The sequence below is a fragment of the Alphaproteobacteria bacterium genome, from assembly GCA_015062495.1.
In the GTDB taxonomy this organism is placed as follows: Bacteria; Pseudomonadota; Alphaproteobacteria; order Rs-D84; family Rs-D84; genus Enterousia.
Genome location: SUUN01000002.1, coordinates 57,672 through 173,014, shown reverse-complemented (window position 1 = coordinate 173,014; position 115,343 = coordinate 57,672). Strand labels below are relative to the sequence as shown.

The following is a 115,343-nucleotide window of genomic DNA, read 5'->3' as shown; positions in this document are numbered from 1 at the left end:
GGTTTGGGGTTGAAATCCTGGCGACAATTCACTTTGGTGCGGGCGTGTTGTTACAGCCAACCGTTAATCCAAAGGAAATTATGGCGGACTTTAAAAAATTCCGTCCCCAGGTTATTCCGGCGGTGCCACGTCTGTGGGAAGTGTTCCGTAACAAAATTATCGACAATGTCAAGGCCCAGAAAAAATGGTGGCTGGTATCATTTGTTTTGAAGTATGGCAAGGTGTTACAGAAAATTGGCCTGGGCGCATTGGTGCGCAAGGTGCAAAAACCAATCTTGGATGTGTTTGGGGGACGCGCGCGTCTGTTAATCGCAGGTGGTGCGGCGACCAAGCCAGAGGTTGAAACATTCTATGAACGTTTGGGATTGACCTTTATCCAGGGGTATGGATTGACAGAAACAGTTGGACCAATCTGTATTTCAAAACCAACCAAGAAACGTTTCCCGTTTGCGTTCGGTGGACCAACACTGAATAATGAATGCGAAATTCGTGATAAAAACGAAGACGGTGTTGGTGTTCTGTGGTTGCGCGGTCACCAGGTGTTTGGTGGTTATCTGAATAACGAAGAAGCGAACAAAGAGATATTCGATGAACGCGGATTCTTTAATACAGGTGATATGGTGACGATGGATAAAAACGGTGAATTGCACTTTGCGGGCCGCAAAAAGCAGGTTATCGTTTTGGACAGTGGTAAAAACGTTTATCCAGACGAACTGGAAGGGATGTATATCACAATTCCAGGCGTCAAGAACGTTGCCGTATTTGAACACAAGGTCAAAGATAAAACTGTTACATATGCGGTGTTCAGTGTCGAAGATGGTGTAACAATTGACCAAATTGGCGCAGCGGTTGCAGCGGAAAATAAAAAGGTTGCCAGTTACAAGTGGGTGACACATTTCGCCATCACAACCGAAGATTTACCATTGACCAGCACGCAAAAGGTTAAACACCATGTCGTGCGTCAGAATCTGATTGAGGGTAAATACCCAGACCGCCATGAATAAAAATCCCGCCATTTGGCGGGATTTTTATTCATTGTGTTTGTGTGTAAGGGTGGGGCTATTTCCCCAGGCACAGTTGGCCAAATGTTTTATCCAGAACTTCGGTCGCGGTGATTGTGCCCAATATTTTGCCAATCGCGTCTGCGGCGCGGCGCGTATGTTCGGCAAATATGTCATAGTTGTCGGTTGCCGATAGTGCCATGCCCAATTCATCGCGGGCGGATTCCAGTAATGATTTTGTGCGCGCGTTTATTGTCAGGCTGTTTTCTGCGCCATCCATTATTTCGTGAATTTTTGCGCGCAGTTCGTTCATAAATTTATCCATCCCATCGCCGGTTTTGGCAGATATACACAAACAGTTTGCAGAGTTCAGAGTGCAGAGTTCAGATTTTGATAATAAATCTGATTTGTTGATTATAATGATTTCATTATCACTACCCCGTCGCATTTGCGACACATCTGCGCTAGACGAAGGGGAATAAATACGTAGAATTATATCCGCATTTTCGATTTCAGATTTTGTGCGTTCGATGCCGATTGATTCAATTTCGTCATCTGTTTCGCGCAGGCCCGCCGTATCAGACAGGTTGATTAAATATCCGTCTATGTCCAGGTTAATTGATACGACATCACGTGTGGTGCCGGCAATATCGGACACAATTGCACGGTTAGACCCCGCCAGGTAATTAAATATTGATGATTTCCCGACATTTGTTTCGCCGACCAATGCGACATTAATACCACCACGAATTGCGCGCGATGTGTGATAATTATTCAGGGCTGTGTCGATTTCATTGTATAATTTTTCTGTGCGTGTGTGAATTGTTTCGCCAATGTTCGCGGGCAGGTCGTCGGAACTGTAATCCAGGATTGCCGCCGCATACGCAGAAATTTCAACCATCTGATCGCGCCAGGTGCTGTAAATTTCGCTGTCGCGGCCCAGCATGGATTTTAATGCGTGTTTGCGCTGGACATCCGTTTGTGCATCCAGTAATGCCGCCAGGCCATCAACATCTGCCAAGTCCATTTTATTGTTATAAAATGCGCGACGTGAAAATTCACCCGGGGTCGCCATGCGCATGCCCAATGTTTTCAGGTATTCAAATGTCGCGTTAATTGTGGCCGGTGCGCCGTGCGTGTGTAATTCGATAATATCCGTGCCGGTAAAACTGTTCGGGGCGGGAAAATATATCGCCAGGCATTGGTCAATTAAATCACCCGCGGTGTCCGTCAGATTACAAAAGTATGCGTGGCGGGGGACAAATTCCGATTTGTTTATGAATTTGGAAAAAATATTGCGTAAATTGTCGCCCGATATGCGAATTACCGCAACGCCGGATTTCCCATGCCCAGATGATAGTGCGAAAATTGTGTCGTTATTATTCATGTTATTTGTTTCCGCTGATTTCTTTTAATGCCATGGGGACCAGTTTGGATACGTCCGCCGTTGGGTTTTGGTTTACCAGTTTTTGCGCCATTTCAATTATGTCCAGACGGCGATAGCCCAATGATTCCAATGCCATCAGCAAATCAGGCAGGGCAGATGATGCAGATGTGGTTGTGCCCGCGTCTGGGGCAAACAGTGTTGCCGATACGCCACCGATTTTATTCTTTAATTCAACAATGATTTTTTCCGCCATCTTTTTACCAACGCCCGGGGCCGTCGCAATTGTTTTTGCGTCACCAGTCGCAATCGCAGACATTAATGTGTCGGAATTTATTGTGCCAAGTATGGCCAGGGCAACCTTAGGCCCGACGCCTGACACCGCCGTTAACATGTTAAACAGGTTTTGACCGTTTAGGGTCGTAAAACCAAACAGGCGGATGGAATCTTCGCGGACAACCGTTTCAATCCACAGTTCAACCGTGCTTTTGTGTGTCAGGTATTCGGCGGTGAATACTTTGTACCCAACACCGTTCACCAATAAAATTACAAATCCGTCGCCGATATAGTCAACTATGCCTTGCAATTTGCCAATCATTTGTTATCCTTTTGGGGTAATTTTAATCTAAATAAATAAAAAGGTCAAATATGAGTGGACACAGTAAATGGCACAATATTCAGCATAAAAAGGGCGCAGCCGACGCAGCACGCAGTGGGCTGTTTACAAAACTGGCGCGTGAAATTACCATGGCGGCAAAGTTGGGTGATAAAAATCCAGATAACAATCCACGCCTGCGTTTGGCGATTTTAACCGCGCGCAAGAATTCTATGCCGAACGACAATATCAAACGCGCAATTGACAAGGCATCGGGTTCAAATACAGAAAATTACGAATCTGTGCGTTATGAAGGTTATGGACCGGGTGCAGTGCCGGTGATTGTAGAGGCATTGACCGATAATCCACGTCGTACTGTGCCGGAAATTCGCAATATCTTTGGCAAAAATGGCGGAAATATGGGCGAAGAAGGTTCTGTTGTGTTCATGTTCACACGCGCAGGCCAGATTATGTACCCCGCATCAATCGGCAAAACCGAAGACGAAATGATGGAAATTATTATGGAGGCCAATGCCGATAATCTGGAAACATCCGAAGAAGGATTTATCATCACAACCAAACCAGAAGACTTTGTCAATGCACAGAAATATCTGGCCGATGTGTTGGGTGAACCAGAACAGGCAGAATTGACATGGTTGCCAAATATGCCAATGGATTTGGACGACGAAGCGTATGCGAAACTGGAAAAGTTGGTGGATGCGCTGGATGCCAATGATGATGTTCAGAAGGTGTTCACCGCCGCAGAATAAACAAAAATAATTCATCTAAAAACAAAACCGACAACTTATGTAGCTTCTGTACACTGCGTTGTCGGTTTTGTTTTTATCTAAAACATTTTTGTTTATTCTGTCTCAAGCGCAAGGGGATATTACCGATTGACTTTTTGCGGTGATGGTAATAATATTGGTGTTATGAAAATGTTTGGTTTATTCTTTACAACAACTACTACAACCCCGTTGGGGGTATAAATTCTATTGCGGTGCGTGGCACAAATTCTTATAATCAAACAGTTAATCAAATTAAAAAAATATAAAATATAAAAAGGCTTTTATTATGGCATATGATATCGAGTTAATGCGTCATTCGTTGGCACACGTGATGGCGGCGGCGGTTAAAAAATTACACCCAGATGTTAAATTCGCGGGCGGTCCGGCGATTGAAAATGGATTCTATTATGACTTTGATACGGAATATCGGTTTTCCGAAGATGATTTTGAAAAAATCGAACGGGAAATGCGTGATTTAATTAAGTCTAATGGCCGTTTTGAACAGAGAAATGTTTCGTTGGCCGAGGCCAAAGAAATCTTTGCAGACCAACCATATAAAATGGAATGGTTGAACGAATATGATGCGGCGGGCGAAGCATTGTCAATCTATACTTTCCGTGATTTTGTTGACCTGTGTCGTGGACCACACGTGGAAAGTTCCAAGGATTTACCACGCGACAGTTTCAAAATCCGCAGTGTTGCCGGTGCATACTGGAAGGGGGATTCAAAAAACAAAATGTTACAGCGTATCTATGTTGATGCGTTCGCAACACGCGAAGAATTGGATAATTTCCTGAAAATGCAGGAAGAGGCCGCCGCGCGCGATAACCGTAAATTGGGCAAGGATATGGATTTGTTCCACTTTGAGCCAGAATATGCGCCGGGGGCGGTTTTCTGGCACGACAAGGGGTACAAGATGTATCGCCGTCTGATTGAATATGTACGTGCGCGCCAAGAACGGGCAGGCTATCAGGAAATTTCAACGCCGGCCGTTATGGACAGATGTTTGTGGGAACGCAGTGGTCACTGGGCAAAGTATGGTGAACATAACTATTCAGGTAAAACCCAGGATGGCAAAGTGTTCTGTATCAAACCAATGTCATGCCCGGGTGGTATGTTGGTGTTTGGGCATGGATTGCGTTCGTACAAAGATTTACCATTGTATATGGCCGAATTTGGCAAGGTTCATCGTTATGAGGCGGCGGGCGGTTTGTCGGGTCTGATGCGTGTGCGTGAATTTACCCAGGACGATGCGCATATTTTCTGTACCGAAGAACAGTTAGAAGAAGAAGTGGTTAAAATCCTGCGCTTTATCAAAGATATTTATGGCAAGTTTGGATTTGATAAAATTACCATGAAACTGGCAACGCGCAAAGAATCAGAATTCCGTATCGGGTCGGATGAAATCTGGGACAAGGCCGAAGGCGCATTAAAGCATGCCCTGGATGCGAACGGGATTGAATATGAAATCGCCGAAGGAGATGCGGCGTTCTATGGTCCAAAGATTGATAACTATCTGCGCGATTCTATGGGGCGCGTATGGCAGTGCGGTACGGTGCAATTGGATATGAATTTGCCGGAAAGATTTGACCTGTCCTATGTCGGCGAAGATGGTGAAAAACATCGTCCGATTATGTTGCATCGTGCGATGTTGGGTTCTATTGAACGCTTTATGGGCGTATTGCTGGAATCAACGGGTGGTAATTTGCCATTATGGTTGTCGCCAGAACCGGTTGTTGTTACACCAATTTCGCAAAAACATGCCGATTACGCAAATGAAGTTGTTGAAATGTTGCGTAATGCCGGTGTGAATGCGCGCGCAGATTTGAGGGACGAAAAGGTCAACTATAAAATCCGCGAACTGTCGTTGGCCAAGACGCCAATCATTGCCGTTGTTGGTGAAAAAGAAATGGCAGACAGAAATGTCACACTGCGCAAGTTGGGGGTTGAAAAACAGGAATCAATGTCACTGGACGCATTCGTTGAAATGATGCAAGATAGTGTTAAGATGCCGTTGTAATATAATTCTGGGTGCGGATGACGCACCCAGATGCTTATAAAGAAAAGGGGGAATATATGAAAAAAATAACTTTGCTGTTTGCGCTTTGTTCTTTGACCTTTGTTTTGGCGGGATGCGCAAAACAGTGCGCGGTAGAGCCGATTGTAGAACAAAATCAGAAGTTAATTGTGCCACCAAATTTTGGAAATATGCCGAAATAGTGAGATGTGTGACAGGAGACATGAGATATGATTTTTGTGTCTTCTGTTTTTTTTTATGTTCTATTTGTTTGGTTATTGTTTTTTTTTATGATATAATATCTGTAATGAATAAGAGGGGGATTTTATCATGAATGATGATAATAGCTTGGATTTGTTAGATCTGGACGATAATGGTGCAATGGATACATTGCCAGATGCAACGCCATTTGCGGTGCCACGTCCAAAAAAACCATGGTTGCTGTTAAGTGTTGGCTTGGTTGTTATCGTGCTGGCAACTTATGTTATCATTCGTGCGATTGGTGATGAATCTTCGTCTTCGATAGAAGTGGATTTGGACGCGCCGGTTGTTGTAGATGCGGGACAGGGCGCAGATATGAATGTTATGCCACCAGTACAGCCTGTTCAGGCGCAACCACAGCCGGTTCAGGTTCAACCACAACCGGTTGCACAACCACAGCCAAAACCACAGCCGGTTGTACAGCCACAACCAGTGGCAGCAACGGCGGGCGTGCCGGTTCGCGTCGTAGAAGAACGCAAAGAAGTTAAGTTTAATCCGACTGCAGAATCAAAGCCTGTGGCACAACCAAAACCTGCGGCAAAGCCAGCAGCAAAGCCGGTTGCCAAGGCGGCAGCAAAACCTGCGGCAAAGCCTGTGGCAAAGACAGTTGCCAAACCTGTGGCGGGGGCGTGGTATGTTCAATTTGGCTCGTACAGCACGCGTGCATTGGCGGAAAGCGCCCAGCGTCAGATTCAGAACGCACACAAAAGTTTGTTTGATGGGCAGCAGTTTGTAATCTTGGCGGCACAGTTAAAAGATGGTAAAACAACATATCGTTTGCGTGTTGCGTTCAAGACGGCGGCGGATGCAAATGGGTTCTGTCGTAATGCCAAGTCTGATGGACTGGATTGCTATGTTGCGAAATAAATAGGAGTTTGAAATGTTTGGACGTTTTGGATGGGCTGAGATTCTGGTTATTGTTGTTTTGGTGGTTATTTTGTTCGGGTCGAATAAAATTCCAGGCATGATGAAAAATTTGGCGGATGGTTTGAATATTTTTAAAAAGGAAATAAAAAAGACTGCGCCAAAGCAAGAAGCGAAGCCACAGAAAAAATCTGTTGCAAAAAAAGCGCCTGTGAAAAAACACAGAAAAAGAAATAAATAAAAATCCCGCAATTGCGGGATTTTTATTTGTGTTAGTGTTTGCCACCGATTTTTGTGCGACCGCCCATTAATGGTTGCAGTTTTTTTGGGATGTTCACTGAACCGTCTGGGTTTTGGTGGTTTTCAATTACTGGTACAATTGCGCGTGGCAGGGCGATACCTGTGTTATTTAATGTTGCGCAGAATTGCAGTGTGCCGTCCGATGCGCGGTAACGTGTGTTGGTGCGGCGCGCCTGGAATGTGCCAATCGAAGAACATGAACCCAGTTCACGGTATGTGTTTTCACTGGGGAACCAGGCTTCGACGTCGTGCATTTTAACCTTGTTAAATCCCATGTCGCCGGTACATGCCGCAATTACGCGGTATGGTAATTCCAAATCATCCATTACTTCGCACAGGTTGTTTAACAAATGTTCGTGCATTTCGTCCGATTGTTCGGGGGTGCAGTAAATATACTGTTCAACCTTGTTAAACTGGTGTATGCGCACGATTCCGCGGGTGTCACGACCGGCGGCGCCGGCTTCTTTGCGGAAACAGGGGGAATAGCCCGCGTATTTAATTGGCAAATCTTTTTCGTTTAAAACTTCGTCACTGTGCAGCGAATTTAAGATGATTTCAGCCGTTCCCGCCAGGCAACGATCGGTGTCGGTTAACATAAATACATCGTTATTCATGACGGACAGGTCCGAACCCATAAAGTGGCCGGCGTTAAATATGGTCTGGGGTTTTGTAATTGATGGACAGTTTACGAATGTGAATCCGCGTGCCATCAGTTTTTGTAGAACATATGTTTGAATTGCCAGTTCCAGTTCCGCTGCTTCGCCAAACAGGGCATAGGTGCGGGTGCCACAGATTGATGCGATTTTTTCAGGTTTCCACCAACCGTTCATTTCCAACAGTTCCCATTGTGGACGTGGGGTAAAGTCAAATTCGCGTGGTGTGCCAACGCGTCTGATTTCCACGTTTTCTGTGTCGTCGCGACCAATTGGTGCGTCGTTTGAAGGGATTTGTGGAACGCGGTGTAATAAATCGTTTAACTGGGATTCTTTGTCCGCAAGTTCCGCCATATCAGCCGCGATTTCGTTCGCGATTTCGCGCGAACGCGCGATTAACGGTGCGCGGTCGGTTGCGGTTGGAATTTCGCGTGTGATTTTATTTTTTTCGGCGGTTTTTGCCTGGGTGACTGTTTTCAGTTCACGAACGCGTGCGTCCAACGCCAGGATTTCGTCTGTGTAATCTGTCATACCTTTGACCCGGCAGGCGTTTTTAACGGTTTCTGGGTTTTCACGAATAAATTTTATATCCAACATTTTCTTGTTCCTTCGATTTATCTTTGGGATATATGTTATTATGGTGCGAACAGTTTCGCAATTACAAAATCAAAAAAGTGTATGCTAAATTATTCCCCCAACGGGGATGACGAGAAAGACGAGAAAAATACAAAACTGAATTTCATATCACTTTAATTATAAATCTTTTTTTGGGGTTGCGCAATAAATTCGTTTGCGTTGGGGGCGTTTGTTTTGTAATCTGTTTCGCGAAGGATATAGAAGGAAGGCTTTTATCATGTATGATGTTATTATTTTAGGTTCAGGGCCGGCGGGTTTGACGGCGGCGTTGTATACCGCACGTGCAAATAAAAAGACCATTGTTTTGGGTGGCGACAGACTGGGCGGCCAGATGGCGGGTATTGCAACATTGGAAAATTATCCAGGTTGGGCCGGTTCTGGGTTTGAATTGGCGGAATTTATGAAAAAACAGTGCGAAACATTTGGGGCGGTGGTTGAATTTGTTTCGGCCAAGAATATCACAGGCGATGCGGAATCAGGATACAAAGTTATATGTGATAATGGCGCGGAATATGTTGGTAAAACCATTATTATTGCCACAGGGGCAAGCCCGCGTAAGTTGGAAATCGAAGGCGCGCGTGAATTTATGGGGCGCGGTGTGTCATATTGCGCGACGTGTGATGGTTTCTTTTACAGTGGTAAAACCGTTGTTGTTATGGGGGGCGGTAATAGTGCGCTGAACGATGCGCTGTATTTGGCAGATTTGGCCAAGACGGTTAAGATTGTGTATCGTAAATCTGCGTTCACCCGGGCCGAGGCAGTTCTGCGCGAACGGGTTGAGGCACGCGATAACATAGAATGCCTGTTTAATACAGATTTGGCAAAAATTGCGGCAAAGCCAGATTCGGCCGATGGTGAATTAATTATCACGACAACCGACGGTGCGGAAATTGTTGCCGATGGTTTGTTTGTCGCCATTGGACACGAAGCGAACACAGACTATCTGACCGAAGAGGTCAAGCGCGATGCGTTGGGACGCCTGGCCCCGGATGCGTTGCCGGTGGGTATGTATGTCGCAGGGGATGTTCACAGCAATTTGAAAATGCAGATTGCGACGGCTGTGGGGACGGGGTGTAGTGCGGGGATGGACGCCATATTGTACCTGAACAAAAATTAAATCTAATGGCATATCTAAATCGGGTTGGCAATGGCTCATGTAACTTCTGTACACTACGCCATTTCCAACCCGTTTATCTATACCATTATCTTTAATTTTTTCCCCGATGCTAGGGGCTTTGTTTTGAAAGTTCTTTAATTTATTTAATTTATGCGATATTGCTTTTATAAGTTTTCCCCGATGGTCGGGGAATTTGTTTTTTATTTAGTGCGTTTGCGCTTGGTGTTTTTTTGAACTTTGGTGCGCGTTTGTTTTTTCGGCATTTCATCGTCGGTGGACATTAAATCAATGTCAATTTCACCATTCGCCAGCCCCATAATATTGTTCACATTTTTGCGCAGGTTAGGGTGACGGTCTGCGTACTGTTTTATTCCAATCAAGACCGCTGCGGTGATTATTTTTTCCAGGTCTGCGGAACTGATGTTTTCAGATACATGGCCGCGGATGCTGGATATGATGCCAGATGCGGCATTTTTCGCACGGCGGATAAAACGGTGACGGCGACGAACACGGATTATTTCGCGTATCCACATCCATATTAATAGGGCAATTAATGGAACAACAATGCAGAACAGAAAATAGCGATACCAACCGGCACAAAAACTGGATGAAAATATGGAATCGCAAAGACGTTGAAAATGCAGAAACGATACTGCGATAATTTCGTATATTGCAATTGATGTAAAACAAATTTTTGATTTTAGTAACATGATGTGGACTCTCCTCTGGTTATTTATATGGTATATAAATCGCAGGGAATAGTCACCAGGTATGAATTCCGTAAAAAATCCCGCGGAATGTGCGGGATTATTTTTTTCCGAAATGTTTTTTTAATATTTCATATGCGGTGGAAATGCGCGCAAATTCATTTGCGGCGTTTTGCTTGTCCGTGGCGGTGTCTGGGTGGTATTTTTTTGCCAGGGCGCGGTATTTTGTGCCAACTTCGCGCCAGGTGGCCGATATCCCCAGGTCGAATACACGAAGGGCCGATACAACATTTGTTGGTAATTTACTGCGTGCGGGCATTTTGTCGAATTTGCTGCGCCCGGTTATAAAATCGTTGATGAATTTGGCATAGTCGGATGCGTCGGCGCGTGCGGTTTCTTTGTCGCGCAGGGCGGCGCCAAAAGTTTGTCGTTCCCAGTCCGCTTCGATTTCATCAGGGGTCATGTCTGCGTAATAATTCCAGTTTTTATTATATTCTGCCGCGTGTTCTTGGCAGAAAAACCAATAGTCACGTAAATCACGTGATTTTGGGGCGCGGCATGTGCCGGCCTTGGTGCAACCTGGTTTATCGCATTTTTTTATCATTATTTATACCTTTATTTTTTTGCCAGGGGGTGGTGCGCCACAATTGTTTCGCATAATTTTTCCGGCATGATGTGTGTGTAAATCTGGGTGGTGGAAATATCTTCGTGGCCCAGCATTGTTTGTATCGCGCGCAGGTTTGCGCCACCCGCCAACAGGTGCGATGCAAATGAATGACGCAGGACGTGTGGACTGACCCGGGATGGGTCGATGCCAGCCAGAACAGCGCACTTTTTTAGAATCTTGAAAAATCCATCGCGGGTAATGTGGCCGAATTTACCGTTGGACGGAAATACATATTTAGAATCGTTTTCGCCACGTGCGTCCAGCCATTTGTTTAGTGCATGAATCGCCGCGTCGTGCATAGGGACCAAGCGTTCTTTGGCACCTTTGCCATGAATTAACAGTTTGTCGCCCAAAACACCCGTCATTGGTAATTCGCACAATTCGGATACGCGCAGGCCTGATGCATACAATAATTCAATCATTGCGCGCAGGCGTATGGATGTCTTGATATCGCCGGCACTGGAAATAAGCAATTCAATTTCATCAATTGATAAAAACTTGGGCAGGGTACGATTGCGTTTGGGCAATTCAAGATTTGCGGTTGGGTTGTGGGAAATAATTTTTTCCATCATTAAAAATTTATAAAATCCACGCAGGGCTGATGCCTTGCGCGCGATGGATGATGGTTTGTCAGGTAATGACGACAGGTATTTTTGTACCGCGTCTGCGTCCGCCGACATTAAACCACCCACAATAGCGTCATTTGCCAGACGCAGGTCAGATTCGTATCCCGCCAGGGTTTTTGTGCTGCGACCGCGTTCGGCCGACAGTGCTTCTAAGAATATATCAATATAGTTCATTTAGGGATATACCACGATTTCAGTCATATGCTGGGTTGGGGCAAATGATATAATCATCAGCACAATCAATATGGCGATAAGTATCCACATTAAAATGCGTGGAATTTTGGAATTCTTGTTCTTTTTTAATGGCATGTGTGTTCCCCGTCTGTTTATATTGTGTCAAAACTGTTGATGAATATGCCAGCACCTGCGATGATAATCAGTGGTGGGGCAATGATGGATAATATGGGGGGCAATGCGCCCGTTGCACCCAAAGCATTAAACATGTTCGTCAGAAAATAAACACCAAAGCATGTGATAATCCCCAGACTGAATTTAATGCCAAAACTGTAATTGCGACGTTGCTTGGTCTGGGAAAAGGCGACGCCCAGTGTTGCCATGGCAATCATTGTTAATGGTAAAAATAACAATGTCCACAATTGTACACGGTGGCCACGTACCGGGACACCAATTGATTCCATGCGTTTGATAAAGTCAGGCAGTTGCCAAAATGAAATCTGATCTGGTTGCAGATATCGATCTAAAACTGTTTGGGGGGTCAGCAGTGTTTGTGTTGCCCAATCGCCGCGTTCGGTTGTGCCGTCTGTGTTCCAAATGATTGCGTTGTGGGCGGACAGTCCCGTATCAGACAGGGTAATGGTGTTTGCCTGAATCCGATTAATCAGTTTGAATTGGGGTGTTTGGGTATAGACAGTTGCGTTTTCAAAAATAAGGACGCCGCCCGCCTTGTGCATGTCGCGGGCGTTCATTGTGATGAAACCTTTGTCAGATTCTTCGCGCAGCCATATGGTATTGTCAATTAACTGTAATTGGTCATGGGTGATGTTGTTTGTACTGATATTAACAGAATATGGATTAACAACAGTTGTTGCAAATACGCCAATCAAAAAAGCCCCAACCAGAAATGGTTTTGTCGACTGATATGGGGACAGGCCCGCACTGGATATAATAATATTTTCAGTCGATTTTGTCAGGTTGTATGATGTTAGCAATGTGCCCATAAATACCGCCAATGGTAAAAACATGGGTACATATTCTAATAAACGAATCCAGGATTCATATAGTGCATCAAACGCCGTTGGATTCGACGGCAGGCGTTCAACAAATGTTACCGCAAATATAATGCCGCATACGACCAGCATAACAAGACCAACGCCGGAAAAAAATCGGCGTAATAAAAAGCGGGTTAAGATATTTGTCCTGAACATATTATGTATAGTATACATGTTAATTTCATAATTGCAAAATTAAAATCATCGCGTATAATTTGCCAAGTAATTTAAAACAGGAAAGATGATATGGAAAAAAAGCCTATTTCGCGCGCGGGATTTGATGCGCTGATTAAAGAATTAAAAGATTTACAGGAAAACCAAAGACCCGAGATTTTAAAAACTGTACAGTGGGCACGTTCGCTGGGGGATTTGTCTGAAAACGCTGATTACAGTGCAGCCAAAGAGAAGCAACGTCAAATTGATGCGCGTATTCGCTTTATTGAAAATGTTATTGAAAATGCTGCGGTGATTGATGTTGATTCTTTGACTGGAAATCGTGTTGTGTTTGGTGCGCGTGTTATTGCCGAAGACGAAGATGGTAATAAAATGCAATGCCGGATATTGTCGGATATTGAATCAGATGGACGTACGGTGATTTCATGTACGTCGCCGGTTGGACGTGCAATGATTGGGCGGTGTGTTGGGGATACATGTATCGTCAAGTTGCCGGGTGGTGAAAAAGAATACGAAATTTTATCCGTTACATTCAAGGAATAGGGCACAGGAATGGCTGTACGCGTATTGCCGGATTTTCTGATTAATCAAATTGCCGCAGGTGAAGTGGTCGAACGCCCCGCCAGTGTGGTGAAAGAACTGGTGGAAAATGCACTGGATGCGGGGGCAGACCAGATTATGATTGACGTCACTGACGGTGGACGGACATTAATCAGTATTGTCGATAATGGCTCGGGGATGAGTCGCGATGATTTGTCCCGTGCGATTACGCGCCATGCAACATCAAAATTGCCAACGGATGATTTGCTGAATATAAACTATATGGGTTTCCGTGGTGAAGCGTTGCCGTCAATTGCGTCTGTGTCGGATATGGTGATTGATACGTGTAATGACGCAGATTCAAATGGTTGGCAGATTGATGCAAATACGGGCGTGGTTAAGCCGTCTGACTGGGAAAGTGGAACGCGTATTCGGGTTCAGAATTTGTTTGCAAAAACGCCTGCGCGATTAAAGTTTTTACGTGGCGACCGTGCCGAAATGATGTCTGTGCTGGATGTGGTTAAACGTTTGGCGATGTCGCGGGCGGACGTTGGGTTTGTGTTGAATAACAGATGGCGTTTTCAAAAAGATGAAGATTTGTTAAGTCGCGTTGCGTCGGTCATGGGTGATGATGTTCGGGGGCGGATGCTGGATATTGATGCGGTATCAGGCAGTAATGCAGAAATGAAATTAACTGGTTTTATATCCGAGCCAACATTGCGACGCGCATCAAGTGTAGACCAGTATTTATTTGTTAATGGGCGGCCAGTCAAAGACAAGGTGTTGGTTGGTGCGTTGCGGGCGGCGTATATGGATGTTATGCATGCGCGGGAATTTCCGCTGTGTGCGCTGTATTTAACTGTGCCGACAAATGCGGTGGATGTGAACGTGTCACCGGCCAAGACCGAAGTTCACTTTTTAGAACCAAATCATGTTCGGGCATTTATTATCAAGACTTTGCGTGACAGATTGGCGCAAACAATGGTGCAGGCAAAGCCAATGCAGAGTTCAGAGTTCAGAGCGCAGAGTGCAGATAAAGTTGTTGAGCCAGTAAGATTTGACTTTGGAATTCGGCGGGAAGTTTTCCAGGTAAGGGATAATGTTGTATTGCCGGTGGCAACACAACAGAGTTCAGAGTGCAGAGTTCAGAGTGCAGATAATGTGCCATATATAGACAATACTGTTATAAATGATTTGCCGTTGGGGCGTGTTGTTGGCCAGGTCGGCAATAAATATATTATTGCCCAGAAAGATGATAATATGGTTATAGTGGACCAGCATGCCGCCCATGAACGCATTACTTATGAAAAATTGCGTGGGCATAAAATTAAGACCCAGCCGTTGTTAACGCCAATTGTTGTTAATCTGCGTGACGTGGATGTTATGGCGATTATGTCAATTGCAGATGAATTAAAGGCGTCTGGGTTGCATGTTGGTGAATTTGGGGCGGATGCAATCGCAATATTTGAAAAGCCAGCGGATTGGGATTTAAACTGGGGTGATGTGTTGCATAATATCGCAGACGAGGTGCGCACAAATGGACATTCGTCACAATTAAATGAAAAATTGCATTTAAAGTTGGCAAATTATGCGTGCCATCATTCTGTGCGGGCAGGACAGAAACTGGACATGATTCAAATGGATGCTTTGTTGCGTGATATTGAACGAACAGAACGGGCGGGGCAATGCAATCATGGGCGACCGGTGTACAAGTTTATTCCGATGACGGAAATTGATACCTGGTTCGAACGGTTATAAAATCTTTATTTTTCCTTTACTTTTGTGGTCTGATTTACTATTGTCTGGGTATTAAAGACAAGGAGAAATTATATGGAACAGACAATCGATGTTGTTGATAGTGCTGTGCAGACAGTGCCGGCCACCCCACAAAATGGTTTCTGGGGAATGGTGTTGTATTGCGTTGTGGTGTTTGGAATTATATATCTGTTTATGGTGCGTCCGAATAAAAAACGTATGGCTGAATACCAGAAAATGCTGGATTCGTTACAGGTTGGTAATCGTGTAATGGCCGCTGGTATCTATGGTGTAATCAAAAAAATTAATGAAAAAACAATAGAAGTAGAAGTTGCCAAGGGCGTTGTTATCGAAGTGAATAAAAACGCCGTTGCGTCCGTTGAACAATAAAGGGTTGGGTTATGTTTAAAAAGTTGGCGATTGTTTTTATTGCAGTCTTTTGTGTGTTGTTGGCTGTGCCAACAATGGCGCCGAATTTAGCGCCTTATTTTCCAAAGTGGATTGAGCCTGTGCCGTTGGGACTGGACCTGAAGGGTGGGGCGCAATTGTTGTTAGAGGTGGACACAAACACCATGTTCCAGGAAAAAGCGCAACAATTGTATGATGAAACGCGTTCGGCCCTGATTGACAGAAACAAGGGGGTTATTCGTTTTTCTAATTTGCGCAATCATGACAATGTTGTGTCGTTTGTTGTTCGTAACGCGGACGAGGTTGGCGACGCCAAGGGACGCTTGAAAAGCGCATTTGGTAATACGGTTGATATAGAATCAGATGGGAAGACGGTAACGTTATCTTATTCAGAAAAGCAGCGCGCGGAAATGCAACAGGATGCGTTGGCACGCAGTATTGAAATCGTGCGCCGTCGTATTGATGCGCTGGGGACAAAAGAGCCATCAATCCAAAGCCAGGGGGGAAAGTATATCTTGGTTCAGTTGCCGGGTGTTGATAATCCAGAACGTATAAAAGAATTAATTGGTCAGACCGCAAAGATGTCGTTCCATTTGGTGAACGAGTCTGTGTCAATGGAACAGATTCAATCAGGTCGTGCGCCAGCCGGGACAGAATTTTTGCCGTATATAGATTCACCGGAATCTGTTGTGCCGGTATATTCGCGTGTCGAAGTGTCAGGTGAATCATTGAAAGATTCCCAGGCGGATTTTGATCAAAATAATATGCCGGTTGTATCAACTGTGTTTGATGCGTCGGGGGCGCGCAGATTTGCAAAACTAACAACGGAACATGTCAATGAACGATTTGCAATTGTTTTAGACGGCAAGGTTTTGTCTGCGCCGGTTATTCGTGAACCAATCCCGGGTGGTCGCGGTCAGATTTCGGGTGGGTTCTCGTTACAGGGGGCCAAGGATTTGGCGGTTCTGTTGCGTTCGGGGGCTTTGCCGGCGCCGTTGCAGGTCATCGAAGAACGCACAGTTGGTGCCGGGTTGGGCGCAGATACAATTGCAGGTGGTAAAATTGGTGCGATTGCAGGTGTAATTTTCATCTTTATATTCTTGCTGATGGTGTATCGCGGTTTTGGTGTTATTGCGATGATTTCACTGATGGTAAATTTAGGGATGATTGTTGGGTTGACTGCGTTGTTTGGGGCAACACTGACATTGCCGGGTATCGCAGGTATCGTGTTGACGTTGGGTATGGCGGTTGACGCAAATGTGTTGCCGTTTGAACGTATTCGCGATGAAGTTCGTGCGGGAACACCGACGTTGCGGGCAGCAAACCTGGGGTTTGACAAGGCGATGAAGGCGGTGTTGGATGGAAATCTGACTACGCTGATTTGTGGGTTGGTATTGTTCCAGTTTGGGGCAGGGCCAATTCGTGGGTTTGCGGTGACACTGTCGATTGGTATTTTGACAACCTTGTTCACTTGTGTGTGGTTGACCAAAGTATTAGTAGATTGGTATATGAACGGCAAAAATAAAAAAATTGGTTTTGTCGGTGGTAAAAAATAATAAGTGCAAGGGGGTAGTGTTATGAAACTGCATATTATGAAATATCGCAAGGTGTCGTATTTCGTTTCGGCGGCCTTGATTTTGTTGGCACTGTTGTCGTTGTTGGTGCGTGGGTTGAACTATGGTATTGACTTTTCAGGCGGTATCGCGATGGAGGTTAAACCAGTTGTCCAGGACTATGGTATCGAACAAATGCGTGATGCGTTGGCGGAATTTAAACCAGAATTACAGACCGTTGATGGTAATGCGATTTTGATTCGACTGGGGCTGCCCAAAGGGGCGACTGATGCCGTACAAAATGAACGTGTGGCCCAAATAAAAAATATACTGGGTGATAATGTTGAATATACCCAGGTGCAAGTCGTTGGACCAAAAATTGGTGGCGAATTGGTGCGTGGTGGAATTTTGGCAATTCTGTTCGCGTTTGTCATGATGGCAATTTATGTTTGGATTCGATACAAGGGCGGATATGCCGTTGGGGCATTCTGTTCGTTGTTCTTGGACTTTGTGTTGATGTTCGGATTCTTTTCAATCACAGGACTGGAATTTAATCAGACGGCGATTGCGGTTATTCTGACGGGGATTGGGTATTCAATTAATGACAAGATTGTAAACTATGACCGAATTGATGAAAATGTTAAAAAGTATCACAAGATGCCAATGGGTGAACTAATCGATTTGTCGGTTAATGAAATGTTGCGTCGTACTATGTTGACCAGTGTTTCAACACTGTTGGCGATGATTGGTCTGTCAATATTTGGTGGCCAGGTCTTGCGCGAATTTGCATATGCGATGGGATTCAGTGTAATTATGGGTACATTTACCAGTATGTATGTTTCTAATATTATGCTGTATCACTTTAACCTGCGCGATAGTGATAAATAATTTTGTGTGCATGCGCCACGGGGGGACGGAATATGGGAATAAAAAAGTTTTTTGTTTTTATGACAGTTGTTCTGGGGGGATTGAATGGCGCATGCGCGGATAGTTTATTCTTTGATGATGAACCGGTCCAAGATGGTTTGCCGGTGTTTGACGTGTCAAAAACATTTGCCGAAATTTACCAGAAATTAGATGATGTGAATTGGGCGGGAAAAAACCTGAATGTGGCAATTGAAAGTATTGAAAATTTAAATAAAAATGCGCATGTTGCAGCGACTGATGAACGTGTAGTTTTGGTGTGGGGGGATGATATTGTTGCAAATTTCCCGCGGCCCGATGCAAATGATTGGAATGGGTTTGGTGAAATTACAACGGCACTGATATTAAAGATGCGTGCGTATGATCCGAATTTGCGCGGATTGTCGGAAAGCGAAATGTACCAGGCGGTGGTGGACAGTCTGATACGTGGGGTTGATGAAAATGGCCGATATGTTTTTTCCAAGGCCGCAGAAATTGCCGAAGATGGTCGATTGTTGACCAGTGTTGGAATCGAAGGCGCACGTGATTCGCGCGGTAATTTTCGTGTGAATGGTATCTATAAGGGCGCGCCCGCAGATATGGCGGGTATTCGCGCAGGTGATTTAATTGAACAGATTAATGGGCGATACGTGGCGGATATGTCGGATGCTGAATTGAATGCGGTTATGACTGGATTTAATTCAGGGACGTCCAAGATTCGTTTGTTGACGCCGGCGGGGAATAAAGATGTGGTGTTGCGGCGCGCTACAATCGTTTTGGCGGATGCGGATGTGGTTCGTCGATCTGATCCAGACACAGGCGGATTGTTGGAAATTATTGTGCATAATGTATCAGATGGCGCGGTAAGTATAATTAACGAGGCGTTGGCGCGATATCCGGATGTGTCGGGGATTGTACTGGATTTACGTGTGGCGGGCGGTGATGATGAAAGGGCCGCAGCAAAACTAGGTGGATTGTTTATTGGTAAAAATCCGATTATGCGAATCGTTGAAACCGCATCGGACGAAGTAGAAGTTGTTCCCGGTGGTGATGCGGTGACAGATGCGCCGGTTGTTGTGCTGATGTCTGACCAGACGCGTGGCACGGCCGAAGCATTGGTTGCGGCATTTTATGAAAATGCGCGTGGTGTGTTGGTGGGGACGCCAACAGCCGGTTCGGCGCGAATCGCATCGCGAATTGATTTGGACAATGGTGGGGCACTGGAATTATTGAACAAATCGATAAAAACGGGGCAGGGGCGCAAGATTGATGGTCGTGGAATTTTCCCGATTGTATGTCTGTCTAATATCAGAACCAATCAACAGCAAAATGCTTTTTTCTTGAACGTTATAAATAATGACTTTAATGCGCAAGATTTCAATAAAGATGCAACAGTTGATGCAGATACGATTCGTCGTGGGTGCCCGGTTATAACAAATGGTGCGGATGAAGACGCGGTTGCAGCGGCGGTATCGGCCAAGATTCTGACGGATAAAAAGGTTTATAATAGGTTAATTGCGGAATAGTTTTATTTACAGGGGTGTGGATATGTTTTTAACGGCAAATAATGAAATCAAATGGCGAAAAATGGGTGTTGGCGCACTGGTGACAGGGGCGTTGGTTATGTGTGGAATAATGTGGTTTGATAAACCGTTATATTTATTCCTGCGTCAGTTGGATTGTCGGCTGTGGAAATGGTTTGATGTGTTGTTTGATGCCAAGGTCTGGATTTTTGGTGCACTGATTGCGGTTATGGTTTTTTGTGTAAAAAAGTGCGTTAATACGGATTGCAGTTTCTTGAAATGTGCGCCACGGTTGCATGTGGGCGCGTTTATTCATAATTTCGTATTGAATATCAAAACGAATAATGCGTTTTTAATATTGTGCAGCGTTTTAGGCGCAGGGATTATTGCCAAGGTGATGAAAATATTTATAGGTCGTGCGCGCCCTATATTCTTTGAGGCGTTGGATATGACCGGATTTTTTCCGCCGTCCATTGAATGGGCATTTAATTCTATGCCGTCGGGTCATACAACGGTTAGTTTTGCAGGATTAGTTATGATTGGTATGCTAGCACCACGGTACAAGGTGTTAACGTGGACATTGGCAATTGTGATTGGTGTGTCGCGTGTTGCGGTTGGTGCGCACTGGCCGTCGGATGTTTTGTTGGGTGCGTTCATTGGTATGGCGTTTGCCGACATTGCAAAGTGGTATTTGTTAAAGAAATAAAAAATCCCCCGGTTGGGGGATTTTTAGTGGTTAGTGTTGGAATAAATAACACTTGTATGTTTAAGCAAAGCGGGTTAGTTGGTGTAATAACAATTTATGCCTTCGTTATTTGTTTTGTTGATGAAATAGTATTCATAATTGCCGCTGGTGTCAGAACCATACATCGTGGTGTCGGCTGGGATATAACATTCGGTTATGCTGGTCGCACCGCTGGAAAATATCGGACTGGCGGTTGTGCCATAAACGCCACCAGATGATGGACATCGGTTGCATGTGTTGCCATTGCGATAATACCCCTTGGCGCAGACAAGGGTAGTGCCTGCACACGTATATACGCCGTTTGTCGGGCACGGGATGCAACTATCGTCTGTTTTTAGATAGTTCAGATTACATGTGAATGTTGTGTTGCTGCCATATGTGCAGGTGGCGTTGTCTGGGCAGGGGGTGCAACCGGTCAGGTTGTTTGTTGGACTGCCATAATATCCATCGGCGCATGCATAGGTTGTTGTTTGACCCGTGCAAGAGCATGTGTGTGGACTGACCGAGCAATTAGTATAGTATGTCCCTGCGCTTTTTATTGTTATAATTCCAACGGTATTTGCAGTGGATGTTGAACCGCTTTTACATGTGTTGCATGCGGTGGTGTTGCAACTGGTTGCGTATGTGCCAGATGTGCAAGTTTGATATGTTGCTGTTGTGCAACTGCTTGGGGTAAGGCTGCCACCAGGGTTTATTACTTCAAGTGCGTGTGCACTATTGCATACCAGGCACAGTGTGCCGATTGTTAAAAGTTTTTTCATTCAAGACCTCCTTGTTTTCATTTGTTTTGCGAATGAAAAAACCGCTGAAAAAATCAGACGGTTGGAGGCTTGAAACTATCTTATAAAATAGCGGGTTTATTCTATATATTCACCGCCCTCCAACCATGATGATTGGAGTTCTTTGCATCTTAACGCGATGTCAAACGTTATAAGAGAGGTTTCAAGTCCTCGTTCCCAGAATACCCGAGAACTTTGTTATTATATCGAAAAAAAATCTTTCTGCAAATAGTTAGATAAATAAAAGTTTATCTAAGTGTAAGTGGTTAGTGCCAGTGGTTAGTGGTGGCACTACAATGTGCGGCAAACGCCGCACACATTCACTAAACACTTACCACTAACACTAACCACTAAACTTTTATTTGTCTTAGTTCTGGGGGATTTTTATGATATAATGAATTACTATGGCGGGGGATAAATATATTTCTGTTGGTAAAAAAGTAAATGGGTTTTCGTTTGCGAACCTGGGGCTGTTCACAGGGTTTGCAGACGGTATTTATAATGCTGTATATTCGTTGGTAATTCTGGAAATATTTAAATCATCCGCAATTGTTGGTATTTATGTTGCGATTTATTCTGTGTTTTGTTTCTTGGTTGGTTTGTTCGCAAATGAAATTTTGCGCATGTTTTCCAAGGTGCGCGTGTTCTATTTCGCGTTGTTGATGATGGCGGTGTGCTATGCGATGATGAGTTTTTCAATATTGCCACGTACGTTTATTATTCTGGATTATACGACGGGGATTGCAATTACGCTGTCTAGTATGTTAATCCCATTGTTTATGTCTGATTTTTCGAAAAAAATTGGAATGGCCCGATTGAATTCGCGGTATCATTTGTGGCTGAATGTGGGGGCATTGTTCGCGCCGACGGTGGCGGTGTTTATTGCAAACCAGTTTGGAAATCGGGCGGCGTTCTTTGGGTCGGCGGTGATGTATTTGATTGCGTGGACTGTGTTTAAATATTTCAAAATCGTCCAGGAAGACAAGTATGTACGGGCCGTGAATCCACGGCGTACGATGCGGGCGTTGTGGAAGAATACAATGGAATTTTTCCGTGTGCCGGGTATGATGCGGGCATATTTGGTGAACTTTGGCTATTATTCTTTGCGTGCGATGCGCGTGTTATATGTGCCGATTTTGGTGATTGAAAATGGTTTTGACAAAGATGCGTTGGGGTGGGTGTTGACGCTGGGGATTGTGCCTTATTTATTGCTAAGTGAATTTATGGGGCGGGTTGTACGCAGGACAGGTAAAACGATTTGGATGGTGCTGGGGTTTGGGTCGTTTGCGGTGTTGTCGGCAATGGCGATGTTTGCAACGGGTATTCCATTGTTGGCGATATTTGTCGCATGGCAGGTGTCGGGCGCGTTGATGGAATCGGTGCATGATTTGTTGTTCTTTGATGGGACAACAGTGGCACAACAGTCCAAGTATTATGGGGTATTCAGAACCAGCGTGAATTTACCAAATGTTATTGCGCCAATGTTGGCGGCGGCGGTGATATCACTGTTTGGAACGACGGCGGCGGTGTGGACGGTGACGGTCTTTGTCGGGGCGTTTAGTTTGTTGGTCTTGGTCGAAAAGAAAAATAATAAAATCCGTTGATTTTTATGGTTTCAGCATGTATGATTTTCCTAAGAAATAAAGGGGAAAAGTATGGCAAAAAAAGAAGCCGCCAAGGATAGTGGATTGTTCGCAAAAAATCCTGCGTTGGAATCTGCATTGGCACAAATTCAAAAGCAGTTTGGTAAAGAAGCCATCATGAAAATGGGTGATGGTTCACAGCAGAATATAGAGGCGATTTCATCAGGATCGCTGGGGTTGGATATCGCGTTGGGAATTGGTGGATACCCAAAGGGGCGCATCGTTGAAATCTATGGGCCAGAAAGTTCAGGTAAAACGACTTTGGCATTACATGCGGTGGCAGAATCCCAGAAAAAGGGTGGAACGTGTGCGTATATTGATGCGGAAAATGCATTGGACCCAAGTTATGCAAAAAAATTGGGTGTTGATGTTGCGAACCTGATTATTTCACAGCCGGATTCAGGTGAACAGGCCTTGGAAATCGCAGACACTTTGATTAAGTCGGGTGCAGTGGATGTTGTGGTTATCGATTCGGTGGCCGCATTAGTTCCCAAAGCGGAATTAGAAGGTAATATCGGCGATTCGTTCGTTGGTACAACCGCCCGTTTGATGAGCCAAAGTTTAAAAAAATTGGCGGGGTCTGTTTCGCGCAGTAATACGCTGCTTATCTTTATCAATCAGATTCGTATGAAGATTGGGGTTATGTTTGGTAATCCGGAAACGACATCGGGTGGTAATGCGTTAAAGTTCTATGCGTCGGTACGTCTGGATATTCGCCGTACAGGCCAGATTAAGGATAAAGAAAATATCATCGGAAATGAAACGCGGGTCAAGGTTGTAAAGAACAAAGTTGCACCACCATTCCGTACAGTTGACTTTAAAATTATGTATGGCGAAGGTATTAGCCGTATAAGTGAAATCTTGGATATGGGGGTCAAATATGACCTGATTGAAAAGGCGGGCAGTTTCTATTCATACAACAGTGAACGTATGGGCCAGGGCGAAGCAAATGCACGTCAGTGGCTGAAAGACCATGAAGATGTGCAGCAGGCGTTGTTAGAAAAAATTATGGCACGCGCGTCTGGTATCGCCGAAGAAATGACAACCGGTCCAATCGATGAAGATACGGATGACACAATGGGTGAAGTCGAAGAATAATGAAAAATCCCCAGTCGTTGTGGCTGGGGTAATTTGTAAATAAAAGCAAAGGATAAAATATGAATATTGATAGAGCGTGGGCACTGACAAGAATCTTTTTTCAATCACATGTATTTAACTGGCCGTGGCGTTCGCGTGATCACAGACGTGATGTGCGTACGGATGTTTTGTCGCGCGTTGCACCGGAATATTTTAAACGATATTTGCCAGCGGTGAAAAATGTTGTGGATGGGCCAGTTATCAAAGATGATAAGAATGAAAAGATTTTTACAATATGGCAGCAAGGCGAAGAAAATGCGCCAGAGTTGGTAAAATCTTGTTTCCGCAGTATCAGAAAACATTGCAAGCAGGAATTGGTGGTGTTGGATGATAATAACATCTTTGATTACATTACGTTGCCAGATGTGATTGTTGAAAAGTACAAGGCGGGTAAAATCAGACGTGCCCATTTTGCAGATATTTGTCGGGTGGAATTGCTGTATCAATATGGGGGATTCTGGTTGGATTCAACGGATTTTGTGGTGGATAAAATACCAAAATGGATTGTTGATACGGACTTCTTTATGTATCTGGTCGGTGATAAAGTAGGGCAGAAGTATATGTTTTGTCAGAATTGCTTTATTCGTGGGCGTCGTGGGTCGTACCTGTTGGGGGCATGGCGCGCCATGATTTTAGATTACTGGATGCATGAAAATAAAAGTTTTGATTACTTTATGCATCAGATGTTGTTCCAGACGTTGGTTCAAAATGACGAAAGGGCAAAAAAATATTTTGCCGAAATGCCACATGTTGATCAATATCCAACACATACATTATGGCATGAATATAAATTTCAACCGTTTGATCAAAAGTTGTTTGATGAATTAACGTCAGGGGCGTTCTTTCAAAAGACGGCATATGCAGATGCGCCGCGTCCGGGAACGTTTTCACAGGCAATTTGTGATATGAATAAATAATATAAAAATCAAAGGGGGGCGGGATGCCTGCGATTTCGGTTATCATACCAATATATAACGTTGAAAAATATTTGCGCAGATGTTTGGATAGTGTGAAAAATCAGACTTTCCCAGACTGGGAAGCGATTTGTGTAAACGATGGCAGTCCGGATAATAGTGCGGAAATTCTGGAAGAATACGCAAAAAAAGATGCGCGATTTAAAATCGTGAACAAGGAAAATGGGGGGCTGTCTGATGCGCGTAATGCAGGTATGGCGGTTGCCAGTGGTAAATATATTCTGTATCTGGACAGTGATGATTTTATTCATCCCCAGACCATGGAAATTGCATATTCGTTGGCGTTGCGTGATGGGTCTGATATTGTGTCGTTTACATATGACAGAATTTATCGCCCGCAATTAATGGTGCGACATGTGCTGAAAATGGATACAGATAATGTTGTGCCACGTCGGATACATAAACGCTATGATGTTGCGCGGATTCCAACGTTGGTTACAGATGATGTGTATGAATATGCAACCGAACGTACACACAATGCGCCGGGAAAAAAGAAAAAATGGCTGATAAAGCATTGTCAGGTGTGGAAAAATTTGTACCGGCGTGAATTGATAGAAGATATTCCCTTTATCAAAGGGATATTGTTCGAAGATTTCCCATGGTGGAGTCAGGTGATGCTGCGCAATCCGCGTGTGACAATTGCGCCATTGCCGTTATATTTCTATATACCGAATTTTGGTGGGATTGTATTAAGTGCCAAGCAATTGCGCATTATGCAAAGTTTGTGTACAGGGATTAAAACATCGTTTTTGAAATATCAAGAATCGGCCACACCATATCAGATGAAAAAATGGTCAGAAAATTTTCAATGGTATTTTATAAACTGGGCATTCCGGAAAATAAAGTATATTGAAAGTGAAGATGAAAAAGTTGCTGCCCAGGAATGTTTTCGTGAATTGGAACGAATTGGTGCGCTGGATCGGCCGCCATTTAAATGGGCGAAAAAGTTGCGTATGCAAATTTGCGATTTCATAAAAACATGTCGGGTTAATTAGAAAAAACCGCCAAGTGGCGGTTTTTATTTTTCAAATTGTGATTTGTCAGGAAAGCGTTCCGCCATAAATTTTGCGTTATCGCGCAGAACTGTTTCATCTGAATCGTGTGCGTCGTTGATACAAAATACAGGCGCACGCATCAGTGCTGTGCGTGCACGCGATGCGTCGGTACATACAACAGGTGAATTTTTTATCCATGGTGAAAAGATGGTGTTGTATATAAAATTGCTGAGTTTATGACGCGTGTGTTTGCGTGCGCGGGAATGGATAAATACCGCCCGTTCATTGATTAAATCGTATAAATTAAACAGCCAACGTTGCAGTTCGTTGTTTGTGCGGAATTTGTTGCGGATTTGTTTGTCGATGTGTCCAGTTAACAGTGGGTGATTGCGACATTCAATCCAACTGGATTTTATGTATGGGTCAATACTGTGTGCAGGGCGATATTTATACAGTGATTTACCAAAAATTTTATCGATGCTTTGTGCAGCAAGGATTAATGTTTGGGTGTATTCATCAACCTGGGTCATCCAAGTGCCAATGTTTTTATCGTGTTTTGCGTGGGTGCTGTATAAAATTCGTGCGCGGCCACGTGCATCATAAAAAAAGTCGGGTGTCAGGGGACGGTTAAAGAACATGTCGTCATTCATTAATAAAAAGTGTTCGGACAGTCCTGGTATGTTTGGTATGCACATTTCAATCGCAACGGAATTAAATGTTGGTAATGCGTCGTGTGGCATGATTTGTTCGTGTGGAACAATTGTGATTTTGGGATGTTTAGTGTTTAGCCAACGTGGCACTTGGTTAAAGCCAGTAATGATATAGATATGGTTCACCCATGGGGCAAATTTATCAACGCTGCGCAGGGAATACAAGAATTCGCCATTGTCGCGCCAGCGCGCGTTTGTAGATGCGTCATTGCTGACGGGTTTTTCGCCCTTGATGATTTCCAGCCATTTATCCTTTTGGGCGCGCCATTTTTTATCGCTGTCATCAACCCACAGGTAAACAATGTCTATTTTCATATCTGGTGTCATGGTTTATACCCCTGATTTTTGAAAACGTTCTGGAATTTTTACAATGCGTTTTATCCCCAGCATGCCGGGTTTGTCCCACGCATAGATTGGGCGGAATATGCGTTGCATAACGCGGGCAATTTTTAACCACCGTTCACCGTGCGCAGGGCGATTTGTGACGTCGTTTATTGTGCCGTTGCCACGACGCTTTAAATGATTTACCCAATCGGGGCCACGGGATGCGGCCTTGGCCACCAGCATGTCCATATCAACCGCACCAAAATGTAACAGATATAAATTCGGGTCAATGTGGAAATTGTGGCCGTTTATGCTGTGAAAGCCAGAACCCCACCGGACCGGGCGGTTTATTACAACAGGCTTGGTATAACGGGTAGATAACAGGGCGTATGCACGCTGGGCCAAAAATGGTTTGGATGAATCCAGTGGCTTTTCGTGTGTTAAGTGTTGCCCCACATCCAACCCCAGGCCCGAAAGCGTTGTGTTGATTTGTTTATCCGATAGATATTGTGCCAATGATGTATTCAGGGCCGGGTCAACAATTAAAAATTCATCGCAATCGCAGCCGATTATAATGTCGTATTTTTTCAGTAATTCATTTGCCAGGTCGGACATTTTGCCAATGCGGTATTTGTCGCCGGCACTGCGTGACATGTCGGTGTGGGGCAATTTTGTTATATGCGCTGCACCTGCGTTTTCAGGAATGTCTTGGTCCGTGCCATCCAGATAGATGTATAAATTTTCAGTGCCAATTTCGCGACCATAGTATTCAATCCAACGGGACAGAAAAAATGTGTCGTTTCGTGCCATTGTGATGGCGGCAATGCGTTTAGTCATAATTATTTGCGCCCCCGTGCGAACATTTTGTGGGTGGTGTGATATATGTTTCTGATTAATATTCTAAACGGATTTTTTGTTAAAAGCCAGTTAATATATTCTGGGCCATATTGTGCGCGCGCGGATTGTAAAATGGTGTGCCGTATATGGTGGCTGGTGTGATTAAGGACATATAAAATCTGTGCGCCAAGTGCACCATTGTGGCGAACAAAGGCATCTTTTTTTATAAATGGTATGCCGGCAATGAATGTCTTGGATATGCCGTTGTAAATGTCACGATTGTATACCGAGTATAACCCGCACCAAGTCAGGTTGTTATCAGATATCATATGTGACAGACCGTGTTCATATTCAATTGTTATTTGCGATTTGGACACTAATTTGGTTATAGCACACATAAAATCATCAAACCATTTTGTTTTGAATACCGATGGGCGCAGGCCGATAAACCAGGATTGGATATGGGCGCGTGTGCGGTGTCGTTTTTGCGTCATGCCAAATGCATCGCATGATAATGATTCCATGCGGATAAAATATGGCGTCAAATCGTGCAGTGGCCCATAAACAGAATCGTTAACCAGATATAAATAATCATAGTTATTGATATCAAGATTTTCGGTCGCCCAGATGTAGGCGCGCTTGTATGATCCAAAATCATATTCGCCATGGCGCGCGGCAATCGTGTGTACGCAGTATTTCTGGACTTTTTTTAATTCTGGGGCGGGAATATCTGAATCCATGCACAAAACAATGTCGCCAAATTTCGCCAGTTGCTGGATATAAAAAATCAGTGCGTCGTCAATGATGCCGTTTTTGTTATAACCTGCAAACAGGAATAATCGCCGTGGGTGCATTGTGATAATTTTCCAATGGTAACAGTTTATAACACGGGTGAATAGGTTTGAAAGCGGTGTTTATTCCTAGATAAAAAAGATGGGGATTAAAAATCCCGCCGGGTGGCGGGATTTTTATTCTTCGGCGTGTTTCTTTAATTTTTTACGCGTATTGCTGTCCAGTTCACGTTTGCGCAGACGGATGGTGGCGGGTGTAACCTCTACCAATTCGTCGTCCAGGATATAGGACAGGGCTTCTTCCAGCGAAATACGGCGTGGTGGGGCCAAGAATAACTTTTCATCGGCTGTGACCGAACGCATGTTGGTTAATTCTTTGCCTTTGACCGGATTTACTTCCAGGTCGTTTTCTTTGCTGTGTTCGCCGATAATCATGCCCGAATAAACTTCGGTTTGTGGGTCGATGAACAATGTGCCGCGTGGTTGCAGGTTAAACAGTGCATATGTGGCGGCGTTGCCTTTTTCCATCGAAACCAATACGCCTGGGCGATAGTGCTGGATTGGACCGCGATATAAATCGTATTTATCAAATACACGGTTCATGATACCTGTGCCGCGCGTGTCGGTGCGGAATTCAGATAAATAACCAATCAGACCACGAGAAGGGGCGGAAAATACAATGCGTGTTTTGCCGGCGCCAGATGCCTTCATTTCGGATATTGTTGCCTTGCGCTTGGTCATTTTTTCAATTACAACACCGGAAAATTCGTCGTCTACGTCGATAACAACGTCTTCGATTGGTTCTAGTTTTTCGCCGTTTTCATTTGTTTGCATTACAACGCGTGGACGGGATACGGATAATTCAAAACCTTCGCGGCGCATCGTTTCAATTAAAATGCCCAACTGCAATTCACCGCGGCCGGATACTTCGAACGCTTCGTTGTTTTCGCTTTGTTCAACACGCAGTGCGATGTTTGTTTCGGCTTCTTTAAACAAACGTTCGCCAATCATACGTGATGTTAATTTTTTACCACTTTTACCCGCCAATGGGGATGTGTTTACAAAGAATGTCATTGTCAGGGTTGGTGGATCAATTGGCATGGCTGGGATTGGTTCGGTAACCGATGGGTCGCACAGGGTGTCCGCCACGGTTGCTTTGCTGAATCCTGCAACAACAACGATGTCGCCGGCGGATGCGGTTTCGCGTGAAACCTTTTCAACGCCACGATGTTCAATGATTTTTGTGATTTTTGCGTTTTCAATAAATTCGCCGTTGCGGTTGATTGCCTTGACCGATTGGCCAACACGTACAGTGCCAGATTCAATTTTTCCGGTTAAAATGCGGCCGACATAGGGGTCTGCTTCCAGTGTGGTGGCCAACATTGTAAATGGTGCATCCAATTGGCAACGTGTGCCATTGCAATCAGGGGCGGGTACATGGTCAACAATCAACTGGAACAGGGGGGTTAAATCCTTGCGTTCGTCGTTCAAATCACGCACGGCCCAACCGTCACGGCCAACCGCATATAAATATGGGAAATCCAATTGTGAATCCGTTGCACCCAGTTTATCAAACAGGTCAAATGTTTCAGATAAAACTTCGTCTGGGCGGGCGTCGCCACGGTCAACTTTGTTAATGCAAACGATTGGACGCAGGCCCAGTTTCAAGGCCTTGGATAATACAAATTTTGTTTGGGGCATTGGACCTTCGGCACTGTCGACCAGCAGTACGACGCCGTCAACCATGGATAAAATACGTTCAACTTCGCCACCAAAGTCCGCGTGGCCCGGTGTGTCAACAATGTTAATTTTATATTCGCCCCACTGGATTGATGTGGGTTTGGCGGAAATTGTAATGCCGCGTTCGCGTTCGATATCACCACTGTCCATTACGCGTTCGTCAACGCGTTCGTTGTCGCGGAATGTGCCCGCCTGTTTTAACATATTGTCAACCAGGGTTGTTTTGCCGTGGTCAACGTGTGCAATAATTGCAATATTGCGAATCTTCATTGGTTTGCCCCATTTTTTTAGTTTTTCCGATATAGGTTATACCTAATTGTGTGACTTTTCAACTTTTTTATGTCCAAATATTGACATTTGTATAAATTTGTCTATATTTATAGGTGTGAGTCGGTTGAACTAAACCAAAGGAGTTTGAAGTGACATTTATATATGAGTTTAATTTGGCGGGCGCAAAATTGGCGTGGCGTCATTTGTGTAATAAGGTTAACGGTAATGACAAATTGATTCAGGAATATTTTGCAATTTCTGGTCGCTTGTTGGATGCGCAGCGTGATGCGAAAAGCAAAAATCGCAAGCAGAAGGTGCGTCGTGCCTATAACGAATTTTCGGAATCCAAGATTGTACCACTGGGTGGCAATAAATTTGATTTGCAGGGCTATAATGCGGGTATGGCCACGCGTGCCCAGAATCGTGCCAAGGTTTTACAGGGGCGTGAGATGCTGGAACGTTTAGGATTGTCCAGATAGCAAATTTATGATATAATTGCGCCAGGCATAAAAGGAAAATAAAATGATTGATTATAACGCAACATTGCAAAAGTTTTTTGACGAGGTTGTCTTGTTCTTGGAAAAACGCAAGTCGCATGCCAAGGATGAAGTGGAACAAAAGCGCATTATTGATGCCATGGCCGAGGTGCGTGCAGTTGCAGCAAACCCAAAAAAGTATGCGGACTATGATGCGCGTGTGAAAGATGGTTTGGAAAGAATGGATTTGGTTGATGCATTCATGCCAACCCCACGTGATAACAGTGCATATTTGATTTATAATAAGGTGCTGTGGAATATGGCAAAGTTGCACAGTCAGTTTGACTGGGAACGGGGCGAAGCGCAAAAGGTTTTGTTAAATGCGTTAAAACAGATGAAGTATAAAAATGCATCGAATGTATTAAAGGATTTCTATTTCCCATTTGTAAGTCCGGAAAAGTATGCGGTGAAAAAAGATTCAAAGACACGTTAAGAAAAAAGAACAGGCGATAAAATTTATCGCCTGTTTTTTTGTTTAATTTGTGATAAAATACAAATGTTATGGCAGGAAAGAAATCAAATAATTTTTTGCCCGATAGTATTTCGGGTATGTTGAAAAGTTTATTGGCGCGGATTTTTGGGGCGCTGGTGTTTGTGTTGGGCGCATGGGCGGTGTGGGCAACACTGTTTTATAATCCTTATTTGTCGGGATTTGGGGTGGCTGGAACATTTGGTGACCAGTCCATAATGGGGCATGTTGTTGGTTTTGTGCGCTATGCCGTTGGGGCAATACCTGCGTTGTTTGTGTTCATGTGTGTCGCACGTTGGGGATTTATGCGTATGATCGCACTGATGGGCGAAGGGATGCCTGAATATAATTTCCTGCGTGGTTTTATTGCGGTGTGTGTGGGGGCGGCCGGTTTTGGATTGATTATGCCGTCGTCTGCGTTTGGGGGTATTTTTGGTGCGATTGTTGCAAATGACCTGGGGCGGGTTATGGGGAATTTATCTATAATCGTCGGAATATTATGTGTTGCGGCCTTTCTGTGGATGGGGGGCAGTTTGTTGCATATTAAGTGGGCGCATGTGCGTGGTGCGTTGCGTATTGCGTGGCGCACAATTCGTGCGATTGGCGCAGCATTCCATTTAACAGGGCCGGTTGCCGCAGAAGTGCTGGACAGCCCAGATGATACAACAGACACCACAGAAGAAGTGGCAGAAGAAGAGGATGTGCCACAGAAAAAACGTCGTGGATTGCTGTCGCGTCGTGCACCGAAAAAGGCAGCCGTGGCGGCCGCGACAGTTGCGCCCGTTGTGACGCCAAAACGCGTGCGTGCGGCATCGCAATATCAGTTGCCAGATCCAAAATTGCTGGAAAAATCGCTGTTTAGCAAGTGTTCTGTGACGCCGGAATTAAAGCAAAATGCGCGGAATATGGAAACGCACTTTGCGGAATATGGGGTGTTTGGTCGGGTTATGGGAATTAAGCCGGGGCCGATTGTAACGCTGTATGAATTTGAGCCTGATACAGGTATGCGTATTGCAGATATTACCAAAACGGTCAAAGATATGACGCGCGCAATGGCGACTGAAAATATTCGTATCGCCCATATCCCCAGTACCAGTTATATTGGGGTCGAAATGGTAAATGTAACGCGTCAGACTGTGCGTTATCGCAGTTTGATGGAATCGGATACTTTTGTTGATACTAAATACAAAATCCCGCTGGCGTTGGGTGTGAATATTGGCGGTAATCCAATGTACTTTGATTTGGCGAAAATGCCGCACATGTTAATCGCAGGGCGCACAGGTTCTGGTAAGTCTGTGTTCGTTCAGTCGATTATTACATCAATTGTTTATCACTTTACGCCCGATAAGTGCAAGTTGATGATTATCGATCCTAAGGGGGTAGACTTTGGGTTCTGGGATGATATTCCGCATCTGATTACACCGATTGTAAAGTTAGACCCAGCGGCGGCGGTTAACGCACTGAAATGGGCGGTGCGTGAAATGGAAGAACGCTATAAACAATTACAGGTTTTAAATGCGCGCAATATCGAAAGTTATAATGAAATTGCGGCGGAAAAACGCGCGGCGGGCGAAAAAATGACAAAACAAGTCGCCGTTGGTACAGATCCAGAAACCGGGGAACTGTTATTCGAAACCCAGGAAATTGATTTGTCGGATATTCCATACATCGTCATTGTTATTGACGAGGTGGCCGACCTGATGAGTCTGGCGCGCAAGGATGTAGAGGCCTGTGTTCAGCGTATCGCACAAAAGGCGCGTGCGGCGGGTATCCACCTGGTGATGGCGACGCAAAGACCAGACGCAACGACGATTACCGGTGTTATCAAGGCGAATTTCCCAACGCGTGTGTCGTTCCAGGCGCGCAGTCGTATCGACAGTGTGACATGTCTGGGCGAAGGTGGTGCGGAACAATTGTTGGCGTGTGGTGATATGCTGTTTAGCGAAGCGGGGCGTGTGCCGGTGCGTATACACGGCGCGTTTATTGATGATAATGAATTAACAAAAATTGGGGATTTCCTGCGTTCACAGGGCGCGCCAGAATATGTGGATGGTGTGACGGACGAAGCCGGCGAAGGTGGTGCGGCAGATATGTCAGGATTGCCCGGCGCAATACCGGGGGGTGGCGCGTCGGATAAAGAAGCAGACCTGTATGAACGCGCCAAAGAATGTGTTATTCGCGATAAAAAGCCAACCATTTCATACATTCAGCGTCGTTTGCAGATTGGCTATAACAAGGCCGCCGGGTTTATGGAACGTATGGAACAGGATGGGATTGTGTCGGCGCCGGATGCGAATAACAAACGACACATCCTGTAAAATAAATTATAATAATTCATCTACAAGTGAACCCGCAACCTCATGTAACTTCTGTACACTACGGTTGCGGGTTCATCTTGTATCTAAATCATTCTAATTTATTTTAATCCCGTCGCAAGGGGGGGGGACATGTGGCGGATTTTTTTGCTTTTATAAATTTGGGTTTTGTGTTAAAATTAAGGCCAAGAGAGAATATGAAGTTGTTCAAGCGATTTTTATTGCTGGCTTTGTGCGCAATTCCAACATTTGCGCAGGGGCAAATCGCAACCACCGCGGGCAGTAATTTAACCGCATGGAACGGAAATTCAGGTGCAACAAATAATAATAACTGGAATCAGATGATGAACAGTCGCACGTTGGCATCGGGCGGTGGTGCAGGCGCGACGGCTGATTTTGGGAACTGTAATTCATTGATTTTGCGCTGTGCCCAGCCAAAATGCGTGGGGTGTAATACATTGGATTTGGCACGACCGATTGTGGCGGGGTGCGTGAACAGTAATGCAACGTGCAAAAAATACGGCGATGATTTAATCGAATTTATTTCGGCGCAATTGGTGTCAAACGCAAATAACAAGGCGCAACAGGCCGAAATCGCCGCCCAGCAGATGGCGGCCCAGGCGGCCGCCGCGCAAAGTAATGCGCAATTACAACAAATGCAGGCACAGATGCAACAAATGCAGTATGAAATGCAGCAGCAAAATGCCCAGCAAATGGCCCAGATGCAGGCGGCACTGGATGAACAAAAGGCGCTAACAGCGGCTGCAATGGAACAGGCCACAAAACAGCCAGAAGTGTCCGCACCCGTGTCATCGGGGAATGGGGCGTTGACCGACGATATGGTCGCGGCGGCGGAAAAGGGGATTGAGGCAGATATTTTGGCGCGCAAACAGATTTCGGGTCAGATTCTGTCGAAAATTGAAAATGCCGAAATTGCCCTGAAAAAATTAAAGGCGACAATGGATACGGCGTTTACATATGCGAAATGTGATGCGCGCGGTAATAACTGTGCCGGGCCAAAACGTGTCAAAATGTTCAAGGAAAAGGCACATGCGTTCTTTGAACCGTATGATGAAATTGTGGATGAAGCATACGAAGCTCTGGAAATGGCGTTGGCGGTTGGTGTGGATGTGTCCGATGTTATTATGATGTTAAGTGGCGGCTGCAATCAGTGGGGAAAATTCCTGTGTACGGGTGAAAAGGAAAAGCACGAAGTTCAGTATTATAACAATAATAATTGTAAAAATGGTCGTTCGGTTAAGTATGGCACAGTCAAAGGTGGTCAGGAGTGTACCCTTAATATGGCCGTTCCGCCCCAGGATGACAGTCGCTGTACAGTTACTCAGTTAATTGGTGGTGCGGGCGACAATGACGAAGTGTTGCGTGAATGGCTGGATGAAAATTACGAAGGCGATCGATTGGTGCGTGTTGGGTGTGCGACATCCGCATTGGAATCAATTGCAATATTTGGACGTCGCAGCAGTAAAAAGGGTGCAACATTGGATCTGGATACATTGGAACGTATCATCTTGCAAGACGCACCGGATTATGTTGGAACAAATAAATATTCAACCGGCGCAGAGGATGCAAAAATAGACAGGTTAAAGTATTGTGCATTGACACCGACGGGGTATCAGAATTTGCTGACCGCAGTGCAGTCCAAAAAAATGCCCAAAAAGGTTTGTGTGTCTAATGAACAGTTGGCATATGACGCCAAGTATAAAGGCTGGGTTAAATTTATTGATGGAACGGGGTTGAATCCAGATAATAAACGTACAGGATTGTCCAAGGCGGATTGCGTCGATACTTCGGATTATGGCAAGTATGTTAAAAGTGTAAACAACGGTTGCGGGTTGCAATGGAATGATACAACATATTGTACGCTGACAGGTGATTGTGTTTATGTTGATGGCGAAGTTTTGTTGCAATCTGAGTATGAACAAAGAAAGAATGATGCGGGAAACGAATCTTCATTTGAGTTGCAGTATAAAACCTGGATTGAGTATCAAAATTGGTGTGAGAAAGAAGCCAAAGGTGATTTTAGGTTGAGTGCTGATGGTGAAACAAAAGAATGTTGGTGTGGAAAAAATCGTGTTTGGTCAAGTGAGCAGATTTGTAAAGATGGACAGATTGTAGATAAAGACGAAAAAAAATAAATGAAAAGATTAAAAAATATCTTTTATAGTTTGTTGGTTGCGCTGGTGGTGTGTGTGCCGGCGTATGCCGATAATGGCTGTGAAAATGATGACAATGATGCAATTGTGGCGGAATTGGCGCTGTGTTCCACACACGCATATAATATTGGCGAAACAGAAAATCCAACCGGTGCAGACAAAGAATTAATGCGTGATGTTATCGCAATGAAAACGACACTGATTACGCAACAGATGTATCGCCAATATGAACAGATGGAATCAATGTTGCGACGGTTAAAGACCCAATTAGAAAAGGCAGTTTTGACCACCGGGCTGGAGGCCAAGGGCGCATCGTCGTCGGGTTCTTCTTCGTCATCGTCTTCGTTTAAATCGGATGACAGAAATATTCATATGGCCGGTGTGAAAAATTGTCTGAATTATTATCAAGATTCAGAAATATTAAAGTGCTATGAAGATAATCTGAATATGATTGTTAATATGTCTGGTAATGGCGATAATGTTAGTTCAGAATTGAAAAAACAACTGGTTCAAGATTTTTGTAAGTTGGCAAGTCAGCGTATAAATGGTTCTGATAATTGTGCAAATGATAAGAAGGAATTTGAAGCATATTGCAGGGTTAGTGATGCGGAAAAACCACAAACTTTGGACAAGCGTAAGTTTCAAGCCATGATTGATTCTATGCGGTCGTGTTTGCAGAATCAGTATCGTGCATATAATAATTCGCAAAGACAGCAGAAAAAAGATTAAAAATTAATCCCGCAATCGCGGGATTTTTTATTTCTGGTTTTCGTTTTGAATGCGGTACAGCAGATTAAACATCTGGGTTGTGTTGTTGGTTGTTTTTATGTTGCCAAATGCGCGTTTGTTCGCCATGTCCATCAATTGAAAGAATTTTGGGGACAGCATATATGTAAATGTTTGAACGATTTCGCGTTGGCGACTGTCAATCGCACGGCCAACATTGTATTTGGTTTCGGCCGAAATAACTGTGCGTGGGCCCGTTTCACCATCCAGTATTGTTCCGCACTGTAAATAGACGCGCCCCGGTTTTTTGTTTGTCTGATTAGTGTTTGGAATTTTGGCCGGTGCGCCGCGTTCAGCCGATATAACCAATGTGTATGGGTATTCGGCCAGGCCGCGTTTCGTAAATTTGTACATCAGGTGGCCGTTGCTGTTTGATATATCAACGGTTGTTTGGCGGTCGGTGATAAATGCAGTGGCGATATCATAGATTTCACTGATGGTACGAGTCTTTGTCATTTGTTTCCCTTTGTTTGTTGTTACTTTAATTATAGGACAAAAAATATAAATGTCAACCTGTCGGTTAAGGAATAGTGTCCTGGTGCGGGGGCGGGAATTATGTCGTATGATTTTATCAAAAGGGGATTTGTATGAAGGGAATTATTCTGGCTGGGGGCAGTGGGTCGCGCCTGTATCCAATGACACAGACGATATCTAAACAGTTGTTGCCGGTATATGACAAGCCGATGATTTATTATCCGTTGTCAACGTTGATGCAGTTTGGAATTCTCGATGTGTTGATTATTTCAACGCCAAATGACACGCCGAATATTGAACGATTATTTCATGATGGGGCGCAACTGGGGATGAATATTCAATATGCGGTGCAGGATGCGCCGCGCGGTATTGCCCAGGCATTCACCATTGGCGCGGAATTTATCGGCGCGGATGATGTGTGTTTGATATTGGGGGATAATATATTCTATATGGGGGGACAATTGCCGGATTTTGTGCGTATAGCGCGGGAAAATGCAGGCAGATGCGCAACGATTTTTGCGTATCATGTGTCCGACCCAGAACGATTCGGTGTGGTGGAATTTGATGAAAATTTTAATGCCATTTCAATCGAAGAAAAACCAAAAAATCCAAAATCAAACTATGCGTCGGTGGGGCTGTATTTTTATCCCAGTGATGTTGTGGAATATGCGCGTGGGCTGAATCCGTCGGCACGTGGCGAATACGAGATTACAGATTTGAATAATATTTATCTGTCCCAGGGGCGAATGTCGGTTGTGCCAATGCGACGGGGTAATGCGTGGTTGGATGCGGGGACGCCAGACAGCCTGATGGAATCGGGACAGTTTGTTCAGATTATTGAAAAGCGTCAGGGGTTGAAAATTGCGTGCATCGAAGAAATCGCGTATGCCCAGGGATTTATTGATGATGCGCAAATGCGTGCATTAATAGATGCATTGCGGCCCGGAATATATCGGGATTATCTGGAAAAAGTATATAGGGAAAAGCATGAAATTTATTAAGACTGAAATTGATGGCGTTGTTATTGTTGAACCGCATGTGTTTGCGGATGCACGTGGATATTTTATGGAAACATATAACGCGGATGAATTTGTGGCAAACGGTATTCCAAATGTGTTTGTCCAGGATAATCAATCCATGTCATCGTATGGGGTTGTGCGTGGTCTGCATTGTCAGACGGGCGTGCATGCCCAGGCAAAATTAGTGCGTGTGTTACAGGGGGTGGTTCTGGATGTGGCGGTCGATATTCGGCCCGGTTCGCCGACATTTGGGCGGCATGTGGCGGTGGAACTGAGTGCCGAAAACAAACGGCAATTGTTTATACCGCGTGGGTTTTTACATGGGTTTTCGGTGCTGTCAGATGTGGCGGTATTTGCGTATAAGTGTGATAATCTGTATGCGCCGGGTGCGGAATTTGGCGTGCGGTTTGATGACCCGGATATTGGAATTGACTGGAAAATACCGGCGGACAAAATCATTGTGTCGGACAAAGACAGAAAGCATGGGGTATTAAAAGATGCAACTGATTACGGGCTGTAATGGGCAATTGGGGCGTGAATTAGTTGCACGTTTGCCAGATGCAATTGCGGTGGGGCGCGATGCGCTGGATATCACAGATGCGGTGGCGGTGCGTAATTTTGTGCACGAAAATAATATTGATGTAATCATAAACTGCGCGGCGTACACCGCCGTAGATGCGGCCGAAGACGATGTGGAATTGGCGACAAAAATCAATGTTGATGGGGTGCGAAACCTGGCCCAGACGGGGGCAAAAATTATTCATGTTTCCACAGACTATGTTTTTGATGGCATGGGGCATTGTCCATATGCGCCAGATGATGAAACAAATCCGGTGTCGGTATATGGGCGGACCAAGCGGGCAGGGGAATTGGCCGCGTTGGAAAATACGGATGTGGTGGTTGTTATTCGTACGGCGTGGCTGTACAGCACGCATGGGAATAACTTTGTAAAGACTATGCGGCGATTGGGTGCAGAAAAAGATTCAATCAATGTTGTCGCAGACCAGATTGGCAGTCCGACGTATGCGGGGGATTTGGCGGATGCGATTGTAAAAATTATTCCACAGATGACGCGTGAAAATTCCGGTATATATCACTTTACAAACGAAGGCGTGTGTTCGTGGTATGATTTCGCCTGTGAAATTATGGAAATGTCGGGACTGGGGTGTCGGGTAAATCCGATAAAATCCCACCAATATTCAACGCGTGCGGTGCGGCCGTTTTATAGTGTGCTGGATAAAGACAAGATTAAAAGTATATTTGGTGTTGAAATTGAACATTGGAAAAAGGGGCTGGAAAAATGCATAAAACAATTTTAATTACAGGTGGGGCGGGGTTTATCGGTTCGAACTTTGTGCCATATTTTTGTGAAAAATATCCAGAATATAAAATTATCAATCTGGATAAATTGACATATGCGGGGAATTTAGAAAATCTGCGGTCGTGCGAAAATATGTCGAACTATTCATTCGTTCAGGGGGATATTTGTGATGCGGATTTGGTTGAAAAATTATTCCGTGAAAACGATGTGCGTGGTGTGATTCACTTTGCGGCGGAAAGTCATGTGGACAATTCAATCACGGGCCCGCGCGCGTTTATAAATACTAATATTATTGGAACGTTTAATTTGCTGGATGCGGCGCGACGGCATTGGATGGATGCGCCGGGGCGCATTAAGCCAGGGTATGCGGATGCGCGTTTTCATCATATTTCCACAGATGAAGTTTATGGTGCGCTGGGGGCAACAGGTGAATTTCGCGAAGACACGCCATATGCGCCGAACAGTCCGTATTCTGCATCCAAGGCATCGTCTGATTTCCTGGTGCGGGCGTATCATCATACATATGGGTTGAATACAACAACATCGAATTGTTCAAATAACTATGGGCCAAAGCAACATGATGAAAAATTAATTCCGCATATTATTTCGTGTGCGCTGGCGGGAAAGCCGTTGCCGATTTATGGGCGTGGGGAAAATGTGCGGGACTGGCTGTATGTGATGGATCATTGTCGGGCGATTGATTTGATTTATCACAATGGGCGTGCGGGTGAAACGTACAATGTTGGTGGGCATAATGAACGCAATAATATTACGATTGTTAAAACCATCTGTTCAATTCTGGATGAATTGCGTCCACGAACAGACGGCAAAAAGTATGAATCACAGATTGAATTTGTCGCTGATCGCGCGGGGCATGATTTTAGATATGCAATTGATGCAGCCAAGTTGGAACAGGAACTGGGGTGGCGCGCGAATGAAACATTTGATACGGGGATTGTCAAGACGGTTAAATGGTATCTGGACAGGTAAGTTGTCCCCGCGTGATTGCGGGGATTTTTGTTCTTTGTAATGGGGCGGATTTGTGTTATAATTTTTGACAAAAGGAGTTATTGTTATGAAGAAATCTTTATCGGTTTTTGTTGGTTTGTTGGTGGCATTGGGGGCGGTTTCGGCAGATGCAGCCACAAATTGGGGAACGCGTGCAGGGTCTAGTGCGGATTTATCAAGTGCGCCGGCCACACGTACACGTGAAAAAATTAACTATGAAAAATATCAGACGCGTACGTTGACCAAAACGTATGAGTCTAAGGATGCCGGGGATTTGTATTATACAAAACCACAAAATCGCAGTGCGCTGTACAAACAGTATGAAGGGGCAAATTCTTCGTCGGCGCGCGCGACAAAAACAACACAGCGTACAACGCGTTCTGAAAAAATTGTCAATAAGATGCGTCGTAAGTATTTCTTGGCACATCCGTTCTATCAGCCGTTGGGTGGAATGTTCGGGTCGCATACAGATTTGTCTTATAACAGCAGTTCGTATGATTTTAAAATTAATCAGACTTTGCCGGTATGGAATGAAAAAGCAAATGAATATCAGGTGGTGCTAAATGGCCTGGGGGCTAAGTGGGATATGACTGGATTTTCCATTAAGGAAGATTTCAGTTATGGTATCACAGACCGTATCGCAATTTTGGCTATGGCGCAATATGATATTAATGAATATAAATTTGAATGGGATGATAATTCGCCAGATGATAAAATGGATGATGATGGTCTGAATCTGTTTGGTATTGGTGGACAGTGGCGCTTTGTTGATACAAATGAATGGATTGCAACGGCATCTGCGCATTTCCAGCACCAAAAGGATGTTGCAAATAATTTCCTGGTTGAATTAAAAGGTGGGTACAAGGTTTCTTCGTCCACAATCTATGGTTTGGTGCGCGGTTGGTATGTTGACCTGGATGGTAATTCATATGGTAATGGGGTCGAAGGCACAGATGAAAATGGAAATATGGTAATGACATATATTCCATACCAGGTTGGTGACAGCAGTGTGATGTATGTCGAAGGTGGACTGGGTGTGTTTAGTGTGCTGAATGAAGATTGGACACTGAATGTAGAGGCAATCTTTGGTGACTATGATTGGCACAACCAGGGTAATATCAAAGGGGCAATCGGATGGCAGCCAAATGATTGGTTCGCGTTGAACCTGTATGCCAAGGTTGCGTTCTATGACAGTGCAGATGGCAAGGATTTAGATTTGTACTGGATGGAAAATGGTATAACAGCCCAGGCACCAGATGGTACAGAATTTAATTTAGATTCTTTGACCAAGATTGGTACAGTTGAATTGGATAATTATGCCGAAACAAAAATTGGTTTGCAGGTAATGTTCCAGTTCTAGGGTTATTAAATTAATATGCCCCCGGGTATCTGGGGGCAAAGTTTATATTGGGTACAGGGAGAGAGTTTATGCGTAAATTTTTATCGATTTTGGGTTTGTTGGGTATAATGGCCACACCGTCGTTCGCGCGTGCGAATGATTTGGCAACTGATACGTCTGATCCGCTGTTTTTACAGGGTATAGAAGAAATTTTATCAACATCATCGATTTCATACTGGGATCATATTTTGGGTGTTGGCCAATCGTTGTCGTATGGGATGAATAATCGATTGGCAATTGGCGCAAATGTTCGTTATCAGCATGACTTTAATGGGCCCGAAGATGGATTTGCCGCCATCGATTTAGGTGGTGTTTATCGTATGGGTAATGCCGATGATAATGATTCGCATATAATATCAGATGTTTTGTTTGGATTTAAATTCGGGGGCAGTCATCGCGTCCGTACCCCGGACTATGCGGATTCAACATATTATGTTGGTTTGCGTATGGGACGTCAATGGGCGGGTATGACATTGGCCGCAACCGTTAAGTCAACGTGGGTGTTTGATGATGAACGTGGTATGGCATTATTAGATTTTACACCAGAATCATATTTCCGTATTGCGCCCGACTGGCGAATTGGGGCAGGTCTGACCATTCGCAAGGCAACGCACAAAGATATTCAAACCGGTAAAGACTATGACCAGGAATGGTTACATATGAAATTGGTGCGTCAGTATGGCCGTACACAGTATGTGGGGCATGTTGACTATGAGTTTGAGTCAGATGATGCACAGGTAGGATTCAAGATAAATATCTTATTCTAAAAAATATAAATAAATTATAACGGTCCATCTGCACGCGGTGGGTGTGGCTCATGTAGCGACTTGTACACTACGCCACACCCACTACGTGCATCTGGCACATTCTAATTTATTTTCAATAAAATCTAATGGCATATCTATGAACGGTGCCGTCCCCTTATGTAGCGTTTGTACACTGCGGGGACGGTACTGTCCATATCTATACCATTATCTTTTATTTTTTACCAAGCAAGGGGCGTTGGATTTTGTATTTTAATTTATTTGACAATAATGTGTTTTGTGTTAATTTTATAATGGTATGTCAGAAAAAATAATTTTTGTTTTTCCCGGTCAAGGTGCGCAATACGTTGGTATGGGCGCAGATTTGTGTCGCGATTTTCCTGCGGCGTGGCATGTATTTGAACAGGTGTCAGATATTTCAAAACGTGATATGTCAAAAATATGTTTTGAAGGGTCGCAGGCTGAATTAAATAAACCAGAAAATACATCATTGGCTACGTTCGCGCATTCGGTTGCAATTGCCAATGTGATTGAAACTGAATTTGGTATGCCGTTGTGGGTAATTGGATATGCCATGGCGGGACATTCTATGGGACAGTATTCCGCGTTGCATTGCGTGGGCAGTATGAAAATGGACGATGCGGTTAATATGTTGGCGGCACGTGCAACATATATGCAAAATGTTGCGGGGGCCGGTGGTATGGCAGCTATTGTGGGGTTGACCAAAGATATAATCGAACAGTGTATGGTAGATGCCGCAGGAATTGGATATGCCCAAATTTCAAATCATAATGCACGTGATCAATTTGTTGTCAGTGGACATAATGATGCGTTGGATGCGATTGTGACGGCGGCACAAAAACGTGGGGCGCGAATTGCAAAGCGATTAAATGTTTCTGTGCCAGCACATTGCGCATTGATGAGTAATGCAGAAAAATTATTACGTGCCCGTATGGAAAAAATTCAGTTTGATGCACCGAAAACAAATTGGTATTCCAATCAAACTGCCCAGTTTATGTCAAACCCGTGTGATGTACGCGATGCGTTGTGTAATCAGATGACACATGGTGTGCGCTGGTTGGATATAATGGAAACGTTTCCGGCATATAATATAACGCGGGCATATGAACTGGGGCCGGGGCGTACATTGACTGGCCTGATTAAGCGTGCAAATGTTGGTTGTGCGCCACGTCAGACCGATGTGTCGGGAAATGTTCGTGCTGTCCTGCGTGAAATTGGCGATATTATGGTCAAAGGACGTTAATCGTTATTTAGTTTTTTGCGCAAAGTGTCCCAATATTCCAGACGCTTTTTAATTTCGCGTTCAAATCCGCGTTCGACCGGTTCATAAAATTTTCTGCGCCCCATGGATTCTGGGAAACAGTTCTGACCGGAAAAACCGGTTGCGGTGTCAGGTTCATAGATATAGCCCGCGTTGTAGCCCAAATTCTTCATCATTTTTGTTGGCGCGTTCAGGATGTTTTTTGGTGGCATCAGACTGCCTGTTTCGCGGGCGGCGGCGTATGCGGCCTTTTGCGCGCGGTAATTGCCAATGCTTTTTGGTGCAGTTCCTAAATATATGACAAGTTGCGTCAGGGCCAGGTCGCCTTCGGGACTGCCCAATCTTTCGTATGCAGACCATGCGGCAATTGCAATTTGCAGGGCGTTCGGGTCGGCCAGGCCTATATCTTCGACCGCAAAGCGGGTCAGGCGACGAAATATGTACATTGGATCTTGGCCTGATGTCATCATGCGCGCCGTCCAGTACAGGGCGGCGTCAGTGTCGCTAGCACGCAGGGATTTGTGAACCGCAGATATTAAATTATAGTGTTCGTCACCATGCTTGTCCGACAGGGGGGCGCGTTTTTGTACTGCGTTATCCAGTGCGTCGGGTGATAGTGGCTTTTTAAAATTTGCGTTAAACAGGTATTCAACTGTGTTCAGCAAAAATCGCGCATCCCCGTCCGCCATCTGGGCCAGGTGGGTTCGTGCATTGTTTTCCAGTGGTAATTTTTTATCAACAAATTCTTCGGCGCGGGTCATTAATGTCAATAAATCTTCGGTGGATAATGGCTGCAGTACCCCGATATGACAGCGCGACAATAACGCGTTGTTTAAATTAAAACTGGGGTTTTCGGTTGTTGCACCAATGAATACGACTGTGCCATCTTCCAGATATGGCAACAGGGTGTCCTGTTGCGTTTTGTTAAAGCGGTGAATTTCATCAATAAATAATAATGTTCCACGGCCAATGTCGCGGCTCATGCGGGCGGTGTCCATTGCCTTTTTTATATCTGCCGTACCAGAAAATACCGCGGACATCGGAACAAAGTCCATGTCGACCGAGTTTGCCAGGGCACGCGCAATTGTTGTTTTGCCACACCCGGGCGGGCCCCACAGAATTAAATTAGATAGTTTTTTATTGTCAACCATGCGACGGACCAGGCCGTTTTCACCCAACAGTGTGGTTTGACCAATAACCTGGTCAATTGTGTTGGGACGCATTAAATCGGCAAGTGGTCGTGTCATTTTACTTGGCTTTTATTTATGGTTCATTTGTGGTATAATTATATTATTAAATTATAAAGGAATTGGCAAGTTGGTAAATAAAAATTCTGAGTTCACTTTGGCGGTTGCAAATTTGGCGGCGGCGGCAATTAATGCGAATCCAAAACTGACGATGGAGATGGCAGTAAAAAATGCGCGCGAGATTTTACGCGGAACGTCCGTTACACCACAACAAATCGAGGATTCTGTTCGACCAGACAAGATTCAATGTCTGGAAGATGGGACGTGGCATGTGATGCTGCGCCGGTATATCAAGCGACGCTTTGATTTAACCCCACAGCAGTATCGTGAAAAGTGGGGGTTGCCGGATGATTATCCGTTTGTTGCGCCGGCCTATGCGCGCAAGCGTTCAAAGATAGCCAAGAAAACAGGGCTGGGGAAAAAATAAAATGTCAGAAAAATTCCGTAATATTGTTAATTTTCCACACAGAGCGTTTGGGCGCGCAACCCAGGAAATCAAGCGTATACAACCCGATAAATGGTATGGCAAGGTTGCAAAAGGTGCAGGGATGACCATGACGGGGTTGGCACAATTTTTATTCTGGGCAACCAAATATATTACGTTGGATAATCATGCGTTGCGTGCGGGGGAAAAGGCACTGCGTGATATGCGTGTTGGAAAAAATAAAAAAGGCGAAAATAAAAAATTACACGAGTTTATGAAACGGCATCCAAACCTGTCGTCGCATATGATTTATTATATGCTGATTGCATCTATTGCGGGTGGAATCAAGGCGGGGGTTGAAATTTCTGATTTGGTTAATCAGGTAAAAATTGAACGCGAGGCTGAGCGCGCAAAGCGTGGAACGTATGCAGAATATCTGGATAAAATGCGGGGGGCGTTGCCGTATCTGGTTGCGGACCTGATTGCCAAGGAAGGGGTTAATGTTGATGCAAATGGTATGCATGCGCCGTATCTGGATGGACGTGGAATATGGACAATTGGATTTGGTTCAACTGTTTTAAAGGACGGAACGCGTGTTAATAAAAATACACCGCCAATTTCCACCCAGGCGGCCTATGAATTAGCGTGTTGGCATATTATGGAAAATGAAACACTGTTTCGGTTGTATTGCTATGATGTGGTGTTTGATAACGTTGATATTAATCGGGCGGGGGAATTAATTGCATTGTCGGCGGCAACATATAATGTTGGTACTGATTTAATAGAAGAACCCAAGGTAGACGGAAAAAGGAATCGGAAATACGAAGAACGTTTTGCAGAATTGGACAAACTGCATGAACAATATGGTAATGCAATAACCAATGAAATGGTGCGTGATGTGTTTGCAAAGTATCCGGTGGAACATATGACGTCCGTTGGCGATGCGTGGCTGAATGGCGCGCCCAAGGATGAAATAGGCAATAGTTTGGGGAACTTTTTAAAGGGGGGTAATGGACTGAAATGGCGCAGATGGTTAGAAGCCCAGGTAATGAAGGGAAATATTAAGCCTGAGGTTTTCTTGAAAATCCCAATTGGCGGAATGTACGAGTTTTATCAGATTATTGGTGATAAACGTGAAAACTGGTTCGTTGAAAAAAATGGCAAACGTGTGGCAAATGATGAAACGTTGACACGTTTCTATAAATGGTTGGAAAATCCGGTTAATAAACATGGGGAATCGTTGGCACACTGGAAAACAGCGGCGGATTGGTTGCCGGTCGATATTGCACAACAGTGTGCAATTGGAAAGTGTGAAATAGGTGCACTAAGTGTTTGGGATAATGTGTTGCGGTCTGATAAACAGAAAAAAGAAGCAGAGCAGGTCGAGGTTAAAACATATGTTATCGGATATGATGAATTATATGCCGATGCGGTGGGTGCGTATCGCGCCGGGGATTATCGTGGGGCGGCCGAAAAATATCAGGATATGATTGCAAAATATCCGGATAATGCATTGCTGCGTAATGATTTGGCGGCAACCTATAATAAGCTGGGGATGTATAACGAAGCAATCGCCCAATCGCGCGAGGTGGTCCAGCGTATCGGTGATAAATCACAATATGGTGCAGCGCAATACAACGCGGGATTTGCGTACGAACAACTGGGGAAATTAGACAAGGCATTGGCGAACTATAAATTAGCATTGGCAAATGGCAACAGGCGTGTGCAAAATGATATCACACGTGTGTCTGAAAAAATCAAGCAAGGTGGTAATAAAAAAGTGGCCTTTCATTCTGGGATAAAACAGATTCACCAGAAAAATGCAAAGAAAGATTTGCTGTTGTATGGGCAAGAATTCAAAGGAAATATGGCATAAGTTCCTGTTATAAAAGGTGGAATAAATATGAAAGTATATATTGATGCACATGATAAACGTTGGGATAGTCATAAAATTGACTTTCAAAAAATCGCCAATATTGTGGTTGGGGCAAAATATAAAAATGCCGAAGTGTCGATTATACTGACCAATGATGCGGAAATTCATGAAATCAATAAAACGTATCGCAATGTAGACAGGGCGACAAATGTGCTGTCGTTTGAATTGGGGGACGATGTGTTACTGGGGGATATTTATATTTCCATTGATACAGTAATGCGCGAAGCAAAAGAGGCAAAAATATCGTTTCATGATCATGTGGCGCATATGGTTGTGCATGGTATGTTTCATCTGTTGGGGTACGATCATATGACAGATGAAGAAGCAATTCTGATGGAGATGAAGGAAATAAAGGTGCTGAAAAAAATGGGGATAAAAAATCCATATGCGGATGATGTCGCTGTTTCGTGTAATGATGCCAGTTGCTGCCCAGGTGGTGGGGTGCTTGCGTTTTTTCGGCGATTAAAAATTCGTGAAAATGGTTTTTGGCAATATGCGCTGTACGCACTGTTTGGTGGGGTTGCCAGTTTTGGGTTCGCACCATTTTACCATTGGTGGTGGACGATTGTTGGAATAATGGGCGCATACTGGTTGACGGTTCGTAATGAAAATATAGGTGGCTTTTGGCGTTCGTTATTGCGTGTGTCGCCATTTGGGGCGATGTATGCCGTGGCAAATTTTTGGTGGGTTCTGCATTCGATTTATGTTGTGCCGGAATTAACCCAACAGTTTGCAATTTGGACAATTCCAGGTGTGGTTGGATTGGCGATTGCGGGTGCGCTGATATTTTCATGGCCGTTCGTTGCGATTGCGCGTATGCGTATATCGGGTGGGGCGCGTGCGATTTTGTTTGCCTGTGTTTGGGCGTTGGTTCTGTGGGCGCGTGAATGGATGTTTACAGGATTTCCGTGGAATCCGGTTGCAAATATAACAATGCCATTGCCGATGTTGGCAAATTCTATGGCGTTGTGGGGGGCGTTGGGATTAACGTTTGTTATTGTGGGGGTAATAGCGGCGTTGGTTGAAGTTTTGCGGGACAGAAAATGTCGTGCATGTTGGGCGGTGTTAATTGGTATGCTTTTATTGGGCATATGTGGAATGTTTGTTGGTGCGCAAAATATGCGATATTCAGATGTTGGGGCGGATGCAACAGGGCCAATGGTTCGTATTGTGCAACCTGCCAATTCCCAATTGCAAAAGGCAACACACAGTCGGGCCGAAGCGTTGGCGCGTGCGGAAACCAATTTGAATAATTTAATGAATTTGGCAACGCAGCCTGGGGTATATGATATGGTTGTGTTCCCGGAAACCACATATCCGTTTGTTGTTGTGCCAAATGATACATTTGATTTTGTAAAAATAATTGGACGTCCCGTTGTTATGGGGACAAATACGTTTGACGGGAATGGGGTGTCTAATTCTATGGTTGTTGTGAACGACGGTGGTGATATTAACAAGATTTATAGCAAGTCACACCTGGTGCCATTTGGCGAGTATAGACCGTTGGGATTTTTGCCTGCGCCGGTTGATTTGATGCCGGGACGTGGACCAGAACTGCTTGCGGTTGGGGATTTTGTTTTTGCGCCTGCGATTTGTTATGAAATTATTTTTTCAGATTCTTTGTTGCCAGGTGGGAATACGGGGCATGTGCATGCAATTGTGAATATTACAAATGATAATTGGTTCGGTAATACGCCGGGCACATATCAGCATCTGGATATGGTGCGGCGATATGCAATTGAATCAGGGTTGCCGATTATTCGTGCAAATTATTCGGGCATTAGCGCGTTTGTTGGGGCGGATGGCGCAATCATATCATCATTGCCGATTGGCGCGACGGGGGTGCTGGATGGATTTGTATGGGGGGCACATATTACACCGTATCGTGTGATTGGACTGAATGGATGGATGATTATTATTTTAATTGTGTCGATTGGTTTTTGTAGGCGCAAATACAGGTAATATTTTTATTCTTTCTTATTTGTTTTCTGTGTGTTATAATATAGTTGTCACGGTGGCTTTGCCGTGATGGGGTGTCGTTACCCGTGTTTTCAGGTGTCTGCGCAGAATTAGAGTGTGCGGGCAATCTCTCCAACCAAAAGGGTTGGAGGTCGCTTGAATATATTGAATAAAGCGAACAATTTCCTGAAAAGTTGTAACGAACCTCCAACCACTTGATGTTTTTTCAGTGGTTTTTTATTATGATGTTGACGGGGGGATTAATGCGCTGTTTGTTTGTGTTGTTTTTTTGTCTGATTTTAGATGCTGCATATGGTGATGCGGCACCATGGCGACAGGTGAATGCAGCCAGTAGTTCATCGGATGATAAATCATTCTTTTATTTGAATAACGGTAGTAGTTATGAATGTAATCCGGTGTATAGAAAAGGAACTTTTTCATTTGCGGATGGGGCAGAGTTGCAAACATTATATGGCGATAATTATAAATGTGTTAAAGGTTGGCCGGATGAGTGGCAAAAACAGCAAACAAATTGGTGTGAGAAAAGTCAAATAACAACATTAAGTGTTAGTGGCGCGCGGTATTGTGTGTACCAAGATGGGGCAGAGCAGAGATGCAGGGTTCAAGGTGGGAATTTTGTTGAAGATGGTGCGTGGCCCAGAGGGTGTCTGATGGCTAGTTGTGACGGTAATAGATTTTTTGCAGATGGTAAATGTCAGGAAAGAAAATGTGGCGATTCGCCTGAGGGGACAGTCTTGGAAAATCAAGAATGTGCGCCAAATGTGATAACTGATTCCAACGCGGCTTCGTGTACAAAAACATGTACATACAAGGAAAATCCAAACCGCATGGTGTGGGTCAACTCGATTTCTGAGTGTAAACAGAATTATAGACCGTCGGATGATAAAAGAAGTTGTGTGCGTACAATTGGGCCGGGTGATAATTGTGCCGCAAACGATTTGCCACAATTCGCAACAGCGGGAAAATATAATTCTGGGCTAAAATGTGTGGCTACAAAGTGCAAGGCGGGGACGTATCTGGTTGTGAGTTCTGCGGGGGTGTCCCAGGGGTGGTGTGTCGCGGACAGTTATTGTCAAAGTGTAAAAAAAATGGATGCAGAATATAAGTTAACTATTATAGATGGGGAAAAAACAGACCTGACATGTGTTGCGCCAGTGACAGAGGACAACGCGCAGTCTGATGCGGAAAATACGTCGACACCAACACAAGAAACCGTGACCGATACAGCTGTGGTTGCCGCGCCAGTTGAAGATGGGGACAGTGCCAGTACGACGGACGATGGTGTGACATCGCCCACGAATGTTCAGGATACAACCGTTGTTAGTGATGACGAAACAGCTGTAGATGACGTGGTTGCTGTCCCGGGTGAAAATCCGCAGGTGAATAGTTTACAAGCGCAACAAGAATCACAAAACAATATTGATAAATTAAAAGATAGTGCAAAATCCGCCAAAGACAGGGAACAATCAGATGCAAATAAACTGTTGGGGGCAGCGGGTATTGGTGCAACTGGGATTGGCGGTATGATGTTGGCATCAGGTGCGGCGGAACAAGATGCGTATGCAGATGCGGAAAATGCAATGCGGGCATATCTGGCCACGTTTACATGCAGTTATGGTAATGGCAAAAATGTGCGTGGTGGTGATGTTGATGTTGAATTGCCGGGTGGTAATGACTTGATTGCACTGTATGCAGAATATGTTGCGCTGGCAAATGATTTAAAGGTGCGCAAAGAAGCATTGGGGATGCGACCTGGGATTGAGTCTGAACCGATTTTGAATGCGGCAACATCTGGATTGTATGATGATGTAGCGATTGGGAAAACAGGTGGTGCATATGCATCGTTGGCGCGGGCGTTGACTGATCCAAATAGCCAGGACGCCAAGATGTGGCAAGAACAAAAAGATGAGACTGCGGAAAAAAAGAAAACAGGAGCAATAACTGCGGTTGTTGGAGCGGCAGGGTCATTGATTGGTAACCTGGCGATTAATTCAGGTAAAAATAAATATGACAAGAAAGATTATGAAAATGCACATACAAATATTGTGTTAAAAAATTCTGTTACAGAACCTGTTGTAGAATCAGATTCTGAGGAGTCTGTGTCAAACGTCGTTGGTAATATACAATCGCAATCAGCAGAATCGCAGGTGCAGGGGATGGTGAATCCCAATCAAATAATACCGGATAATACGGCAATCAAGGATGTGTTAAATAATGTCGGTGCGGTAACATCAAACCAAGATGGGGTTATTATTGCAGAAGCAGATTTTTTCAGTGATAACGGATTGACATCTGTAGCCAAGGCAAAGATTGATGAAATGTGGTCGCAAATAACAGGGCGCGTATGTAAATTTGAAGTCGAATTAGTTTCTCCACATTACAAGGATTTTGATAAAGAGTTTGACATAGCCTTTGCTAAACAGAAATTATTGGAAAGTTATTTTGTCGCAAAACAAAAGCCAGCGAATATTCAGGTTGACGTACTTGTATCAAGGCGGCGTGGTGGCGGATGCGAAAATAATACTCTGCCATGTCCAAATGTGGAAATGAAATTGGATTGTTTCGCAGATACAGATGTAGAATCTGTGGCGTCTGGACAAACTGTGTGGCGACCGTTGGAATCGGATTGGTGGTTTGATCAAACTGCAGTGGAAGGAACGATTTATCAGTCTGCAACACGTGGAAAATATTCAGAATATTTGTCCAAGGCACGAAGTGCGTGTAATGATGCGCACGGAACATGGCGTGAAGATATTAAGGTTTATACGGTTATGAAAAACAAGGATGGGAAATTTAATACCTATGTTGATGCCACATGTGATTTTGGTACAGAAGATAAATCGCCTGGTTTTAAGCGTTGTGCAAATATGTGTAAAAAGGCAAAAATAGAATGTACACAATCAGGCGCATTTGGATATAATAATTATACCAGTTGTTTGATATATCCCCCGGATAATGAATAAAACAACCGCCGTATAGGCGGATTTTTAATTCGTACCAATGCGTAATATCATTTGATTTAGTACCCATACGCGTACCGCAGACGACAGGTTGGTGTCGGGTGCGCGTGCGCAATCGATTTCATTTATTATTTGTGCAATTGGTTTGCCGGCGCGTGCTGCCAATGCATGCAGGGCGTCAATAAATTCGCGTTCCAGGGTGATGCTGGTTTGATGACCGGACAAGGATACAGATATTTTTTTCATTGTTTATATTTTTCCTGCGATTAAACAATCGATTAGTGCGCGGTGTGGATCGTCATATTTGCGTAATGGTGCAAGTGTTAAATTATCCAGCATATAGCAAACACCAAATGCATCAAATGCAAACCAAAATAAATCGTTGCGACCAAATATAGTTTTGCCGATGGTTTGGGGAATGTTGGATACGTCTTCGTTAATTTTGGTTATTGTTGGGACGGGAAAACGCAGGCCCTGGGGGATTTCTTTTGGGCCAAATATATAACCGTTGCCCAAGATAATGCCACCGGTTTTGGTATATAGTTCGGTCATATATTGTGGCAACATGGCGCGACGACGTTGTTGCAGTGCAGTGTTTGTCAGCGCAATTTGATTTGGTGATACGGCATCCGCCAGGTGCGCCCCGCGCGATTTTATATATGATAAAAATTCGTCTGTTGTCATTTTTTATCACCGTCTTGCTTTACATATCACGATCGGCCGCAATTTGTGCGCCAATCTGGGCCAGTCTGTCTTCGGTTGCGTTGCCGCCGTCACCGCCACCCGCCGTGTGTGCAGGCAGATAAATCTTTTTTGCGGGGTTCGGCATCCATATTGTTTGTGCGCCAGACTGGGCAATAATAAATCGATCCATGTTGTAGGAATGCGGAAAAGTCCAACACATAAATAAATTATCAATTTCCAGTTTGCCACCCCATACCAACGGTATGCGAAACCGAATGGATATATTCTGGGGCAGGTCGCGCCCCATAATTATGTTCATAAATTCGTCTTGGGTCAAATTCATAAACGCCAATGTTTCGGCAGAATCTGTTAATGATGCCATAAATTCGTGACACAATTTTTTGTATCGCGAAAACCAATCGGGCGCAACAATGGTGGGGGTCGGATGAACCTGGGTCAGGGGCAGGTCTGACATGCCCATATCTGATATTAATTTTTCGGCAGTGCCGGCATTTAGTTCCATCAAATTTTCCCAATGTAATCAATTACGGTTGATATATAGGCGGAAAATGCATCAAAGTTTTCGATGTCGTCTTCGGCCAGTGGTGGGTTTGTATGTTCAGACATATATTGACGCAGGGATGCGGGTGTGTCAAATGTTAGTATGCCCGGGGTGGTTGGGGCGGCCGCGTCGGGCGCATCAATAACAAAGCCATTTACGTTTATTATTATGTCATCCAGTGTATCTGAAAATATTTGGTTAAGTGTATCAATGGCCGCGCCCAGGGCAGATGTCGGTACACCGATAGCGCCAAGCCATAAAACTTCGCCTGTGCCGATGGCAATGGGTGCAGATGTTATTGTGCCAATACGGGGCGTGCCCTTGAATGTATATCCAGCGGATTCAAATATGTCGCGTATTTCAGACCAGTCGTTTTGTGGTGTGGCAACCTGTTGCGGTGGGGGGGCACTGAATAATTGTGGTGTGACCGCAATGTTTAGTCGTGGTGGACGTGTCAACATTTGTTCGGGAATAGTTGATGCGTTTTGCGGCTGCGCGGGTGCGGGCGTGACACTGGGGGTTGGGACGTTCGCGGGGATTGGTTGTGCGGGTTGTTGTGGCGATGGTATTGTTGTTTGACGTATTGGCATTTTAAATCGTCTGAAACGCGGACGAATAATCAGATACAGACCAAATATCACAACGAATACTGTTATAACCGTCGATATGTAAAACATTGGACTGACGGGGTTTTGGGCGGCCTGCATATAGGCAAGGTGATGCCAGTGTTGGGACGAAAATATATTAAATCCGAATCGGATATTGAACCAAAAGCATGCGCCCAGGGTTGATGCCAACAACCACAGAATTGCAAGTAAAAAGTTGTCCAGTCTGTCCTTCATAACATTTTTAATTGTATCATATTTGTGATAAAGTAAAAAGTGTTATGATTGATAAAAATGCTGTTTTTGATTTGGTTGGTAAAAATGCGGCACTGTGGTGTGGGGCAGATATGGATGCCACAGATTTGGCCGATGCTGTGCATTTTGCAAATTCGCATAATTTGTCAGAGGTTTCAGTTGCGCCAAATATGATTCAGACTGTTTGGCCGTGGTTGGAAAAAACGTCTGTAAAGATTATGACCCGGTTCTATATGGAAAATGATAAAATCACAGAAGAACAGATTTCAGATGTTACAGTACGGATTAATGCGTGTCTGCGTCATGGTGCAAATGGTGCGCAGATTTTTTTGAATGTGGGTGGATTGGGTGACTTGGTCGAACAAACGCATTTTGTGCGGGATGATTTGTTCTTTAACAAGGATTTATCAATTGGATTGGATATCAGTGAAATCGGGCCGTTCGACTGGGGAAATGTTTTTGCAAATCTGCGCAAAATAAATGCGTCGTCTGTGATATTTGCGTTTGCGCATGATACGGGGAATAAATCTGATTTTGTTGGACGGTTGTACGGGATGTTAAATGCATGGGGGACGGAAAATAAATTTAACTTGCATTTCGCATTTGGCCCGAATTTCATGCGTATAGAGCAGGCAATGCGGTTGGTTCAACAGGTGCGGCCCGGGTTGATGGATGGACTGCGTTTTTGGGTTAGTTTTTAAGAATTAGATATTTTGGGGCGACTGTGCCCGCCTTGTTTTTATGTTGGTAACGCGTTTGAATAATTTCCATGTCTGGGATGTTTGCCGTCAGGCGTGTGTTTTTTATTTGTTCCAATATCCAATCAAAATATTCCCAGTGGTCTGTGCCGATAATAATTTCGCCATTGTCGGTCAGATATTTTGACAGCAGATTTAAAAAATCTGACGATAGCAGGCGACGTTTTTCATGTCGGGCTTTCGGCCAGGGGTCGGGGTGCAAAACCCAAATTTGTTCGAATTTCGAATCGGTTTCGCGCAGAAAATCACGTACATCATCCGCCCAGATGCGAATGCCGGCGTATTCGTCCATTACCTGATTCGTTTTTTCGTCGGTGATTGCGGACAGCAGGGACGCCACCCCGTTCATAAATGGTTCGGCACCAATAATAATTTTATCTGGATTTGTGCGCGCCAGGTCACGTACATGTTCGCCCGCACCAAATCCAATTTCCAAAATGTCGCCCGTTGTCGGTTTTAATGTTGGCAACAGGTTGTCAATCAGTGTTTGTTGACGGGTGGATAATTTTTTGCCGTGACGGCGACCAAATGTTCTTATTTCTTGTTTTTCCATGTTTTTAGTATAGAATTGAGTTATTAAAAACACAAGGAATATATAGATGAGAACAGGTTTATCAAAGGATTTAATTGCGCGTGTCTTGGGCGGGACGCCAAAATATACATTGGATGAATTAGAAGCAATGTTTCCGCCACGCAATCTGCCAGATGGCGCAATGGTGACGCGTTTTGCCCCCAGTCCAACGGGATATATGCATATTGGCGGGCTGTATGGTGCGTTGATTGACTGTAAATTGGCGCAGCAGTCGGGTGGGGTGTTTATGTTGCGTATCGAAGATACGGATACTAAACGCGAAGTCGCAGATGCGGTTCAGATTATCAATGATTCTATGAATCGATTCGGATTGAAATATAATAATGATGAAAAATACGGTCCATATTATCAATCGCAGCGCAAGGAAATTTACCACAGTGTCGCTGCATATTTGTTAGAGCAGGGGCTGGCATATCCGTGTTTCTTGACTGCGGCGGATATGGAGGATATCAGAGAAAAACAAAAAGCAGCGGGTTTCGCAACGGGAATTTATGGTGAATTTGCACGTGACAGAAATCTGACCGAAGAAGAAATTATTGCGCATTTGGATAATGGCGAAATTCCGTCTGTACGCATGTTTTCTGGGGGAAATCCAGAACAAAGAATTTTTTGCAAGGATGCGGTTCGTGGTTCGATTGGCTTCCCAGAAAATAACGAGGATATTGTTTTAATTAAATCAAATGATGGGTTGCCAACGTATCACTTTGCGCATTTGTGTGATGATCACTTTATGCGGACAACACATGTTATTCGTGGGGAAGAATGGCTGCCGTCATTGCCGTTGCATGTACAGATGTTTCGTATGATGGATTGGCGTGCACCGTTGTATATTCATACGTCGACCATTGACAAGATTGATGAAGAAACGGGCAAGCAACGTAAATTGTCTAAACGTAAAGATCCCGAGGCCAATGTTGCGTTTTTCCTGAGTGCGGGCTGGCCCGTTGAATCCGTGATTGAATATCTGGGAAACATTGCAGCGTCGGGTTATGAAGAAGCCAAGATGAAGGGCCAGGTGAAATCATTCTGGGATTATGAAATGCGCGCAAAAAAGATTCCGATGTCAGGTGCGCTGTTTGATATGAAAAAATTAGAATGGTGGGCCAAGGAATTTATTGGTTCGTTGCCTGTGCCGGAATTGGTTGCACGTGTGGTTGCCTGGGCAAATGAATATGGTACAGATACGAATCGCATGCAGGTCGCAGATGCAGATTATTTAACAGGTGTTTTGGGAATTGAACGTGATAATCCAAAGCGTGTGCGCAAGGACTTTATCACGTGGTCACAGACGCTGGAAAATGTTGCGTTTTTCTGGGATGAATTGTTTGTGGCCAATACTGAATATGAATTTAATTCGGATGTGTTGCGTGCGTTTTTGGAAACGTATAACGCGGCGGATGACAAGGATACTTGGTGGGCAAAAATTGTTTCGGTTGCCGAAAAATGCGGTGTAAAAAATGGTGATGTTGCGATGAACCTGCGTGTGGCATTGGCGGGGCGCACAAATACACCGGATCTGTATTCAATTATGTCGGTTATGGGCACAGAACGCGTAATTAAACGAATCGAAAAGGCGATAAAATGACGAAATCAAAACGGGCGCGGATACGCGCAGTCAAGAAAGATGAACATGCATCAAAATTGTTAAAGGTTTTGCGGGCGACGGGGTTGTTTCGATGGGAAAAGCCGTCAACCCACGCCGAAGAAGTCGTAAATATTTTAACGCACGGTATTGGCATCGGATTGGCCATTGCGGCATTAACATTGTTGGTGGTGTTCGCAGGGATTAAGGGCGATGCATGGGCGGTTGTGTCGTGCGCGATTTTTGGTGTGACAATGATAACGTTGTATTTTGGTTCAACAATGTGTCACGCAACAATTGGTAAAAAGCACGAGTGTTTTTTTGAAGTGTGGGACAGCGTTGCAATCTATGCGTTGATTGCGGGTACATATACGCCGTTTTTGTTGGTGAATTTGCGTGGGTTGATTGGATGGACGGTGTTTGGAATCCTGTGGGCGATTGTGTTGTTCGGATCGTATATGAAAATTCGTAATCCACGGCAACAGCCAAAATGGATGGTTGGGTTGTATGTCGCGATGGGGTGGACGTTGCTGTTCATTTTGCCGGCAATGATTCGCAATATCCCGGAACGCGGTTTGTGGTTTATTTTGGCGGGGGGATTGGCGTACACAATCGGGGTGATATTTTATCTGTGGCGACGGATGAAGTTTTCACATGCGGTTTGGCACTTGTTCGTAATTGGTGGGACGGTGTGTTTCTTTTTCGCTGTACTGTTCGGTTGTATTTTGGATTTGTAATTTTGAATATAAGACTGGATTGCCACACAAACTGGCGTTTGCTCGCAATGACAAGAGTTTTTAGGGTTCTAGAATATTAAGTGTCTTTGTCATTGCGAGGGAGTGTTAACGACCGCGGCAATCCAGTAAATAGAAGCAAAATGAAAGAATATAAATTCTATGTTTATATTATGTTTAATCGCAGAAATGGTACGTTGTACACTGGTATGACGGATGATGTTACAAGACGTGTTTGGGAACACAAAAATAAGATAAATCCAGATTCTTTTTCGGCACGATATGGTTGTGATAAGTTGGGATATTGGGAAGAGTTTCAATATGTAAATGATGCTATTGAACGTGAAAAGCATATCAAGTCGCAGTCAAGAAAATATAAATTAAGTTTGATTGAAAGTATAAATCCAGATTGGATAGATTTAAGTTTACAAGATATGTTTTGGGTCAGGTAGGTCGGAATGCATAAGACTGGATTGCCACGCAAACTGGCGTTTGCTCGCAATGACAAGAGTTTTTAAGGTTCTAGAAATTTTAAGCCTCTTTTTGTTGCCATCGCAAGTGTAGTGGGACAATCCAGTAAATAGAAGCAAAATTTATAATTGCGTTGATTTGTGGTTTCGTTTATACTCAAAGTGCCGATGGGGAATTCCCGTGGGCGGGGTGTCGAAACCCGTTATAGAGATGTTGCAATGTGCAACATAGAAATACAGGCATAGATATAGATTTCGACACCACTGGGTAAAAAGTTATCTGGGTGGTGTTGTTTTTTATAGATATGTCTGAACCGCCAATCCGTCTGGGTTGGAGGGTGGTGATATATATAAATAAGCCCACAATTCTCTATAATTGTTTCGAACCTCCAACCACTTGAAAGATTTTTCAGTGGTTTTTGTTTTTTATAAAACATCAGGAGGATTGAAATGAAAAAAATTTTTGTTTTGTGTGTTGGTATGCTGCCAATGTTTGTTGATGACTGTTTTGGTGTGACAGGATCGTTAATTTTTTTGAATCAAACAAAGTCGGAATGTATTGCAACGTGTGCGAATACACATTGTTGTACAAATGGTAAAACCTTTACCAAAGGGGAGTGTCCGACAGGGTGGACGTATAATGATGCAAGTGGGCGGTGTCTGCGGATGGCGGAAACAACATATTCGGAATCTGCACATCGCTATACGAAGGTGCAATATTCTTCGTGTGAGGCTACAACATCAACAGAAGAAGCGTGGCAATGTGTTAATTACAGTTCGTCGTCAATAGGTTGGACAGGATGTTGTTTGATTAATGCCACTAATACGGCGTGTTCGGCAATTTCTTTGATGTAAAGGGGGTAAAGATATGAAGAAGATATTATTTGCCCTTTGGGTGGGGTTGTGCATGTCGTCGGTGTATGCAGATACATGTGCGGTTTCGTCTACGACGTATTCGTGTTATACGGGGTATTATTTAAGTGGTACATCGTGTGTGCGATGCCCGTCGTCGGGTGGTGTATATGGAACAACGGTGGATCAAAATACGGGTGGTATTACAAGTTGTTACATACCGTCCGGTAATAGTTTTAGTGACACAACGGGTTCGGGAACATATGCAGGTGATTGTTATTACACTGAATAGAAAATCCGGCGGATGCCGGATTTTTGTTTAGCCTTTGCGGGATTCGTATTCTTCTTGTTCTTCGACCGTCATGGTGGCCAGTGGACGCGCCATCATGCGCCCAATCCCGATTTCTTCACCAGATACAACACTGTATCCATATGTGCCGTTTGCAATACGATCCAGGGCGGCGTTAACCTTTTGTAATAATTTATTGTTGCGGTCAGACATACGCAGGTCCATTGTGATGTCTTGGTTGTATGTTGCGTTGTCTGATTCGTCGCCGACGCCGACGGCTTCGGTCTTGTCCGCCAGGCGAATCGCATTTAATACAGAATCACTGTTACTTTGTAATTCTTCGCGCTGGGCGTTTAATATGCGATAAAAGTATGCCAATTGTGTTGGGCACATATATGGTTCTGATTTTTTTGGCTTGTAATTGCTGGGTAGTTCAAGTGTCTTGTATTCTTTTGTTTTTGCCATGGTATTAACCCTTTAATTCTTGTATCCAGTTTAGGACAGTTTCTTCGTCCATCAGGCCGGTGCGTGCTTCAATCAATTCGCCATTTTTAAATGCTAAAACTGATGGGATGCTGCGGATGCCATATTTGGCCGGGGTACGTCGATTCGTTTCATCAATTTCAAATTTGACGAATTTTACATCGGTTGCCTGGTCAGAAGCAGATTCGAAAATTGGACCAAACATACGGCATGGACCGCACCAGGATGCCCAGAAATCGACCAATGTGATACCATCACCAATAATTGTATCAATTGTTGTGTCGTTCGCGTGTGTGATTGCCATGTTTTTCTCCTTTCTGTTATTGATATTTGGCAGAAGTGTATTATAATCCGTCCAAAATGCAAGAGAAATCATAAATGAATAAAATCATATACTTAGATGCGGCTGCAACATATCAAAAGTCAGAGTCTGTAATTGGGGCTCAGGTTGATTTTTTGCGCAATAATTATGCGAATGCCGGGCGTGGTATTTGTGCACGGGCGGCATATGTTGATGATATGGTTTTGAATGCGCGGCGGCGTGTGGCGCAATTTATGGGGGCGCATGAAAATAAAATTGTATTTACATCTGGGACGACGGGTGCGATGAATATGATTGCGCGTATGCTGAATTTAACATCGGATATGGTTGTGGCGGTGTCTGACCTGGATCACCACAGTGCGCGTTTGCCATTTGAAGAAGCGGTGGCAAAAACAATAGTTATGCCATTGGATGCGGATTTTAATATCGATATAAATAATGTTCCGTATGCAAATGTTGTTGTGTTGACGGCGATGTCTAATGTTTTAGGCGTGGCGCAAAAAGTCCCAGAAATCGTGCGTATAGCGCGTGATAAAAATCCAAATGTTATCGTTGTGGTGGATGCGGCGCAATATGTGGTTCATGAGCAGATTGATGTTATGGATTGGGGGGCGGATTTTGTTGTGTGGTCTGCGCATAAAATTGGTGCGGATACGGGACTGGGGGTTATGTATATTAAAAATCCAGACCGATTTAATCCGGTAAACTTTGGTGGTGGAATGGTCAACAGAATCATTGGGAATGATGTTGTTTTGGTGGCTGGGCCTGAAAAGTTCGAAGCAGGAACTTTGCCATTGACCCAGATTTCGGGCCTGGGCGTGGCGATTGATGAAATCGAAAAGAATCGCCCGAATTTGGATTTAATAAAATATATGTATGATGAATTGTGTGCCAATCCACGGATTAAAATTTTATCGGCCCGTGATGCGTCGATGCTGACATTTGTTGTTGATGGAATGCATGTATTGGATGTGGGGGTAATGATGGGTGCGCGTAATATTTGTGTGCGTGCTGGAAATATGTGTGCGACATGGATACATAATCGTTTGGGTGTTCCGGGGTCGGTTCGTTTGTCAGTCGGGGCATATAATACAATTGATGATGTAAAGTATGCGGTTCAGGTAATAAAAGATATTATAAAATGACATTTACAAAAGAAGATATTATTGCCACGTTAAAAACAATCTATGACCCAGAAATCCCAGTCAATATTTGGGATATGGGGCTGATTTATGATATTGATATTAAACCGGATTTGGTTGTTATAAAAATGACATTTACCAGTCCGACGTGTCCGATGATGGAAGAATTGTTAGAGCAGGTGCGCGCCGCCGCCCAATTGGTTGCGGGTGATGTGCCGGTGCGTGTGGATTTGGTGTGGGACCCACCATGGGATTTGTCACGTATGTCGGATGCGGCGCGTGTGGAACTGGATTTAACAAACGAGGGGTGGTAGGTCATGACATATTCAGATATGAAAAGTATGTTGATGATGGTCGATGATCCGGCGATTCGTTTGGAAATGGTCATGGATTTTGGAAAAAATTTGTCCCCAGTGCCAGATGGGGCAATTTGTACTGAGATTTTAGGCTGTGCGTCGTTTGTTCAAATTTGTCGGTTGGATAATCGCTTTTATGGTGTGGCCGATTCGGCAATTGTGCGTGGAATTGTTGCGATACTGATTGCGATGGTTGATGGATGCACGGCGGATGAAATAAAAAAAATGGATTTGGCAGGGGAATTTGCGTCTTTGAATTTAAACCTGGGGGCGGGGCGGTTAAATGGTGTTAATTCTATGATTCGTTTTTTTCAGAATTTGTGATAAAATGCCGATAAAGCGTATTTGTGTGTGGGGGGATTATGCAGAACGATGAAAAAATGTTTCAAATTGGCGTCTGGTCGGTTGGTGTAGTGCTGTTGATGACGGTAATATTACAGGTTGCGTTCCGTACACAAAATCGGCAGTTAAACCGCGTCAGACGGGAAATCGTTGCAACCCAACAACAAATCGCCGTGGCCGAGGCTAACTTTGCCGCGTATGTGCGTCCGGAAATTTTGCGTAATTTGGTGGTAAGTATTGCGCCAAAATCGGAATTGGTCAGTTTTAATAAATCAATTGCAGTTAATGAAATTGGGTTCAAAGAAGAATTATAAATGTTCGAAGTCGGCAAGGATATTTTTAAGCATGGTTTTTCAGGCGCGCGTGGCGAGGTTGTCGGCCGTAAACGTCTGGGGGTTATGTATACGGTATTTTTAATCGCGTTTATGATTTTTATTGGGCGAACATTACAACTGGGGATTCAGGGAACAGATAGGGCGCGTCTGGCCGGGGCAGATGGTGAATGGAATGTGCAACGTGCGGACATTGTGGACAGAAATGGTGATATCTTGGCCAAAAATGTTGCGTCGGGACATATTATACTGCGTAACCGTGCCGTTCGGGAACAAGATCGGGATGCGGTTGCCCAGACGATACACCAGGCATTGCCATATGAATATTCGTTGGCGGATGCGATTGCGCTGGTTAATTCAGACAGACGATTTATCAGACTGAAAAAATATGCCAGTGACGCACAGCGTGAAATTATTCAAAACGCGCGGTTAGAGGGGCTGGAAATTGAAAAAATTCAAACGCGTAAATATCCAAAACGCAGATTGTTTTCACATGTGGTCGGTTTTGTCGGTGCCGAAGGACGTGGCCTGGAAGGTGCAGAACGTATTTATGAAGATTATCTGACTGAAAATAAAGATCCGTTACGATTGTCGGTTGATTCGCGTGTTCAGTCTGTGTTTTATGACCAGTTATCATTTGCAATGCAAAAATATCAGACCAAGGCTGCGATGGGGATGCTGATGAATTCGCGGACTGGTGAAATTATCGCTATGGTGTCTTTGCCGGATTTCGATCCAGAAAATTTATCGGCAGATCCAGTTGCAAATCGATTGTTTAAACCAATGCGTGGTGTGTTTGAATTGGGGTCTATTTTTAAAATATTCAATACAGCATTGGCGTTGGAAAATGGCATAAACAAAGAATACTATGTCAAAGAGCCGTTTATAATACCGGATAAGTTTGGGCGGACGGCTGCAAAAATTACTGATATTCGCAGTTTTAAGCCACCACGTCCACATCTGACAATTGAAGAAATAATGGTTCATTCATGTAATGTAGGCAGTGCGCAAATTGCGCTGGATCTGCCGGATGGTGCGCAAAAAGAATTTTTTGAAAGATTACATTTTGATGAAGCGTTGGATTTAGAATTTGGACGTACAGAAAAGCCGTTGTTACCGAATAAGTGGGGGCCGGTCGAACGCGCGACACGTGCATATGGACATGGTGTGTCAGTGACGCCAATGCATTTGATGTTGGCGGTGAATGCGGTGACAAATGGGGGGATATATATTTATCCAACGTTGCAAAAACGCAATGTTGGTGTGGTGCGTGGGGAACGTGTGCTGAGTGATGAAATATCTGCAAAACTGCGACCGATTATGTTGCGTGTGGCCGAAGAAACCAGTGGTAAACAGGCACGTGTTGCGGGTATTCAAATCGGTGGTAAGACCGCAACCGCCGTTAAATACACCAATGGCAAGGTTGATCATAAACGTAATGTGACCGCGTTTGCAGGGATATTCCCTGTCCATGCACCACAGTATACGATATTGGTTGTGTTGGATGAACCCCAGGGAACTAAAGAATCGTGGGGTTGGCGGACGGCAGCATGGAATGCTGTGCCGACAACAGGAAAAATTTTAGATGGGATACTGCCGTTGCTATTTGAATAAAATTGAATTATAATGCACTTGATAATAAAAAAAGAGAAGTGCGTTGAGTAGTAGAATAGTAGAGAAGTCCATGCTGGGCAAGGCATGGGTGTTGGCAGATTGTATTGATAATGTGAACTCGGATGATTTGGTCAAAAAAATTTTGGCCGGCCGTGGGGTTCTGGCAGATGCAGATGTAAAAAAATTTCTGAATCCATCAATCAAAGAATATATGCCAAATCCATCGGTGTTGATGGATATGGATAATGCCGCCCGTATAATCGCAGATGCCGTACAGAATGGCGATAAAATTGCAATATATGGTGATTATGATGTTGATGGGATTACGTCAACGGCTGTGTTGGTAAAGTATTTACGCGCAATACATGCGGATGTTATATGGCATTTGCCCACGCGTGAGGGTGAAGGTTATGGCCTGAATAACGAAGCAATCGATGAAATTGTCGCAAATGGCGTGAAATTACTGATTACTGTCGATTGTGGAATAAGCGGTATTGGCGAGGTTGCACATGCACGGGATTGTGGATTGCGGGTTGTTGTGACGGATCATCATTCGCCGGATAGTATCTTGCCCGATGCAGATGCAGTGGTAAATCCCAAACGCGTGGATGATGCGTCGGGATTAACATATTTGGCCGGGGTTGGTGTTGCGTTTTTGACATTGGTTGCAACAAATCGTGAATTAAAAAGCCGTGGATTGGGACTGGATAATTCAGAACTGATGAATTTCATGGATTTGGTCGCGTTGGGGACAATTTGCGATACTATGCCATTGGTGGGGTTGAATCGTGCATTTGTTGCGACGGGGCTGAAAGTGTTAGGGTTGCGTCAAAACCTGGGACTGCGGGTGTTGATGGATATTGCCGGAATAAAACAGCCGTCAGTGTATGCAGCAGGCTTTGCGATTGGTCCGCGATTGAATGCGGCGGGACGATTGGATTCGGCCGCGCCTGCGTTAGAATTGTTGTTAACGGATAATCCGCTGATTGCAAATGATTTGGCAAATAAATTGCATGTGATGAATCAGGAACGTATTGATATCCAAAATGCAATTATGCTGCGGGCGTGTGAAATGGCCGAAGATTGCTGTAAGGCGGGGCGTTGCAGTTTATTTGTCTGTGGTGAAAATTGGCACGGTGGTGTGATGGGGATTATCGCAGGGCGATTGAAGGATAAATATAATCTGCCGTCGTGTGTGGCGACTAAATCAGACGGAATGATAAATGGTTCGGGGCGTTCGATTGCGGGGGTGGATTTAGGAAAAATTATTCACGATGCGTTGGCCGCCGGTGTTATTAGCGAAGGTGGCGGTCATGCAGCAGCAGCGGGATTTTCATTGGCGGTGGAAAATGAAAGTGCGTTTTGTGAATTCTTGGAAAATGCGGTCAAAGAACAATTGAATGGTGAAATGCCGGCACCTGAATTGGTTGTGGATGCAGAAATAGATGCAGGTGCGGCAAATATGCGATTGGTCAAAAAAATGGCGGCGTTGGCACCGTTCGGTCAGGGAAATCCAGAACCAACGTTGGTGCTGCGTGGTGGGGTGTTACGATATGCATCGGTTATGGGGGGCGGTGCACATTTGCGTGGGGTAATTAATACCAGTGCAGGTACACAGGTGTCCTTTGTTGGGTTTAATCTGGTTGGAACGCCGGTGGGTGATTTTTTACTGGACGATGTTAATGTAAATACTAAAATAATGTTGCTGGGCAAGTTAAAAGAAAATGAATACAACGGTCGCGTTAATGCACAGTTCTTTGTAGAAGATGTAGCGATATAAAGATAGGTTGGTATGGAACAAAACATAAAGGAATTTTTTGAACGCGTAAGAAATGCAAAATCGATTGCCATTATGGGGCATAAAAACCCAGATGGTGATTCGCTGTGCAGTGTGTTGGCGTTGGCGCATTTAATCGAAGAAAACTTTGGTGTCAGTCCCGTTTGTGTATATGATGGAAATATTCCAGAAAACTTGTCAAATGTGCCGTTGCGACCACGGATTAAGTATTTTGAACGCGTCGATATGAACCAGCACTTTGATTTAGCCATTGTGATGGATTATGGAAATCCGGTGCATGTTGGTGGACCACAGCCGATTGTTGATAAAGCAGATTTTGTAATTGAAATAGATCATCATAAAAACGAAAACAATATTGGGCAATTGTGTATAAATGACGAAAATGCCGCTGCAACTGCGGTAATCGTTTATCGGATAATGCGGGCGGGTGGACTTAGCCTGGATTCGCGTACGGCGGATTTATTAGCGTTGGCAATATTGACAGATACAGGGAATTTTAAATTCGCCCGTAATGGTGATGCGCTGCGTATTATGGCGGACTTGGTTGACAGTGGTGTCAATATTCGTGAATTAATCGAATTGATGAATAATAAACCACGCAAAACTGTACAGTTAGAGGCACGAACCGCCGCCAATGCAGAATTTTTCTATCATGGGCGATTGGCGTTGGCTGTGGTTGAAAAAAAGGATTATAAGTACCTGGACGGACGTGGGGAAATGGCGTTAAGTTTACTGGGACAGATTCAAGGTGTGGAATATATAGTTTTACTAAAAGAGCAAAAGCCCGAGCAAATTGGTATTTCTATTCGCAGTCGGAAAAAGCCAATAGATAAAATTGCAATTGCGCTGGGGGGCGGCGGTCATGAAAGGGCCGCAGGTGCGGTTGTGCGTGATAATATGGCCAATGTGCGGGCGCGTGTGTTGGAACTGTTCAAGGGGGAATAAGGGGAATGAAAAGAATTTTTTGTGCGTTATTTATTGCAGGGATGACATGTTGTGCAAATGCAGCGGTGGATGATGCGCTGGTTAAACAGGCTGAAAAGTATCTGAATTCCATTACTGGGTTAAGTGGGGAATTTGTTCAAACCGCATCTGGTAAGCAACAGGCGGGGGATTTTGCAATGCTGCGTCCAGGGCGGGTGCGGTTGGACTATGATAATATGCCGGTGCAATTAATTTCAGATGGCAGTGATTTGTATTTCTTTGATAAATCTTTGGATCAGATTACAACAGTGCCGATTACTAGTACGCCCGCCGGTATTTTGGTGCGGAAAAATATTGACCTGGTGAATGCAGATATTAACGTTGTGGAAACAGCAAATTGGAAAAATTCATTTGCGTTAAAAATGAATCTGCGTGGGCAAGAAGGGCTGGGGCATATGACGGTTGTTTTTGATAAATCGCCAATTAAACTAAATTCATGGACCGTTGTTGATGCAACAGGTGCAAAAACAGATGTGGCGTTTCGCGATTTGCGTGAAAAAAACAAGTTTGCCAAGGATTTCTTTCAAATTCAGCGTCATAAAACAATCAGTACCAGCGGTGGCGATGATTACTATGATTAAATAAGTTATGTTTGGAATTAGTTGGGGTGAATTTTTTGTAATTGTACTGGTTGGCGTCATTGTTGTGCCGGCGCGTATGTGGCCGGATGTGGCGCGGTTTTTGGCACGGGCTGTGAATTTTGTTCGTGGAATTTTATGGAAAATTACGGATGCGTCTGAAAATATTAAGCAACAAATTGAACTGGAAAAACCAATTGATGATTTAATTCAATCGACAACGAATGATGTTCTGGATACTATATCAACCGCGATAAAAAAGCCCAAAAAAAACGTTCGTAAAAAGGCGCAGAAAAAATGAAGAAAATGACATTGATGCAGCATTTTTCTGAGATGCGTCGGCGAATTTTATGGGTGGCGTTGATTTTCGCGATTTCGTTTGTGTGTGGTTGGTATGTTGCGCCAATGATGCAAAAATTTTTGACTGCGCCTTTGTTAAGTGTGTGGGGGGATGGGGCGTTGATTTATACGGGACTGACAGATGGGTTGATGATTCAGTTTTCGTTGGCGACGATGTTCGCGCTGATTGTTGTTGGACCGGCTGTGTTATGGCATGTGTGGGCGTTTGTTGCGCCAGGGCTAAGGCAGAATGAACGTAATGTTATTTTCCCAATGTTGATTATGTCGCCGGTTTTGTTTTTGTTGGGTGTGGCATTTGCATTTTATTTTCTGTTTCCGATTGTTTTTAAATTCTTTGTTGAATTAAATCAGACTGCGCCTGTGCCGGCTGTTTTGTTGCCGGCGGCACGTGGTTATTTGACATTTGCAATTGGATTGTTAAAGGTGTTTGGGGTGGCGTTTCAATTGCCGTTGGTATTGGTGTTGTTAAATCGTGTCGGTGTATTAGAGCGGGGACGCGTAATAAAAATGCGGCGCTATGCAATTGTGTTTATTGTGATTGGGGCGGCCGTTTTGACACCACCAGATGTAGTCAGCCAGGTTTTATTGGCGTTGCCAATGTGGGCATTGTTTGAAATTAGTATTTTGTTTATGCGTCGTGATTGATTTTATGATATAATTGTATCGTGAAAAAATTCATATGGATTTTTGCAGGTGTTCTGATTACACAAACGGCATGTGATTTACAGCCCAGGGTTTTGTCGTTCCCAGATTCTGTTGGGGACTTTATTTCGGCGCGTTATCCCGCATTGTTAGCAGATCCAAATCAATATCCAGAAATTTATAATTCGGCGGCAACAGATTATGGTGTCTATGCATCGCCCCAGTTGTATGGAACATATTCTGGGGATGATTATGTAATGTATGCGTCGGTGGATGATTATATCATTCCGCCCCAGGTCGCAGATGTTGATGTGGGTGCAGAAATAGTGGACGACAAATCTGGAACGAATGATTCTGTTGATGTCGCAAGTGCAGATGAATATATTTTGGTGCCGATGTATGGTGATACGGGGGCGCAACGTGCCAATATAAACACAGATGATGTATTAAAGATTGCCAAGCCGCGCGTTGGTGCGCAAAAGACAACACGTGTGGAATTAACCGATGTGGTTGTGGCGCGTGGTGATACACTGTATTCATTATCGCGCAAGTATTCTGTGCCGGTGAATGATTTGGCGGTTATGAATAATTTGACGCCACCGTTTAATTTGACTGTGGGACAGAAAATTCGGGTGCCAAACCTGGCGCGCGTGTCGGTAGAGCAGGTGCGAACAGATGATGTCAAGGTTGCCATGAAATCCCCAAATACCACTGTACAGACGCAGTCCCAGCAAAAGCGTGTTGCCAAGGCAATAGCAGAGAAGGCGGGGGCAGAAAAAAAGGTTGTTGCAACGCCTGTGAAAAAGATATCGTCTGATCCGACAAAAAAATTGCCAAAAATTAATGCGCGTTCATCGTCTAAATTTTCATGGCCGGTGCGGGGAAAAATTTTGTCGAACTATGGTGCGAAATCCAGTGGGCTGTTTAATGATGGCATAAATATTGGTGCCACGCGTGGTGCGGCCGTCAAGGCAGCGGAAAATGGTGTTGTTGCCTATGCCGGGAACGAGGTTAAAGGTATGGGAAATCTGATAATTATTCAACATGAAGATGGTTGGATGACGGTCTATGCCCATATGGATTCGATGGTTGTGCGACGTGGCGCACGTGTGTCAGTTGGACAGCAAATTGGAACGGTTGGCAAAACAGGCAAGGTGGACAGTCCACAATTGCACTTTGAAATTCGCAAGGGGACCAAAGCATATAACCCAACGCAATACTTGAAAAAGTAAATTTTGCCACATGTGTGTGGCTTTTTTTGTGAATATTGTCAAATCAGATTTTTTTATCACTTTTGGTATTCTGTATACAAACAGAAGGGGAAAAGAGATGAAAAAAATGATTTTTATTTTATCGGTTGTTTTGGTTTTTTTGTTAATTATATGGGTTGTGGTGCGAATGCATCGCGCGGATGCGGTGGCACATGATGATTATCAGGCATCCATGCGTGATGAAAAAATTACAATATATGATATTGATGATTTGGAAAGTCAGGTGGCACAAATTATACCGGTGGGTGGTTTTGACTATATTCGTGGCGGGGCCCAGACGGAAAATACAATGCGCCGAAACGAATCGGCGTTTGATATGGTTGATATCTATCCGCGTGTGATGAGTGGGGTTGATAATCCAGATACACGTACGCAAATCTTGGGAATTGATATTTCAATGCCGATAATTGCCGCGCCGGCGGCGGCGCATGGCCTTGCACATGTGTCGGCCGAAGCGGGCAGTGCGCGTGGCGTGGCGGCCGCGGGGACAATTATGTCAGTCAGCACATATGCAAGTTCAACATTGGCCGAGGTGGCAGCTGCTGGTAACGGTGCACCACAATGGTTTCAACTGTATCTGAGCAAGGATGATGCAGCAAATCGGGCACTGGTTAAATCTGCGGAAAATCAGGGGTATCGCGCGATAATATTGACGGTTGATGCGCCGATTGGTGGTAATCGTGTGCGTGATGCACGTAATAATTTTAAGTTCCCATTGGATTTGCCAAATGTGCCACGATCGGGCGGGCAGGGTATAGGTGCAATATTCGCAGCGGCCAAAAATGATTTAATCCCATTTGATATTATGCGGGTAAAGTCATGGACGGATTTGCCCGTTATTGTCAAAGGTATTCAGCATCCTGATGATGCCGAGGTCGCGATTGCCGCCGGTGCGGATGCGATTTGGGTGTCAAATCATGGTGGACGCCAATTGGATGGTGCGCCGGCGGCATTTGATGTGTTGCCAGAAATTGCAACGCGGGTTAATAAGCGTGTTCCAATTATTTTCGACAGCGGTATTCGCCGTGGCCAGCATGTATTCAAGGCCATTGCCAGTGGCGCAGATGTGGTTGCAATTGGTCGGCCGGTGATATATGGGTTGGCGTTGGGTGGATGGCGCGGGGTGGAATCTGTGTTTGAATATTTAAAGACTGATTTGCAACGTGTTATGTGGTTGGCAGGGACGCAGACGGTGGAAGAAATCAAGGATGTTGAATTACGTCCAAGATGTATGACGGCGCAATGTGTTGAAATGTAAACAAAAACTTGCATTTGGTGGATTTTAAGTCTATAATTAGCCCCGTTACGGTTCTGGATGCGTAGCTCAGTTGGTAGAGCAACTGACTCTTAATCAGTGGGTCCAGGGTTCGAGTCCCTGCGCGTCCACCAGAAATAAACGGCCATTTTGCGGCCGTTTTTTTGTTTGATTTATGGATATTGTAGCCCAGGGATTCATACCTATGTAAATATTTATATTGCCTTGATAGAATATGGGTGTTGACATGAAACTTTGAATCACAAAAAACACAAAAAGGAGAGAAAATGAAAAAGTTAGCAATTTCAACACTGGCTGTGCTGATTGCGTGTCCGGCGTTCGCGATGAATAATCCGAACCAGGGTAGCAGCTGGCAGATGTGGGGGATGGACCCTTATATCGGTTTGCGTGGTGGTATGAGCTATACAAACTTGAACTATAAATATGATGGCAACAAGGAATCTATGACTGATTATATTTTCCAGGGTCGTGCCGCATTAGGTTTAGAAGTTTGTGATACCGTGCGTTCGGAAATCGAATGGACATACTTTGGCAGAATGTCTGATAGCGAGAATTTTGGCGCAGGCATTGGTGGTATTGATGTAGAAACCAAAATGCAGACACTGTTGTGGAATAACTATTGGGAATTTGGTTCGTATAAAATCGTTCGTCCGTTCGTTGGATTGGGCGTTGGTATGGCGTTTACAGATGTTAAACGTGATGGCGAACTGGTCCCACGTCAAAGTGAAAGCAAAACACGCTTTTCAGGTATGGGTACAATGGGCGTAACATTCGATATGGAACGTTTTGCGGTTGATGTCGCGGCACGTTATACATATGTTGATATCCAGTCAGGGTTGCATAACTTTGGTGGCGATATCGGTATCAGATTTATGTTCTAAAAAAAATCCCCCATGTGGGGGATTTTTTGTTTGACCCAAAAAATAAAAAAACTTATAATGCCCCAGCATTTTTAGGAAAATAAATTAACAACGCGCAGTGTATGCAACACATAAGTCCAGTTGCAGGCACTGTTTTTTTATGGGGAAAACAAGATGGCAAATATTTATCCACAGAATTTCAAAGAAGCAATAATTTCTGCAATTCCAAACTGTACAACGATGGTGTTGGGGATGATGACAATGAATTTATGGATTTATGGGCATTTGTCGTGGGCAAATTTTTTTGGTGCGCTGGGGCCCATTTATATAACGGCATTTACGCTGGATTTCTTTTTGGTTGGTCCATTGGTGATGCGATTGGTAAGTAAATTTAATATTCAAAAATATATGCCGTTGTTTCGTGTGGGACTGATGGCAATGATTTTAACGGGGCTTGCACCTGTTATTGAGACGGGGAATGCGCCGGGTGCGTCACAGTATTTAATGGCGTTGCCGCGTAATTATATTGTGGCCTTAATTTTACAGGTTTTTGTTGCGTACAAATTTGGATGTTGGACTTTGGCTAAATACAGATTGTTCAAGGCGTCGGTTAATGTTGCAAAGTAATAAAAAAATCCCCGAAATGGGGATTTTTTTTATGTAAGTTTGGCCAGGGCCAGTTTATTTAAGAAACCTTCTTCGATTGCGCTGAGTAATGAATTTAGCCCTTCGTTCGTTTCGCCGTCGGTCTGTAATTCTTCCAGGTGTGATATTATAATCATACACATTTTTACCAGGTCACGATTGATGAATTTGGAATTTAGGATGTCGGGCTTGAATACTTTTTTGTTGTCGTCAGCCATAAAATAATTTTCTGCAATCGAATCGACCCAGGTGTCAATGTCGCCGGTTAAACGATCGAATAACAGGTGCTTGGCATAACTGTCTGTTGACCAGTGATTGATTTTGCATGCGTATTTGAATGCGATTAAATATTGCATAAGTGTGTACATGTTTTCCCCCCTTTGGTAAAAAGACAATATCAGATAAATTTTATGATTGATATAGGATTGGTTTCAAAACGCGCTGTACGCATGAAATCTGGGGATTCCTAGGGAATCAAACCTGGGGTAAATGGTGTTTTTTTATAGTAGACTGGTAATGTGTAAATACACGGAACAAAAGGAGAAAATACTATGAAAAACATTATGAAAAAAATGGGGGTGTTTGCATCTGTGTTGGGTGCAGCAGTTTTATTAAGTGGGTGTATGATGGAATGTCCAAATAAAAAGATGCGCCATCATAAACCTGTGCAGCGCGTTCAGCCAGTCGCCGTTGTAGCAGAAACAGATGAAATCGTCGTTTATCAAACGTATGAAAATGCAGATGTAAATCACGTTTATGCAAAAATGTACACACACAGCAGTAATGGTGGCGAATCGAAAATGGGACATATCAAGTTCAAGGATACTGATAATGGTCTGAAAATGATGGTTGATTTGAAAGATTTGCGCCCAGGTGTTCAGTACAATGTTAAACTGTACCAGTGCAATTCATGCTATAACGACGCGAAATGCTGTAATAATTCTAAGTTGATGAATGTTCAGTTGCCAATGTTGCAGGCGGGATTAAGTCGTCATCTGAATCAGACATATATGATTCAAGGATTAAGTGCCGCACAATTGGATGGTGCTAATATCTATCTGGAACGTGATGGTGGATACAAGGCCGGATGGGGCAAATTGGAAAAATAATCGCTGTTTTTGAAACTGGCATTGCACCCCGTGAAAACGGGGTGTTTTTATATTTTGCTTTGGGAATATATTCTTGTTTGCTATGCTGGGGGAACAGGTTAGAAAATGAAATTTTATGCTTTGGCTTTTGCTTTCCTTGTTATGTCCCATGGTGTGGCATGTGCCGATTCGTTCATGGGGGATGTGACGGCTGATTTTATCAATTTGAACGCAGATACCGTCATTGGTGAAAATATCAGATTTGAACCAGATGTTGTTAATGTTAACAGAACAATTGATTTGATAAATAATGGTTCGGTTAATACTGATTTTGTAGTTTGCGAACGGTGTGAATTTAGAATTCTGAATCACGGGGATTTTACAGCAAATTTTAATCTGGGTATGGATGCAGATATTGTTCAGGTTGTGTCGGGTGTGAATGATTTTAATCCAATTGTAAGTAATGTGAAATATACTTTGATGATTGATGGTGCGGATAACATTTATTTAAATGCCGGGGTAAATGCAGGTGTGCTGAATAAATTAGTTATACAGAATTCGATTGTTGATATTAATAATTTTGATTTTAGAAATTTGGACGCATTAGATCTGTTGGGCGATATTGTTTTTGTCGTGGATGATTTGTCAGATATGTATGATGTGCCGATTGTTAATAATGTGTCGGCAAATGGTCAGATTTATTTTCAAAGTGATGTGAATAATCCTTTGTTCGCGGATGTGGGATATGTTGATGATGGACGGTTGTTTGTAAAACGTGTGCGTGAAACAGACTATGTAAAGGTTTTAAACAGTAAAGCAGGGCTGTTTTTGAATAATCTGCGGGCAAAGAATCCGGATGATGGTTTGTTGAAATACATGGATAGTGCAACGCATATGGATGCGTTGCGTGATGCGATGAAACGTTCGGTGCGATTTAACCCAAGTGTTCTGGGGAACATTATTGAAATCATTAATTCGTTTGATAAATTTTTGTTTAAAACAGATGCAGGTATTTATGTGGATGGAAATCTGGTGTGGTCTGATAATTTTTATTCGTATGGTGTAAACCTGGGTGGGGTGGACAGGATTGGTGATGTGGATGTTGCGATAAATATGCGTGTTGGAAATATTGAGTATGAAACAGAATTAGATAATTTTGCAGGTGTGTATTATGGGTTAAATTTAAATGCAAAATATTTGATGAAAAATAATTTATGGGTGCGCGGGTTGGTGGATGTTACAAGATTTGATTTTGATATGGGTGATGTGTTTTATGAAAATCGTGTTATAAATAATCCGTCTGCTGTGTCAATGAATGTGGTGGCGGATTTTGGATACAGGTATGTACCAATCGATTCGTTTTATATTGCGCCCTTTGTCGGGATTGATATGTCGAATTATAGAATGGAATCTGTTACAGATGGGACAATGCACGCGCGTGGTGGGGTAATGGTTGGGTATCAATATGAAATGATGGGAATAAAATACAATTATGATGCTATGTTCGATGTTGCGTCGCAGTATATGATGCGCGGTGTGGCGCGAATTGGGGTTTGGTCGGCGTATGATATGATTGGTGGTAACACAGAATTTAGCATCGTGCGCATGTTTGATACGTTGTCATACAAAATATCAATTGTGGGCAGATTGCGTTTCTGATTAGTCTGCAAATTTACCACGAAGTGATGCCTTGTTTGCGGCGGTAATTTTTATGTTGGCCAATTCAGGTGCATTGTCGCGATATTCAACGATACATTGTTGCATGAACGGTGTTCGATATACCAGGTGACGGCCAGTTTTGTCGACCCCTTCGAGCAGGCAGGATAAGGTTCTATCAACACAGCCAATGTTAAATTCGCGTTGGACTTCGTTTAAATATGCATCCAGTTTGGCCAGGCGTGCGGCCTTGACGTTTTCGGGGATTTGATCGGGCATTAATGCCGCCGCGGTATGTGGACGCGGTGAATATTTGAACGAGTATGAGTTGATATATTTGATTTGTTCCGCAATACGCATTGTCTGTTCAAAATCATCGTCTGTTTCGCCTGGGAATCCAACAATAAAGTCAGATGAAATTTGAATGTCTGGACGTGCAATTTTTAGTTTGCGAATTATGTCAGTGTATAATTCCAGGCTGTATGGGCGGTTCATGCGCGCCAGTACATTGGGTGCGCCACTTTGGATTGGCATGTTCAAAAAAGGCAGTAGTTTTGGTTCGGTCGCGAACATAGAAATCAGGTCGTCTGTCATTTCAGTTGGATAACTGGATGTAAAGCGTATACGCATGATTTCTGGGATTTTTGCGGTTTCGCGAATTAAATCGGACAGGCGATAAAGTTTGCCGTTTTCATCGGTGTATTTGTATCCGTTGACATTTTGCCCCAGAAAGCAGATTTCAATCGCACCGGTTTTTGCCGCATGTATAGTTTCCGCCATTACCGATTCGAATGAACGCGAAATTTCGCGGCCACGTGTGTATGGAACAATACAATATGTACAGACGTGATTACAGCCTTCTTGGATTGGAATATATGCGACGCGTGGGGATTTTACCATCTGGGGCAGGGCGTCAAACTTTTCCAAGCCCCCCAGGTCAATGTTTAGTAAACGTGCATCTGGGTTTTCCAGGATGTCGGGCAATTTGTGATACGATTGCGGGCCCAACACAAAATTCAAATCAGGAATGCGACGAAATGCATCTGTGCCCGATTCGCGGGCGACGCAACCAACAATACCGAACAGTGCCGATGGCTTTTTTGCGCGGCGTATGCGCCCCAGGGCAGAAAATACTTTATCGGTCGCCTTGGCACGAACAGCGCAGGTGTTTAATATGATAATGTCTGCGTCGGAAACATCGTCTGTACGCACCATGCCGCGGTGTTCCAACATCGCAGCGATTCGCCATCCATCATAAACATTCATCTGACAGCCAAAGGTTTGGATAAAGAATTTTTTCATGTTTGTACTTTATTTGTGCTTGGTATGTTCGTTGCGCATACGTTTTATTTGACGTGCGGTTGCCGTGTCAAAGGCACGACGACATGCGCGCATGCGTTCAGACCATTCGTGGTTTTGAATTTTAGACATCGCTGTGGTATGCGCTAATTCGCGTAAAGTGCGCTTTATTGATGTGTACATTTTATTTGTTCTTGGTTTTTTCGCTGCGAATTTTTTTCGCCTGGGATGTTTTTACCTTGGCAACGGCGGAATCATAGGCAGATTTTGCACGTTCAATTTCAGATATGTGTTCGTCAACCTCGATTGTGCCGTATTTAACGCCTGTGATTGAATCATTTTCAACAATGCCAATTACTTTTACCATGATTTTATCCTTTTATGCTAGTTTGTTTCTTAAAATTTCATTTACAACGGCTGGGTTGGCGGTGCCACCTGTTTTCTTCATAACGTTTCCAACAAAGAAGCCGAGTAATCCAACCTTGCCAGATTTATATTGTTCAACCTGGGATGGATTTGCAGCGATGACTTCGTCAACAATTCCTTCGATTGCGGTGGTGTCAGTCATCTGTTTCATGCCGAATTTGTCGGCAATTTCGCGTGGTGTGCCAGATTCCCCGTCCAACATTTTGATAAAGATTTCTTTGGCCTGTTTGCCGTTAATTGTGTTGTCGCCAATCATATCAACCAATTCTGACAAATCAGATGGTGTGATAATGCGCATTTCATCCACAATGCCGGATTTTTCATTTTTCGCATCCCAATTTTCAGGGTGGGCGAACAGTTCAGAAATCATCCAATTGGCAATTGATTTAGCGTTTTCTTTCTTGCCATTGACGGCAGAATCAAACCAGTGTGATATATCGGTTGTTTCCGTCAGGCGTGCCGCGTCATATTCAGACAGCCCGAATTCATGCGTATAGCGCGCACGGGTTGCAGATGGTAATTCGGGCATAGTGCTGCGAATTTGTTCGATTTGTTCGTCTGTGATAATGATTGGCAGCAGGTCTGGATCTGGGAAATAGCGATAGTCCAGGGCGTCTTCTTTGCTGCGCATAACGGATGTTGTGCCGTCATCTTGGTGATAGCGCATTGTGTCCTGGGAAACAGTGCCACCGTTTTCGTAGATTTCGATTTGACGGCGTGCCTCGTACTCAATGGCAGATTTGATAAATTTAAATGATACCATGTTTTTTGTTTCTGTGCGGGTGCGAAATTCTTTTGAACCGACCGGTCGCACAGATACATTTACATCAGCACGCATAGAACCTTCTTCCATGTTTGCGCGTGATACGCCCAGGGCACGTGCGATTTCGCGGATTTCACGCAGATAGCGTTCGGCTTCGTCTGGGGATGAAATATAAGAATTATTTTCCGTATCTTTGGTGTTCAAATATGTAACGATTTCCAACAGGGCGACCCCGGTACGGTTATAGTCTGCAAAAGATTTTGTTGGATGTACATCGTGTTTTAGTTTGCCGGCGTCCTGTTCCAGGTGGGCGCGTTCAATTAAAATCTTTTTAGGGTTGCCATCGTCGCCCATAATTTCAATCCAGCCACGGCCGACAACAGGGGCTTCGTCTGCGGGTTGTGATATCTGATAGCCCTGGGGCAGGTCAGGGTAAAAGTATTGTTTGCGGGCAAAGCGACTGTGGTGGGATATTTCTGCATTCAGCCCCAGTCCCATTTTTATTGCCTGGTCAACGCAGTATCTGTTTAATACTGGCAACATGCCGGGCATCGCAACATCGACCATTGATACCTGGGTATTTGGGGCGACGGTTGGGTTATAGTCCGCAGATGCGCCACTGAATAATTTCGATTCGGACAGTACTTCGATATGGGTTTCCAGACCAATTACCAATTCCCAATCACATGTTTTGCCTTTTATTGTGAACATTTTATCTTTTTCCCTTGCTTTTTTATTTTTCGTATCTTATTATTGTCCTCGCGTTGGCTAGGTAGCTCAGTTGGTAGAGCAAGGGACTGAAAATCCCTGTGTCGGCGGTTCGATTCCGTCCCTAGCCACCATCTCCTTTCTTATTGCGACCGAAATGGTCGTTTTTTTATTGCCCAAGAAGATGGTATTAGAACAATTCACCTTAAAACTCCTGTGGTCGGCGGTTCGATTCCCGTCGGCTCGCCACCATCTCCTTTCTAGCGACCGTTGTGGTCGTTTTTTTATTGCCCAAGAAGATGGTGCGGATGTTCATTTTTATTTCCCCATAATTGCTGTTGGGCGGTTGTCAATGCCAGCGGCGATTTCAATATGCTTGGCCAATTGCAGGACGCGCATATCTTCAAAACGTGGGCCAACAACCTGCATCCCCAGTGGCAGGCCGTTTGCAGCCAATCCGCATGGTACGCTGCATGCAGGTACGCCCGCCAGGTTCATCGCAACCGTGAATAAATCCAATGCATAATATTCCAGTGGCGACAGGTCGGATGCCAATGGCATGGCGGTGCCGGCGCTGGATGGGCATACAATTAAATCGCACTGTTTAAATGCGGATGCAAAGCTGTCTGCAATCATGCGACGGACGCGGGCGGCCTGCATGAAGTATACGTCGTATGATTCACTGCTTAAAACGGCTGTGCCGATAATCATGCGGCGTTGTACTTCGTCACCAAAGCCGGCGGCACGTGTTTTTTTGTATGTGTCGATTAAATCCGAGCCGTCAATGCGCAGACCATAACGCATGCCGTCATAGCGCGCTAGGTTTGATGAGGCCTCGGCCGGGGCAATAATATAATATGCCGCCAATGCATCCAGGATGTTTGGAATAGACACTTCGACAATTTCTGCGCCCATGGATTTTAAATCGGAAATGCGTTTTTCAAATAACGTTTTCATGTCGTCTGAAACTTTGACGTCTGAAAATTCTTTGATTATACCAACGCGTAATTTTTTGCCGTCGCCCAGGATTGGTTCTAGTGGCGCGTTACATGTAAAGCCGTTTGTGCTGCTCGTTGAATCTTTGGCATCATGGCCCGCCATGGCAGACAGCATTAATGCCGCGTCATCAACAGTGCGTGTAATTGGGCCCGGTGTGTCCAGACTGGACGCAAACGCAACGCAACCCCAACGTGAACACAGGCCGTATGTTGGCTTCATTCCCACCATACCAGTGATGGCCGCAGGGAATCGAATTGAACCACCTGTGTCGGTGCCGGTTGCGGCAATCGCCAAGCCAGATGCCACGGCGGATGTTGAACCGCCCGATGAACCACCGGCAGTTAATTGGCGTTCAATTTGCCATGGATTGATTGGCGCGCCAAAGTAAGACGTTTTGCTGAATGTGCCCATGGCGAATTCATCCAGGTTGGCTTTGCCCAATAAAACGGTGCCGGCATCAATTAATTTCTGGGAAACGGTTGATTCATATTCGGGTACAAAGTTTTCCAACATGCGTGATGCGGCGGTTGTGCGAATGCCGCGGGTGGCAAATAAATCCTTCATCGCGATTGGAACACCGTCCAGGGGCAGGGCGTTGCCCGCGCTGCGCCGCGCGTCAGATGCCGCTGCGTCCGCCATGGCGCGTTCTGGTGTGGTTGTGATATAGCAATTTAGGTCCGCACCATATTTTTCAATTCGTTCCAAATAGCGCCGTGTTAATTCCACAGCGGAAATTTCGCCGGCGTCTAATTTTTGTAATGCTTCGGTAAGTGTAAGGTTAATCATTTGTTATTCTCCATCCATAACTTTTGGTACTGCGAAATAGCCACGTGATGTGCCGGCATTGTCAGGCGTGTTTGCCAAAACCAAGTCACGAATGTTGCCGTCGGTGACCACGTCGTCGCGCAGGGGCAGATCGTGTTCCGATGGGTTTAGTAATGGTTCAACACCAGTTGTATCAATTTTTTGCAGTTTGTCCAGCCATTCAATGACCGAGTCAATGTTCATTTCGGCCAGCTTTTCATCCGAAATTTCAATTCTTATCAGGTTTGCAAATTTTTGTAATTGCTGCTTGCTAAATGCCATTTTCAATCCTATATTTGTAAAGTAAAGGGATTATACAATGATTTTGCCAGATTTCAAGGCTTTTCCGCGCGCTGGGCGCATTTTAGGGGTCGACTGGGGATTGCGTCGAATTGGGGTGGCAGTGTCCAGTCCAATGCGTGATTTTGTGTTTGTGCGCGATGTGATTGTAATGCCACGTGGGGCGAATAATCATGCGTGCTTGATTGCGGATTTGGCGGGGCAAGAACATGTGTCTGGAATTGTTGTTGGATTGCCTGTGCGTGGGGACGGAACAGAATCTGATACAACAAAAATGGTGCGGGATTTTGTTGCGAAATTGGCAACAAAAACGGATCTGCCAATTTGTATGATAGAAGAAAATTTAACATCATCGGCCGCCCAGGAAAGTATGGGACGTATAAAGGTGCGCGATTTAAAAGAAAAACTGGATTCAGAATCTGCGCGGGTAATTTTGGAAAATGCAATTGCAATGATAAATCGGGCTTAAAAAAGCCCGATTTTTATGCGTATGGCGCGTTTTATTCTTCGTCTTTGTCGGGGATTTGACCGTCGGCAGACAGCAATATTGCAATCCAACGGGTGGAATCAAACTGGGCGCAAATGATGTAGATTCCGACCAATAATGGAACGCTGAAAAACATGCCGGCGATGCCCCATATCATACCCCAAACAACCAGGTTTATCAGAATTGCCAATGTTGACAGGTTTAATGTTTTGCCGGTTAATTTTGGCTCGATTATGTTTCCAAATAAAATTTGCAATGAAATTAAACCGACGGCGGTCAGAATTGGTTGCTGTAAGGTTGGCGCAGATACCAATGAATATAATATTGGCAGGGAACATGCCACAATTGCGCCAATGGTTGGAATATAACTGGTGATAAATACGATAAATGCCCAGACGCCGGCAAATTCAACGCCGATTATTTGTAACCATATGAATGAGGCAACGCCGGTAATCGCAGAAATTGCGGTTTTAACAAACAGGTACTTTTTCATGTTGGTGTCGATACTGTCCAGAATATATCTGAACTTTTTTGATTGGCGTTTGGCTGGAAACATTGCAGTAAATTTCTTGTTAAATGTGCTTTGTTCGACAAACATGAAAATCAGATATACCAATACCATGCCAAATGATGTGGCAATGCCGGCCACAGATGCACCGATGTTAGCGGCTATTTTTGTAATATTTGGTATCATGTTCGTGTCAAAGTGCAAACCGACGGAGTCGGATAGGTATGTCCCCAATTGGGTTAGTCTGTCCTGGATTGCGGGCAGGGCGTTGAACAGTTCTGAAAACATTGGGCGGATTTGGGTCGCAAACAAATATATGATAATGCATACCGTTGCAAGTGTTCCAATGTATGATACCCAATCAAAGATAACGGACCAAATTTTTGAATGTTTGTCCGATGGGGTTTTGTATGGCAATGCGCGACGATAATAGTCAGATATGGCATTCATTAAATACCACAGAAAACCCGCAACCAGTATTGGTATTAATATGGAACGGGCAATCCACAGAAAGAATATGATGGCTGTAAAAATAATGATTCCATGCATTTGTGTTTCCCCCTTTGTGTGTCAATAAATCGTGCGTATAGCGCGTTTTTTATTGTTGCTGTATTGTTGTTATTTCAGTGTCTGATATTGTTATTTGAACATCCTGGTCAGAAGTGTGTGGTATAGCAAAGTATATTATTGTGATAGCCAGTAATGCCACATTAAATATGACAGATGCGGTGGCGTATTTGCGTGGCATATCCTGGATAAATGATTTTGTGCCACGTTGCAGTGCCCAAATTCCAAATATTAATGTCAGAGAAAATGTTAATAGTACCGCATTAAAGCCAAAGAAGAAGCCGGATAATGTTGTAATTGCTATAAATGTTGCAATTGTGTTGGCGGGGCGTAGACAAATCCAATTTGTTGCACGTTGCATCCATTTTGATTTTGGTGTGAATGTGGTTGCTTTGGTTGCGGTTGATTTTATGATATAGCCAGGTGTCCACAACGCGGCAAAGCCAAATGGCATACTGCAAATTATTTTCCAGGTTGGAACATTAAATTCGCGTATGCGGCGGAATTTAGCGTAAATATTCGCAATCGCCAGGCCCAGTAAATACAGGTAAAATAGTAATGATGCCGTCAGTGTTATGATGAATGTTGCGGATAAATGTGTTTCCAGCATAAACAGGTAAAACATTATTTGTTGTGCATAGCGTGCCAAAAGATATGAAGATGTAATGAATAGTCCAGAAAGAAGCACGGTTTGTGTGTTATGTATGCTGATAAAAGACAGTTGGTCCATTTTAGCGCGTGGCAATGAGTTTATTTGCAGTGCGATTGAACATATAAAGCCAAGTGCCAATAATATCATTAGTGGTGTCTGGGGAATTGTCGCGGGTGTATAAATTGCGCCAGCAATCAAACTGTATATAAACGCAATTGATATTAAAATGCAAAAAGATGTAGCCGCAAATTTTAATGGTGACCATAATGTCCATGTGGAAAATTTTTTGGTTGTTGATTTTTTCATGTTATCCCCCATTTTGTACCTATTTTACCACAATTTTACCGCATGATAAAGTTGTAGTGTTGGTTGGTTGAATTTTATCCGTGAATGATGATTGGTGACTGATAAAGATAAACGTTGTGTTTGGCATATTTTTTACAGTATCAGCGATTAATTGTTGTGTGTCGTTGTCGGCCCCAGAATCTGGTTCGTCCAGAATTGCCAGACGCGGATTTGTTAGTATCAGACGTAACAGCATCAGTCGTTTGCGTTCGCCGCCGGAAAAGCCGACGTTAATACTGCGGTTCAGCCATTCGCGCGGTATATTTAATTGTTCGCGTGCAGATTCCAGGTTTTGCAAAAATTCGCCCATGGACAGTTCGTGGCCGGTTTGAAAATGAACGTGGGCCGCAATTGAGTGTTTTAAAAAACTGATAACTGTTAATCCTGGTATTTCGGGGACATGCTGTGCGCCCAGAAATATGCCCAGCAGTGCGCGTGTTGTTGCATTTTCGTTTGTTATGTCGCGACCGTCGAATACGATTTTGCCGGATGTGATTTTATAGTCTGGGTTGCCGGCGATTGTCTGGGCCAATGTTGATTTGCCTGAACCGTTGTGTCCCGATATTAAATGGCGTTCGCCACCAGACACCGTCATGTTGATGTCGGTCAGTAATTCTTTGTCGCCATAAAATACAGTTAATTTTTTTATTTCTAACATCTTTAATCCCTGGATATTGCCATTTGTATTAATTGTTTTGATTCAACCAAAAATTCCATCGGCAGACGTGATAATACCGGTGTTGCGGCGGCGCCAATTATCAGTGCGATTGCAGCGTCGGTTTCGATGCCGGCCATGTTCAGATAGTTTAGGGTGGCGGCGTCGATGGTGCCGGTTGTGGCCTCGTGCGATTGTGAGTTGTGTTGTCCGCCGTGGATAATTCGTGGCAGTGTGTTTGCAGTGGCGCGATTGCCGATAATGCGGCTGTCACACTTGGATGCATTGGTGCAGTTTTTTCCGGTAAAAGATACCAGGCTGCGAAATGTCTGGGTGGATGCATCCAGTGCGATGCCATATGAGACAATATTTGATATTGAATTGTCGCCAATGTGTATCATTTTTGTGCCGGTGTCGGCCATTTGAGCACCACGTGTAATTGATAATGAATAAAAATCGCTGTACGCATTGTTTCCGCGCAAAATTGTTGATGGGTATTTCCAGGTTAGGGCGCTGCCAACCTCCATCTGGGTCCAGAGTAGTTTTGCGTTGTCGTGGCAAATTCCACGCTTGGTTACAAAGTTTAAAATGCCACCGTTGTTTTTCGTGCCATCAAAGTCGCCGGCAAACCAATTTTGGACGGTTGCGTATTTGATGGTTGCGTTATCCATGGCAATTATTTCAACGACGCCACTGTGCAGTTGGTGGTTTGGGCGGCGGGGGGCGCTGCAGCCTTCCATATATGTTAATTCGGCACCGGCATCTGCAATGATAAGCGTGCGTTCAAATTGTCCGATTTTTGCGGTTTCTATTCTAAAATAACTGGCCAGGTCAATCGGGCATTTTGTGTTGGGTGGAATGTATACAAATGTGCCGTCTGAAAATACAGCGGCATTTAGTGCTGCAAAAAAGTTGTCAGATGCAGGTACGACCGTGCCCAGGTATTTTTTTACGAGGTCGGGATGTTTGATAACTGCGTCCGAGAAAGGTAGAAATATTATCCCTAATTTTTCTAGTTCGGCTGTGTATGATGTGTGGACGGAACGACTGTCGATTACAGTGTCGGTTGCCATTCCCAACAGGGCGCGTTTTTCATTTTCGGGCAGGCCCATTTTATCATACACGGATTCTAAGTCAGAATTATCGATTTCGCCTGGCTCGTTATAATAATTTAAACTGTCGTAATCAATGGGGCTGTATTCAATGTCGGCCCAATGGGGTTCGGTCATATCTTTCCATGCGTTATATGCGTCAAGACGCCATTGTAATAGCCAATCGGGTTCATTACGTTTGGCCGATATTTCACGGATAAGATTTTCAGACAATTTTGCCATACGTTTATGTGTTTTGTGCCGCCAACTGTTTTGCCTGGGCAAAGAATGTTAATGATTGTCCCAACAGGCCATCGGTAAATGTGTTGGATAACAGGCCGTCCGGTTCTGTGGTCGTTAGGTGGTGCAAGAAGGTGTCTGCACGACGCATATAGTTGTCGATGTTGCGGGCAACTTCGGAATCTAGTTTGATTGCGCGACGTAATTTTTCCAAGGCGAATGGGTTTTTCGCATATTCGTCCATTATGCCGCCCAGGGCGCGCCACAGGGCGTGTTCAGGTGTGTTGCGGGGCATAATGTCAATTGCCGCCATCACAGGTATCAGGTTTTGCAACAGATCTTGGTATATCATTTCTGCGTTTTCGGCAACCGCATTTGTGGCGGATTTGTTTTTTAGTACGGACTGAATTTTTACAATCAGGGCATACTGATGTTCCAGGGTTTTGCCAATGTCGCCAATGCGCGTGTTTATGCGATATATGTACAGCGATATAACGCCAATTAATAAAACAATTATGCCAAGTAAGCCAAAAATAATAATGTTTTCCATGTTGTCCCCTGAAATGTCTGGTTCTTTGGGGACAGTATAACATCTTTTGTCGATTCGTGCGATTTATATGCGCAATTATTTTTTTTCGTTGATTTATGTGTGTTTTAGGTCTTGCACAGATTCGGGCAAATTGTTATAATAATTATTAATTAAGGAAGATTATTCAAGGAAAGGAAGGTTTTGATGTTCCGCAAGATTTTGATTATTGCAATGTTTGCAACGGCGGCGGGCTATTGCTTTGCCGCGGATTCTTTGCCCCAGGTCGTAACGTCTGAGGTGTTCTATGAACAAGATGTTGTCGCAGATGGTGGAACGTATGAACAGGTTGATACCATGCAAATGGATATGGTTGAAAACTATGCAATGCCGGCAAGTGTGCCTGCGTGGCCGATCGCGGGTTCTGATGCCGATGTAGAGATTTCCTGCGAAGGTGGTGCGTGTTCTAAGACCAAGCAGGATGATAATATTCGTATTGTGTCCAAGATTGGTGCGGATTTAGTGGTTGAAAATAATTTTAACCTGGGGGCGCGTGGTGAATTTACAGGTTGGTCCGGTGGGGCGAATTTGTTGCACGGGACACAGATTCCGGTTGGCTTTGACGACGAATGTAACGGGGCAGAGATGGCACTGTTGCATCGCGAGGTTTTAGAAGATGATGGTGGAAATGTTTTGGCTGTGTCGCGCAGTGGACGCAAGAACTGTGGTAAATATGCCGATGGATATGAGGCGTTTGCAGTTCGTAATGGTATGAAGGTTGAAAGCGTGGAACAAGATGTTGAGGTTGTTGAAGAAGAAACTGAAATTGCGGTGGATGTTTCTGCAGATGCCGAAGCACCAGTTAATTTAACAGACCAGGTTCGTTCATGGGTTGTTGCAAATGGTCAAACCCTGCGCGAGGTTTTGCAGTCCTGGTGCGATAAAGAAGGTTGGGATTTAGTTTGGACAACGCCGCGCGAATATCCGATTGAGGCCAGTGCCGTATTCAAGGGACGTTTTGTTGATGTGGCGTCTGCTTTGGTGCGTAATTTTGGACGTGCGACACCAATCCCATATGCAAAATTCTATAAGGGTAATAGAGTGTTGGTAATTTCAACAGATGATGAATAAGTATCACAGACAGATGGCGTAGGAGAATAATTATGAGAAAGTCATTAAAATTTTTAATTCTGTGCAGTGTTGTGTTGGCGACGGCAACGGGATGTGCAAAACGCGAATCGGCCAAGGTTGCAGCATCTGTGGATCAGGATTTTATTAACGCATATGATGCGTTTGAAATGGCGAAAAATCCACGCGCCAAGGTTGCCAGTGGTGATACAGTTTCTATGTCCGAAGGGGTTTGGTTGGGAAACAAGTCCATGGTGTTGGAACATCGCAATAACCTGCCGTCTAAGTTTGAAACGGATACGGGGGTGACTATCTTGTTAAATGAACCTGTGTCGTTACAGGTGCTGGCTAATGATATTTATTCAATTACTGGTATCCCAGTTAAAATTGATGGCCAGGTATCGTCTGATAAATTAAAGAAATTGGTTAATGTGGCATATACTGGTAAATTGTCCGGATTGTTAAGTCAGGTCGCAACAGATTTGGATTTGTTGTGGTATTATGATAAAAATTCAATCGTCTTTTATGAAACAGAAACAAAAACATTTACCTTGTATGCCCTGGGGACTGAGGTTGCATATCAAACATCTGTGTCGACCGATAATTCAAATGAAGTGTCGCTGGAATCTACTTTAAAAGAATGGGACGAAGTTGAAAATGCAATCGAATCCATTATTGGCAAGGCAGATAATGCAGACTTTACAGTGTCGCGCAGTTTAGGGACAATTACAGTTACCGCGTCGCCATCGATTTTGGCGCGTGTTGGTGAATATATTGAACGTCAGAACAAGCGTTTGAGTCAATTGATTACAATTGATGTTAAGGTTTTGCAAGTTACGATTTCAAACGATTCTGCGTTTGGTTTGAATTTGGCGGCGGCGATTAATTCAACATCTGGATTGAATATTGTCGCAAATCCAAAGAACAATTTGGCATCGACCGAGGCCAGTTCTATGAATATCGCTGTGTTGTCTAATACTGTATCGGCATTGACGGGTGCAACGCATATGGAGGGATCGTCACTTGTAGAGGGGGCGTATACCCAAGATCAGATTATGAATGGTTCACTGTCAGGTGCGGCGGGCAGCAATGCGTTGATTGAAGCATTGGCAAAGCAGGGCAAGGTATCGTTGGTTACAAACGTTGGTGTGACAACGCGTTCGAACCGTGTTGCCCCGGTCAGCAATACACGTACAACCGGCTATATCAAGCGTTTTGAATCGCGTAATTTTACAACGGTTGAATCCAGTACGGTTGATCAGGACGATTTGGAAACAGGATTCACAATGCAACTGTTGCCGAATGTTTTGGAAAATGGCAAGATTTTGTTGCTGTTCCGTATGTCGGTGCGTGAACTATTGCGTATGTCAACCCAGACAATTGGTGAAGTGACATTGCAATTGCCCGAGGTTGAAGAGCGCAGTTTCATGCAAGAAGTTATCATGGAATCAGGTCAAATGTTGGTGGTGTCGGGATTTGAAAAACAAAAAGGTTCAGATACGCGTTATGGCCTGGGTGATCCGGACTTTATGGCGCTGTCTGGTTCGCGTGAAACATCGGCCAGTCGTGAAGTGTTGGTTGTTATCCTGACGCCGCAGGTTCTGGTTAGCCCGATGGATGCAGAGCGTAGTATTCAGCAGCACTGGGGCGCGCCGCTGAACTAAAATAAAATCTAATGGCATATCTATGGGCGGGGGTGACATCTCATGTAGCGTTTGTACACTACGATGTCGCCCCCATCCCATATCTACACCATTATCTTTTATTTTTATAAATTGTATTTTTTTATCTGAATCATTCTAATTTATTTTCAATAAGTTCGATGTTTTTTATTTGACAGAATTTGATTTTGGTCTAAGATTCCAAAAAAGGAATTTTTATGGAAATCAAATATAATTTAACGCCACAGCAGGCGCAGCGTTTTGAACAATTGCGTCGCATGTCGCCGGGTGCTTATGAAAAAATATGCAAGGGGTGTGGTTTGTGTTGTTTGTGTAAGACGGGAACAGATATGATAACCCTTTATACGCGACTGTCTTGTAATTGCCTTGATTTGAAAACGCGACGTTGCATGGATTATAATAATCGTTTAAAGGTACGAAAATATGAATGTACCAAGGTGACACCAGAATTGGCGGTGGCTGGTAATTTAGTGCCACGCACATGTGGTTATGTGGAATATATTTATGGGGTGGGGGCGCCGATTAATTTTGATTGGTCATCTGTAAAGCCACTGGGGAATTTGGATTTGGACAATCCAATGGATGTAATTCCGAATATAATTATGGATTCTGTGAATTGGAAACGCAGATAAAAAATCCCCCGGTTGGGGGATTTTTATTTTTGTGCCTGTTGACGTGCCATGAATTCGGAAATCAGGCGTTCGCGCAATGCAATCTGTTTTTTTAAATCGCGGCGTGATGCATGGTTTAAACGTGACATATAATTTTCTTCGTATCCATCAAATACGTGCATTAGTTCTGGGAAAACTTGAACCACAGGTTTGCCAGTTTCTTTGTCCAGGTATTCAATGATTTGTGTCGCAATTTTTTCGCCCATAATTTCGCGCAGGACGGTTTGTTTTGTTGCCATGTCACATGCACCGGGGTTTGGAAATTGGGTACAAGAAATCCAGCCTGTACTTTCTTGGGTCTGTTTGCCATTCAAGACAATAACACCCAGCGGCGCGGTTTTGCACAGGGTAAATAATTCCGTTGACATAAATGGTGAAAATGCAATTTGATATGTGTTTTTCTTTTTCTTGGACACGTGGTCTTCTGGAATTGTCGACATAACAGGTGTTGGTGCAGATATTGAATTTTTTTTGCCAAATAATTTCATGAGTGTTCCCCTTTTTATTTTTTTATCATTGTTTGAAATGTAACACAAAATATAAAATTGTCAAGGAACAAGAAAGAAAAAATCTATCGGGATTGTTCCCGATAGATTGGTTTATACGAACAAGTCTTTTACAAATTGGGCATGTTCGGTGATAAATTTGAATCGAAATTCTGGCTTTTTGCCCATCAATTCAGAAACAATTATGCGTGTTTTTTCCGTGTCTTCGATGCCGTCTTCGGTACGCGGTGGCAGGTCTACGCGTATCAATCGGCGTGTTTTGGGTGACATGGTGGTTTCTTTTAATTGGTTCGGCATCATTTCGCCCAGACCCTTGAATCGTGAAATTTCAACCTTTTTATTTTTATATTTAGTTGATTTCAGGTTTTCCAATTCTTCGTCTGTATCAACATAGATGGATTCAGTCCCGCATGTTAATTTATACAGCGGTGGGCACGATAAATACAGGTGGCCACCATAAATTAACTGGGGCATGTATTGATAGAAAAATGCCATCAGCAGTGATGCGATATGACTGCCGTCGACGTCGGCATCGGTCATGACGATAATTTTCTCATAACGCAGTTTATCTTCGTTCCAATCTTTGGCTGTGCCTGCGCCGATAATGTCAATTAAATCGTTTAATTCGCGGTTGTTGCCAAAACGTTCGTCTGAATTAGATATAACATTTAATACCTTGCCGCGCAGTGGCATAATTGCCTGGGTTGCACGATCGCGTGCCTGTTTTGCAGTACCGCCGGCCGATTCCCCCTCTACAATAAATAATTCTGTGCCGGCGATGCCGTGTTTTGAACAGTCGGCCAGTTTCGCAGGCATGCGAATACGCTTGGTCGGGGTTTTGCGGGCGACATCTTTGACCGCCTTGGTTTTGATGCGCGCGTTTGCCAGGTTGATTACAAATTCCAGTAATGCATTCGCCGTCTTTGGGTCGGATGCCAAAAACATTTCCCATGGGTCGCGCAGTGCATTTTCAGTATAGCGCGCGATTTCTGGGTTGGATAATTTTTCCTTGGTCTGGCCCAGGAATTGTGGTGTTTTATAGAAGACAGATACGATTGCAGCAACAGAATCAAAAACGTCTTCGCCGATAATTGATGCGGCGGCTTTGTTATTAACTTTTTCGCCGTATGCCTTAATCCCCTTGGTAATGGCGGATTTGAAACCGGTTTCGTGTGTGCCACCGTCGATTGTCGCAATTGTATTACAGTAAGACGAGAAGAATCCATCGTCAGATGCCGCGCCATTTTCATCGGTTAAAAATGTTAGTGCCCATTCAACGCGACCGCTGTCATCGGGGAAATCAACGCTGCCACTGAAAATGCGGGGCAGGATTCGTGGTTTAGAATCTGTCTTTTCCGCCAGGAAATCCGCCACGCCGTTCGGATAAAAGAACGTTGTTGTGGCCGGGATATTCATGTCTTCGGTCAATAATTCTGGGTTGCAGTGCCAGTCGATTTTAACCCCGCGGGACAGGAAAGCCTTGGCCCGGGCCATGCGATAAATTTTTACCGGTTTAAATGTGGCAGATGCACCAAAAATTTCATCATCAATTGTAAAGCGGATTTTTGTCCCGTGGGCCTTGGTTGCGTCGCCCCGTGTCATGGGTGATGTTGTGACGCCACGTGAAAAAGTCTGGTGCCAGTTATAGCCGTCGCGGGCAATGTCCACCACCATTTCAGATGACAGCGCGTTTACCACAGCCGATCCAACGCCGTGCAGGCCACCGCTGGTTTTATAAACATTATTATTAAACTTACCGCCCGAATGCAGGGTTGTTAATATAACCTCTAGGGCGGATTTGCCGGGGTACTTTGGGTGTTCGTCCACCGGAATACCACGACCGTCGTCGGTGATTTCAATGGTCTTGGAATCAATTAAATTTACTGTGATTTTCTTGGCAAAGCCGGCGACGGCTTCGTCAATGGAATTGTCCATAATTTCAATCGGCAGGTGATGCCACGCCTTTTCATCAGTGCCACCAATATACATGCCGGGACGCAGGCGAACAGGTTCAAGCCCTTCTAGGACCTGGATATCTGATGCGTCATATGTTTGTGTCTTTTTCTCTGTCATAATGTTAGTATTATTAAAACATTTTTGAATTTTACGCAAGTCCAAAGAATTTCAACCTAAATCATATTTTGGGGTTGAATTTTTGTGGGGGCGTTCTATATATTTGATAACGAATAATTATATGGACATATAGATATGAATAAAAACCCGTACGAAGTTTTGGGCGTTGCACGCGACGCATCTGATGCAGATATTAAAAAGGCATACCATAAACTGGTGATGAAGTATCATCCGGACAGAAATCCAGACAACAAAGATGCCGAAGAAAAATTCAAGGAAGTAAATAATGCCTTTGATATATTAAAAGACCCACAAAAACGTGCGGCGTATGACCGATTTGGGGATGCGGCGTTTGCAGGTGGTAATGCATCGGGGGCGGGATTTGGTGGTAATCCATTTGGTGATGGGGCATTCCATTTTAATATGGGGGGTGGCGCCGGGATGGAGGATATCCTGCGCGAAGCAATGCGTGGATTCGGATTTGGTGACTTTGGTGGCGGGCCACAGCGTGGCGCACCACAGCGTGGTGGGCGCGATTTGCTGGACGAAGTGGTGATTGATTTGCGTGATGCATATTTTGGCAAGACGCACACTGTTAAATTTTCCAGTAATATCGAATGTGAAAAATGCCACGGTTTTGGTACGGCCGATGGAAAACCTGCGCCGGCGTGTCCACGTTGTGGGGGCAGTGGCTTTATTCAAACGCGCCAGGGATTCTTTGCAATGGAATCGCCATGCCCAGAATGTAATGGACTGGGGCGCAAGATTGATAAAAAGTGCAGTGTGTGCGGTGGTACAGGTACAGAACATAAACAACGCACATTAGAGGTTAAGATTCCGGCCGGTGTCGAAGATGGTGCGCGGTTGCGTCTGGCGGGTCAGGGTGAAGCGGGTGCGAATGGCGCGCCGGCGGGTGATTTCTATTTAGATATCCGTGTGCGCCCGGACAAGCGTTTTGAACGCAATGGCAGTGATTTGATTACCCGTGTGGATGTACCGTTTGCAACACTTGCGCTGGGGGGCGAGATAGAGGTTGAAACCATTGATGATAAAAAATTATCAGTCAAAGTGCCAGCCGGCACCCAGGTTGGTGAAAAGTTGCGTGTGCGTGGGCATGGTATGCCGTCGGTACGGCGCGCGGGCACGTTTGGCGATTTGTACATAGATATTTCAATTAAGATTCCGACCAAGTTGTCAGAGAAACAGAAAAAATTATTAAGTGAATTTGCCGGAACAAAAACGGATAAGAAAGGCTGGTTCTGATAAAAAAATCCCCCGACTGGGGGATTTTGTTTTTCCATCATCTGATTATTGGATACCGACGCGGAACTGGTCGCCCCATTCGGCCACGTTTTGACCGCCAATGGTACATTTTATATCTTCAAAACCGTTTTCAACCTGGTTCTTTTTGACAACACTGCTGGTGATTAATCCGCCCGCAGTTCCCAATACAACACCCGCAATACTGTCAGATGCCAAACGCGCGGTGTTAAATTTACCTTCTTCGTTTTTCCATACACTGACATCATCCCGGAATTTATTGTGTATCGATGTCAGTTGACTGTACACACTGTTAACCGTCTGGGTGGCTTCCCGTGTTAACCGTTCAGCGGTTGCCTGGGCGGTTTCAACGCATTGCGCCCTGTCAAATTCGAATCCCTTTTTAGTACATGTACATACCTTGGCTGTATCATCCCAACGCGCATCCCCGGCCGCAACCAATTTTTGACATGCCGCATACGTATCGTTCGGCAGGCACTTTTTCTGGGCGTAATTGAATACATAGTTATCACCCATATTGCATACACAGGTTTCTGTACTTACATCCCATGACGCATCGGACGCGGCATCACAGGCCTCTTTCATCATGGTCTTACTCATCTTTTTACAGCCCTGTGACTTATTATTGGAATCGATGTATTCATATCCTGCCTTGCACCGACATTTTGTGTTTCCATCACGTTCCAGATTTTTATCTGGCGCACACATACAAGTGCCTACTTTCCACACACCACCCGTTGATACGCATGATTGTTGGGCGTTACGGGCGCGTTGTTCATTATCACGCACAACCGATTCTGCAACACACTTGTCGCCAACCTTTCTAAAACCTTTGTCACAAACATTACGCAGGCAATATGTTGATCCTGTATCAGATATCATTGACTGACCGGTTCCGATGGCATCCTTTATTGCCTTTTGAGTACTGTTATCATATAATTCGGTGACACAGTGTTCTATACCATCACATTTTTGGAAATCGTTCCCAGTTGTACACCATGAAAAAGTGTGCTCGGTCCAGCCGCTTGGCGTGCAATTATAATATTTATTGCCAAGTCTAAATTTATGTTTATTTGCCAGGCAAGAATTACCGTAATAAAACCTATCGCGTATACCTTGCAATTCCTGTTCTGTATAGCAATACACATACGTATCATTTCCAGTGTTCAATTTTTTTTCATCCGCCACGCCATCGTGCTGTACACTGGATTCCTTGCAAATATCGTCAAATCCGCCCACCCATTGCTCAAACGGAATGCATTTATTGCCATCATAAGCATAATTCCGTTGGCATGATATTTTTACAGGGGTGTTAAAACATACTGCATTAGCACCATTCTGGATTTGTTCAGTGGTCAGCGCAACCGCCACCCCATCACCTTTGCAATTTGCAATTTCATATACAGCATGCTCAACCAAATTATTAACATCTTTGATAACACTGTTGGGATCAAGATTCAAGGGTTCGCGTGTCCACAAGTCATCGCTGCCCGATTTGTCGTAACAGGCTACTTTTTTATTTGTAAAATCACTCATTTTGGTATTAGATTGAGTATAGCAATAGCCCGTCCCCAGCACTTGATAAACACTGTTATAGCCTATTTCCTTGGAACTATAATCCGATGTATCACATCCATACTTTTCTGTACCAACCTTGATATATTCGCAATCACTCTTACCCCATGCGGTCGAGCCAATCATCATACAGCACAATATCATTAAACCAATTTTTTTCATGGATTATCTCCCCTTATATATGCCTAATCCAAACGGTGGTTTGGATTCAGCAAATTTTCCTATCCTTAATACATGTTATTTTATCATATTTTCCGGGACGTGCCAAGGATATTTTAAATCGCGAATATATGCCTAATCCAAACCACCGTTTGGATTAGGCAGGCTTCAAGGGAGATTTTTTATGAAGAAATTTGGATTTTTCGTGGTGTTTTCAACGCTTATTTGCACAAATGCGTTTGCAGATTGCAAGGTTACGACATGCAGCCCCGGTGGTGGCAGCAATAAAAGCATTCTATCAACATCTGGTGTTGTTGGAGATAACGCAACTGGTCAGTGCTATCGTTGCAATTGGGGCGACAATGACTACGAATGTGGCGAAGGCACAATAATTGCCATCAAGCATCCAGATTATACGTTCAACCATCGTATAAATGGTTTCTTTTATTGCTCTGATGCAGGCAGTCATAATGACACATGGACAAATCACAACCCAACTGATACATGTTCGGATTCAGAAGTACGTAGCACGGCCCAAAATGTGGAAAAATTTTTCGCAATTGACGGCACAAAAACTGGCGCGATACAAAGTGCTACAGGGGACAGTATTGTCTTAGGCGCAGGCAATCATGGTTGCGTAATGTATAAATGTAAGACTGGATTCGTTCCCACTGCGGATAAAACCAATTGCGTGACCGACACACGTAATCCCAAGTGTGAAACCAAGGATGGAGTAACTCACCCAAACGGCTATAACTTTTCACAAGATTGTATAGCGGCAAATAATTCTGGTTCTGTTGTTGGAAAATTAGAAAGCACCGAATACATTAAAACCAACGCAAAATGTACAGTGACATGTGCAGCAAACGGATGGGATTTAACATTAATCAAAGACTCTTGCGAAACCAAATACGAGCCTAATACCACCAAAAAGAAATGCGTTAAATCTCAAGCGACAATAAATAACGAAAATGCCGCGGCGGCACTTCGCAACAAATGCGTAAAATCAGGTGGCACATGGTCGGGCGGCCGGTGTAAATGTGACGCGGCAAAGAATCTGCGTCTGGATAATGGCGAATGTGTTTGCACCGACAGCAACTATAAACGCGATGGCGACAGATGTGTTTTAACCGATCCTGCGCAATTAAAACGTGATTGCGAGGCCGCCGCCAGTACCGGCGCATATTGGGATAACGGCGAATGCAAATGCGAAAACCCACAACACGAATGGCGCAATAAAAAATGTCAATTAAAGGCTGATATTGTCGAATGCAACAAAATCACAGGTGCGCATTGGGTAAACAATGAATGTAAATGTACCAATCCAAACATGGTAATTAATGACGAGCAAACAAAATGCGTTTTGTCTGCGACGTTTACAGCCACCCAGACGGTTAACAGTGTGTACAGCCAACTGACATCGATACACAATAAATTCCGGGATGATGTTAGTGTATGGAAAAACGAAGAAGGTAAATTTAACACCGCGCGTTTGGCATCTGACAGTATTGCGGGGGTTGTATTGGGGACTGCGGGCGGATTAATCACCAGCAGTGTTGTCAAAAAGAACCAGGTTGAAAATGGTTTTGAAGATATAAAATGTACCATTGGCGGTCAAAACGTGGCCGAATGGGGCGACCAGTTCCGCGTCGGTATCCAATAATCAGATGATGGAAAAACAAAATCCCGCAACCGCGGGATTTTTTTGAGATATGAGATAGGAATACCACGTTAAATAAAAGTTTATTTAAGTTTGCCCGTTGGGCAAACAAAGAGCAAATAGCAAAGCGCAAAGAGCAATTAATATTAAGACTCGTCATTCCCGCGAAGGCGGGAATCCACTGCGTCGCAGACATTTTTATGCAGTCCCTGCGGGGCAATAGATACCCGCCTGCGCGGGTATGACGTTTTTATTTTTTACTTCGTTAAACTTTTATTTACCGAAGTGTTTCTGGGTAAATAAAAAATCCGGCGGATGCCGGATTTAGTGCGTATAGCGCGTTTTTATTTCTTTTTCTTGTCCAATGTTTTCATGTGGCCCAGGAATGTACCTGTGTATTGTGTTGCAGACCAAATAGATGCAACCAATGACAGCCACAGACCCCAAATGCCAACCTGGGGCAGGATGTAAATCAGGTACATTAATGTACGACTGTCTGATTCAGGCGTAATTAATGTGCCAACAGCAAAGATTAACAAAAATGCAGCGATTGAAACCATTTGCAGGGTGGTCTTGATTTTGCCCATGGAAAAGCGTGCCTTGGGTACTGGCATTTCTATTTTCTGGGTGCCCAAAAATTCGCGCAGGCCAGAAATGTACAATTCGCGTGCAATCATCAAAATTACTGGGACAACAACAAACCATACTGGCATCATGACTGATAACATAATCAGTGTGTTCATAACCAGTAATTTATCCCCAATGTGATCCATGACGCCGCCAATTTTGCTGCATACATCGTATTTGCGCGCCAGATAGCCGTCAAACCAATCGGACGCAGCCGCCAGGACATACAGAATAAATGTTGTCCAATACATTTGGAACATTAATGTCGGGATAATTGCAAATGCCGCGGCAATGCGGAATGCAGACAGAAAGTTAACAAAAAATTTCATATAGTTTCTCCTTTGGTTAATAAATATATGAATAAGTATATTATATCACTTATTGATGAAAATGGGCATATATTTTTTCAGCGGCACTTTTTCCCAGACCGGGGACGTGTGTCAATGCGCGAATGTCGGCATCCATAATTGCACGAACTGATCCAAAATGTTGTAACAGGGCGCGTTTGCGCGTCGGGCCAATGCCATCAATTTCATCCAAGACCGATGCCGTCATTTGTTTTGCGCGGACATTGCGGTGATATGTGATTACGAAACGGTGCGCTTCGTCCCGGACGGCGCGCAGCATAAGGAATAGCGGACTGTCCTTGGGCAGGTCGCGACATATCGTGCCGTCGGGTAATATAAAGTGTTCGTCGCCGTCGCGGACGACGCCCTTGGTCACGCCAAAGACCGGTATGTCATCCGATGCGCGGTTAGCAATGTTCCACTGGGCCATGCCACCGTCAACAATTATTAAATCCAGTTTTGGACCGCGTTCAACAGCGCGATGCACAAATTCAGACATCATCGCAATGTCGTTGCCGGCACGTGATTTGTCCTGTAATTTAAAGTGTCTGTATCCGTTCTTGTCAAAGCCGTTGTGGCCGAATGTTATCATGGCACCAACGGGTTGTTTGCCAAACAGGTGTGAATTATCAAATACACCCGCCAGGTTGATTTTTATGTTCAACCATTTTTCCAATTCTGATACATTTTTGTCCCAATCTAAAATCGCGCTATGCGCATTGTTTTGGCGCTTTCCACGGTTTGCTGTATGGGTTAGTGCGGCAATTTTGTCACGAATAATTGCGGCGTTTTCAAAATCCATGTTTGTGGAATATTCGCGCATTTGCTGGGTCAGGTCGGTGATGATTGGTTCGCTGTCCCCGGTCAGGATTTTTCGCGCTGTACGCACGTTTTCTGCGTATTTTTGTTTGTCGGGGTATGTGCATGGGGCACTGCATCGGCCAATTTGGTGTAACAGGCATGGACGTGTGCGATTATGCATTTGTGTGTCGGTGCATGTGCGGATTTGGCAAACGCGCTGAATCGTTTTAATCGTTTCATTTAGTGCCGATACAGATGGGTATGGACCATAGACATCGCGACGCTGGGAAATTTTGCCGCGGAATTTTAACAGGCGTGGAAAGTCGCCCGAAGTTAACGCCAACATTGGGTACATTTTCCCGTCGGTCAGCATGATGTTATATTTTGGCTTTTGTGTTTTAATCAATTCTTGTTCGCGAATCAGGGCGTCTGATTCGGTGGCGACAGTTTCCCAATCGACACGTGCGACCAAGGTGCGCATGACTTGTTTGTGTAATTCCAGTTTTGATATGTCCAGATATTGACGCAGGCGGTTGGACAGGTTTTTAGCCTTGCCCACATATAGCAGGTTGTTTTCTGTGTCATACATCTTGTACACGCCGGGGGCGTGTGGTGCGTTTTCGATTAAATCTGAAAATTGAATATTCATAATCTTTATGATAGAATATTAAATATTAAATAGCAAATAAGAGGTTTTTCAATGAATCAAGAATCAGGACGTTCAATGATTGAAATGCTGGGGGTGCTGGCAATTATGGGGGTGATTACTGTTGGGGCAATCGGTATGATTTCAACCGCAATGCGTACGCAAAAATTGACATCTGTTAACGATCAGGTCGTGCAGATGGTGACAATGGTGCGCAATATTCATGGCGAATATGATGATTTTTCAAATATGAACGGTACTACGATTTTTGGCGCAATTGGTATGAGTAATAAAAATCCGTATGGTGGAAATTATACATTGTCGGTTGACCCGTCGAATCCACGTCAGTTTATAGTTGGTATTGATGGACTGGGGCAAAGTGAATGTGAATCTTTGGTGGCGAAGGCTTGGTCTGATTCGATTGGGTATCAATTGTCAGGTGGCAAGCAGGGTGGCGCAACAGGTTCTTGTAATGGTACAAATGGTACAAATTCTGTGCAGATAGTTTATGGCGAATAATTTTCGCGTGTCGGTGCCAAGCGGGGGTATGTGATGGCAGATTTTATTACGGTTTCCAAGGTCGAAGATGGTACGCGTTTGTTGCGGTGGTTTTTGCGGCAATTTCCATCAATGCCCCAGCGTGAGTTTTATAAACTGTGCCGTGGTGGACAAATTCGTGTTAATTCAAAACGTGTCAAAGGCCAGGAAATCCTGCGTACAGGGGATGCGGTGCGTGTGCCGCCAACGTTGGCAACATATGCAAATGCAGGACCAAAGAAAACGGAAAGTGGTGAACATTTTTCATTGTCTGATCTAGAAGAATTGCGCAAGTGTATTATTCATAACGACCAAGATGTTGTTGTATTTAACAAGCCGGCAGGATTGGCTGTGCAGGGGGGGACGGGTATTCGCAAGTCTGTTGATAAAATGGCGGCGGCATTATTCCCGTATGATAAAATCGCATTGGTGCATCGGTTGGATCGGGAAACCAGTGGGATTTTAGTCGTGGCAAAAAATCAACGTGCGGCACAAAATCTGGCGGCGCAATTTCAGAATAAAACTGCACACAAGGAATATTTGGCGCTGTTAAATGGTGATGTGAAACCTGCACATGGCGTTATTGATAATTTTATGTTAAAAGGGCAGGTGTTTGACAGTCCTGTGCGTCTGAATAATGGTACGGGGCCACGTCCGCAGCGGGCAGTGACGGAATATTCGGTGTTGTCAAATGCGACGGGGTGCGTTTCGTGGGTGCGTTTTTCACCCAAAACAGGACGTACGCATCAACTGCGCCTGCATAGTGCATTTTCGTTGAATGCGCCGATTGTTGGTGATGGTTTGTATGGTGGGCGACATGTGGTTGACGGGGCGTTGGGCAGTGTGTTAAAAACAAACAACTTGTTTTTGTTTGCGTATAAGTTAACATTTCAGCATCCGCGGACGGGCCGGATGTTAACACTGCGTGCAGCCGTGCCAGATTTTATGGCGGCGGTGATGAAGTTTTTGGAATTTAAATTGCCATGAAGGTTAAAAAGAGCATTTTTTTTCCGATTGTTAGAATCCTGGGGCTGTGCGTCGTGGGGTTGGTGGTGGCAGTTGTTGTGGCATTAAGTCAGATTAATTTAGAGGCTTTGCGTGGGAATTTGTTAACCATTTTGCGTGATGCAACGGGAATGCCGGTTGAAATCGATGGGGCGGTGTCGTGGAAATTTTCTTTGCGTCCGCATGTGGAATTGAATCAGGTGCGGGTTGCGAATGAAAGTTGGGCAAAAAATAAATATGCGTTCAGTGCAGAAAAAATAGATGTGCGGTTGAATCTGGTGTCGTTGTTTCGAAATCGGCCGACGATTCAAAATGTCAAGATTTATGATGCTAGTATTAATATTGAGCGAAATTCATCCGGAAAATATTCCGTGGCTTCGTTGGCAAATCGTGTCGCAGATAAAAAAAGTGATACGGGCGAACATGAAAAATATCCTTTTCGTGATGCGGGTCTGGGCGGGGTTGAGGTAAAAAAATTGTCCGCAAATGTGTTGGGAAAAAAATATTCGTTGGCGGGATTTAATGTGCGGTTGATGCCGAATAAGGATGGTCGTGAATATTCAGGCTGGGTCAAGGCGGATAAAGATGTGTTGCCATTTATTGTAAAGTTTGGCGAATATAATGCAGAACGTAAAGTTTATCCAATGCAGGTGGCGTTGGCGACGGGTGGGGATGCGCTGATTGCAAATGTTGCACTAGAAGGGACAAGTAAAGCGCCAATCGATTTTATAATCAAGGGTGACGTGCCAAATCCAATGATGATTGCAGAAATATTTGGGTGGGATGCGTCGTGGGTGCCAGCGTTGCGATTGAATGTTTCGGGTGGATTTAATTGGAAAAAGATTAGCCTGCGAAAATCTGTGATAGCTGTTGATGATACGGAATTTACCGTTTCGGGTGATTGGGATTGGTCGGTTGCGGGCAGTGTTATTAATGCAAATATCAGTTCCCCACACGTTGATTTAATGCACCTGTTCCCAAAATGGTATGTTGGTGGCGGGGCGCGTCCAAAGCGTGCGTTGAATGTGTTCAAGGATGTGCCTTTGTTTGGGACGGATTTGTTGGGGCGTACGGCCAAGGTGCGTGTGGAATTGGGAAATCTGATTGTCTATCGGGATTTGAATATTCAGGATATAGATTTGTCTGTGGATGTGCATGAAAATCATGCGCGGATTGATTTAGGCGCATCCATTGCCGATGGGAGTGTTGATATCGGGGTTGATGCGGATATTGATGATGATGGACGGTATTGGTTGCAGTCGGGGGCAATTGGCGAACGTGTTTATGTAGGCGAGATTTTAAAAGAAGTCCATAAAACTGATTTCCTGTCTGAACTGCCGGTGAATTTTGAATTTTATGTCCAGGCAAACGGTCAGAATTTATCCCAGATTATGCAGACAATAACAGGGCCTGTTTATGTTTATTCTGTTGCGCCGGGCTATGCGCATTCAGCATTGGTGTCATATATGTATGGGACGGATTTCCTGACATCGTTGCGACATAGCGTACAGGATTTGTTTAGTTCTGAAAAGAAGCATAATCAGATAAAAATTTCCTGTGTGGCGATAAATGCAAAGTTGCGTGATGGTGTTTTTGAAACACAAAATGGTGTGGCGATTGAAACAAATGCAATTAACATCCGGTTGGCAGGAATGCTGGATCTGGGGGACGAGGAAATGAAATTAGCATTGACGACCGTGCCGGTGCGTGGATTAAAGTTGTCGTTGACAGGTAATGTTGTGAATTCGATTGAATTAACGGGCAGTTTGGCAGAACCAACAGTCAGAATCAGTGGTGCTGCCGTTGCAGGCAAGGTTGCATCGGCAACGGGGCTGGGGTTGTTGTTAGCGCCGTTTACAGGCGGAATTGGATTGGTCGCTGGAACGGGTATTGGTTTGGTCGCGGGGGATTTGCTGGAAAATTGGTTGGCGGATGGAAATCCGTGTGAAACGGCTATGGAACGTGGCGCGCCATTGTATCATGATGATCCAGAATGGATGGGGACGCCCATGGCAGAATTGGTTAATTCGGTATTAAAACAAGAATAAAAAGGGAAAGTAAATGTTTGATTGGATTGGTTTGGCGCAAATTATAATTATCGCAATATTGATGTATATGTTTTACCGCAGTTTTATTCAGAATACCCAGTCTGAAAAATTGGTGCGTGGGTTGTTGGGGCTGGCTGGGCTGTGGGTGCTTAGTTTTGTGCTGCCGTTGGTGAAATTGAATTTGTTGGCGACGTTTTTACATTATACCGCATTGTTTTTATCGCTTAGTTTGATTGTTGTCTTTCAGCCTGAATTGCGCAAGTTTATGGCATTGATGGGAAATGTTCAGGGATTGCGTCGCATGTTAAAGGGTGGTGTAAAAAATAAGAAAGATACAAAATCGTTGGATGCGATTGTTAGTGCGGTTGAATATATGTCGGGCAAGCATACAGGTGCGCTGATTGTGTTCCCAAGTTCGTTGGATGAAAGTGCGATTGAGAAAAAAGGTGTCGCCATTGATGCAAAAATTAGCAGTGAATTATTACTGACGATATTCTTTAACAAGACACCATTACATGATGGCGCAGTTATTATTGAAAACAATCGTATCGCATATGCAGGTGGTATTTTACCGTTGTCACAAAATAATCTGAATTGGAAATATGGTACGCGTCATCGCGCCGCCCTGGGGTTGAGCGAGGTGTCACAGGCCGTCGTATTGGTTGTGTCCGAAGAAAGTGGTGATATTTCAATCGCGGAACGCGGCAAGATTACAAAATATGATGATGTTAAGAAGTTGCGTGCCAAATTGGAACGTGTTCTGTATAAATAAAATCTAATGTAATGGCGTATCTGTGGGCGGGGGCGACATCTCATGTAGCAATTTGTACGCTACGGTTGCGGCTTCGTGCGTATCTTAATCTTTATAATTTATTTCTGCCCCGCTGCTAGGGGGATGGGGTGCGATTTTATCTTTTTGGAGTGTTTTTTTAGGTCTTGCACCGAATCGGGCTTTTTTGGTAAAGTGTGGGTAAAAGAGTGTAGGATACACAAATACATATAAGGAAACAGGAGTAGTATAATGGAATTTTCAGTGTTTCGTCAGGTTTTGATACGTGCGCTGGGGCATATGCAGTCGATTGTGGAAAAGCGTGCGACTTTGCCGATTTTGATGAATGTCAAGATAGAGGCCGCAGACGATTTGATTTTGTCTGCAACAAATGTGGATTTAGAATTGGTTGAACATGTGGCGGCCGACATTACCCTGGGGGGCAAGATTACTGTGCCGGTTCAGATGTTGTATGATATTGTCCGCAAGTTGCCAGATGATGCAGAGATTTCGTTTAAACAGTCTGGTGACCAGTTGGTTGTGTCCAGTGGACGTGCGGTGTTCCGTTTGCCAACATTGCCAGCGGAAAATTTCCCAGCCATGGCGGGCAGTAATTTGACAACAAAGTTCCAGATGACAACTGGGGATTTGGCACACTTGATTAACCAGACAAAATTTGCGATTCCAACAGATGATGTGCGTTATCATTTGGGGGGTATCTATTTCCATATCGCAGATGAAGGCGAAGAAAAGAAATTGACGGCGGTTGCGACGGACGCCCAGCGTATGGCGTTGTGTGCGATGCCGGCCCCAGTGGGCAGTGTGGATATGCCATCGGTTATTTTGCCACGTCGTGTGATTGGTGAATTGTCTAAATTGTTGGAAGATGCCAATGTCGATGATGTTTTGGTTGAATTGTCTGATACCAAGGCGCGTTTTACAGTTGGTTCTGCAACATTGACCAGCAAATTGGTTGATGCGCAATATCCAAACTATCGCGTTGTTATTCCCAAGGGTAATGACAAGATTGCGATTTTGGACAGAAAACAGTTTATTAATGCGGTTGACTTGGTTTCAGTTGCCAGTGTTGATAAAACAAAATCGGTTCAGTTGACATTTAGTATGAATAAATTGGTTATTAATGCGTCCAGTCCAGATGCAGGTACTGCGACCCAGGAATTGGATATTGAATACAATGGTGACAGTTCGTTCACAGTTGTGTTTAATGTAAAGTTCTTGTTGGATGTCGCCGGCCAGGTCGAAGGCGAAAAGTTCCAGATGGAAATGCAAGATCCTTTGGCGCCAACAAAAATCAATTCAATTGACAAGGACACAGATGCATTATATGTCTTAATGCCAATGAGAATGTAAAAAAATAAATTATAATAATTCATCTACAAGTGAACCCGCAACCTCATGTAACTTCTGTACACTACGGTTGCGGGTTCGCTTGTATCTAAATCATTCTAATTTATTTTCAATAAAAACTAATGGCATATCTAGGGGTGGGGGTGACATCTACACCGTTATCTTTTATTTTTTTGTTGCTGGTTTAATAAATTGCAATTGCGTTTTTTTATGATAGAATTTGTCAACTAAAAATGAAAGAGGTTATTTATGACATTAGAAAAATTGGCGCCGGGCAAGATGCCGCCAAAAAAAATGAATGCGATTATTGAAATTCCAGAAAATGGACATGTTAAGTATGAAATTGATAAAGAAACAGGTCTGTTAAAGGTGGACCGTATCTTGCATGCGCCGATGGCGTATCCGGCGAACTATGGCTATTTCCCAGGAACGTTGGGCGACGATGGCGATCCGTTGGATTGTGTGGTTGTGTGTAATGCGCCACTGCGTCCCGGTGTGTTGATTGAGGTGCGACCAATCGGGGCACTGTTGATGGAAGATCAGGCGGGCGGTGATGAAAAAATTATCTGTGTGCCACGCGACAAAATTGACCCGTACTATGAAAAAACAGAATTTATCGAACAGTTGCCAGAAATTCTGCGTTCGAAAATCGAATACTTTTTCCTGCATTACAAGGATTTGCAGCCAAATTCTTGGTCGAAAATCTTGGGTTGGGCCGATCGGGCAACCGCGGACAAGTTGATTATGGACAGTATTGATCGGTACTGGGCGAAAAAGCGTGAAATGCAATAATGACTTGCGTTTGCGTGGGATATTTTTATAATCAAATCAATTAATTAAAAGGGGTATTAAAATGGCATCTTATATTGCAAATGATATGCGTGTGGGTTGGGTGATTTCGCATAACGGTAAACGTTATTCGGTTACATCTATTACCAAGGTTAAACCAGGCAAGGGTGGTGCGTTTGTTCAGGCCGACCTGCGCGATATTGATTCGGGTAACAAGGGCGGTGACCGTTGGCGCGCCGAAGACAAGGTTGAAAAACTGATGGTCGAAGATTTTGATTGTCAGTATCTGTATGCCGATGGAACGGACGCGTTCTTTATGAATCTGTCTGATTATGAACAGTTTACAATGCCGGTGGATTCGTTGGGTGAATCTATGAAATTTTTGGCACCAGAAATGGTGGTCAAGGCGAACTTTGTCGAAGGACAGCCTGTTTCGATTTCGTTGCCAAAAACCGTTGTTGCAATTGTCGAAGAAACAGAACCAGCATTAAAGGGTCAGACCGTATCATCCAGTGGTGGTAAACCCGCCATTTTGGACAATGGTGTTCGTGTTCAGGTTCCGTTATTTATCGAACAGGGTGAAAAGATTGTTGTAAATACTGAAACGTTGGAATACGTAGAACGGGCAAAATAAAAAAATTAAATATAATGGCGTATCTAAAGCGGGTTGGCAATGGCTCATGTACGTTTGTGTACACTACGCCATTTCCAACCCGTTTATCTATACCATTATCTTTAATTTTTTTTGTTTCAAGTGCAAGGGGTGGGTAATTATATTATTTGAAACGGGGGGATTTTTGTGATATAATTGTGGAAAAGGTAAAGGGGTTTTATATGAAAAAACTGATGAAAAGATTGAATTTCGCAATTATTGGTGTAATGGCGTCTGTGTCATCGTCCATGGCGGCAAGTGGTGCGGATGAGGCGTTGTGCATGTTGGCGAGAAAATTTGGTGATATTTTCAGTATCATTCAGACTTTGGCGTTTGTTGGTGCGGGTATTACCATTGCCGGTTGGGCATGGGGTTATATTTCCGGTGGCAAGGCAATTGACCCAACCAAGGAAGTTAAGGAAAAGGGTATTCCAATGTTGATTGGATTTATCCTGTTGTTTGGTATTGGTACGGTATTGAGTATCTTTATGACCATGACTGGTGAAGATGGTAGTTTGGGCTGTGTGCCAGAATTCTTTGGAAATTAAAAAAAATCCCGCGTAATGCGGGATTTTTATTTTTGTGAATTTTTATCTGATTTTTTCGTTGCTGTATTTTAATATGAAATCGCGTTCGGTGCGCATTAATTGTGATTGAACCTGGGATACAGGGGTGGGGTGAATATCCTGTTCGGGGCGGATTGATGTGTCATGAATTTCGCGAACGCGGGCGTTGGTCAATTCGTGATACAGGATTTGTTCAAATGTGGCCAGGTTTGGTTTTGGGGTGCGCTTGAAATGTTCAATGGCGTTATGTATCGCGTTTATGCGGGCGTTTAATGTGGCGGCCCCCATATAGTTTGCCAATGGATCGTTCGGTTTGATTTGTATGCGATGTATTTCTTTTAAATCGTTTGCGGTATAGTTATAAAAGAATGCGCGTGTCATCGCGTGGTTGAATTTGCGATAGTCGGCGTTGTATTTCTTTAATATGCCGGCGATAATTTTTTCGTATCCGGTTAATTGTTCGCGCAGGTGGACGCGGGCAAATTGGTACGATAGATTTTTCATGTCGTCAAATTTCATACGTGGATTTATAATCGGTGAAATGAAATATGTGCGCGAAAATATCATTGCGGGTTTGTTTCGTGACATGCACCAGCACGCATAGCGCGACAGACGTAAATCTTTGGCGTATTTATATGCGTTGTAATCCAGTGTGTATTCGTGACGAATTGTTGCGATGTGCCCGTCATAGAACGGCAGGTCTGTGCGCACCAATTGTGGTGTGGCGCGATTTGATTTTTGTGGAACTGGCATTGCCAGGTTTTCCCATGCGTGTGCATTCATGTTCGGGGCAATTGGAAAATAATGTTCGCCAAACAGATTGTGTAAATCTGAATAATACCAATATTCACTGTGTATGGTTGGGGTGTCGGTACATAAATCTGGGAACAGGCTGAATTGAGTGTCTTCGTCAATGCGGTGGCGTTTGGCATTCAGGGTTTCAAATATAACGGATTTTTTTGGTAATGCCATGGGTGTGTCCTTTGGGGTTATTTGCCGTCTTCGATATTGGCCAGCGAATATAAAACAGATGATATCAGTGATTGATAGGGAACGTGTTGTGTGTCGGCCAGTTCCTTGATTTTGTCCAAGATAGGGCGTGGAATGCGCATGTTGATGACGCAGTCTGATTTGTTAAACGCCTTGTATGCGGCGTATTCTTTTAACAGTGTTTCGATGTTCATAATGAACAATTGTTGCATAACGTTTGGCATGGACAATCCTCTATACCGACCACAATACCGCGGTCATTACAATGCACTATACCAATGTAAATACAATTGTCAATACAAATATATTTACGTCTGTAATTACGGTTGTGTTGTGGGGTGTGTGGGCGGGTGTAAATCAATGCGCAAATCGCAAAGAGCAATTAGCAAATAGGGTTTGATTTTTGAATATTCTGCATATAAAATTGACGTATGTATTTCTAAGGAAAGGTTTTATATGTTAAAAAAATTACTTTTGTTTGCGTTGGGGTTGGTTATGGTTTTGCCAGCGCGCGCTGAATTAAAGGTTGATATTGTTGCAGGTGCTGCAAATCCAATTTCAATTGCTGTGCAAAAATTTGAAGTGTCTGGTGACGTTCGTTCCAAAGATGCCACCATGATACGCGAGGTGGTGGAAAGTGATTTAAAACGCACCGGATTGTTTCGAATTGTAAATCATGATGCGTTTCCAGAGTATGTAAAAATGCATGAAATGCCGAATTTTAAATCATGGGATGCAATCAAAACCCAGGTGTTGGTTCAGACAAAATTGTCGGCGGAATCGGACAATCGATATAAACTTGAATTCTTTGTGTGGGATGTTGATGGGCGCGAACAGATAGAAGCGCAATCTTTGGTTGCATCGCGTAAATCGGCGCGTCGTTTGGCGCACATTATGGCGGATGCGATTTATGAACGTTTGACCGGCGAAGTTGGATACTTTGATACCCAGATTGTGTTTATTGCTGAAACAGGACCAGTGCATAAGCGTATTAAACGTTTGGCAATTATGGACCAGGACGGCTATGGAATGCGCTATCTGTCTGATATGGATACATTTGTTATGTCGCCGCATTTTTCGCCAAATATGCAATCGATTGTATTTTTGTCTTATTACAATGATGATCCGATGGTGTGGTCTTTGGATCTGGATACTGGGGAACAGCGTCGGTTGGGGCAATTTGGTGGCATGAACTTTGCGCCACGCTTTTCACCAGATGGTACGCGGGTTGCGATATCGCTGGTTAAAAAGGGTATTACACATATCTATGAATATAATATCGAGACCAAGGAATTGCGTCAGTTGACGTTTGGTAATTCGATTAATACCAGTCCGTCTTATTCGCCAGATGGTAAAAAGATGGCATTTAATTCTGATCGGTCGGGACGTCAACAGATTCATATGCTGGATCTGGAAACGGGGGCGGTGGAACGCCTGACGTATGGGGCGGGGCGATATGCGACGCCGGCATGGTCGCCTGATGGTCAATTTATCGCATTTACAAAAATAGCAGACGATACGTTCTATGTCGGTATTATGAATCCCCAGGGGCGGAATGAAAAAATATTGGCCGGTGGCTGGTTTATGGAGGCCCCATCATGGGCCCCGGGTTCGCGGCGTATTGTATACTATGAAACAGAAAAGGCGATTGATGGCATCGAAAGAATCAGTCATATTCGCAGTGTAGATATTACAGGGCAAAATATATATGATATTGAATTGCCCGATGGGGTTAATGGACTGGAACCAACATGGTCGCCACGATTGCCATAAAAACCGCCCGTTGGGCGGTTTTTATGGTGAAACATTAGATATGAGACAGGAAATATGAAAAAATTGTTATTTTTTATACTGTGTATGTTTATGTCTGGGGTGGCAAATGCGGTTCCGGCAACGGTGGATTATCACTTTGATGGTGATACTTTTTCCGCTGGGGTTATGCTGGATGCGGATGTTGAAATAACAGTTCGGGTGCGTTTGATTAATATAGATACGCCTGAAATAAATGGTAAATGCGCGGCAGAAAAGGTTATGGCACAAAGTGCGCGTGACTTGTTGGCGACAATAATACCGCGCGGAACAGTTGTTGATTTGCAAAATATCAAAGATGATAAATATCTGGGGCGAATAAATGCCAATGTGATTTTGCCTGATGGGCGCGATGTTGGGCGGGTTATGATTGATTCTGGGTTGGCGCGCCCGTATAGTGGCGGTAAACGCCAACCTTGGTGTAAATAAATTATAATGATTTGTTTTTAGAACAAATCATTCTATTTTTATGCGCTGTGACGGTTGATTGCTTCGCTGATTTCGTCCAGGGATGCCTTGCTGGGTAAAATCGGTTCAAATGTTACCGTGGCTGTTCCAGGGGTGATGCGACCATGTTTTGGCCAATATAGCCCCGCGTCTGTGCCAACCGGTAAAATTGGCAATTTCAGGTGACGTGCCAGGAACAGCAGGCCGCCCTTTAACTGAATCTGTTGCCCGGGTTTTGCACGTGTGCCTTCGGGGAATATTACCAGGATGCGTCCGTCCAGAACCTCTTTTTCAACCTGGTGTGATAATTTAGACAGATTTGTACGGCCCGCCGCGCGATTTACACCAATCATGCCCATGCGCCAAAATGCCCAGCCATAGATTGGAATCCACATTAATTCGCGTTTCATAATGAAAAATGTGTTGCGTACAACCTTGGAAATAACGGCAATTTCAAGAATGGACATATGTTTGGCAGCGATTATAACCTTGCCATCCAGGCGATGGTTTTCGTTTGGTATCATGGGGATACCATTTTCTTCGTTTTGTGGAAATACTACGCGATATTTTATGCCACCAAATATACGCGCCACAATCAATACGCCATATGCGCAGTGGAATACCAGCCAACCACATAATTTCTTGTTAATCAGCCCGATTAATAATATAGGCGACCATAAAATAAAGTGTGTTGCCAATGCGATTTTAAATATAATGGTTCTGAACATTTTTCTTCCTTTGATAAAATTAACTTTCCTTGATCCCCAGCATTGTTGCAATGTATTTTATATATTCGGTGGCCCATCTTTCAAGTCTTTTTGTTGGGGGCATGCCGGCCAAGGTTGCAGGACATGCAATAACATCGACCATTGGTAATTCGTTTTTTATCAGGTATGTGGCACGGTTTATGTGGTCTTCGGTTGTGATGATGACAACGCGTTTCAGATTGCGGGCGGTTGCGATGTCGCGTATGGCCAGGGCGTTTTGATATGTGGATTTGGATGTTGATTCAATAACCGCAGGACGCGCGACGTCTATTTTTCCCTGAGCGCCTGCACCGATGATGTACAGGTCGGCGGTTGGAAATTCGCGCATTTTGCGCATGGCGAATGGAATCCGTCGTTCATCACCGGTCAAAACAAAAATACTGTCGTTTGGATAAATTGTGTCACAACGAATTGGCGCAACAGATTTAAAAATCATGCCACCCAGTATAAAGCATGCAAAAATTACAAAAGATGGGGTCAATAATTTGCGCATGTTATGAATTTTTCAGTATCTTGATTGTTGTGCGCTGGGTCGTCCATATGGAAAACAGAACGATTGCCACAGGTAATAATGCAAGTGTGAGCCATCCGCCCCCCGACAGCCCCAGCATAGCCATCAAGCCAACGCGGGCACTGTGGGCCGTGGATATAATCAGCAGCAATACAGGTGTTGCTGCAATAAAACCAATTGTGGCGGCGGTTGCGCTGATTTTTGCGACGATTATCTGCATTTGGTGGGCAATGAAATTGTCAGATGCGCCAATTTGATTCAATATTTCTAATTCCCGGCGGTGTAACATTGCCGTGTTGCGTGCGATATATGAAATGCATATGCCGATTGCGCCAATGGTCAAAATCAATATAAAAGATGACATAAGTATCATTTTCCAACCCGCCCCCGTGGATGATTTCAGGGCCGTGGCATGTGTTAAAAATCGTGCGTGCTTTGATATCTGTTCGCCAACCGATTTTAAATCGGCGGTTGTGTTGAATTCAATTTCCCACATTTTTGGTAAATAGTTTTTTAATACACCGCCCCCCGATATCCATGGTGACATTAATTCGTTCATCTGGTCTGTGCTGATTTCGTTAAGTGTTTTTATTTTGTCGGCGTTGTCCGTGATGATTTTCTTGGTCTTATTAATGTTGTCTGGGTTTGTTACCTGGACGGTGGCAAAATTTTCCCATTGTGCGTTCCAACGCATTACGCCAGTGCCAATAGACAGCGCAATCCCCAGTGCCAGTACAGATAAGAATGTTAATAACGACATAATTGCCGTCATAAACATGGATTGTTCGCGTACCAAAGAAAATACAACAGGTTTTTTCATTTCTTATGCGTTCCCGATATCGTCAAACTGTTTGGACAGTTCTGTAAAATAATTTTGTGGTTTTGGACCGCGCCATATGCGTTTAGCGTCCGAATCGTTTTTTTGTGTCATAGGGGTGGATTTTCCAGAAAAACTGACCCGATGATTTTCGACGTGGATTACAGGAAATTTATAGGTTTCCATCAACTTTTTACTGTGTGTGGCCAGAATAATTGTTGTGCCAAACATTTTGTTCATTTGTATGAACAGTTCCATCAGGCGTGATGCGTTTTCGTCGTCCAGATTGCCGGTTGGTTCGTCTGCTAATAAAATTGTGGGCTGGATTGTGATCGCGCGTGCGACCGATACGCGTTGCTTTTGTCCGCCGGATAGTGTCAATGGCGCAGCGTCGGCGAATTTGCCCAGACCGACCCAGTCAAGTACCTTGGTTACCAATTTTTTTATTTTAACTTCGGGCATGCCACGTACGCGCAGGGGCAGGGCGACATTATCAAACACCGATAGATGTGACAGCAGTGAATAATCCTGGAAAACAATGGCCATTTTTTGCCGAATTTGTGTGATTTCGTCGCGCGTCATGTCGTTGGTGATGCGACCAAATAATTTTATCTGTCCGCGTGATGGTTTGTGCAATTGGTATATCAGGCGTAATAATGTGGTTTTGCCCGCGCCAGATGCGCCCGATAGAAAATAAAATGCACCACTGCTGATATTAAAAGAAACATCAGTCAGAATTTCGGGTGTGCCGTCATAACACGCCGCCACATTTGCGAACGAGATTGCAGTCTTTTCTTCCATGTTTGAAAATATAATAGAAAAAAAATATATCGTCAAATAAAAATCCCCCGTGTGTGGGGGGAATTTTTATTTTACACGGGTTGTGGCGTTGCGGTTTTTTGACCAGACTTCTTCGCCTGTGCCCGGATAGATTGGGTTTTCTTTGCCATAAGATACTGTTTTGATGCGTTCGGATTCAACGCCGTCCTGGATAATTACGTGGGCAGCGTTGCCGGCGCGCAATGCACCCAATGCCAGATTGTATTCAGTTGAACCACGTTCGTCGCAGCGACCTTCGATTACAATGGTGGTGTCTGGGTTTTTCTTCATATATAATGCCTGGGATTCCAGTTCATCGCGTGCGTCGTCGGAAATTTTTGCTGAATCAAAGTCGAAAAAAACCTGATGTCCGGATATGTCGGATGGGACGTGTGTACATGCGTTGATGGACAGTGCCGCCAAAATAACCAAATATTTTTTCATGATGAAAATCCTTTCTTTGTCTTGTATGTAAAAAAATTAGCAAAAAATGCAAAAAGATGTCAATAGCATATTTTTGTGCTTTGGAAATGGGGGCGATTTGTGATATACTATGGGAAAAAATGGAGGGTGTATAATGAAAAAAATAGTATCTGTTTTGGGTGTAATGGCATTGGCAACAACTGCGGCGAATGCGGCGCCTAATTATTTGCAACGTGGCCAGGATGGCGTTTACAAGGTTACATATGATTACACAGACCGGGCCGAGGTTGGACACTGGTATATCGGTGGACGACTGGATTTAAATATAATGAACTGGGAAAATGAATATAGTACCAGTGCGCCAAACGCGTCAGAATTAGATAGGTCAGAAAGTTTTACAGAACTGTTGTTGGGCGGGAACGTTTTTGCAGGTCGTACATTTAATTATTTTTGGCGTGCCGAAGTTGAGGCTGGTATTATTTCCGAATTTGAAGAAGAAGATGTTGGGACGACCTTTAAGTTGACAGTTCCGTATGTAATGGCAAATGGGTATTATGATTTTGCAAATGGTCTGTATGTTGGGGCTGGATTGGGTGTTGCGTTGCCCAAGGTGCGCTGGCAGGGGACTTTCTTTACAGGTGGTGACAGTTCAGAGCGTAATGTTTCGCCAATGGTTGGTTTGATGGCGGGTTGGTCATATCATCTGGATTATAATTTGTTGTTGGATTTCCGTTATCGTTTGGCGATGCTGTGGGGGCCAGAACATACGCGCCAGTTTGAGTATCTGGACGGTAATGAATACGATATCAGCAATGATATTGGGCTGATTTTGGATAACTCGATATCGGTTGGATTGCGGTATGAATTTTAAAAAAATTAAAATTTAGGAAAAAGGGTATTGACCCCGATTCGCAAAATGTGATAAACTAAAAATAGCAGAGAAGAGAGCTTATGAAAAACGAATTAAAAATATCAACACTATCAATAGTTTGCGTGTTGTGCACAGCGATGGCAATGCCATCGTTTGGTGCGCCGGCGGTGCGTTCCTTGGGTGGGGCGGGGACTTATTCAAGTGCGTCCAGTGCCGCGTCAACGGGGTCGAAATCAACCAGTGCTGCGAAATCCACTGTGCGTGGTGGTTCGATGCGTGTCGGTGATACAACAACGACAGCGTCAACATCGACGCGCGCCGCGGCCAGTCCACGTTTGTCCATTGGAAAATATTTGGCGTCGTCCAGTGCGGTTAGTAGTAAGCCGTCCAGTGGTGGTAACTTAGGCCAGGCAGGTGTCGAACAGCGCGTGACGAAATTGGAAGAAGTGCTGGGGCTTGGCGAATATGATGGTAAGTTTGGCGATCTGTTGATTGATATTGAACAGATGCAGGTTGATGTAAAACAGTTACAAAAAGATTTGAATGATATGACCGATGGTGGTTATAGAATTTCGGTTGAGGAAGAAGATGGTAAACTGACAATCAGCCAGGGCGATAAAGAAGTGTGGTCCGGTGGTTTTGCGTCGTTTGAAGGGTTGAAAGCCTTGCAGGATGCGCTGGATACGTTGACGGGGCGTGTGTCTGCAAATGAAACGGCGATTGCGACGTTGGAAACTGGGCTGGAATCGTTGAAAAA

At 44.2% G+C, this 115,343-nt stretch carries 117 protein-coding genes and 2 tRNA genes (2 of these 119 cut by a window edge); 75 read left to right on the top strand and 44 right to left on the bottom strand.

The window, feature by feature from the left end:
• A protein-coding gene (locus tag E7008_03390) for a hypothetical protein (protein MBE6456963.1) crosses the window boundary here: on the top strand, window positions 1-1,004 show its 3' portion. 709 nt of this gene lie to the left of the window's left edge; the window shows 1,004 of its 1,713 coding nt (coding positions 710-1,713); its start codon lies beyond the left edge, outside the window; it ends in the stop codon at window positions 1,002-1,004.
• 55 nt (window positions 1,005-1,059) lie between these two features.
• On the opposite strand, the gene mnmE is transcribed toward E7008_03390, so the two are convergent.
• Window positions 1,060-2,388 carry a tRNA uridine-5-carboxymethylaminomethyl(34) synthesis GTPase MnmE gene (gene mnmE, locus E7008_03385; GenBank protein MBE6456962.1) on the bottom strand — a complete coding sequence of 443 codons (1,329 nt, stop codon included), beginning with the start codon at window positions 2,386-2,388 and terminating at the stop codon, window positions 1,060-1,062.
• A gap of 1 nt (window position 2,389) precedes the next feature.
• Entirely contained in the window at window positions 2,390-2,983 is a 594-nt protein-coding gene (ruvA, locus tag E7008_03380) for a Holliday junction branch migration protein RuvA (GenBank protein MBE6456961.1), read from the bottom strand.
• Between the two features lie 50 nt (window positions 2,984-3,033).
• On the opposite strand from ruvA, the gene E7008_03375 reads away from it, so the two are divergent.
• The 4 genes from E7008_03375 to E7008_03360 all read left to right on the top strand — a co-directional run bounded on the left by E7008_03375 (window position 3,034) and on the right by E7008_03360 (window position 7,151).
• Window positions 3,034-3,750, top strand: a complete 717-nt coding sequence (locus E7008_03375) for a YebC/PmpR family DNA-binding transcriptional regulator (protein MBE6456960.1) — start codon at window positions 3,034-3,036, stop codon at window positions 3,748-3,750.
• Window positions 3,751-4,054: 304 nt separating this feature from the next.
• Window positions 4,055-5,788, top strand: coding sequence for a threonine--tRNA ligase (gene thrS, locus E7008_03370; protein MBE6456959.1), 1,734 nt, complete (start codon window positions 4,055-4,057; stop codon window positions 5,786-5,788).
• A gap of 327 nt (window positions 5,789-6,115) precedes the next feature.
• Window positions 6,116-6,913, top strand: coding sequence for an SPOR domain-containing protein (locus E7008_03365; GenBank protein MBE6456958.1), 798 nt, complete (start codon window positions 6,116-6,118; stop codon window positions 6,911-6,913).
• A 13-nt stretch (window positions 6,914-6,926) separates the two neighbouring features.
• Complete coding sequence (locus E7008_03360; GenBank protein MBE6456957.1) at window positions 6,927-7,151, top strand: twin-arginine translocase TatA/TatE family subunit; 225 nt, start codon at window positions 6,927-6,929, stop codon at window positions 7,149-7,151.
• Window positions 7,152-7,182: 31 nt separating this feature from the next.
• Here E7008_03360 and serS read toward each other — a convergent pair whose 3' ends face one another.
• Entirely contained in the window at window positions 7,183-8,460 is a 1,278-nt protein-coding gene (gene serS / locus E7008_03355; protein ID MBE6456956.1) for a serine--tRNA ligase, read from the bottom strand.
• Window positions 8,461-8,716: 256 nt separating this feature from the next.
• Between serS and E7008_03350 the strand changes: the two genes are divergently transcribed.
• Complete coding sequence (locus E7008_03350; protein ID MBE6456955.1) at window positions 8,717-9,616, top strand: FAD-binding protein; 900 nt, start codon at window positions 8,717-8,719, stop codon at window positions 9,614-9,616.
• A gap of 200 nt (window positions 9,617-9,816) precedes the next feature.
• On the opposite strand, the gene E7008_03345 is transcribed toward E7008_03350, so the two are convergent.
• From E7008_03345 to E7008_03330, 4 genes are all read right to left on the bottom strand, one after another.
• Window positions 9,817-10,326, bottom strand: a complete 510-nt coding sequence (locus E7008_03345) for a hypothetical protein (GenBank protein ID MBE6456954.1) — start codon at window positions 10,324-10,326, stop codon at window positions 9,817-9,819.
• Window positions 10,327-10,423: 97 nt separating this feature from the next.
• Window positions 10,424-10,927: a J domain-containing protein gene (locus tag E7008_03340; GenBank protein MBE6456953.1), complete on the bottom strand. Its 504-nt coding sequence runs from the start codon at window positions 10,925-10,927 to the stop codon at window positions 10,424-10,426.
• An 11-nt stretch (window positions 10,928-10,938) separates the two neighbouring features.
• A complete protein-coding gene (locus E7008_03335) occupies window positions 10,939-11,790 on the bottom strand; it encodes a site-specific tyrosine recombinase XerD (GenBank protein ID MBE6456952.1) in 852 nt (283 codons plus the stop codon).
• Window positions 11,791-11,942: 152 nt separating this feature from the next.
• Window positions 11,943-13,019, bottom strand: coding sequence for an LptF/LptG family permease (locus E7008_03330; protein MBE6456951.1), 1,077 nt, complete (start codon window positions 13,017-13,019; stop codon window positions 11,943-11,945).
• Between the two features lie 72 nt (window positions 13,020-13,091).
• Here E7008_03330 and greA point away from each other — a divergent pair, with 72 nt between their 5' ends.
• The 7 genes from greA to E7008_03295 all read left to right on the top strand — a co-directional run bounded on the left by greA (window position 13,092) and on the right by E7008_03295 (window position 20,407).
• Window positions 13,092-13,562: a transcription elongation factor GreA gene (greA, locus tag E7008_03325; GenBank protein ID MBE6456950.1), complete on the top strand. Its 471-nt coding sequence runs from the start codon at window positions 13,092-13,094 to the stop codon at window positions 13,560-13,562.
• Between the two features lie 9 nt (window positions 13,563-13,571).
• Window positions 13,572-15,317: a DNA mismatch repair endonuclease MutL gene (gene mutL, locus E7008_03320; protein ID MBE6456949.1), complete on the top strand. Its 1,746-nt coding sequence runs from the start codon at window positions 13,572-13,574 to the stop codon at window positions 15,315-15,317.
• Between the two features lie 72 nt (window positions 15,318-15,389).
• Window positions 15,390-15,704, top strand: a complete 315-nt coding sequence (yajC, locus tag E7008_03315) for a preprotein translocase subunit YajC (protein MBE6456948.1) — start codon at window positions 15,390-15,392, stop codon at window positions 15,702-15,704.
• Window positions 15,705-15,715: 11 nt separating this feature from the next.
• Window positions 15,716-17,278, top strand: a complete 1,563-nt coding sequence (secD, locus tag E7008_03310; GenBank protein MBE6456947.1) for a protein translocase subunit SecD — start codon at window positions 15,716-15,718, stop codon at window positions 17,276-17,278.
• 21 nt (window positions 17,279-17,299) lie between these two features.
• Window positions 17,300-18,163 (top strand): protein translocase subunit SecF, encoded by an 864-nt coding sequence (gene secF / locus E7008_03305; GenBank protein ID MBE6456946.1) that lies wholly within the window; start codon window positions 17,300-17,302, stop codon window positions 18,161-18,163.
• Between the two features lie 32 nt (window positions 18,164-18,195).
• Window positions 18,196-19,704, top strand: a complete 1,509-nt coding sequence (locus tag E7008_03300) for a hypothetical protein (GenBank protein MBE6456945.1) — start codon at window positions 18,196-18,198, stop codon at window positions 19,702-19,704.
• Window positions 19,705-19,726: 22 nt separating this feature from the next.
• Window positions 19,727-20,407, top strand: coding sequence for a phosphatase PAP2 family protein (locus E7008_03295; GenBank protein ID MBE6456944.1), 681 nt, complete (start codon window positions 19,727-19,729; stop codon window positions 20,405-20,407).
• A gap of 74 nt (window positions 20,408-20,481) precedes the next feature.
• Here E7008_03295 and E7008_03290 read toward each other — a convergent pair whose 3' ends face one another.
• Window positions 20,482-21,207 carry a hypothetical protein gene (locus E7008_03290; GenBank protein ID MBE6456943.1) on the bottom strand — a complete coding sequence of 242 codons (726 nt, stop codon included), beginning with the start codon at window positions 21,205-21,207 and terminating at the stop codon, window positions 20,482-20,484.
• Between the two features lie 422 nt (window positions 21,208-21,629).
• On the opposite strand from E7008_03290, the gene E7008_03285 reads away from it, so the two are divergent.
• The 4 genes from E7008_03285 to E7008_03270 are packed head-to-tail and all read left to right on the top strand — an operon-like array spanning window position 21,630 to window position 25,974.
• Window positions 21,630-22,829, top strand: a complete 1,200-nt coding sequence (locus E7008_03285; GenBank protein MBE6456942.1) for an MFS transporter — start codon at window positions 21,630-21,632, stop codon at window positions 22,827-22,829.
• A gap of 51 nt (window positions 22,830-22,880) precedes the next feature.
• Window positions 22,881-23,966: a recombinase RecA gene (gene recA / locus E7008_03280; protein MBE6456941.1), complete on the top strand. Its 1,086-nt coding sequence runs from the start codon at window positions 22,881-22,883 to the stop codon at window positions 23,964-23,966.
• Between the two features lie 59 nt (window positions 23,967-24,025).
• On the top strand, window positions 24,026-24,922 hold the full coding sequence (locus E7008_03275; GenBank protein ID MBE6456940.1) for a hypothetical protein: 897 nt from the start codon (window positions 24,026-24,028) through the stop codon (window positions 24,920-24,922).
• 23 nt (window positions 24,923-24,945) lie between these two features.
• Window positions 24,946-25,974 (top strand): glycosyltransferase, encoded by a 1,029-nt coding sequence (locus tag E7008_03270; protein ID MBE6456939.1) that lies wholly within the window; start codon window positions 24,946-24,948, stop codon window positions 25,972-25,974.
• A 23-nt stretch (window positions 25,975-25,997) separates the two neighbouring features.
• Here E7008_03270 and E7008_03265 read toward each other — a convergent pair whose 3' ends face one another.
• From E7008_03265 to typA, 4 genes are all read right to left on the bottom strand, one after another.
• Window positions 25,998-27,011 carry a hypothetical protein gene (locus E7008_03265; protein MBE6456938.1) on the bottom strand — a complete coding sequence of 338 codons (1,014 nt, stop codon included), beginning with the start codon at window positions 27,009-27,011 and terminating at the stop codon, window positions 25,998-26,000.
• A gap of 3 nt (window positions 27,012-27,014) precedes the next feature.
• Window positions 27,015-27,845 carry a glycosyltransferase family 2 protein gene (locus tag E7008_03260; GenBank protein MBE6456937.1) on the bottom strand — a complete coding sequence of 277 codons (831 nt, stop codon included), beginning with the start codon at window positions 27,843-27,845 and terminating at the stop codon, window positions 27,015-27,017.
• A 2-nt stretch (window positions 27,846-27,847) separates the two neighbouring features.
• Window positions 27,848-28,699 (bottom strand): hypothetical protein, encoded by an 852-nt coding sequence (locus tag E7008_03255; GenBank protein MBE6456936.1) that lies wholly within the window; start codon window positions 28,697-28,699, stop codon window positions 27,848-27,850.
• Window positions 28,700-28,813: 114 nt separating this feature from the next.
• Window positions 28,814-30,646, bottom strand: coding sequence for a translational GTPase TypA (gene typA, locus E7008_03250; protein MBE6456935.1), 1,833 nt, complete (start codon window positions 30,644-30,646; stop codon window positions 28,814-28,816).
• 149 nt (window positions 30,647-30,795) lie between these two features.
• Between typA and E7008_03245 the strand changes: the two genes are divergently transcribed.
• The 5 genes from E7008_03245 to E7008_03225 all read left to right on the top strand — a co-directional run bounded on the left by E7008_03245 (window position 30,796) and on the right by E7008_03225 (window position 36,869).
• Window positions 30,796-31,125: a hypothetical protein gene (locus tag E7008_03245; protein MBE6456934.1), complete on the top strand. Its 330-nt coding sequence runs from the start codon at window positions 30,796-30,798 to the stop codon at window positions 31,123-31,125.
• A gap of 43 nt (window positions 31,126-31,168) precedes the next feature.
• Window positions 31,169-31,615 (top strand): hypothetical protein, encoded by a 447-nt coding sequence (locus E7008_03240; protein MBE6456933.1) that lies wholly within the window; start codon window positions 31,169-31,171, stop codon window positions 31,613-31,615.
• 68 nt (window positions 31,616-31,683) lie between these two features.
• Window positions 31,684-33,969 (top strand): DUF87 domain-containing protein, encoded by a 2,286-nt coding sequence (locus tag E7008_03235; GenBank protein MBE6456932.1) that lies wholly within the window; start codon window positions 31,684-31,686, stop codon window positions 33,967-33,969.
• 194 nt (window positions 33,970-34,163) lie between these two features.
• A complete protein-coding gene (locus E7008_03230; protein MBE6456931.1) occupies window positions 34,164-36,122 on the top strand; it encodes a hypothetical protein in 1,959 nt (652 codons plus the stop codon).
• Entirely contained in the window at window positions 36,123-36,869 is a 747-nt protein-coding gene (locus tag E7008_03225; protein ID MBE6456930.1) for a hypothetical protein, read from the top strand.
• A gap of 27 nt (window positions 36,870-36,896) precedes the next feature.
• Here E7008_03225 and E7008_03220 read toward each other — a convergent pair whose 3' ends face one another.
• Window positions 36,897-37,382 carry a hypothetical protein gene (locus E7008_03220; GenBank protein MBE6456929.1) on the bottom strand — a complete coding sequence of 162 codons (486 nt, stop codon included), beginning with the start codon at window positions 37,380-37,382 and terminating at the stop codon, window positions 36,897-36,899.
• A gap of 131 nt (window positions 37,383-37,513) precedes the next feature.
• Between E7008_03220 and rfbA the strand changes: the two genes are divergently transcribed.
• The 7 genes from rfbA to E7008_03185 all read left to right on the top strand — a co-directional run bounded on the left by rfbA (window position 37,514) and on the right by E7008_03185 (window position 44,175).
• Window positions 37,514-38,401, top strand: coding sequence for a glucose-1-phosphate thymidylyltransferase RfbA (rfbA, locus tag E7008_03215; GenBank protein ID MBE6456928.1), 888 nt, complete (start codon window positions 37,514-37,516; stop codon window positions 38,399-38,401).
• Window positions 38,388-38,939: a dTDP-4-dehydrorhamnose 3,5-epimerase gene (rfbC, locus tag E7008_03210; GenBank protein MBE6456927.1), complete on the top strand. Its 552-nt coding sequence runs from the start codon at window positions 38,388-38,390 to the stop codon at window positions 38,937-38,939. The genes rfbA and rfbC overlap by 14 nt, the downstream gene beginning before the upstream one ends.
• Window positions 38,917-39,738 (top strand): dTDP-4-dehydrorhamnose reductase, encoded by an 822-nt coding sequence (gene rfbD / locus E7008_03205; GenBank protein ID MBE6456926.1) that lies wholly within the window; start codon window positions 38,917-38,919, stop codon window positions 39,736-39,738. The genes rfbC and rfbD overlap by 23 nt, the downstream gene beginning before the upstream one ends.
• On the top strand, window positions 39,720-40,730 hold the full coding sequence (gene rfbB, locus E7008_03200; protein ID MBE6456925.1) for a dTDP-glucose 4,6-dehydratase: 1,011 nt from the start codon (window positions 39,720-39,722) through the stop codon (window positions 40,728-40,730). Before rfbD ends, rfbB begins: the two co-directional genes overlap by 19 nt.
• A gap of 85 nt (window positions 40,731-40,815) precedes the next feature.
• On the top strand, window positions 40,816-42,108 hold the full coding sequence (locus tag E7008_03195) for a hypothetical protein (protein ID MBE6456924.1): 1,293 nt from the start codon (window positions 40,816-40,818) through the stop codon (window positions 42,106-42,108).
• 68 nt (window positions 42,109-42,176) lie between these two features.
• Window positions 42,177-42,914: a hypothetical protein gene (locus E7008_03190; protein ID MBE6456923.1), complete on the top strand. Its 738-nt coding sequence runs from the start codon at window positions 42,177-42,179 to the stop codon at window positions 42,912-42,914.
• 295 nt (window positions 42,915-43,209) lie between these two features.
• The gene (locus E7008_03185) at window positions 43,210-44,175 is read left to right on the top strand and encodes an ACP S-malonyltransferase (GenBank protein ID MBE6456922.1); all 966 of its coding nucleotides are present in this window, start codon (window positions 43,210-43,212) and stop codon (window positions 44,173-44,175) included.
• On the opposite strand, the gene E7008_03180 is transcribed toward E7008_03185, so the two are convergent.
• Entirely contained in the window at window positions 44,172-45,440 is a 1,269-nt protein-coding gene (locus tag E7008_03180) for a replication-associated recombination protein A (protein ID MBE6456921.1), read from the bottom strand. The genes E7008_03185 and E7008_03180 overlap by 4 nt on opposite strands.
• A 151-nt stretch (window positions 45,441-45,591) precedes the next feature.
• Here E7008_03180 and E7008_03175 point away from each other — a divergent pair, with 151 nt between their 5' ends.
• From E7008_03175 to E7008_03160, 4 genes are all read left to right on the top strand, one after another.
• Complete coding sequence (locus tag E7008_03175) at window positions 45,592-45,867, top strand: hypothetical protein (GenBank protein MBE6456920.1); 276 nt, start codon at window positions 45,592-45,594, stop codon at window positions 45,865-45,867.
• 1 nt (window position 45,868) lies between these two features.
• Complete coding sequence (locus tag E7008_03170; protein MBE6456919.1) at window positions 45,869-47,740, top strand: hypothetical protein; 1,872 nt, start codon at window positions 45,869-45,871, stop codon at window positions 47,738-47,740.
• 27 nt (window positions 47,741-47,767) lie between these two features.
• On the top strand, window positions 47,768-49,762 hold the full coding sequence (lnt, locus tag E7008_03165) for an apolipoprotein N-acyltransferase (protein MBE6456918.1): 1,995 nt from the start codon (window positions 47,768-47,770) through the stop codon (window positions 49,760-49,762).
• A gap of 260 nt (window positions 49,763-50,022) precedes the next feature.
• Window positions 50,023-52,743: a hypothetical protein gene (locus tag E7008_03160; protein MBE6456917.1), complete on the top strand. Its 2,721-nt coding sequence runs from the start codon at window positions 50,023-50,025 to the stop codon at window positions 52,741-52,743.
• 24 nt (window positions 52,744-52,767) lie between these two features.
• On the opposite strand, the gene E7008_03155 is transcribed toward E7008_03160, so the two are convergent.
• From E7008_03155 to E7008_03140, 4 genes are read right to left on the bottom strand one after another with little or no spacing between them, the layout of a single operon-like run.
• The gene (locus E7008_03155) at window positions 52,768-52,986 is read right to left on the bottom strand and encodes an aryl-sulfate sulfotransferase (protein ID MBE6456916.1); all 219 of its coding nucleotides are present in this window, start codon (window positions 52,984-52,986) and stop codon (window positions 52,768-52,770) included.
• 3 nt (window positions 52,987-52,989) lie between these two features.
• The gene (locus tag E7008_03150; GenBank protein ID MBE6456915.1) at window positions 52,990-53,424 is read right to left on the bottom strand and encodes a hypothetical protein; all 435 of its coding nucleotides are present in this window, start codon (window positions 53,422-53,424) and stop codon (window positions 52,990-52,992) included.
• Window positions 53,425-53,443: 19 nt separating this feature from the next.
• A complete protein-coding gene (locus E7008_03145) occupies window positions 53,444-53,947 on the bottom strand; it encodes a hypothetical protein (GenBank protein MBE6456914.1) in 504 nt (167 codons plus the stop codon).
• The gene (locus E7008_03140; GenBank protein MBE6456913.1) at window positions 53,947-54,828 is read right to left on the bottom strand and encodes a hypothetical protein; all 882 of its coding nucleotides are present in this window, start codon (window positions 54,826-54,828) and stop codon (window positions 53,947-53,949) included. The genes E7008_03145 and E7008_03140 overlap by 1 nt, the downstream gene beginning before the upstream one ends.
• A 44-nt stretch (window positions 54,829-54,872) precedes the next feature.
• Here E7008_03140 and E7008_03135 point away from each other — a divergent pair, with 44 nt between their 5' ends.
• Window positions 54,873-55,547, top strand: a complete 675-nt coding sequence (locus tag E7008_03135; GenBank protein ID MBE6456912.1) for a hypothetical protein — start codon at window positions 54,873-54,875, stop codon at window positions 55,545-55,547.
• Here E7008_03135 and trmB read toward each other — a convergent pair.
• The gene (gene trmB / locus E7008_03130; protein ID MBE6456911.1) at window positions 55,537-56,157 is read right to left on the bottom strand and encodes a tRNA (guanosine(46)-N7)-methyltransferase TrmB; all 621 of its coding nucleotides are present in this window, start codon (window positions 56,155-56,157) and stop codon (window positions 55,537-55,539) included. The two genes, E7008_03135 and trmB, sit on opposite strands and share 11 nt — an antisense overlap.
• A 46-nt stretch (window positions 56,158-56,203) precedes the next feature.
• Here trmB and E7008_03125 point away from each other — a divergent pair, with 46 nt between their 5' ends.
• From E7008_03125 to E7008_03105, 5 genes are all read left to right on the top strand, one after another.
• Window positions 56,204-57,781: a glutamate--tRNA ligase gene (locus E7008_03125; protein ID MBE6456910.1), complete on the top strand. Its 1,578-nt coding sequence runs from the start codon at window positions 56,204-56,206 to the stop codon at window positions 57,779-57,781.
• Complete coding sequence (locus tag E7008_03120) at window positions 57,778-58,515, top strand: hemolysin III family protein (GenBank protein MBE6456909.1); 738 nt, start codon at window positions 57,778-57,780, stop codon at window positions 58,513-58,515. The genes E7008_03125 and E7008_03120 overlap by 4 nt, the downstream gene beginning before the upstream one ends.
• Window positions 58,516-58,655: 140 nt before the next feature.
• Window positions 58,656-58,964, top strand: a complete 309-nt coding sequence (locus E7008_03115; protein MBE6456908.1) for a GIY-YIG nuclease family protein — start codon at window positions 58,656-58,658, stop codon at window positions 58,962-58,964.
• Window positions 58,965-59,432: 468 nt separating this feature from the next.
• Entirely contained in the window at window positions 59,433-59,837 is a 405-nt protein-coding gene (locus E7008_03110; GenBank protein MBE6456907.1) for a hypothetical protein, read from the top strand.
• Window positions 59,838-59,850: 13 nt separating this feature from the next.
• Complete coding sequence (locus E7008_03105) at window positions 59,851-60,126, top strand: hypothetical protein (GenBank protein ID MBE6456906.1); 276 nt, start codon at window positions 59,851-59,853, stop codon at window positions 60,124-60,126.
• Window positions 60,127-60,153: 27 nt separating this feature from the next.
• Here E7008_03105 and E7008_03100 read toward each other — a convergent pair whose 3' ends face one another.
• Together E7008_03100 and trxA are read right to left on the bottom strand one after the other, a co-directional pair.
• Window positions 60,154-60,588 carry an RNA polymerase-binding protein DksA gene (locus E7008_03100; GenBank protein ID MBE6456905.1) on the bottom strand — a complete coding sequence of 145 codons (435 nt, stop codon included), beginning with the start codon at window positions 60,586-60,588 and terminating at the stop codon, window positions 60,154-60,156.
• Between the two features lie 4 nt (window positions 60,589-60,592).
• Window positions 60,593-60,910 carry a thioredoxin gene (gene trxA / locus E7008_03095; GenBank protein ID MBE6456904.1) on the bottom strand — a complete coding sequence of 106 codons (318 nt, stop codon included), beginning with the start codon at window positions 60,908-60,910 and terminating at the stop codon, window positions 60,593-60,595.
• Between the two features lie 74 nt (window positions 60,911-60,984).
• Between trxA and E7008_03090 the strand changes: the two genes are divergently transcribed.
• From E7008_03090 to E7008_03020, 15 genes are all read left to right on the top strand, one after another.
• Window positions 60,985-62,073: an aminotransferase class V-fold PLP-dependent enzyme gene (locus E7008_03090; protein MBE6456903.1), complete on the top strand. Its 1,089-nt coding sequence runs from the start codon at window positions 60,985-60,987 to the stop codon at window positions 62,071-62,073.
• Window positions 62,070-62,384 (top strand): DUF59 domain-containing protein, encoded by a 315-nt coding sequence (locus E7008_03085; protein MBE6456902.1) that lies wholly within the window; start codon window positions 62,070-62,072, stop codon window positions 62,382-62,384. Before E7008_03090 ends, E7008_03085 begins: the two co-directional genes overlap by 4 nt.
• 3 nt (window positions 62,385-62,387) lie before the next feature.
• A complete protein-coding gene (locus E7008_03080) occupies window positions 62,388-62,750 on the top strand; it encodes a SufE family protein (protein ID MBE6456901.1) in 363 nt (120 codons plus the stop codon).
• A gap of 38 nt (window positions 62,751-62,788) precedes the next feature.
• The gene (locus E7008_03075; GenBank protein ID MBE6456900.1) at window positions 62,789-63,082 is read left to right on the top strand and encodes a hypothetical protein; all 294 of its coding nucleotides are present in this window, start codon (window positions 62,789-62,791) and stop codon (window positions 63,080-63,082) included.
• A complete protein-coding gene (locus tag E7008_03070; GenBank protein ID MBE6456899.1) occupies window positions 63,083-64,714 on the top strand; it encodes a penicillin-binding protein 2 in 1,632 nt (543 codons plus the stop codon).
• A gap of 43 nt (window positions 64,715-64,757) precedes the next feature.
• A complete protein-coding gene (recJ, locus tag E7008_03065; protein ID MBE6456898.1) occupies window positions 64,758-66,494 on the top strand; it encodes a single-stranded-DNA-specific exonuclease RecJ in 1,737 nt (578 codons plus the stop codon).
• A gap of 12 nt (window positions 66,495-66,506) precedes the next feature.
• On the top strand, window positions 66,507-67,457 hold the full coding sequence (locus E7008_03060) for a bifunctional oligoribonuclease/PAP phosphatase NrnA (protein MBE6456897.1): 951 nt from the start codon (window positions 66,507-66,509) through the stop codon (window positions 67,455-67,457).
• A gap of 5 nt (window positions 67,458-67,462) precedes the next feature.
• A complete protein-coding gene (locus E7008_03055) occupies window positions 67,463-68,077 on the top strand; it encodes an outer membrane lipoprotein carrier protein LolA (GenBank protein MBE6456896.1) in 615 nt (204 codons plus the stop codon).
• A 7-nt stretch (window positions 68,078-68,084) separates the two neighbouring features.
• The gene (locus E7008_03050; protein MBE6456895.1) at window positions 68,085-68,375 is read left to right on the top strand and encodes a hypothetical protein; all 291 of its coding nucleotides are present in this window, start codon (window positions 68,085-68,087) and stop codon (window positions 68,373-68,375) included.
• Window positions 68,372-69,079 (top strand): twin-arginine translocase subunit TatC, encoded by a 708-nt coding sequence (gene tatC / locus E7008_03045; protein ID MBE6456894.1) that lies wholly within the window; start codon window positions 68,372-68,374, stop codon window positions 69,077-69,079. Before E7008_03050 ends, tatC begins: the two co-directional genes overlap by 4 nt.
• Before the next feature lie 20 nt (window positions 69,080-69,099).
• A complete protein-coding gene (locus E7008_03040; protein ID MBE6456893.1) occupies window positions 69,100-70,308 on the top strand; it encodes a M23 family metallopeptidase in 1,209 nt (402 codons plus the stop codon).
• Window positions 70,309-70,474: 166 nt separating this feature from the next.
• Window positions 70,475-71,605 (top strand): lactate oxidase, encoded by a 1,131-nt coding sequence (locus E7008_03035; protein MBE6456892.1) that lies wholly within the window; start codon window positions 70,475-70,477, stop codon window positions 71,603-71,605.
• 55 nt (window positions 71,606-71,660) lie between these two features.
• Window positions 71,661-71,736 (top strand) — tRNA-Lys (locus E7008_03030).
• Between the two features lie 153 nt (window positions 71,737-71,889).
• Window positions 71,890-72,504, top strand: coding sequence for a porin family protein (locus E7008_03025; protein MBE6456891.1), 615 nt, complete (start codon window positions 71,890-71,892; stop codon window positions 72,502-72,504).
• Window positions 72,505-72,657: 153 nt separating this feature from the next.
• On the top strand, window positions 72,658-73,110 hold the full coding sequence (locus tag E7008_03020; protein MBE6456890.1) for a hypothetical protein: 453 nt from the start codon (window positions 72,658-72,660) through the stop codon (window positions 73,108-73,110).
• Window positions 73,111-73,139: 29 nt separating this feature from the next.
• On the opposite strand, the gene E7008_03015 is transcribed toward E7008_03020, so the two are convergent.
• Window positions 73,140-73,496, bottom strand: coding sequence for a hypothetical protein (locus E7008_03015; protein MBE6456889.1), 357 nt, complete (start codon window positions 73,494-73,496; stop codon window positions 73,140-73,142).
• Window positions 73,497-73,679: 183 nt separating this feature from the next.
• On the opposite strand from E7008_03015, the gene E7008_03010 reads away from it, so the two are divergent.
• Together E7008_03010 and E7008_03005 are read left to right on the top strand one after the other, a co-directional pair.
• Window positions 73,680-74,237, top strand: coding sequence for a hypothetical protein (locus tag E7008_03010; GenBank protein MBE6456888.1), 558 nt, complete (start codon window positions 73,680-73,682; stop codon window positions 74,235-74,237).
• Window positions 74,238-74,378: 141 nt separating this feature from the next.
• A complete protein-coding gene (locus tag E7008_03005) occupies window positions 74,379-75,875 on the top strand; it encodes an autotransporter outer membrane beta-barrel domain-containing protein (protein MBE6456887.1) in 1,497 nt (498 codons plus the stop codon).
• Here E7008_03005 and miaB read toward each other — a convergent pair whose 3' ends face one another.
• From miaB to gatB, 3 genes are all read right to left on the bottom strand, one after another.
• Window positions 75,876-77,174 carry a tRNA (N6-isopentenyl adenosine(37)-C2)-methylthiotransferase MiaB gene (gene miaB, locus E7008_03000; protein MBE6456886.1) on the bottom strand — a complete coding sequence of 433 codons (1,299 nt, stop codon included), beginning with the start codon at window positions 77,172-77,174 and terminating at the stop codon, window positions 75,876-75,878.
• A gap of 181 nt (window positions 77,175-77,355) precedes the next feature.
• Complete coding sequence (locus tag E7008_02995) at window positions 77,356-77,538, bottom strand: hypothetical protein (GenBank protein ID MBE6456885.1); 183 nt, start codon at window positions 77,536-77,538, stop codon at window positions 77,356-77,358.
• Window positions 77,539-77,550: 12 nt separating this feature from the next.
• A complete protein-coding gene (gatB, locus tag E7008_02990) occupies window positions 77,551-79,071 on the bottom strand; it encodes an Asp-tRNA(Asn)/Glu-tRNA(Gln) amidotransferase subunit GatB (protein MBE6456884.1) in 1,521 nt (506 codons plus the stop codon).
• A 55-nt stretch (window positions 79,072-79,126) separates the two neighbouring features.
• Here gatB and E7008_02985 point away from each other — a divergent pair.
• A tRNA-Phe gene (locus E7008_02985) sits at window positions 79,127-79,202 on the top strand.
• A 184-nt stretch (window positions 79,203-79,386) separates the two neighbouring features.
• Here E7008_02985 and gatA read toward each other — a convergent pair.
• Both gatA and gatC read right to left on the bottom strand, forming a co-directional pair.
• Window positions 79,387-80,853: an Asp-tRNA(Asn)/Glu-tRNA(Gln) amidotransferase subunit GatA gene (gatA, locus tag E7008_02980; GenBank protein ID MBE6456883.1), complete on the bottom strand. Its 1,467-nt coding sequence runs from the start codon at window positions 80,851-80,853 to the stop codon at window positions 79,387-79,389.
• A gap of 3 nt (window positions 80,854-80,856) precedes the next feature.
• Complete coding sequence (gatC, locus tag E7008_02975) at window positions 80,857-81,153, bottom strand: Asp-tRNA(Asn)/Glu-tRNA(Gln) amidotransferase subunit GatC (protein MBE6456882.1); 297 nt, start codon at window positions 81,151-81,153, stop codon at window positions 80,857-80,859.
• A gap of 37 nt (window positions 81,154-81,190) precedes the next feature.
• Here gatC and ruvX point away from each other — a divergent pair, with 37 nt between their 5' ends.
• Window positions 81,191-81,640: a Holliday junction resolvase RuvX gene (ruvX, locus tag E7008_02970; protein ID MBE6456881.1), complete on the top strand. Its 450-nt coding sequence runs from the start codon at window positions 81,191-81,193 to the stop codon at window positions 81,638-81,640.
• A gap of 31 nt (window positions 81,641-81,671) precedes the next feature.
• Here ruvX and E7008_02965 read toward each other — a convergent pair whose 3' ends face one another.
• The 5 genes from E7008_02965 to E7008_02945 form a co-directional block, all read right to left on the bottom strand.
• Window positions 81,672-82,715, bottom strand: coding sequence for an AI-2E family transporter (locus tag E7008_02965; GenBank protein ID MBE6456880.1), 1,044 nt, complete (start codon window positions 82,713-82,715; stop codon window positions 81,672-81,674).
• A 49-nt stretch (window positions 82,716-82,764) separates the two neighbouring features.
• Entirely contained in the window at window positions 82,765-83,358 is a 594-nt protein-coding gene (locus tag E7008_02960) for a hypothetical protein (GenBank protein ID MBE6456879.1), read from the bottom strand.
• 352 nt (window positions 83,359-83,710) lie between these two features.
• Complete coding sequence (gene sufC, locus E7008_02955; GenBank protein MBE6456878.1) at window positions 83,711-84,388, bottom strand: Fe-S cluster assembly ATPase SufC; 678 nt, start codon at window positions 84,386-84,388, stop codon at window positions 83,711-83,713.
• A gap of 2 nt (window positions 84,389-84,390) precedes the next feature.
• A complete protein-coding gene (gene sufB / locus E7008_02950; GenBank protein MBE6456877.1) occupies window positions 84,391-85,719 on the bottom strand; it encodes a Fe-S cluster assembly protein SufB in 1,329 nt (442 codons plus the stop codon).
• Between the two features lie 4 nt (window positions 85,720-85,723).
• Window positions 85,724-86,266, bottom strand: a complete 543-nt coding sequence (locus E7008_02945) for a hypothetical protein (GenBank protein ID MBE6456876.1) — start codon at window positions 86,264-86,266, stop codon at window positions 85,724-85,726.
• A gap of 183 nt (window positions 86,267-86,449) precedes the next feature.
• Between E7008_02945 and E7008_02940 the strand changes: the two genes are divergently transcribed.
• The 3 genes from E7008_02940 (at window position 86,450) to E7008_02930 (ending at window position 89,684) form a co-directional block, all read left to right on the top strand.
• Window positions 86,450-87,373 carry a hypothetical protein gene (locus tag E7008_02940; GenBank protein MBE6456875.1) on the top strand — a complete coding sequence of 308 codons (924 nt, stop codon included), beginning with the start codon at window positions 86,450-86,452 and terminating at the stop codon, window positions 87,371-87,373.
• A 32-nt stretch (window positions 87,374-87,405) separates the two neighbouring features.
• Window positions 87,406-89,034, top strand: a complete 1,629-nt coding sequence (locus E7008_02935; GenBank protein ID MBE6456874.1) for a hypothetical protein — start codon at window positions 87,406-87,408, stop codon at window positions 89,032-89,034.
• Window positions 89,035-89,249: 215 nt separating this feature from the next.
• Entirely contained in the window at window positions 89,250-89,684 is a 435-nt protein-coding gene (locus tag E7008_02930; GenBank protein MBE6456873.1) for a hypothetical protein, read from the top strand.
• 23 nt (window positions 89,685-89,707) lie between these two features.
• Here the strand turns inward: E7008_02930 and E7008_02925 are convergent, their stop codons facing one another.
• On the bottom strand, window positions 89,708-90,211 hold the full coding sequence (locus E7008_02925; GenBank protein ID MBE6456872.1) for a hypothetical protein: 504 nt from the start codon (window positions 90,209-90,211) through the stop codon (window positions 89,708-89,710).
• 111 nt (window positions 90,212-90,322) lie between these two features.
• Window positions 90,323-92,302 carry a type IIA DNA topoisomerase subunit B gene (locus E7008_02920; GenBank protein ID MBE6456871.1) on the bottom strand — a complete coding sequence of 660 codons (1,980 nt, stop codon included), beginning with the start codon at window positions 92,300-92,302 and terminating at the stop codon, window positions 90,323-90,325.
• A 135-nt stretch (window positions 92,303-92,437) separates the two neighbouring features.
• On the opposite strand from E7008_02920, the gene dnaJ reads away from it, so the two are divergent.
• Entirely contained in the window at window positions 92,438-93,565 is a 1,128-nt protein-coding gene (dnaJ, locus tag E7008_02915) for a molecular chaperone DnaJ (protein MBE6456870.1), read from the top strand.
• A 45-nt stretch (window positions 93,566-93,610) separates the two neighbouring features.
• Here the strand turns inward: dnaJ and E7008_02910 are convergent, their stop codons facing one another.
• Window positions 93,611-95,320 (bottom strand): hypothetical protein, encoded by a 1,710-nt coding sequence (locus E7008_02910; GenBank protein MBE6456869.1) that lies wholly within the window; start codon window positions 95,318-95,320, stop codon window positions 93,611-93,613.
• A 181-nt stretch (window positions 95,321-95,501) separates the two neighbouring features.
• On the opposite strand from E7008_02910, the gene E7008_02905 reads away from it, so the two are divergent.
• On the top strand, window positions 95,502-96,980 hold the full coding sequence (locus tag E7008_02905) for a hypothetical protein (protein ID MBE6456868.1): 1,479 nt from the start codon (window positions 95,502-95,504) through the stop codon (window positions 96,978-96,980).
• A gap of 341 nt (window positions 96,981-97,321) precedes the next feature.
• On the opposite strand, the gene E7008_02900 is transcribed toward E7008_02905, so the two are convergent.
• Both E7008_02900 and E7008_02895 read right to left on the bottom strand, forming a co-directional pair.
• Window positions 97,322-97,933, bottom strand: a complete 612-nt coding sequence (locus E7008_02900; GenBank protein MBE6456867.1) for a hypothetical protein — start codon at window positions 97,931-97,933, stop codon at window positions 97,322-97,324.
• Window positions 97,934-97,982: 49 nt separating this feature from the next.
• Window positions 97,983-99,401: an excinuclease ABC subunit UvrC gene (locus E7008_02895; GenBank protein ID MBE6456866.1), complete on the bottom strand. Its 1,419-nt coding sequence runs from the start codon at window positions 99,399-99,401 to the stop codon at window positions 97,983-97,985.
• A 51-nt stretch (window positions 99,402-99,452) separates the two neighbouring features.
• On the opposite strand from E7008_02895, the gene E7008_02890 reads away from it, so the two are divergent.
• The 8 genes from E7008_02890 to E7008_02855 all read left to right on the top strand — a co-directional run bounded on the left by E7008_02890 (window position 99,453) and on the right by E7008_02855 (window position 107,114).
• Window positions 99,453-99,917, top strand: a complete 465-nt coding sequence (locus E7008_02890) for a type II secretion system protein (protein ID MBE6456865.1) — start codon at window positions 99,453-99,455, stop codon at window positions 99,915-99,917.
• 33 nt (window positions 99,918-99,950) lie between these two features.
• Window positions 99,951-100,922, top strand: coding sequence for an RluA family pseudouridine synthase (locus tag E7008_02885; protein MBE6456864.1), 972 nt, complete (start codon window positions 99,951-99,953; stop codon window positions 100,920-100,922).
• The gene (locus E7008_02880) at window positions 100,919-102,988 is read left to right on the top strand and encodes an AsmA family protein (GenBank protein MBE6456863.1); all 2,070 of its coding nucleotides are present in this window, start codon (window positions 100,919-100,921) and stop codon (window positions 102,986-102,988) included. The genes E7008_02885 and E7008_02880 overlap by 4 nt, the downstream gene beginning before the upstream one ends.
• A gap of 13 nt (window positions 102,989-103,001) precedes the next feature.
• A complete protein-coding gene (locus tag E7008_02875; protein ID MBE6456862.1) occupies window positions 103,002-103,760 on the top strand; it encodes a TIGR00159 family protein in 759 nt (252 codons plus the stop codon).
• Between the two features lie 249 nt (window positions 103,761-104,009).
• Entirely contained in the window at window positions 104,010-105,128 is a 1,119-nt protein-coding gene (dnaN, locus tag E7008_02870; GenBank protein ID MBE6456861.1) for a DNA polymerase III subunit beta, read from the top strand.
• 246 nt (window positions 105,129-105,374) lie between these two features.
• The gene (locus E7008_02865) at window positions 105,375-105,917 is read left to right on the top strand and encodes an inorganic diphosphatase (GenBank protein MBE6456860.1); all 543 of its coding nucleotides are present in this window, start codon (window positions 105,375-105,377) and stop codon (window positions 105,915-105,917) included.
• 61 nt (window positions 105,918-105,978) lie between these two features.
• Window positions 105,979-106,548 (top strand): elongation factor P, encoded by a 570-nt coding sequence (efp, locus tag E7008_02860; protein MBE6456859.1) that lies wholly within the window; start codon window positions 105,979-105,981, stop codon window positions 106,546-106,548.
• Between the two features lie 200 nt (window positions 106,549-106,748).
• Window positions 106,749-107,114 carry a hypothetical protein gene (locus E7008_02855; GenBank protein ID MBE6456858.1) on the top strand — a complete coding sequence of 122 codons (366 nt, stop codon included), beginning with the start codon at window positions 106,749-106,751 and terminating at the stop codon, window positions 107,112-107,114.
• A gap of 42 nt (window positions 107,115-107,156) precedes the next feature.
• Here E7008_02855 and E7008_02850 read toward each other — a convergent pair whose 3' ends face one another.
• Complete coding sequence (locus tag E7008_02850; GenBank protein ID MBE6456857.1) at window positions 107,157-108,104, bottom strand: hypothetical protein; 948 nt, start codon at window positions 108,102-108,104, stop codon at window positions 107,157-107,159.
• A 17-nt stretch (window positions 108,105-108,121) separates the two neighbouring features.
• Window positions 108,122-108,316: a hypothetical protein gene (locus E7008_02845; GenBank protein ID MBE6456856.1), complete on the bottom strand. Its 195-nt coding sequence runs from the start codon at window positions 108,314-108,316 to the stop codon at window positions 108,122-108,124.
• Between the two features lie 262 nt (window positions 108,317-108,578).
• On the opposite strand from E7008_02845, the gene tolB reads away from it, so the two are divergent.
• Together tolB and E7008_02835 are read left to right on the top strand one after the other, a co-directional pair.
• Window positions 108,579-109,895 carry a Tol-Pal system protein TolB gene (tolB, locus tag E7008_02840; GenBank protein MBE6456855.1) on the top strand — a complete coding sequence of 439 codons (1,317 nt, stop codon included), beginning with the start codon at window positions 108,579-108,581 and terminating at the stop codon, window positions 109,893-109,895.
• 54 nt (window positions 109,896-109,949) lie between these two features.
• The gene (locus tag E7008_02835; GenBank protein ID MBE6456854.1) at window positions 109,950-110,360 is read left to right on the top strand and encodes a nuclease; all 411 of its coding nucleotides are present in this window, start codon (window positions 109,950-109,952) and stop codon (window positions 110,358-110,360) included.
• Window positions 110,361-110,398: 38 nt separating this feature from the next.
• Here E7008_02835 and E7008_02830 read toward each other — a convergent pair whose 3' ends face one another.
• From E7008_02830 to E7008_02810, 5 genes are all read right to left on the bottom strand, one after another.
• Window positions 110,399-111,106: a hypothetical protein gene (locus E7008_02830; GenBank protein MBE6456853.1), complete on the bottom strand. Its 708-nt coding sequence runs from the start codon at window positions 111,104-111,106 to the stop codon at window positions 110,399-110,401.
• Window positions 111,107-111,125: 19 nt separating this feature from the next.
• Window positions 111,126-111,638: a YdcF family protein gene (locus E7008_02825; protein MBE6456852.1), complete on the bottom strand. Its 513-nt coding sequence runs from the start codon at window positions 111,636-111,638 to the stop codon at window positions 111,126-111,128.
• Window position 111,639: 1 nt separating this feature from the next.
• Window positions 111,640-112,476, bottom strand: a complete 837-nt coding sequence (locus tag E7008_02820; GenBank protein ID MBE6456851.1) for a hypothetical protein — start codon at window positions 112,474-112,476, stop codon at window positions 111,640-111,642.
• 3 nt (window positions 112,477-112,479) lie between these two features.
• On the bottom strand, window positions 112,480-113,274 hold the full coding sequence (locus E7008_02815; protein MBE6456850.1) for an ATP-binding cassette domain-containing protein: 795 nt from the start codon (window positions 113,272-113,274) through the stop codon (window positions 112,480-112,482).
• Window positions 113,275-113,340: 66 nt separating this feature from the next.
• On the bottom strand, window positions 113,341-113,736 hold the full coding sequence (locus E7008_02810) for a hypothetical protein (GenBank protein ID MBE6456849.1): 396 nt from the start codon (window positions 113,734-113,736) through the stop codon (window positions 113,341-113,343).
• A gap of 109 nt (window positions 113,737-113,845) precedes the next feature.
• On the opposite strand from E7008_02810, the gene E7008_02805 reads away from it, so the two are divergent.
• The gene (locus E7008_02805) at window positions 113,846-114,586 is read left to right on the top strand and encodes a porin family protein (GenBank protein ID MBE6456848.1); all 741 of its coding nucleotides are present in this window, start codon (window positions 113,846-113,848) and stop codon (window positions 114,584-114,586) included.
• 80 nt (window positions 114,587-114,666) lie between these two features.
• On the top strand, window positions 114,667-115,343 hold the start of the coding sequence (locus tag E7008_02800) for a hypothetical protein (protein ID MBE6456847.1). It continues 1,402 nt past the right edge of the window; only the first 677 of its 2,079 coding nucleotides appear in the window; the start codon lies at window positions 114,667-114,669; the stop codon falls past the right edge of the window.

Coding starts and splice junctions, on each gene's coding strand:
- mnmE (MBE6456962.1), bottom strand. CDS start 2,388: ATGAATAATAACGACACAATTTTCGCACTATCATCTGGGCATGGGAAA.
- ruvA (MBE6456961.1), bottom strand. CDS start 2,983: ATGATTGGCAAATTGCAAGGCATAGTTGACTATATCGGCGACGGATTT.
- E7008_03375 (MBE6456960.1), top strand. CDS start 3,034: ATGAGTGGACACAGTAAATGGCACAATATTCAGCATAAAAAGGGCGCA.
- thrS (MBE6456959.1), top strand. CDS start 4,055: ATGGCATATGATATCGAGTTAATGCGTCATTCGTTGGCACACGTGATG.
- E7008_03365 (MBE6456958.1), top strand. CDS start 6,116: ATGAATGATGATAATAGCTTGGATTTGTTAGATCTGGACGATAATGGT.
- E7008_03360 (MBE6456957.1), top strand. CDS start 6,927: ATGTTTGGACGTTTTGGATGGGCTGAGATTCTGGTTATTGTTGTTTTG.
- serS (MBE6456956.1), bottom strand. CDS start 8,460: ATGTTGGATATAAAATTTATTCGTGAAAACCCAGAAACCGTTAAAAAC.
- E7008_03350 (MBE6456955.1), top strand. CDS start 8,717: ATGTATGATGTTATTATTTTAGGTTCAGGGCCGGCGGGTTTGACGGCG.
- E7008_03345 (MBE6456954.1), bottom strand. CDS start 10,326: ATGTTACTAAAATCAAAAATTTGTTTTACATCAATTGCAATATACGAA.
- E7008_03340 (MBE6456953.1), bottom strand. CDS start 10,927: ATGATAAAAAAATGCGATAAACCAGGTTGCACCAAGGCCGGCACATGC.
- E7008_03335 (MBE6456952.1), bottom strand. CDS start 11,790: ATGAACTATATTGATATATTCTTAGAAGCACTGTCGGCCGAACGCGGT.
- E7008_03330 (MBE6456951.1), bottom strand. CDS start 13,019: ATGTATACTATACATAATATGTTCAGGACAAATATCTTAACCCGCTTT.
- greA (MBE6456950.1), top strand. CDS start 13,092: ATGGAAAAAAAGCCTATTTCGCGCGCGGGATTTGATGCGCTGATTAAA.
- mutL (MBE6456949.1), top strand. CDS start 13,572: ATGGCTGTACGCGTATTGCCGGATTTTCTGATTAATCAAATTGCCGCA.
- yajC (MBE6456948.1), top strand. CDS start 15,390: ATGGAACAGACAATCGATGTTGTTGATAGTGCTGTGCAGACAGTGCCG.
- secD (MBE6456947.1), top strand. CDS start 15,716: ATGTTTAAAAAGTTGGCGATTGTTTTTATTGCAGTCTTTTGTGTGTTG.
- secF (MBE6456946.1), top strand. CDS start 17,300: ATGAAACTGCATATTATGAAATATCGCAAGGTGTCGTATTTCGTTTCG.
- E7008_03300 (MBE6456945.1), top strand. CDS start 18,196: ATGGGAATAAAAAAGTTTTTTGTTTTTATGACAGTTGTTCTGGGGGGA.
- E7008_03295 (MBE6456944.1), top strand. CDS start 19,727: ATGTTTTTAACGGCAAATAATGAAATCAAATGGCGAAAAATGGGTGTT.
- E7008_03290 (MBE6456943.1), bottom strand. CDS start 21,207: ATGAAAAAACTTTTAACAATCGGCACACTGTGCCTGGTATGCAATAGT.
- E7008_03285 (MBE6456942.1), top strand. CDS start 21,630: ATGGCGGGGGATAAATATATTTCTGTTGGTAAAAAAGTAAATGGGTTT.
- recA (MBE6456941.1), top strand. CDS start 22,881: ATGGCAAAAAAAGAAGCCGCCAAGGATAGTGGATTGTTCGCAAAAAAT.
- E7008_03275 (MBE6456940.1), top strand. CDS start 24,026: ATGAATATTGATAGAGCGTGGGCACTGACAAGAATCTTTTTTCAATCA.
- E7008_03270 (MBE6456939.1), top strand. CDS start 24,946: ATGCCTGCGATTTCGGTTATCATACCAATATATAACGTTGAAAAATAT.
- E7008_03265 (MBE6456938.1), bottom strand. CDS start 27,011: ATGACACCAGATATGAAAATAGACATTGTTTACCTGTGGGTTGATGAC.
- E7008_03260 (MBE6456937.1), bottom strand. CDS start 27,845: ATGACTAAACGCATTGCCGCCATCACAATGGCACGAAACGACACATTT.
- E7008_03255 (MBE6456936.1), bottom strand. CDS start 28,699: ATGCACCCACGGCGATTATTCCTGTTTGCAGGTTATAACAAAAACGGC.
- typA (MBE6456935.1), bottom strand. CDS start 30,646: ATGAAGATTCGCAATATTGCAATTATTGCACACGTTGACCACGGCAAA.
- E7008_03240 (MBE6456933.1), top strand. CDS start 31,169: ATGATTGATTATAACGCAACATTGCAAAAGTTTTTTGACGAGGTTGTC.
- E7008_03235 (MBE6456932.1), top strand. CDS start 31,684: ATGGCAGGAAAGAAATCAAATAATTTTTTGCCCGATAGTATTTCGGGT.
- E7008_03230 (MBE6456931.1), top strand. CDS start 34,164: ATGAAGTTGTTCAAGCGATTTTTATTGCTGGCTTTGTGCGCAATTCCA.
- E7008_03225 (MBE6456930.1), top strand. CDS start 36,123: ATGAAAAGATTAAAAAATATCTTTTATAGTTTGTTGGTTGCGCTGGTG.
- E7008_03220 (MBE6456929.1), bottom strand. CDS start 37,382: ATGACAAAGACTCGTACCATCAGTGAAATCTATGATATCGCCACTGCA.
- rfbA (MBE6456928.1), top strand. CDS start 37,514: ATGAAGGGAATTATTCTGGCTGGGGGCAGTGGGTCGCGCCTGTATCCA.
- rfbC (MBE6456927.1), top strand. CDS start 38,388: ATGAAATTTATTAAGACTGAAATTGATGGCGTTGTTATTGTTGAACCG.
- rfbD (MBE6456926.1), top strand. CDS start 38,917: ATGCAACTGATTACGGGCTGTAATGGGCAATTGGGGCGTGAATTAGTT.
- rfbB (MBE6456925.1), top strand. CDS start 39,720: ATGCATAAAACAATTTTAATTACAGGTGGGGCGGGGTTTATCGGTTCG.
- E7008_03195 (MBE6456924.1), top strand. CDS start 40,816: ATGAAGAAATCTTTATCGGTTTTTGTTGGTTTGTTGGTGGCATTGGGG.
- E7008_03190 (MBE6456923.1), top strand. CDS start 42,177: ATGCGTAAATTTTTATCGATTTTGGGTTTGTTGGGTATAATGGCCACA.
- E7008_03185 (MBE6456922.1), top strand. CDS start 43,210: ATGTCAGAAAAAATAATTTTTGTTTTTCCCGGTCAAGGTGCGCAATAC.
- E7008_03180 (MBE6456921.1), bottom strand. CDS start 45,440: ATGACACGACCACTTGCCGATTTAATGCGTCCCAACACAATTGACCAG.
- E7008_03175 (MBE6456920.1), top strand. CDS start 45,592: ATGGAGATGGCAGTAAAAAATGCGCGCGAGATTTTACGCGGAACGTCC.
- E7008_03170 (MBE6456919.1), top strand. CDS start 45,869: ATGTCAGAAAAATTCCGTAATATTGTTAATTTTCCACACAGAGCGTTT.
- lnt (MBE6456918.1), top strand. CDS start 47,768: ATGAAAGTATATATTGATGCACATGATAAACGTTGGGATAGTCATAAA.
- E7008_03160 (MBE6456917.1), top strand. CDS start 50,023: ATGCGCTGTTTGTTTGTGTTGTTTTTTTGTCTGATTTTAGATGCTGCA.
- E7008_03155 (MBE6456916.1), bottom strand. CDS start 52,986: ATGAAAAAAATATCTGTATCCTTGTCCGGTCATCAAACCAGCATCACC.
- E7008_03150 (MBE6456915.1), bottom strand. CDS start 53,424: ATGACAACAGACGAATTTTTATCATATATAAAATCGCGCGGGGCGCAC.
- E7008_03145 (MBE6456914.1), bottom strand. CDS start 53,947: ATGGAACTAAATGCCGGCACTGCCGAAAAATTAATATCAGATATGGGC.
- E7008_03140 (MBE6456913.1), bottom strand. CDS start 54,828: ATGAAGGACAGACTGGACAACTTTTTACTTGCAATTCTGTGGTTGTTG.
- E7008_03135 (MBE6456912.1), top strand. CDS start 54,873: ATGATTGATAAAAATGCTGTTTTTGATTTGGTTGGTAAAAATGCGGCA.
- trmB (MBE6456911.1), bottom strand. CDS start 56,157: ATGGAAAAACAAGAAATAAGAACATTTGGTCGCCGTCACGGCAAAAAA.
- E7008_03125 (MBE6456910.1), top strand. CDS start 56,204: ATGAGAACAGGTTTATCAAAGGATTTAATTGCGCGTGTCTTGGGCGGG.
- E7008_03120 (MBE6456909.1), top strand. CDS start 57,778: ATGACGAAATCAAAACGGGCGCGGATACGCGCAGTCAAGAAAGATGAA.
- E7008_03115 (MBE6456908.1), top strand. CDS start 58,656: ATGAAAGAATATAAATTCTATGTTTATATTATGTTTAATCGCAGAAAT.
- E7008_03110 (MBE6456907.1), top strand. CDS start 59,433: ATGAAAAAAATTTTTGTTTTGTGTGTTGGTATGCTGCCAATGTTTGTT.
- E7008_03105 (MBE6456906.1), top strand. CDS start 59,851: ATGAAGAAGATATTATTTGCCCTTTGGGTGGGGTTGTGCATGTCGTCG.
- E7008_03100 (MBE6456905.1), bottom strand. CDS start 60,588: ATGGCAAAAACAAAAGAATACAAGACACTTGAACTACCCAGCAATTAC.
- trxA (MBE6456904.1), bottom strand. CDS start 60,910: ATGGCAATCACACACGCGAACGACACAACAATTGATACAATTATTGGT.
- E7008_03090 (MBE6456903.1), top strand. CDS start 60,985: ATGAATAAAATCATATACTTAGATGCGGCTGCAACATATCAAAAGTCA.
- E7008_03085 (MBE6456902.1), top strand. CDS start 62,070: ATGACATTTACAAAAGAAGATATTATTGCCACGTTAAAAACAATCTAT.
- E7008_03080 (MBE6456901.1), top strand. CDS start 62,388: ATGACATATTCAGATATGAAAAGTATGTTGATGATGGTCGATGATCCG.
- E7008_03075 (MBE6456900.1), top strand. CDS start 62,789: ATGCAGAACGATGAAAAAATGTTTCAAATTGGCGTCTGGTCGGTTGGT.
- E7008_03070 (MBE6456899.1), top strand. CDS start 63,083: ATGTTCGAAGTCGGCAAGGATATTTTTAAGCATGGTTTTTCAGGCGCG.
- E7008_03060 (MBE6456897.1), top strand. CDS start 66,507: ATGGAACAAAACATAAAGGAATTTTTTGAACGCGTAAGAAATGCAAAA.
- E7008_03055 (MBE6456896.1), top strand. CDS start 67,463: ATGAAAAGAATTTTTTGTGCGTTATTTATTGCAGGGATGACATGTTGT.
- E7008_03050 (MBE6456895.1), top strand. CDS start 68,085: ATGTTTGGAATTAGTTGGGGTGAATTTTTTGTAATTGTACTGGTTGGC.
- tatC (MBE6456894.1), top strand. CDS start 68,372: ATGAAGAAAATGACATTGATGCAGCATTTTTCTGAGATGCGTCGGCGA.
- E7008_03035 (MBE6456892.1), top strand. CDS start 70,475: ATGCATCGCGCGGATGCGGTGGCACATGATGATTATCAGGCATCCATG.
- E7008_03025 (MBE6456891.1), top strand. CDS start 71,890: ATGAAAAAGTTAGCAATTTCAACACTGGCTGTGCTGATTGCGTGTCCG.
- E7008_03020 (MBE6456890.1), top strand. CDS start 72,658: ATGGCAAATATTTATCCACAGAATTTCAAAGAAGCAATAATTTCTGCA.
- E7008_03015 (MBE6456889.1), bottom strand. CDS start 73,496: ATGTACACACTTATGCAATATTTAATCGCATTCAAATACGCATGCAAA.
- E7008_03010 (MBE6456888.1), top strand. CDS start 73,680: ATGAAAAACATTATGAAAAAAATGGGGGTGTTTGCATCTGTGTTGGGT.
- E7008_03005 (MBE6456887.1), top strand. CDS start 74,379: ATGTCCCATGGTGTGGCATGTGCCGATTCGTTCATGGGGGATGTGACG.
- miaB (MBE6456886.1), bottom strand. CDS start 77,174: ATGAAAAAATTCTTTATCCAAACCTTTGGCTGTCAGATGAATGTTTAT.
- E7008_02995 (MBE6456885.1), bottom strand. CDS start 77,538: ATGGTAAAAGTAATTGGCATTGTTGAAAATGATTCAATCACAGGCGTT.
- gatB (MBE6456884.1), bottom strand. CDS start 79,071: ATGTTCACAATAAAAGGCAAAACATGTGATTGGGAATTGGTAATTGGT.
- gatA (MBE6456883.1), bottom strand. CDS start 80,853: ATGATTAACCTTACACTTACCGAAGCATTACAAAAATTAGACGCCGGC.
- gatC (MBE6456882.1), bottom strand. CDS start 81,153: ATGGCATTTAGCAAGCAGCAATTACAAAAATTTGCAAACCTGATAAGA.
- ruvX (MBE6456881.1), top strand. CDS start 81,191: ATGATTTTGCCAGATTTCAAGGCTTTTCCGCGCGCTGGGCGCATTTTA.
- E7008_02965 (MBE6456880.1), bottom strand. CDS start 82,715: ATGCATGGAATCATTATTTTTACAGCCATCATATTCTTTCTGTGGATT.
- E7008_02960 (MBE6456879.1), bottom strand. CDS start 83,358: ATGTTTTACCTGTTTATGCTGGAAACACATTTATCCGCAACATTCATC.
- sufC (MBE6456878.1), bottom strand. CDS start 84,388: ATGTTAGAAATAAAAAAATTAACTGTATTTTATGGCGACAAAGAATTA.
- sufB (MBE6456877.1), bottom strand. CDS start 85,719: ATGGCAAAATTGTCTGAAAATCTTATCCGTGAAATATCGGCCAAACGT.
- E7008_02945 (MBE6456876.1), bottom strand. CDS start 86,266: ATGGAAAACATTATTATTTTTGGCTTACTTGGCATAATTGTTTTATTA.
- E7008_02940 (MBE6456875.1), top strand. CDS start 86,450: ATGTTCCGCAAGATTTTGATTATTGCAATGTTTGCAACGGCGGCGGGC.
- E7008_02935 (MBE6456874.1), top strand. CDS start 87,406: ATGAGAAAGTCATTAAAATTTTTAATTCTGTGCAGTGTTGTGTTGGCG.
- E7008_02930 (MBE6456873.1), top strand. CDS start 89,250: ATGGAAATCAAATATAATTTAACGCCACAGCAGGCGCAGCGTTTTGAA.
- E7008_02925 (MBE6456872.1), bottom strand. CDS start 90,211: ATGAAATTATTTGGCAAAAAAAATTCAATATCTGCACCAACACCTGTT.
- E7008_02920 (MBE6456871.1), bottom strand. CDS start 92,302: ATGACAGAGAAAAAGACACAAACATATGACGCATCAGATATCCAGGTC.
- dnaJ (MBE6456870.1), top strand. CDS start 92,438: ATGAATAAAAACCCGTACGAAGTTTTGGGCGTTGCACGCGACGCATCT.
- E7008_02910 (MBE6456869.1), bottom strand. CDS start 95,320: ATGAAAAAAATTGGTTTAATGATATTGTGCTGTATGATGATTGGCTCG.
- E7008_02905 (MBE6456868.1), top strand. CDS start 95,502: ATGAAGAAATTTGGATTTTTCGTGGTGTTTTCAACGCTTATTTGCACA.
- E7008_02900 (MBE6456867.1), bottom strand. CDS start 97,933: ATGAAATTTTTTGTTAACTTTCTGTCTGCATTCCGCATTGCCGCGGCA.
- E7008_02895 (MBE6456866.1), bottom strand. CDS start 99,401: ATGAATATTCAATTTTCAGATTTAATCGAAAACGCACCACACGCCCCC.
- E7008_02890 (MBE6456865.1), top strand. CDS start 99,453: ATGAATCAAGAATCAGGACGTTCAATGATTGAAATGCTGGGGGTGCTG.
- E7008_02885 (MBE6456864.1), top strand. CDS start 99,951: ATGGCAGATTTTATTACGGTTTCCAAGGTCGAAGATGGTACGCGTTTG.
- E7008_02880 (MBE6456863.1), top strand. CDS start 100,919: ATGAAGGTTAAAAAGAGCATTTTTTTTCCGATTGTTAGAATCCTGGGG.
- E7008_02875 (MBE6456862.1), top strand. CDS start 103,002: ATGTTTGATTGGATTGGTTTGGCGCAAATTATAATTATCGCAATATTG.
- dnaN (MBE6456861.1), top strand. CDS start 104,010: ATGGAATTTTCAGTGTTTCGTCAGGTTTTGATACGTGCGCTGGGGCAT.
- E7008_02865 (MBE6456860.1), top strand. CDS start 105,375: ATGACATTAGAAAAATTGGCGCCGGGCAAGATGCCGCCAAAAAAAATG.
- efp (MBE6456859.1), top strand. CDS start 105,979: ATGGCATCTTATATTGCAAATGATATGCGTGTGGGTTGGGTGATTTCG.
- E7008_02855 (MBE6456858.1), top strand. CDS start 106,749: ATGAAAAAACTGATGAAAAGATTGAATTTCGCAATTATTGGTGTAATG.
- E7008_02850 (MBE6456857.1), bottom strand. CDS start 108,104: ATGGCATTACCAAAAAAATCCGTTATATTTGAAACCCTGAATGCCAAA.
- E7008_02845 (MBE6456856.1), bottom strand. CDS start 108,316: ATGAACATCGAAACACTGTTAAAAGAATACGCCGCATACAAGGCGTTT.
- tolB (MBE6456855.1), top strand. CDS start 108,579: ATGTTAAAAAAATTACTTTTGTTTGCGTTGGGGTTGGTTATGGTTTTG.
- E7008_02835 (MBE6456854.1), top strand. CDS start 109,950: ATGAAAAAATTGTTATTTTTTATACTGTGTATGTTTATGTCTGGGGTG.
- E7008_02830 (MBE6456853.1), bottom strand. CDS start 111,106: ATGTTCAGAACCATTATATTTAAAATCGCATTGGCAACACACTTTATT.
- E7008_02825 (MBE6456852.1), bottom strand. CDS start 111,638: ATGCGCAAATTATTGACCCCATCTTTTGTAATTTTTGCATGCTTTATA.
- E7008_02820 (MBE6456851.1), bottom strand. CDS start 112,476: ATGAAAAAACCTGTTGTATTTTCTTTGGTACGCGAACAATCCATGTTT.
- E7008_02815 (MBE6456850.1), bottom strand. CDS start 113,274: ATGGAAGAAAAGACTGCAATCTCGTTCGCAAATGTGGCGGCGTGTTAT.
- E7008_02810 (MBE6456849.1), bottom strand. CDS start 113,736: ATGAAAAAATATTTGGTTATTTTGGCGGCACTGTCCATCAACGCATGT.
- E7008_02805 (MBE6456848.1), top strand. CDS start 113,846: ATGGGAAAAAATGGAGGGTGTATAATGAAAAAAATAGTATCTGTTTTG.